Source organism: Pseudomonas sp. BW7P1 (assembly GCF_024981055.1).
GTDB classification, from domain to species: domain Bacteria; phylum Pseudomonadota; class Gammaproteobacteria; order Pseudomonadales; family Pseudomonadaceae; genus Aquipseudomonas; species Aquipseudomonas bananamidigenes.
Window position 1 is genome coordinate 397672 of sequence record NZ_CP103374.1, and the last position, 114858, is coordinate 512529.

A 114858-nucleotide genomic window follows, 5' to 3' on the forward strand; every position below is an offset into this window, starting at 1 on the left:
AGCCGTTGGGGGCGAAGTTGAAGGCGAACGGTTGAATCGTACCCATAAAGACTTCCATGGTTCCTCATCCTTCTGTTATGTGGTTGGCGCGCCGCGCGTTAGCCTGTGTTGTCGGGGCCGGTGAAAGACTCCGACGACACCCGCCGCTTGCGCGGGCAGGTCACGCCAAGCCGTAGCGTAGACCCGGATCGGCGGACTTGCCGGACGTCGTCGCGGTCGCGCGTCGGCTTCGCCGCTGGCCTACAGTGAGCGCAATGATCGAAGCTGTTCTGTACTCGGAAAAATCTAAGGGAAGCTTGATGGAAGTCCGTCGCGAGACTCCGCTGGGGGATACCCAGGATCCGTTTGCCGCACCGAATGCCGGTGTCCGGCGTCTGCTGCGCTGGGTCCGTCGACAGTGGCTGATACCGATTCTGCTGCTGGCGACAGCCGTGCGGTTCTATGGCCTGACCGCTACCGCGATCTGGGGCGACGAAGGTTCGAGTGTATTGCTGGCGCGTTATTCGCTGAGCGGCATCTGGGAGCACGCGGCGTATGATGTTCACCCTCCGTTGTACTTCATGCTGCTGCATGGCTGGGTCGGCCTGTTTGGCGAAAGCATTCAGTCGATTCGTAGTCTCAGCGCCATGGCGGGTGTTGCCGCAGTCGGTGTGGGCATGTGCCTGGTCGATCATCTGGCGACCCGCCGCGCGGCGATCATCGCCGGGGTACTGCTGGCGCTGTTGCCGACCGCCGTTGGCTACAGCCAGGATGTGCGCATGTACTCGCTGCTCGGCCTGCTGCTGGTCGGCACCACCCTGGCGCTGATCTGCTGGGTCAGACGCCCGCAGCGTCGACGGTATCTGGTGCTCTACGCCCTGCTGATGAGCGCGGCGTTGTACACCCACTACTTTGCTGTGCTGGCGGCGTTGAGCCACTGGCTGTACCTCGGGCTGATCCGCCTGTTGCCGGGGTATCGTCTGAGGCATATCCAGCGCCGCGACTGGTGGCTGGCTAATCTGGCGATCGTCGCGCTCTACCTGCCGTGGCTGCCGAACCTGCTCGATCTGACGCGACACATGGTTGAACTCAAGGTCGGGAACGATGTGGGCTGGGAAGACCCGGTGACCCTGTCGTCACTGCCGTCGATGATCTGGCTCTGGCTGACCCTGAGCGAGGGCGATCATCTTCCGTTGCTGCTGTTCTGCGGCATGCCGCTGGCCATGCTGGTGCTGGCGGGCGTGGCCGTCACCCGCGATCGCAGTGTGAACCATGGCAGCGTATTGCTGGCGCTCTACACCGGGGTACCGTTGTTTCTGGTGTTCGCCGTGTCGTTCATCACTCCGGTGTTTGTTGACCGATATCTGACAGCCTACGCGTTGGGCCTTCCGATGCTGGCAGCGCTGGCCATCGACCGCTTGTACAGCCGCGCTCGCGTATGGGCGCTGGCGATGCTGGTGGCATTTGTCGGCATCGAAATGGTCGGTGTGAACACCAACGCCACGGTCGATCCGAATGATCAGTTCAATGTCATGGTCGAGCACATCAACCACCACTTCATCAGCGGCGACCGGATCGTCACCAGCGACATGCTCTGGTACTTGAGTTATGTCTATTACAACCGCACCGATGCTCAAGTGCGGCTGTTTACACCACCGACTGTCGAGGGTCGTTCGACCCGTCCGAACCGTTACGGATTTGGCACGCTGGTGTCCGACGAGGTGTATCTGGATCGTCTTGCGGAACTGCCGCAGGGCAGTTCCCGGGTCTGGCTGATCGGCGATCTGGATCCGGAAGTCCCGGACCCGTTCCTGCCGCTGCCCAAGACCTGGCAGTTACGTGAACAGTTCAATGCCGGCGGGGCGCAAGCGCGACTTTTCGTACTGGAAAAGGACGATCGTACCAACGGGGGGTGACTTAAACGCTTCACCTTACGGCTGGCAATAAAAAAAGGTCTGGCAAGTCCGTTTTGCTCTATGTTGATGTCAAAACACTACTAGTCGAAAGGGCTTTGTTGGACTACGCTCGTCGGACAAAAGGACTTACAAAGTAAGGTGAAGGGATTGCAGCAGTTCCACTTTATCTCCGGCTTGCCGCGCTCAGGCTCGACCCTCCTTTCTGCGATCCTTTTGCAGAACCCGCGCTTTCATGCCGGCATGACCAGTCCGGTCGGTGCGCTGTTCTCCGGTGTTCTCGAACAATGCAGCGCCGGCAGCGAATTCGGCGCGGTGATCGACACCGACATGCGCCGTCGTCTGTTGCGCGGCCTGTTCGACTCCTACTACGCCGACAAGGCCGACAAACAGGTGGTGTTCGACACCAACCGTCAGTGGAGCGCGCGCCTGCCGGCGATCAACGATCTGTTTCCCAAAGCCAGGGTCATTGCCTGCGTGCGCAACGTCGCCTGGGTGATGGACAGCCTGGAGCGGCTGTACCGCGCCAACCCCTACGAAAACACCAAGCTGTTCGGCGATGCCGTCGAGCGCAACACGGTCTACAGCCGCTGCGAAACCCTGGCCCAGCGCAACCGCCTGGTGGGTTTTGCCTGGGCGGCGCTCAAGGAAGCCTATTACGGCGAGCATGCCGACTCGCTGCTGATCGTCGATTACGATTTGTTGACCCAGGCCCCGGAGCGGGTGCTGCGGCTGGTTTACGACTTCATCGGCGAGCCTTGGTTCGAGCACGATTTCGAACACTTGGCCTATGACGCGCCGGAGTTCGATCAGGCTCTTGGTGTGGCCGGTCTGCACAAGGTCAAACCCAGGGTCGCCCTGGAGTCCCGGCGCACGATCCTGCCGCCGGATCTGTTCAAGCAATACGCCGATCTGTCCTTTTGGCTCGATGGCTCGGCCAGCGCTGCCAATGTGATTCGTATGAAGTCCGACGCCGCGATCAGTTGATCGCGGCGTTTTTCATTGATGCGTTTACAACTGTTCGAGTCCGGGTGAGCAACATGTGGTGGAGCAAGCAAAAGTCGCGGGTAACCGAGGGCCAACGGACGCTGGCTGCGCCGCTGATCATGTCGCTGGAGCCGCGCATGCTGTTCGACGGCGCGGTCGCGGCCACTGTGGCCGATACTGCTGCAGCCCAGCCCGACAGCCACCCCACCGCCGATGCCGCCAAGGCGCCGACCGCCGATCATCCGGTGGCCAGCAAGGACACCCACGGCCAGGCGGACGCCACACCCGCCGCCAGCCCGGTTGCCGTGCCGGGCCAGACCGTGGTGTTCGTCGATGCCCGGGTCAAGGATGCCGACAGCCTGCTCAAAGGCGTCGCTCCCGGTACACAAGTGGTCAGGCTCGACGCGAGCAAGGACGGCTTGCAGCAGATCGCCGACTATCTCGACCAGCACTCGGGCGTCAGCTCGGTGCAGATCATCGCCCACGGCAACGCGGGTGACCTGTGGCTGGGTAACAGCTACCTTTCGGCGGACAACGTCGCGCAACGCAGCGCGGTGCTGGCAGAGATCGGCAAGGACATGAACGTCGGCGGCGACATCCTGATCTATGGCTGCTACACCGCCGAGGGTGACCGTGGACTGAGCTTCGTCGATTCCCTGGCGCAAATGACCGGTCGCGACGTCGCGGCATCGAACAACCGCACCGGGGTGGGCGGCGACTGGGATCTGGAGATCGCCACCGGCAAGATCGAAAGTGCCAACGTACTTTCGGCGCAGGCGATGAGCGAATACCAGTGGGGCCTGGCCACCTGGACCGCGACCAATAACCTGAACACCGGCGTCGGCTCGCTGCGGGCAGCGTTGGCTTCGGCGCAGAACGGCGACATCGTGACCTTCAGCAGCGGGATGACGGTGCAGCTCACCTCGGAATTGCTGATCAACAAGAACATCACGGTCGACGGCGACCTGAACAACGACGGCGTCGCGGACGTGACTCTCGACGGCCAGTACAGGACCCGTGTGGTGGAAATCACCTCCGGCAGCACGGTGACGCTGGACGGGCTGGTCATCACTCGCGGCCTCGTTTCCGGCAACGGCGGCAATGGCGGCTATAGCGCCACCGGCGCCATGGGCGGCGGGATCTTCAACGCCGGCATACTCACGCTGAACAATGTTTCGGTCACCGGCAACGCAGCCGCGGGTGGTGGCGGTGGCGGGGGTGTCACCGCCGCCAACTACGGTGGTGGCGGCGGCGGTGGCGGCGGTCTTGGCGGCCAGGGCGGCGGCCATGGCGGTACTGCCGGGCCGGGCACCGGTACGCTGGGTGGCCAGGCCGGCAGCGGTGGCGTCGGCGGCTACGGCGGCGGTTATGACGCAACGCACATGGGCGGGCGCGGCGGTTCCACCACCGGTGGTGCGGGCGGCGTCGGCGTGTCGTATTACAGCAACGGCGGCAACGGCGGCACGGCCAACAACGGCACGATTTCCATCGGTGGCGGCGGTGGCGGCTCCGGCTGGGACAAGGTCGGCGGCGCGGGCGGTAACGCCGCCGGCGGCATTTACAACGCTTCTACCGGGACCCTGAAAATCGTCGGCACGTCGGTCATCAGCAATAACATCGGTGCGGGCGGCGGTGGCGGCGGCGGCAGCGGTCAGGGGAGCAACAACCAGAATGGCGGTGACGGCGGACGCGGGGTCGGTGCGATCTGGAACCAGGGCGGCACGGTACTGATTACCGCCTCCAACTTCAGTGCGATCAGCGGCAACGCGGCGGGCAGCGGCTCCGGTGGTCTGGAGCTGGGGGGCGGCGTCACGGGTTCCGTGCCGTTGGCTTTTGCAGCGATCTACAACAACGGTGGCACCCTGAACACCGCTTATGTGGAACCGCCAACCGCCACGATTGTGATGTCGGACACGGCGCTGAAAATCGGCGAAACCTCGCTGGTGACCATCACCTTCAGCCGCGCGGTGACCGGCTTCACCAACGCCGACCTGACCATTGCCAACGGTACGCTGAGCGCCGTGAGCAGCAGCGACGGCGGCATCACCTGGACGGCGACCTTCACGCCGACCAACAACATCACCGACGCCACCAACCTGATCACCCTGGACAACACCGGCGTGACCGCGATCAACGACGGCGTGGCGGGAGTCGGCACTACCAGTTCCGCCAACTACACCATCGATACCGCGCGGCCGACCGTCAGCATCGCGATGTCGGATACCGCGCTGAAGATTGGCGACACCTCGCTGGTGACCTTCACGTTCAGCGAAGCGGTGACCGGTTTCACCAACGCCGACCTGACTATCGCCAACGGTACGCTCAGCGCGGTGAGCAGCAGCGACGGCGGCATTACCTGGACCGCGACGTTCACCCCGACCGCCAGCATCACCGACACCACCAACGTCATCACTCTGGACAACACCGGTATTGCCGACCTGGCCGGCAACGCCGGCAGCGGCACCACCGACTCGGCCAACTACGTGATCGATACGGTGCGCCCGACCGCAACCATTGTCGTCGCTGACAGCAATCTGACGGCGGGCGAGACCTCGCTGGTGACCATCACCTTCAGTGAAGCGGTCAGCGGTTTCACCACCGCCGACCTGACGGTGGCCAACGGCACCCTGAACGGCCTGAGCAGCAGCGACGGTGGCATCACCTGGACCGCCACGCTCACGCCGACCGCCAACATCACCAACACCTCCAACCTGGTGACGCTGGACAACACCGGGGTCAGTGACCTGGCCGGCAACGCCGGCAGCGGCACCACCAACTCCAACAACTACGCCATCGACACCGCACGACCAACCGCGACCATCGTGGTGGCCGACAACAACCTGAAAATCGGTGAAACCTCACTGGTGACCATCACCTTCAGCGAGGCGGTGACCGGCTTCACCAACGCCGACCTGACCGTCGCCAACGGCACATTGAGCGCGGTCAGCAGCAGCGACGGTGGCATCACCTGGACGGCGACGTTCACGCCGACCGCCAGCATCACCGACGCGACCAACCTGATTACCCTGGACAACACCGGCATCGCTGACCTGAACGGCAACGCCGGCAGCGGTACCACCAATTCGAACAATTACGCCATCGACACCCAGCGTCCGACCGCGACCATCGTGGTGGCCGACAACAACCTGCGGATCGGTGAAACCTCGCTGGTGACCATCACCTTCAGCGAAGCGGTCAGCGGGTTCACCAACGCTGACCTGACGGTCGCCAACGGCACGTTGAGCGCAGTCAGCAGCAGCGACGGCGGCATCACCTGGACGGCGACGTTCACGCCGAGCGCCAGCATCACTGACACCACCAACCTGATTACCCTGGATAACACCGGCATCGTCGATCTGGCGGGCAACGCCGGCAGCGGCACCACCGATTCCAACAATTACGCGATTGATACGGTGCGGCCAACCGCGACCATCGTGGTCGCCGACAGCAACCTCACTGCCGGCGAAACCTCATTGGTGACCATCACCTTCAGCGAAGCGGTCAGCGGGTTCACCAACGCCGACCTGACGATTGCCAACGGCACGCTGACGGCGGTCAGCAGCAGCGACGGCGGCATCACCTGGACCGCGACCTTCACGCCGAACCTGGGCGTCAACGACGCGACCAACGTGATCACGCTGGCCAATACCGGCATCGCCGATCTGGCCGGCAATGCCGGCAGCGGCACGACCAGCTCCAACAACTACACCATCGATACAATGGTGCCGACCGCGACCATCATCGTGTCCGACCCCAGTCTGAAGATCGGTGAAACGTCGATGGTGACCATCACCTTCAGCGAAGCGGTGACCGGTTTCACCAACGCCGACCTGACCATCGCCAACGGTACGTTGAGTGCGGTCAGCAGCAGCGACGGCGGTATTACCTGGACCGCGACCTTCACGCCGACCAGCAACATCACCGACACCACCAACGTGATCACGCTGGACAACAGCGGCGTCCAGAACCTGTCCGGCAACGCCGGTGTCGGCACCACGGATTCCAACAACTACGCCATCGATACCCAGCGTCCGACCGCAACCATCGTGGTCGCCGATACCGCACTGGGCGTCGGCCAGACCTCGCTGGTGACCATCACCTTCAGCGAAGCGGTGACCGGTTTCACCAACGCCGACCTGACCATCGCCAACGGCACATTGAGTGCTGTCAGCAGCAGTGACGGCGGTATCACCTGGACCGCGACCTTCACTCCGGCGGCGGGGATCACCGACACCACCAACGTGATCACCCTGGACAACACCGGCATCGCCGACCTGGCGGGCAACGCCGGCAGCGGCACCACCGACTCCAACAACTACGCGGTCGACAGTCAGCGCCCGACGGCCACCATTGTCATGAGCGACAGCGATTTGCGCCCCGGCGAAACGGCGCTGGTGACCATTACCTTCAGTGAGGCCGTGACCGGTTTCGACAACTCGGACCTGAGCGTCGCCAACGGCACCTTGAGCAATGTGACGTCGAGCGACGGTGGCGTTACCTGGACGGCCACGTTCACCCCGAATATCGGTGTCACCGATCTCACCAACCTGATTGTCCTGAACAATACCGGCATCGCCGACCTGGCCGGCAACAGCGGCACCGGCACCACCAGCTCGGCCAACTACCAGGTGCAGACCCAGGTGCCGACCGCCACCATCGTGGTGGCCGACACTTCGCTCAAGGCCGGGGAAACCTCGCTGGTGACCATCACCTTCAGCGAAGCGGTGAGCGGTTTCGACAACAGCGACCTGACCATCGCCAACGGCACATTGAGCAACGTCAGCAGCAGCGACGGCGGTATCACCTGGACCGCGACGTTCACCCCGACGGCCAATGTCACTGACGCCACCAACCTGATCACCCTGAACAACGCCGGCGTGACCAATCTGTCGGGCAACAGCGGCATCGGTACGACCGACTCCAATAACTTCGCCATCGACACCGCGCTGCCGACCGCCACGATCGTGGTCGCCGACAATCGCCTGGGCATCGGTGAAACCACCACCGTGACCATCACCTTCAGCGAAGCGGTGATCGGGTTCGACCTGGGGGACATCAGTGTCGCCAACGGTTCGTTGTCGAACCTGGCCAGCAGCGACGGCGGCGTGACCTGGACCGCGACCTTCACGCCGACAGCCAACGTCAACGACCCGACCAACCTGATCCTGATCGACACCGGCGGCGTCCAGGACCTGGCCGGCAACCTCGGCGCGAGCATCGCCATTTCCAACAACTACATCCTCGACGCCACCCGGCCGACGGTGAGCATTGTGGTCGCCAACCCGCACCTGGGCATCGGCCAGACCACCACGGTCACCTTTACCTTCAGCGAGGCGGTGAACAACTTCGATCTGTCGGACCTGAGCGTGACCAACGGGGATCTGAGCAACCTGAGCAGCAGCGACGGCGGCAAGACCTGGACCGCGACGTTCACGCCGACCGCGAATGTCACCGACCCGAGCAATTTCATTGCCCTGGACACCAGCAACGTCACTGATCTGGCGGGCAATGCCGGCAGCACGGTGGCGGTGTCGAACAATTACGCCCTCGACAGTGAACGGCCGACCGCCACGGTTGTGGTCGCCAATCCGAATCTGGGCATCGGCCAGACCTCGCAGGTGATCATTTCCTTCAATGAGGCGGTCACCGGTTTCGACCTGTCGGACATCAGCGTGGCCAACGGCACCTTGTCCAACCTGAGCAGCAGCGATGGTGGCAAGACCTGGACCGCGACTCTCACGCCGAACGCCAACGTCAACAGCGCCAGCAATGCGATCAGCGTCAACAGCGCCGGGGTCAGCGACCTGTCGGGCAACAGTGGCAGCGGAATCAGTCAGTCGGGCAACTATGTGATCAACACGGTGCCTGCCGTTTCGCCGACTTCACCGCTCGTCGTGGTGCCGCCGGACCCTGAGTTCCGCAGCAGCGACCCGGTCGTGCAGCCACCGCTGCCGAACGTGCCGCTGCAACCGCTGGTCTTTGCGCCACCCACCGGTGACCTCGGTTCACCGTTGACCTTTGCGCCGCTGTTCGAGCAGCGGGTATTGGGTAACGGCCTGCGTCCTCTGGGTGACATCTTCATCAACCACGGTGCCTTGAGCCCAAGCTTCATCGCTCAGGTCTTTGGCAGCAGCGAGAGCGGCGGTGACGGTTCCGGCCATGGCTTCCTCGGCTTCGGCGGTGGCGATGGCGGCGTGTTCGCCAGCAGCACCCTGTCGAGTTTCTTCAACCAGAACAGTGCTGCCGAGCGAGATTCCTTGAACACGTTCGGCAGCCATTCGCTCAAGGGCGGCGATATCTCCCAGGGACTGCGCGGTGTGTTCGGCGCGCCGACCCTGGGCCAGCAACTGCAACAGATCAAGGACAGCGAGCAGCATCGGGTGGATAACCTGGCCGCGGCGCTGCAACAGGTCGGCATCAGCGAAATGCCGGCCTGACCAACCAGAACAATTCAACAATTATGCGGGACCCAAGGGGCGATCCAGGGATGAAGAAAGGTCAGAAACTGTTCGGCGCCAGCCTGCTGGCGTTGGCGATCAGCGGATGTGCAGTCACCAGTGAACCGATCGAGCGCAGTGTCAGCGAGCAACGGGCCAAAGCCGACCTGCAAACCATGTACAAGGGCCAGGAACCGCTGCGCGGTCCGCTGACCCTGCATCAGGCCATGGCCCGCGCGGTGAAATACAACCTCGAAGGGCGCCTGAAGATCATGGAGGAAGCGCTGGCCAAGCGGCAGCTCGACCTCGCCAGTTTCGACATGCTGCCGCGCATGGCGCTGGACGCCGGTTACGTCGGGCGCAACAACGTCAGCGCTTCCAGCAGCCAGAGCGTGCGTACCGGCACCCAATCCCTGGAACCCTCGACCTCCCAGGACCGCGACCGCAACGTCGCCGACCTGACCATGGTCTGGAACGTGCTCGATTTCGGTGTCAGCTACATCAACGCCAAACAGCAGGGCGACCAGCGCCTGATCGTGCAGGAGCGCCGGCGCAAGGTGATCAACACCATCGTTCAGGACGTGCGCTCGGCCTATTGGCGGGCGATGGCGGCCGAGCGTCTGCTCAAGCAGATCGACAGCCTGATGGCGCGGGTCGACAGCGCCCGGCGCAACAGTGAAAGCATGAGCGAGCAACGCATCGGCGATCCGGTGCAGTCCCTCGGCTACCAGCGTTCGCTGATCGAAGCCACCCGGCAACTGGAAGAACAGCGCCGCGCACTGTCGCTGGCGAAAACCGAGCTGGCGACCCTGATCAACCTGCCGATGGGCACTAACCTGACGTTGGCCACCGACGACGGTTATCAGATCCCGGAACTCAAGGTGGATATCGCCAAACTGGAACAGGAAGCCCTGACCAGCCGTCCGGAGCTGCGTGAGCAGGATTACCAGACCCGGATCAGCGCCGCCGAAACCCGCAAGGCCATGCTGCGCATGTTGCCGGGCCTGGAGTTTTCCGCCGGCGGGCACTACGACAGCAACTCGTTTCTGGTGAACGATCGCTGGGCCGACTATGGCGTGAAGGTGACCTGGAACCTGTTCAACGTGATCTCCGCACCGGCCGCCATCGATGTGGCCAAGGCTGGCGAAGAAGTCGCTACCGCACGCCGTCAGGCCATGTCGATTGCGGTGCTGGCGCAGTTGTACGTGGCCAACGCCAACTATCAGGAGGCGTTGCGTCAGTTCAAGACCAACCAGCAATTGTCGGATATCGACGGGCAAATCGTCGGCCAGTTGCGCAACCGCCATCAGGCGGCGGGCATCGGCGAACTGGATCTGATCCAGGGCGAACTGAACAACCTGCAGGCGGACTTGCGTCGCGATCTGTCCTACGCCGATCTGCGCAATGCCTACGGTCAGATCTTCGCCAGTGCCGGGCTCGATCCGTTGCCGGATCAGGTGCAGTCGACCGAAGTGCAGTCGATTGCCACGGCGCTGGCCAACCGCGAGGCGGCGTGGGCCTCGGGGGATATTTCGGTGCCGGTGGCCCATGCCTCCGCGAAGTGATGTGCTGGCGGGTTTCACCGGCGTTTCCGCTCCTTACGAACCGCCAGTGGAGGCGTCGCTGGTGCTGGACACCGGAGCGCTGTCGGTCGACGCCTGCCTGGATCGTTTGCTGACCTGGCTCGGCGAGTCCGCAGTACTGCCCCGGACATGAACCGGCCAGCGTTTTCGCGGCTGCCGGTGACGGTGGATCTGCCGCTGTTGTTGCAGGCGCTGGCGGCGATTGCCGACGATGCCTGGCGTGGTCATTTCAACACCGCCTACTTCGCCGGCGACTGGAGCGGGGTGGCGCTGATCTCGGCCGCTGATGCCCTGACCGAATTGTCCCCGGGAAGCGCCGAACCCGTGCAGCGTGCCCCTTGGCTGAACGACCGTCGCTGGCAGCAGGCCTTGCGCGAACTGCCGCTGGAGATCGTCAGTGCGCGACTGTTGCGCCTGGGACCGGGCGGGCAGATCCATGAACATCGTGATTACGACCTTGAAGGACCGGGCGCTGACCGGCGACTGCACATCCCGTTGCTCAGCCCGCCCGCCGTGGACTTCTGGCTCGATGGCTTGCGCATGCCGATGGCGGCAGGGGAGTGCTGGTTTCTGGATCTTGCGCGACCGCATCGGGTCGACAACCGCGACAGCACGGCGCGCATTCATCTGGTACTCGATTGCCGACCCGGCGCCTGGCTGGAGCAGATGATTGCCGAGGGGCTGCCGAGCACTCCGCAGCCTGATGCACAAGACTCGGCGTTACAGCGCTTTGAACGTCTGCTGGTCGCGGATCCGTCGTTGTCCGCAGCTTTGCAGGCACTGCACGACCCCGAAGCGTTTATCCAGCAGACACTGGCATTGGCCACCGGGCGCGGTTTGTCTGTCTCCCGGGAAGAACTGCTGGCGGCGATGCGCAAGGGACGTCGTTCCTGGAACGAACAATGGCGAGTCTGAATCTGCACGGCTGGTTGCCGATCCGCATCTGGAAAGCCACCGGGCAATGGCAGGTCGACTGGTGCTGGTTCGGTGAATCGCCCCTGCGCCAGCCGTTTTTTCGCGAGGCGGTGGAGCAGGCGCTGCAACTGCCGTTCAATCAGGCGTTTCGTCGGCAAACGCCCTTGTCGACGCTGGCCGATTGGCAAGCGGTCAGCCCGGGTCTGGCACCGAGCGCTTTCATCCTGCATGCCTCGCGCTGCGGTTCGACGTTGATCAGCCAGATGCTGGCGCGGCTCGATGATCACATCGTGATCTCGGAACCTCCGCCCCTCGATACCTTGCTGCGCAGTGATCTGCCGGATGTCGAACGTCGGGCAGCCATCGCAGGGTTGCTCTCGGCCTACGGACAGCGTCGGCGCGGCATGGAACAACGACTGGTGATCAAACTCGATGCCTGGAACATCGGCGAATGGCCGTCGCTGCAGGCATGTTTCCCCGATACACCGTGGCTGTTTGTCTATCGCGATCCGCTGGAAATCGCCGTCTCGCATCTGCGGCGTCCGGGCATGCATATGGTGCCGGACATGCTCGGTGAATGTGTGCTGGACGATGGCTTGCCGTTCGTGGGGCGTGAGGACTTCATCGCCCGACGACTCGGTCGCTTGCTGGAGGCCGGACGTTTGCATTGCGCAGAGTCGGGCGGTCTGGCGGTGAATTACAGCGAGTTGCCCGAGGCCATGGCGGGACGTCTGGCGAGTTTTTTCCGCCTGAACGCCACGCAAGGCGAACAGGCCCTGGCAGGCTCTGCGCCGCATGCGAAACAGCCGTCTCAGATGTTTGTCGCCGACGGCGACAGCAAGCGCCGCGAAGCCTCAACGCTGTTACGGGCGCAAGTGGAGCGTTGTGCGCGGGCACCCTATGAAGCGCTTGAGCGCCTGCGCCTTCAGGTCTTGGCCGATTGATCCGCCATCCCCTTGAGCAACTCGATCGGCAACGGGAAGACAATGGTCGAACTCTTGTCACCGGCAATCGAACTCAGGGTCTGCATGTAGCGCAATTGCATGGCACCGGGCTGGCGGCCGAGCATCTCGGCGGCCTGCATGAGTTTTTCCGAGGCCTGCAATTCGCCTTCGGCGTGGATCACCTTGGCCCGCCGTTCCCGTTCGGCTTCAGCCTGCCTGGCGATGGCGCGGATCATCGATTCGTTGAGGTCGACGTGTTTGATTTCGACATTGGCGACTTTGATGCCCCAGGCGTCGGTCTGGGCATCGAGCACTTGCTGAATGTCGATGTTCAACTGTTCGCGCTCGGCCAGCAGTTCGTCCAGTTCATGCTTGCCGAGTACTGCGCGCAGTGTGGTCTGGGCCAATTGGCTGGTGGCGGTCAGAAAGTCCTCGACCTGGATGATCGCCTTCTGCGGGTCGAGTACCCGGAAGTACAGCACCGCGTTGACCTTGACCGAAACGTTGTCGCGGGTGATCACATCCTGCGGTGGCACATCGAGCACGATGGTGCGCAGATCGACCCGGACCATTTGCTGTACCACCGGAATCAGCAGAATCAGCCCCGGCCCCTTGACCTGCCAGAAGCGCCCGAGCTGGAACACTACACCCCGTTCGTATTCACGCAGGATGCGAAACGTCGAGCCGGCCATGGCAATGAGCAACAGCAGCAGCGCGACAAAACCGATTTGCAGACCCATGATCACTCTCCGAGCGGTGCCGCATCCGTCGCGGCCACTTGCAGCCACAAGCCCCTGCGCCCGACCACCCGCACCGGTTGCCCGGTGTGCAGCGGTGTGGCGCTGGAAACTTGCCAGCGTTCTCCCTGTAATTGCACCCAGCCGTTGCGGGTGTCCTGCGATTCCACCCCGGTCACTGCCGTCACACTGCCGACCAGGCCGGCGTCGCCGCTGACCGGATGGCGTGGCCGGGTTCTCAGAGCGCGAATCAGCAACGCGATCAGCAACAGGGCGCTGACCAGACCCAGGCCGATCATCATCGGTACCGGCAATTCGGCGTTGCTCAGGATCAGCGCACCGATCACGAACATGACGATGCCGCCCAGGCCAATGACGCCGTAGTTGGGCAACGCGGCTTCGGCGATCAGAAACACGATGCCCAGGGTGATCAGCCACAGGCCGATCGGGCTGGCGGCCGGTAGCGAAGTGTCCGCCGCCAGCGCCGATCCGCTCAGCAGCAACAGGGCAAATACACAGCTATGGATGTTCACGTGACCCTCCGGGAGAGTCAGGGGTTCTCTTTACAGTCTAGTTGAGCCCGGGGCTGGATGAATGCCGGTCGACTCGCCCGTGCCGCCAATGAGCGGAATTCCCTGCGTCCGACTAGACTTTCAAGAGCGGGAAAAACGTTCATCACTGCCCGCCACGCAGCGTCGGCGGGCACCGAGGTGCATCATGCGCATGGCAAAAAAAGTGCAGAGCAGCCTGACCCGGGCGCAATGCGAATACGACATCGTCGCCCATCCGCACTCCAGCAGCAGCCTGGAAACAGCGCGGGTTGCGGGAATTCCGGCGGAACGGGTGGCCAAATCGGTGATCCTCGACGACCACCACGGTCATTACCTGATGGCCGTGCTGCCCGCCAGCCGCCATCTGGACCTGAGCAAAGTGCGCACCAGCGGCGAGTGGCAGATCACCCGCGAAAGCACCCTGGCGCACCTGTTCGATGACTGCGAGCGTGGCGCGGTGCCGCCGCTGGGCGATTCCTATGGCCTGGACATGGTCATCGACCCGCTGGTGACCCGGCAGAAAGACATCTACCTGGAGGCCGGCAACCACAACAACCTGCTGCACATGAGCATGCCCGAGTTTCTGAGAATGGTGCCCCATGCGCAGGTGCGGGAGTTGAGTCAGTAGGTTTTTCGGCGTCCGGGCCGACGCCAATCGTCAGCAGGCTGGCGTCCACAGGCGCTGCGATAACCCTGTGGGAGCGAGCCTGCTCGCGAAAAACCTTTCACACCCTATCAATCTCGCAGGAGTTGCGACATGGAAAACCCGACGCACAGCCTTCCGTCCCTGTTCAAACAGCTCGGTCTGCCCAACGACCCGGTCAGCATCGACCAGTTCATCGCCGCCCATTCACCGCTCAAGCCCGAACTGCACCTGTGTGACGCGTTTTTCTGGACCCAAAGCCAGGCGGATTTCTTGCGGGACGAGATTCTTGACGATGCGGACTGGGCGGAGGTGGTGGATCAGTTGGATGTGATGTTGAGGAAGGGGCGGGGGGTGTAGAGAAATGTTTGAAAAGACCGAAATGTAAAAAAACTGGTGGGTTGTAAAAAAAACAGCGCAGAAGTCAGGGAGAGATCATTTTTCTGAATTCACACTCGAACATGGATTTGTTTCAAAACTTGACTGAATTTCCCCTCCAATGCCATATTGATAGTTAGCAAACTAACAGTGTGTGCATTCCCTCGTGCCGAACGACCTCGAATCCCTCCAGATGAACATCAGCAGTGCCATGGTGGTGGCCGCCAGGCATTGGCGGAAGATCTGCCAGACCACGCTGGTCAACTACGGAATTTCCGAAGCCTGCGCCGTCCCGCTCTTGATGATCGGACGTCTGGGCGAAGGTGTGCGTCAGGTGCAGGTGGCGCAGGCAGCGGGGATGGAGAGCCCTTCGCTGGTGCGGTTGCTCGATCAGCTGTGTCACGCCGGCTACGTGTGCCGCACTGAAGACGCCCAGGATCGCCGGGCCAAATGCCTGAGCCTGACCGACACCGGCCGCGAGCTGGTGCAAGCGGTGGAAACCGAACTGGTGCGTCTGCGTCATGAAGTGCTCGAAGGCATCGATCAGAGTGATCTGGCAGCTACGCTTCGAGTATTGAGAGCTTTCGAGGCGGCGAGCCCGCCAGCGGTGATCCATCCGTGAACGGCTTTTTTACCGGCATTCCTGCGGCCCGCGACTGGTTCTACGGGATCCGTACTTTCGCGGCCTCGATGATTGCGCTGTACATCGCTTTGCTCATGCAGATGCCGCGTCCGTATTGGGCGATGGCCACGGTGTACATCGTCTCCAGCCCGTTTCTCGGCCCGACCAGTTCCAAGGCGTTGTACCGGGCGATCGGTACGTTCCTCGGCGCTGCTGCGGCGGTGCTGTTCGTGCCGATGTTCGTCCAGAGCCCGTACGTGCTGGTGGTGGTCATCGCGTTGTGGACCGGGATTCTGCTGTTCCTGTCTCTGCATCTGCGCACCGCCAACAACTATGCGTTGATGCTCGCCGGCTACACCTTGCCGCTGATTGCCCTGCCGGTGGTGGATAACCCGCTGGCGGTGTGGGACGTGGCGGAAGCACGTACCGAAGAGATCTTCCTCGGCATCGCGGTGGCGGCGGTGGTCGGTGCGATGTTCTGGCCTCGGCGCCTGGCGCCGGTGTTCAACGATGCCGTGGGCAAGTGGTTCGCCGATGCGACCACTTACAGCCTGAAATTCCTCAGCCGTGACGTGAATCCCGAAGAAGTCACTGCCCTGCGCATGGCCATGGTCGGCAGTTTCAACAGCCTGGAATTGATGATCGGCCAGTTGCCCCACGAAGGCGCGCGACCGCAGACGGTTCGCAACACCAAGGAACTGCGCGGGCGGATGATTCATCTGCTGCCGGTGATCGATGCGCTGGAAGATTCGCTCTACGCTCTCGAACGGCGCACGCCGGAACTGGTGGAAAAGTTCGCGCCGCTGCTCAGCGCCACCCGCGAGTGGCTCGGTTTCAAGGATGCCGATCTCGACCGCTGGCAAGCCCTGCGCAATCAGCTCGAAGCCTTGCAGCCAAGTGCCGAAGCACTGGAAGACCGCAAGCAACTGCTGTTTTCCAACGCGTTGTACCGCCTCGGCGAATTCATCGATCTGTGGCAGGACTGCCGCAGTCTGCAGGACGCGATCCTGTGCGAACGCCAGGACAGTTGGCGTGCGGTCTATCGCCATTGGCGCCTCGGTCGTCTGACGCCGTTCCTGGACCGTGGGCTGATGCTGTATTCGGTGGCTTCGACCATTCTGGCGATCATCGTTGCCTCCGTGCTGTGGATTCTGCTGGGCTGGACCGACGGCGGCAGTGCGGTAATCCTGGCGGCGGTGTCGTGCAGTTTTTTCGCCTCGATGGACGACCCGGCACCGCAGATTTACCGGTTCTTTTTCTGGACCGGGATGTCAGTGCTGTTTGCCAGTCTGTACTTGTTTCTGGTGCTGCCGAACCTGCATGACTTCCCGATGCTGGTGCTGGCGTTTGCCGTTCCGTTCATCTGCGTCGGCACCCTGACGGTGCAACCACGGTTCTATCTCGGCATGCTCCTGACGCTGGTGAACACGTCGTCGTTCATCAGCATTTCCGGTGCGTATGACGCCGATTTCTTTGCGTTCGCCAACTCCAACCTGGCGGGCCCGATGGGGCTGTTGTTTGCGTTTATCTGGACCCTGATCACCCGCCCGTTCGGTGCCGAACTGGCGGCCAAGCGCCTGACCCGTTTCAGCTGGAAAGACATCGTCAACATGACCGAACCGGCGAACCTCGCCGAGCACCGGCAACTGGGTGTGCAATTGCTCGACCGCCTGATGCAGCACCTGCCGCGTCTGGCGCTGACCGGTCAGGACACCGGCATCGCCATGCGTGAAGTGCGCGTGGGCCTGAACCTGCTTGATCTGCTGGCCTACACCCCGCGCGTGACCGGCGCGCCGAACGCGCTGTTGCAGCAGGTGGTGAGCGAGGTCGGCGAGTATTTCCGCACCTGCCTCAAGGCCGGCGAGCGCCTGCCGGCGCCGAGCCCGTTGCTGATGACCATGGACCGCACCCGTCGTGCGCTCAACGGCCACGGCGATGAAGAAACCCGGCTGCACCTGTTGCACGCCTTGAGCGGTTTGCGGCTGGCGCTGTTGCCCGGCGTCGAATTCGTCTCCAGCGCCGAGCCCGAAGAACCCCTGCCCGAAGGAGCGCCCCTGTGATCGGTGACTTGGATATCAGCGGCATCTTCCTGCCGACCCTGCTGGTGCTGATGGGCATCACCTATGTGCTGTTCGTGCTGGTACATGGCGTGCTCACACGCCTGCATTTCTACCGTCTGGTCTGGCACCGGGCATTGTTCAACGTGGCCCTCTACGCCGTGATGCTGTACGGCGTGGACGCACTCAGTCGATACCTGATGACATGAAAAAACCGTTTTTGACTATCGGTCGCGTGATGCTGACCTTGCTGATCGTGGCTTTCGCCGTCGTCGTGGTCTGGCGCATGGTGATGTATTACATGTTCGCCCCCTGGACCCGTGACGGCCACATCCGCGCCGATATCGTGCAGATCGCTCCGGACGTGTCCGGGCTGATCCAACAGGTCGAGGTCAAGGACAACCAGTTGGTGAAGCGCGGCCAGGTGCTGTTCAGCATCGATCAGGACCGCTTCAAACTGGCGTTGCGTCAGGCCAAGGCGGCCGTTGCCGACCGCGAAGAAACCCTCGCCCAGGCCCAGCGTGAAGCCAAGCGTAACCGAGGCCTGGGTAATCTGGTGCCGACCGAGCAACTGGAAGAAAGTCAGTCGAAAGTCGCCCGCGCGCAATCGGCACTGGCCGAAGCGCTGGTGGCCGTGGACAGCGCCCAACTGAACCTCGACCGGTCGGTGATCCGCAGCCCGGTGGACGGCTACGTCAATGATCGTGCGCCGCGTGCCCAGGAGTTCGTCACCGCCGGGCGTCCTGTGCTGTCGGTGGTCGACAGTAACTCGTTCCACATTGACGGCTATTTCGAAGAGACCAAACTCGATGGCATCCACATCGGTCAGTCGGTGGACATTCGTGTGATCGGCGACCGCGCCCGTTTGCGCGGGCATGTCGAGAGCATCGTCGCCGGTATCGAGGACCGTGACCGCTCGAGCGGCAGCAACCTGCTGCCCAACGTCAACCCGGCGTTCAGCTGGGTGCGACTGGCCCAGCGGATTCCGGTGCGTATCGCCTTCGACGACGTACCGCAAGACTTCCGCATGATCGCCGGGCGTACCGCCACGGTGTCGATCATCGATGATCAACAGGAGCCCGCAAAATGAGCAGGGCCCTGATGATCGTCGGTCTGGGCATGATGCTGTCGGCCTGTTCCATGGTCGGGCCGGACTATCACTTGCCCGCTGACGCAGCGATTCAGCGCAAGGATTTTCAAGGTGACCTGGCGGTGGCCGGCAAGCCTGTGGTTTCCAGTCCGGTGCCGGCGGACTGGTGGCGGCTGTATCGGGATCCGCGTCTGGACCAACTGGTGCAGCAGGCCATGGCGTCCAACACCGATCTGCGGGTGGCGGCGGCGAATCTGTCGCGGGCCCGTGCACAGGTCGATGAGGCCGAGGCGGCCGGTGGCTGGAGCGGCGGCGTGAAAATGGGCGCCCAGCGTTTGCAGGAGTCCGGTCAGGCGTTCCTGCTGCCGGAGAAGGTCCCGGTGGCCAACGTCGCCGATATCGGCATCAGTGCCTCGTATCAGTTCGATCTGTGGGGTGTTTTGCAACGCGGGATCGAAGCGGCGAAAGCCAACGCCGACGCGACCCAGGCCGCAGCCGATACCGCACGCATCACTCTGGTGGCCGATGTCGTCCGGGCCTATACCCAGGTCTGTGCGGCCAACGAAGAACGGGAAATCGCCGAGCATTCCCTTGACCTGCAATCCCGGAGCACCGAGCTGATCCAGCGTCTGCGCGATGCCGGGCGCGGCGATGAAACACAGGTCACGCGCTCGCAAACCCAATTCAAGTCGCTGCGTGCCGATTTGCCACGTTATGAGGCCGCGCGTCAGGCCGGTCTGTTCCGTCTGTCGATGCTGTTGGCCAAACCGGTCGATCAATTGCCGGCCGGCACCGCGACCTGCGCCGAGCTGCCGAAAATCGCTCAACTGGTGCCGGTCGGCGATGGCGCCGCGTTGCTCAAGCGTCGTCCGGACATCCGCCAGGCCGAGCGGCGACTGGCGGCTGCGACCGCGGGGATCGGCATCGCCACCGGCGAGCTGTACCCGGACATCAGCTTTGGCGCGACGATCGGCACGGTCGGGATTGTTTCCGATCTTGGCGATCCGTCGACCAATCGCTGGGGTTTCGGTCCGTCGCTGAGCTGGAAGGTGCCGACCAACGCTGCGCGGGCGCGGATTCGTGAAGCCGAGGCTTCGACCCAGGGTGCACTGGCACATTTCGATGGCGTGGTGCTGAATGCCATTCGCGAAACCCAGACCGGCCTGGCTCAGTACACTGCGCTGCTGCAACGCCGCGATGCCCTGGCCGATGCCGAGCAATCGGCGAAGCTGGCAGCTGATCAGACTCACCGTTTCTTCCAGGCGGGCCGCGAGTCGTTCCTCGCCGACCTGCAAGCCACTCGCACCTACACCGATGTCACCGCGCAACTGGCCGCTGCCAACACCCAGGTCGCCATGAGCCAGATCGATCTGTTCCTGGCCCTCGGCGGCGGCTGGGAAAGCGGACGAACGCAAGCCTCGAGCGCCAGCAAACCCTGAAGCCGTTGCTATGCTTTGAAGTGTTGGGGGGCGCCCTGAGCAAGGCGCCTTTTCAGTGCACATTGCTAGCGCAGGTCCAGGGGAAACCAATAATGAAAAACCCTTACGCTCTCGGCTTCTGGTGCGCGCTGGTCGCACTGGTGCTGCTATCGGCCACCTATTTCTACGGCATCATGCTGGCCCATCAAATCGACAAGGCGATGGTCTTCCTCGACAGCGCGACCGCGTTGATCGCGGTCATGGCGATCGTGGTGGTGGCCTGGGCGTCGGTGCAGGTGCAGCGGCTCAAAAAAAGACAGCTTGAACAAAGCAAGACCCTGTTGCTGATCTGGGACACCAAAGTCGCGCTGCGCAAGGTCGAAACCGTGTTCGACCGCTACTTCTGGGGCAGCTACTGGCAACCGGGGCGCACCTTCGCCGAAGTCATGGGCGAACTGACCGGCACCCCGCTGGAAAAGAGCCTCGAAGCCTTGAAAAAACAATGCCTGGAACTCGACAGGCAAGTCGCCGATGAAGGCTGGCACTGGCTTAACAACGCCCGGGAACTGTCCGACGTCGCCACGGCCATGGCCCGTGAGCGTTATCAGCTGGACTTCTGCGACCCGCGCGGCGACGGTCCTGGCGGGGCGGTGATCGACCGGGATTTCGAGGTGCTGGTGTACACCTGGAGCGCACGGCTGAAAAGCTTCGATCATCAGCTGGATGAAATCGAGGTGCAGTATTCCTGACCTTCCGAAAGATCGCCGAATCCGGCGATCTTTTTGTTTGTCCATGTCCTGTGGACACTCTTTAACCTTTAAACATTGGGCCGCCGCCTGCGGCCAGTGCTAATCTCCACCGCTAAATTCAGCGGAGTCGAGCCACGGCCCGGTCACGGGTTCACGGAAGACGACCACACCTTCAGCCACGGAAATCGATCAGGTCATTCATGAATAAATCAGCAGGCGTGCTTCTCGGAATCGTTGTTGCCATCGGCGCCATCAGCGTCGGCGGGGCCTGGTACACCGGCACCAGGATCGAAGGCGTGCTCAACAACGCCGTCGTCGACGCCAACAAAGAGCTGCAGGCCGCCATGGCCGGCTCCAACGGCAGCGCATCGCTGGAGCTGGTGTCGCTGGAGCGTCATACCTTCAGCAGTACTGCACACTATCGCCTCAAGGGCGAAGGCGAGATGTTCGGCGAAGCGCCGGTCGAGTTGCTGTTCGTCGATCACATCGAACACGGTCCGCTGCCTTTCTCGCGTCTGGTATCGCTGAAATGGCTGCCGGTCATGGCCTCCAGTCACTATGAGCTGGAAAAGACCCCGGTTACCGAAAAATGGTTCGCCGCCACCAAGGGCGCCGCGCCACTGAAAGGTGTGGTCAATATCGGCTACGACCAGTCCACCACCGGCAACATCGAACTGCTGCCGCTGGAAACCGCGCTGGACGACAAGACGAGCCTGAAGTTTTCCGGGCTGAACATGGACATTTCCGCCAGCGCTCAGGCGCAGAAGGTCAAGGCCAACGGTTACATGGACAGCCTGCACCTGACCACCGTGGCCGAAGATCAGGCGCCGGTTCAGGTCGAGCTCAATGGCCTGACCCTGGCCAGCAACCTGACCAAGAGCAGCTACGGCTACTACACCGGCGAGAACACGCTGGAGCTGACCGGCAGCAAGACTACCTTCGGTGCCAAACAGTCGGTGCTGGGCGTGAAGAACTTCGAAATGAAGAACCTCACCGAAGAGAACGGCAGCAGCGCTTCCGGTCGTGCGGACTACAAAATCGGTGAAATCACGCTCAACGACAAGAAAATCGGTTCGGCCAACCTGGCCATGAGCCTGAAGAATCTCGACATTCCGTCGGCGATGTCGCTGATGCAGATCTATCAGACCAAACTGCAGCCTTATGAGCAGGCCGCCGCCGAAGCGACCGCCGCCGGTTTGCCGGCACCGGAGCTGAATCTGACCGAAGCCGAGTCCGCGCAGGTCAAGGCTGACCTGCAGAAACTGCTGGCCGCCGGGCCGCAACTGGCGCTGGAAGATCTGTCGCTGAAAACCGCCAACGGCGAGAGCCGTGCCAATCTGGTGCTCGACCTGACCAAACCGGCTTCGATGGACCTGCCGCCGGATCAACTGGGCAAGCAACTGATCGCCCTGCTCGACCTCAATGTGCAGGTGTCCAAGCCGATGCTGGTGGATCTGCTCAGCGTGCAGGCGCAGGTCGACGGCCAGACCGACGCCAAAGCCATTGTCGATCAGGCCAGCGCTGCCGCTGACATGTTCTCGGGCATGGCCGTGGGCTCGCAACTGGCGACGCTGGATGGCACACATGTGACGACCAAATTGCATTACGCCGCCAATCAGGTGGAGTTCAACGGCCAGAAGATGACCGTCGAGCAATTCGTCGGCTTCCTGATGAGTAAATTCGCCGGCGTCAGCGTCAGCCAGGAACAGTAAACCTTCGCAATACCCGGCGCCCGGCCTTCGCTATCCGCGAAGGCCGGGCGTTTTGCTGTCTGGCGTTCTCGTCGGCGGCGCGAAGCGGTGTTTTCGGTCATGAATCTGAACAAATATTGTGTTCTGAATATTGGTCTACGCTTGCGTGCAAGACTGCTTGGATAAGTTTGGCCAAGTGATACTGACTTGGCCGCCGTCACGAATCGGGCAAGGGGGGCGTAGCTACCCGGCTGGCCATGTAAGGATGCTGACGAATGCCGCGTATTGATGTTCCTGTATTACATCGTGGTTTACGCCCTTTGTTTCGAGTCGCGCTGTGCAGCCAGTTGCTCTGGCCTGCGCTTGCGTTGGCCGATACGGCCTACGATCAAATGGTGCTCGATGCCCGTGCAGGCCATTACACGCCTGCGCTGACCGCTTTGCGTCAGGTGCCGCCAGCCCAGGCCACCACGGGGCAGATCAGCGATCATCTGCAAATCGCCAGTTGGGCCGGGCTCGATGCGGAAGTGGTACAGGTCTACGAGACCCAGGGACGCGACCGCACATTGCCGATTCAGGCCCTGACCTCCACCGCCCGCGCTTATCGCAATCTCAAGCGCTGGGATCAGGCTATCGAGGTCTACAACAAAGCCCTGGCGCTGGAGCCGAACAATGCCGACCTGCAACTCGGTCTGGCGCTGACCCAGGCTGACTCCGGCAAACCCGACGAAGCCGTGACCCGCGCCAGGGCGCTGGTTGCCGCCAAACCCGATGATCCTTCGCGCCGCCTTGCACTGGGCTACGCCCTGACCCGTGCCGGCAAACAATACGACGCACTGTTCGAATACGACCAGGCCTTCGTTCGCGCCGGCAGCAAACCGGAAGTCGCCCGTGAATACGTGGTCGCCCTGCAAAAGGCCCGTCTGCCCGAGCCTGCGCTGCGCTTGGCCAACCAGCGTCCGGGATTGATCGATCCGGTGACCCTGCGCCGCCTCGAAGGCGATCTGGCTGCCGAACGGGTGCGTCTCGCCGAATTCGCGACCCGCAGCGAAAAAGAACGTTATGTGATCGCAGACCGGGCGTTGGCCGACTACGACAAACTGCTCGCCACCTGGACTCCGGATGCCGGCGCCCACGACGATGTGACCCGCTGGCGCATCGACCGCATGGGCGCGCTCAAGGCCCGGGCGCGTACTGCCGACGTCATTACCGAATACCAGAAACTGCAAGCCGAAGGCGTAAAGATCCCGACCTACGCCCTGCGCTGGGTGGCTGCGTCCTACCTGGATCAGCGTCAGCCGGAAGTCTCCACCGACCTGTATCGCCAGGTGCTCTCGGCACCGGACGCCGATGCCGGTGATCGCCTCGAAGACACCACCGCACTGTATTACTCGCTGCTGGAGAGCGACCGCACCGAAGAAGCGCGCAAGGTCGCCGAGGACCTGGCCAAAAACGAGAAACCACGCGTCGAACTCAAGGGCTTGCCGATCGGTAACCCCAGCGACGACTGGATGGATGCGCAACTGCTGTCGGCCCAGGCCGCCGGCACCTATGGCGCGGACTTGCCCCATGGTGAGGATCGCTTGCAGACGCTGGTCGATCAGGCGCCGGGCAACGTGGGCCTGCGTCTGTCCCAGGCCGATCTTTACCTGGCGCGTCAGTGGCCGCGCCGCGCCGAGACCCAACTCAAGGAAGTCGAGAGCATGGTGCCCCGGGACATGGGCCTGGAAGTGGCTCAGGCCCGTACCGCCATGACGCTTCAGGAATGGCGGCAGATGGATGCCCTGACCGACGATGTCGTGGAACGTTTCCCGGACAACCGTCAGGTGCAGCGTGCCGCCCGCGAGCGTGAGGTGCATGACATGTCCGAACTGCGCGTCGAAGCCTATGGCGGCAAGGCCAACGGTGGCGGCAGCGGCGGGGCGGGAGCGGTCAGCGGCAGCCGCGATTTCGGTATCCAGAGCACGCTGTACAGCCCGCCGATCGATGAAGACTGGCGTGTGTTCGCGGGGATCGGTTATGCCACCGGCGATTTCGCTGAAGGTACCGGCAACCACCGCTTCCAGCGCGTCGGTCTGGAACGGCGCACCCGCGACATGACCCTTGAAGCCGAAGTCTCCAACCATTCCTATGGTTACGGCGACAAGCAGGGCGCGCGTCTGGCGATTGCCCGGGACATCAATGACCACTGGCAGTATGGCGGCAGTCTTGAATACCTGTCGGCGGACACCCCGCTGCGTGCGTTGAACAGCAACATCAAAGCCAACGGCGGCAGTGGTTTCATCCGCTGGCGCGCCAACGAAAGCCGCGAATGGAAACTGTCGGTCAGCCCGTCGCACTTCAGCGATGGCAACAACCGGGTCGAAGCCTTGCTGACCGGCCGCGAAGGCGTCTACAGCACCCCCCACGTGCAGGTCGACGCCGGTCTGGAGGTCAGCACCAGTCATAACTCCAAATCCGAAGACGTGCCGTACTTCAACCCGAAGTCGGACTTCAGCGTGATGCCGACGGTCAACGTCAACCACGTGCTCTACCACCGCTACGAAACCTCCTGGAGCCAGCAGTTCCAGGCCGGTGCGGGCACGTACAGCCAGCGTGACCACGGCACCGGCGGCATGGCGATGCTGGGCTACGGCCAGCGCTATGCCTGGAACGACGTGTTCGAGGTGGGCGGTTTGTTCAGTGTGATCAACCGGCCCTACGACGGTGACCGGGAAACCGATCTGCGTCTGCTCGTCGACCTCACTTTCCGCTTCTAGAAGAGTTTGAAGATGCCTTTGATTTCGCGTTTCATCCTTTTGCTGGGAGTGCTGCTGGTCAGCGCCTGCGCCCAGCAGGCTCCGGCCTTCGCGCCGCCGTACGAGCGTCCGGTGGCGGCCAATGAGAAGCCGTGGCCGAAAAACCACGTGCTGGGTATCGCCTATCACGACGTCGAGGATCGCGACCCCGATCAGGCCGTGGTGGCCGTGCGCACCGAGCGCATGATCGAGCAACTGGCGTGGCTGCGGGAAAACGGCTACAAGCCGGTGACGGTCGATCAGATCATGGCCGCGCGCAAGGGCGGCGCGGAACTGCCGCCCAAGGCGATCCTGCTCAGCTTCGACGATGGCTATTCGAGTTTCTACACCCGCGTGATGCCGGTGCTGCGCGCCTACAACTGGCATGCGCTGCTGGCACCAGTGGGCGTCTGGATCGACACACCGCTGAATCAGCCCGTGGATTTCGCCGGGACTCCGCGTCAGCGCTCCGATTTTCTGACGTGGGATCAGATACGGGAAATCTCGCAATCGGGCCTCGTGGAAATCGCCGCCCACACGGATGCCAGCCACAAAGGCATCCTCGCCAACCCGCAAGGCAACATGCAGCCGGCGGCCGCGACCCGGCGTTACGATCCAGTGACCAGACGCTATGAATCCGAGGCGGATTTCCAGGCGCGGATCCGCACTGACGTGGCCGCCATTTCGGAAAAAATCCGCAAGGCCACCGGCAAGAAACCTCGGGTCTGGGTCTGGCCTTACGGTACGGCGGATGGCACTTCGCTGACGGTCGTGGGCGAGCAGGGTTACGAAATGGCTCTGACCCTCGATGACGGTCTCGATGCCCTCGACAATCTGATGAGCAGCCCGCGTTTTCTCGTCGCGTCAGACCCGGATGGCGAGCACTTTGCCAACAGCATCGTCGCGGTGCAGTCCGACTCTCCCATGCGTGTGGTGCACGTCGACCTGGACAATGTTTATGACCCGGACCCCGCACAACAGGAAGTCAACCTCGGCAAGCTGATCCAGCGCATGGCCGACATGGGCGCCAACACCGTGTTCCTGCAAGCCTTCGCCGATCCGAAAGGCGATGGACTGGTGCATTCGCTGTATTTCCCCAACCGTCATCTGCCGATACGTGCCGATATCTTCGACCGTGTCGCCTGGCAACTGCGTACCCGGGCCCACGTGAAAGTGTTTGCCTGGATGCCGGTGCTGAGCTTTGCACTGGATCCGAAATTGCCGCGGGTCACGCGCTGGGATCCGCAGACCGGCACCACGTCGATCGACCCGGATCAGTACAAGCGGCTGTCGCCGTTCGATCCCGAAGTGCGGCGGATCATCGGTGAGATCTACGAAGACGTGGCGCGCCTGACTTCGGTCGACGGCATCCTCTACCACGACGACGCCGTGCTGTCGGACTTCGAGGACGCCAGCCCTGAAGCCCTGAAGGCCTACGCTGCCCACGGTCTGCCGGGCTCGATTGCGGCCCTGCGCGATGATCCGGCGGCCATGCAGCGCTGGACCCGGTTCAAGAGCCGTTACCTGATCGACTTCACCCACGAACTGACCGCCAAGGTCCGGGCAATCCGGGGACCGCAGGTGCTTACTGCGCGCAACCTCTTCGCCGAGCCGATTCTCAATCCCGAGAGCGAAGCCTGGTTCGCGCAGAACCTCGACGATTTCCTCGTGAGCTACGACTGGACGGCGCCGATGGCCATGCCGCTCATGGAAAAACAGACCCAGGCGCAATCCGGCCCGTGGCTGGAAGAGTTGGTGGCGAAGATCAAGCAGCGCCCCGGTGCGCTGGATCGCACAGTGTTCGAACTGCAGGCCCGGGACTGGACGAAAAAGGATCAGGCCGACATCGACGGCGCACAACTGGCCGACTGGATGGGGCGTCTCAAGCGCCAGGGCGCGACCAGTTTCGGCTACTACCCGGACAACTTCCTCGAGAACCTGCCGGACCTGAAAACCGTGCGGCCTGCGCTCTCCAACAAATGGAACCCATGACATGCTGGATAGACTGCTGGCCCTGCTGGTTCTGGCGATCGTCCTCGGCGTCCCGCTGGGGCTGATCTTTCTGGTCACCGGGCAATTCCTGATGGACTTCGTGTTCTTCTACCCGCTGTTCATGTCCGGGTTGTGGATTTCCGGCGGCCTGTATTTCTGGCTGCACTGGGAGCGGCACTGGCCGTGGAAGGACGACACGCTGCCGCCGCCGCTGGCAGGTGAACCGCTGATTTCGATCCTGATCCCTTGCTACAACGAAGGCGACAACGCTGCCGACACCATTCACGCGGCGCTGGCCCAGCATTACCCGAACATCGAAGTCATCGCGATCAACGACGGTTCCAAGGACAACACCGCGCAAGTGCTGGATGCCCTGGCCAAGGAAGACCCACGACTGCGGGTGCTGCACCTGGCGGAAAACCAGGGCAAGGCCGTGGCCCTGCGCATGGGCGCCATCGCGGCGCGCAGCGAATATCTGGTATGCATCGACGGTGATGCGCTGCTGGCGCCGAACACTGCCGCCTACCTGGTGGCGCCGATGCTCGACAACGCACGGCTTGGCGCGGTGACCGGCAACCCGCGGATCCGCACACGTTCGACACTGGTCGGGCGAGTCCAGGTCGGCGAGTTTTCGTCGATCATCGGCCTGATCAAGCGCACGCAGCGGGTATTCGGACGGATCTTCACGGTGTCGGGTGTGATCGTCGCGTTCCGCCGCACCGCGCTGAACCGGGTGGGCTACTGGAGCCCGGACATGATCACCGAAGACATCGACATCAGCTGGAAACTGCAACTCGATCACTGGAGCATCTTCTACGAGCCCCGCGCCCTGTGCTGGATCCTCATGCCGGAAACCCTGCGCGGTCTGTGGAAACAGCGCCTGCGCTGGGCCCAGGGCGGCGCCGAAGTACTGTTCAAGAATATTCGCGGGATCTGGCAGTACCGCCATCGCTACCTGTGGCCGCTGCTGTTCGAATACTGCCTCTCGACCGGCTGGGCGTTCACGTTCCTGTTGTCGGTCATCTTCTGGGCCGTCGGCAAATTCGTGGTCCTGCCCGACGCAATTGCCGTGCATCACCTGATGCCGCCGGCGTTCACCGGGCTGTTGCTGGCGTTTGTCTGCCTGGTGCAGTTCGCGGTCAGTATCGTGATTGACCGGCGTTACGAACCGGGCCTCGGCCGGACTATGTTCTGGGTGGTCTGGTATCCGTTGGTGTTCTGGTTCATCAGTCTGCTGACCACGCTGGTCAGCTTTCCCAAGGTGCTGTTCGGCCAGCATCAGAAGCGTGCGCGTTGGGTCAGTCCCGATCGGGGGATCAAGCCGGTCGGGGACGACGAAGAGGAGGTCATCAAATGAAAATCATCCGGACCCGCCAGCGACCTTTTCTGGTGGTGATCGATGTGATCCTCACCGTGCTGGCCTGGGTCGGCCTGCTGTATCTGCTGGTACGTGGACTGTGGCCTTTGATTGAAACCCATGCCGGCGGCCCGCGCATCGACAACTCGGCGTTCGAGGCCCTGGGCACGCTGCAGGTTTATCTGTGGGTGGCGCTGATCAATGCCGTGATCCTGATTTCCTGGGCCCGTTATCAACAGCGCAAGAGCCGCAGTTTCGCCCAGCGTCGTCTGGCCGCGCCGGTGGTCGACGATGATGGTTTGAGCAAAAGCTTCAAGCTGTGCGATGACCGCCTGCAGAAGCTGCGCAGCCCGGGCGTCATCACCATCCACAACAATCAGGACGGTGATGTCAGCCATGTCGTGCCGCACCTGTGGCCGGTTGAACCTGCGGAACTGCCGCCACCGCTGGCTCCGCTCGAGCACCCGCGGGTGATCTTTCTGCACGCCGAGGACGACGATAACCGCGATCCCACGAACCGGCTCAACTGACCGCGCGAATCAGCCGCCAGGCCTCTTCCATGGGCAGCGGCTGCTTCAGGCGTTCGGCCAACAGCGCCATGGCGCGCTCCCGTTCACAGGCCACCGCAGCCACCACCAGGCCGTCGGCGCCGAACAGGCCGATGAAGGGCGGCTGTTCGGGCTCGCCCATGAATTCGATGGCGTCCCACTGTTCGGCATGGCCGAGATAGTCGTAATTGCGACCGAAGTGCCAGGTCCAGAAATACGGCACGTCGAGGTAGTGTTCGTCGGCGCCGAGCATATTGGCGGCGGCAATCCGTGCGTGTTGCTGGGCCAGGCGCCAGTGTTCGATGCGTGTCGGCTTGCCGCATGACGGGAAGGTGGCGATGTCACCGATGGCCCACAGGTGGTCGGTGACCTTCATGCCGGCATCGACCCGAATCGATTGATCGTCCTCCAGTGGCAATGAGGTGAACGCCGCGGTCGCCGGATGCACGCCGATCCCCGCCAGCACCAGATCCGCCGAGAGACGCAGACCGTTATCGAGCAACACCGCCTCGACCCTGCCATCGCCAGTGATCTCCCGGGCGCTGTGATCGACGATGAATTTCACCCCGTTCTCTTCGTGCAGCGCGCGGACAGCCTTGCCCGTGGCCTCACCGAACTGCGTCGCGAAGGGCGTGGCGTGGCGCGCCAGCACCGTCACCTCGAGACCGTGCTGGCGCAGGGCCGAAGCGCACTCGAGGGCAATGAAACTGTCACCGATGATGACGGCGCGTTGTCCTGGCTCTGCAGCTCTCATGATCTGTCCGGCCTGGGACCGCGAGCGCAGGACAAATACCTGCGGCAGATCTGCACCGGGCAAAGTCAGCGTATCGGGCGTCGCGCCGGTTGCGAGGACGGCGGCGCTGTAATTCAGCGTCCGGCCATCGGCCAGATGCAGGGTTCTGGTCGGCGCATCGAGGGCCACGACTTCGCCTGAAACCCGGTTGATGTGGTGCTCGCGGTAGAAGTCTTCATCACGCAAGGCCGGGGTTTGCTGTGATTGCATCTCGCCGGACAGGACAAATTTGCTCAATACCGTGCGGTCATAGCCGGCTTCCGGTTCGCGGTCGATCATTACGATCCGCCCGCCAAAGCCTTTCTCCCGCAGGGCGGCGCCACACGCCGTTCCTCCGGCGCCGGTACCGACGATGACAAAGGTGCGTTGGTCGTCCAGTGGTGGGCTGTGAGGCTCCGGCAAAGGCTGGTCATCGACCCAGACATCATCACCGCGCAGTTCCAGCGGGTAGCGCTTGAGGCTGTCCAGCGCCGGCGGTTCGCACAAGGCGCCATCTTCGAGACGAAAGGCTGCCTTGTGCCAAGGGCAGATCAACCGGCCATGGCATACGGCACCCTCCGCCAGCGGTGCCCCGGCATGCGGGCATTCGCCCTGAAACGCGCGTAACTGGCCAGCCGTGCGCAACAGAACAATCCGGCAGTCGCCGATCTGCACTTCAAGGCCACGGTCTTCAGGTACATCGGCGAAACGGGCGACACGATGCAGGGACATGAGTGTGCTCCACGGGGTATTTCTCTTACGAGTCTGGTCCGGATCACGAGGTTCAGCCATTTCCCACTGCCACGGTGCGAACGGTACGGCTATAGTTTGCAGGCCGACGAAGGCCCAACTGCACAAGGTGCTCCCGGATGACCCGATTGACCTCTCTCAACCCTTGGCTGGCGGCCGTTGCCGTCGCCCTTTGCGTGCAGTTCCCGGCGCAGGCCCAGGAACGCTTCACCCTCAGCATTCCCGGTGTTTCGGACAATCGTCTGTTCACCGCGGCCGCCGCCAGCGACGCTGCCGGTTGCGGCGGCAAGAACCTGTCCCCGGCGCTGAGCTGGAACGCCGGCCCGGCCGCCACACAGAGCTATGCCATCGTGATGCACGATCCGGACGGCCAGAAAGGCCTGGGTGTCGATCACTGGGTTCATTACGGCATCAAGGCCACGACCCGGCAGATCCCTGCCGGTATCGGCACCAAGCCGACCTTCGAAGGCGTCGGCGGGACCAACAGCAAAGGCACGACCACCTATGTCGGTCCGTGCCCGCCGACCGGTGACAGTGCCCATCACTACATCATTCAGATCTACGCCCTGGACCTGGCCCCCGATGCGTTGCCGGCCGGCCTGACCCGCGCCCAGTTGCTGGAAAAGATCAAAGGCCATGTGCTGCGCAACAGCAGTGCGGTGCGGCGTTATCACCGCTGAAAAATATTCAGCGGCGTTTAACCCGAACTGAAAGGGCTGCCCGTCTCAGAGGTTGAATGGATCAATTCTTCCTCGAGGTCAGCCCCCATGTCTCTTTCTTCGATGCTTCTGCGACCCCTGGCTGCCGGTGTGCTGTTGGTCGTCGCCGGTTGCGGTGTTTCCTCCAGTCCGGAATCGGCTGCCGTGCCACCACCGGCACAGCCCGAATCCAGTCCTTCGGTGCAGCACGAAGCGCTCATGGCTGATCGCGCGCTGGCCAAACGCAGCGCACCCATAGCGCCGATGGCCAGTTTCGCCCCGATGCCTGCCGGGGAAAGTTATCCACAGGGCTATCGCGCCGAGCCGCGCGAGCAATATGCCAACCTGGCCGATAACCCGATCCACAGCGTTGCCGAAACACCCGTCTCCACCTTCAGCGCCGATGTCGACACCGGTGCCTATGCCAACGTCCGCCGACTGCTCAATCAGGGTCGTTTGCCGCCAGAGGGCGCGGTTCGGCTGGAGGAGATGGTCAATTACTTTCCCTACGGCCATGCGCTGCCCACCGACGGATCACCCTTCGGCGTGACCACGGAGCTGGCCGCGACGCCGTGGAATCCGCACACCCGTTTGTTGCGCATCGGCATCAAGGCCTCCGACCGCTCGGTGGCGGAACTGGCACCGGCCAATCTGGTATTTCTGGTGGACGTATCCGGCTCGATGGATCGTCGTGAGGGACTGCCGCTGGTCAAAAGCACCCTGAAGTTGCTGGTCGATCAATTGCGTGAACAGGATCGCGTGTCGCTGGTGGTGTATGCCGGCGAGTCACGAGTGGTGCTGGAGCCGACCTCCGGACGGGAAAAGGCGAAAATTCGCACGGCCATCGAGCAGTTGACGGCGGGTGGTTCGACCGCTGGCGCTTCCGGCATCGAAATGGCCTACCAGATGGCGCAACAAGCATTCATCGCCAAAGGGATCAACCGCATCCTGCTGGCCACCGACGGTGACTTCAACGTCGGCGTCAGCGACTTCGACAGCCTCAAGCAAATGGCTGTGGATAAACGCAAGACCGGGATTTCCCTGACCACACTGGGTTTCGGTGTGGATAACTACAATGAACACCTGATGGAGCAACTGGCGGATGCCGGGGACGGCAACTATGCCTACATCGACAACCTGCGCGAGGCGCGCAAGGTATTGGTGGATCAGTTGGGTTCGACCCTCGCCGTGGTGGCGAAAAACGTCAAGTTGCAGGTGGAGTTCAACCCGGCGCAGGTCAGTGAATACCGGCTGCTCGGTTACGAAAACCGCGCGCTCAAGCGTGAGGACTTCAGTAATGACAAGGTCGATGCCGGTGAAATCGGTGCAGGGCATACGGTGACGGCGCTGTATGAAATTGTCCCGACAGGCGAGAAGGGCTGGCTGGAGCCGCTGCGCTACGGTCAATCGGAGTCGGTTGCTTCCGGAAAGAGCGGAGAATTGGCAATGCTGCGTGTGCGATATCAAAAGCCTGAGGGTGGGAAAAGTCTGCTGATCGAGCGACCGATTGCCAGCCAGGTTGTACCGGCCAGCGAAGACCTGCGTTTTGCTGCCGCCGTTGCTGCGTTCTCCCAACAGCTCAAGGACGGTCGTTACACCGGTGATTTCAGCCTCAAGGACACCGAAACCCTTGCTCGCGGTGCCCTGGGCGATGACCGATTCGGCCTGCGCAACGAATTCGTGCAACTGGTGGAGCTGGCACAGAGTCTGCGGGCCTCGATCGCTTCCAATACGTTGCCAACCGAGCGACGGGTTGAATAGTGAGCCGTCTTAAGGGCTTTATCAGCCAGTTGTTTGCCAGCGCCGACAACCTTGAGGCCAGCAGCGACGAATCGTTGCTGGCCCGTTATCGCGAGGGCGAGGGCAGGGCGTTCGAAATCCTGTATGCCCGGCATCGCCAGAGTCTGTACCGGTTTCTGCTCGGTTTGAGCGGCAAGCCGGAACTGGCTGAAGAGGTGTATCAGGAAACCTGGTTGAGCCTGATCCGCAGTGACAGTCAGCCACAAGGCCGGGCGACTTTTCGTACCTGGCTGTTCCAGATTGCCCGCAATCGCTTGATCGACCATTGGCGCAAGCACGGTACCCGGCAACCGCTGTACGACAGCTACGACGAGCAGACCCATGCGGTCAGTGATGATGCGAGCGACCCCGAACAACTCTTGAGCCTGAGCCGCGACAGCCAACGCCTGGACAGCGCATTGCAAGCCTTGCCTGCCGAGCAGCGTGAAGTATTCCTGCTGCGCGCCCAGGGCGACCTCGATCTGGCGCAAATCGCCAGTCTTACCGAAACACCGCTGGAAACCGTCAAGAGCCGCTTGCGCTACGCCCAGCAAAAACTGCGTCGGCTGCTGGCCGAGGAGGTACTGACATGACGGACATGCGCCAGACACCCGAGGAGCAAGTGCTCAGGCACTTTCGCGAGCAACAGGATGGCGAACCGCCGGCGAATCTCGATGCGTTGATTCTCGATGCCGCGCGTCGCCAGGCCTCGGTGCCCAAAGCAAACCTGTGGCAGCGCTGGCTCAGGATCTGCCAGACACCGCGCTACCAGGTGGCCTTCGCCAGTCTTGTCGGCATTGCGTTGATGCTGTCGCTGGTGCAACGCGCTCCGGAGCCGGTGGCTCATTATGATTTTGCCCCTGCCGCCAGACCGGCTGCACCCTTGCCCCGCAAGGAAGCCGTGGACGCCAGGAAATTATCGGCCCCCACGGGCGCGCTGTCCGCACCCGCGCCTGCTCCGATGGCGGAAATGGCTGCGCCGATGCAAAGCGAATCGATCAGCGCCGACAGGGCAGAAGAAGCCAAAATCAGCAAACGCGCCGCCGTCCCGGCCAATGGTCTGGATGAGCAGCTTCGTGAAGTCCTGCGCTTGCGCGAATCCGGTCAATCGCAAGCGGCTGACGCTCTGTACAACAATCTGCACAAGCGTTACCCGAGTGTGAATCTGGACCTGCGTCTGGAACAAATTCGCCAGAACTGACCGGCTGATCGTCCAGCCATTTGGCATTGCCCTGCAAAAACGCGCACTATCGGGGCATTGCCGATGCGCTGGAGGATGCCGTGGCCCAAAAAATCGACCGCATCGCCCAAATGCTCAACTGCCCGGTGAAGGGTGAGGAAATGCGGCGGGCAGTGACGGAGAGTCGCAAGGAGTTTCTTCTGGCCAGACAGGCTGAGGAAGACCCGGAGGACGACGTTTTCGATGAGGAGTGGATCGAGGACGGAGAAGACGATGATGAGTACGACGAGTTTGACTGGACGACGGAGTGAGTCGTCAGTCGGCAGACACAAAAAAGCCCCGGACCTTGCAGTCCGGGGCTTTTTCGTTTTGTTCATGGCGCACCAGGCGGGATTCGAACCCACGACCCCTGCCTTCGGAGGGCAGTACTCTATCCAGCTGAGCTACTGGTGCAGCGGGCGACATCATACCTAGGTCGGCTCGGGGCGTCCATGCCGGTTTTTGCCGGGCCATTGTCAGTGTTTGTGTCGGGTTCGGGGCGCATTCCAAAAGGCTGTAACGTCCTGCAAAACGCTCTCGTGGCAGTTTGGCGCAGCTGTTCTATTGTTTTCCTGCGGCGGGTTTCTCGATCGCCTTACTCAGGGAGAACAGCATGAGCGTCGTCAATCCTCAAATCACCGACTCCGTCACCCAGTCGAACGTACAGGTGGTCGGTTGCGCACCGGCCACGGCCATTGCCACGCTGACCCAGGTCACCGGCCATGCGGTCAGTCTGGCGCTGCAGAACGCGGTCAGCCATCAGCAAGCGATGAATATCATCGGTAATGCAACGGTTGCAGCCGCCGTGCAGCAGATTCTGTCGGTGGGAGGGCGATCCTGATGGCCGGGGAAAACGCGCAGGGCGAAAACGTGGAGCAACCGGCAGTCGACCCTGCCGCCGCTGCGGCGGCGTTGCTCGAGTCGCTCAATGAGCATTTGCTCAAGCAATCGGCTGATGGCGTGGGCGCCGAAGCCTTGAACCGCCAGATTGTCGAAGCGGTGAACCTGCTCAATGCTCAGCTTGCTTCCCATGCGCCCGCCCTGGCGCAGTTGGGATCGGAACTGCTGGTTCGACAGGCCAGCGGGCTGGTGGCGCAATCGGCGGCGAGTTATTTCGACGGAGTTACCAAACTCGCCCTGGCCTCGCAAGGCGTGCTGTTGCGCAAGATGACCGAGAGCATCATCAAGGACGACCTCGATGCCGCCACCGAAAGTGCGCTCGGCGCCTTGAATACCCATCTTCTGGTGGGCGGCGCTGCGGCGGTGGCCGCGGCGAGCGGCGTGCTGGACGCCGACGGAGTGAACCAGGCTCTTGAGCGAATCGATCAGAGCATCGCCCGGTTCAACGCCAGTCATCCCGAGCGTACCTCGGGCGCCTGAGCAATATTTGCAACATCCACTGTCCCTTGAAAGGAGTCGGAAGATGGCAACCGTGAATGATCAGATTACCGATGCGGTCACCCAGAGCAGCGTCAAGGTTGTCGCCGAGGCGCCAGCCATGGCGATGGGCAACGTCTACCAGAGCATGGCGCATTCGACCGGCATTCTGTTCGAGAACGCTGTCAGCGCCCAGCAGCAACAGAACACACTGGCGCAGGCGGCGACCAACCAGGGTGTGATGCAGATCTACAGCCTGGATACCACGGCGAGTGCCGGCGCGACGGAAAAAGTGGGGCAGACCGGGGTTGCCGACAACCTGACCAGCCTGTTGACGGTTCTCCAGTCGTTTAAGAACAAGTAGTCATTACGTCTCGTCCCCTGCCGTTCGGCGCCGGCAGGGAACGTCAACGCATGCACGCTGATCTGAAATGTTCAGCAATAGCGGTGTTTTTGTTCTTTTTTTCGAACGACCTATTGTCCTTTACCCCCTTTGATCCTAGGATCCGTTTGAGATTTCAAACGCTCTTTGATCGGGTGCCGAGCCGCACGTGTTTTCAACCGTGCACCATTGAGGTGCTCCAGCCCGTTGAATGATTTCCCTGACGGCAGCCTTGCGAGGCGCCTTTCTACAATCATAATTTTGCTCCGCGCGGGTCGCGGTGCTGTTAAGGAAAGCCGACATGCAGCTTAAAGACACCCAGTTGTTCCGCCAGCAAGCCTTCATCGATGGCGCTTGGGTCGATGCGGACAGCGGTCAGACGATCAAGGTCAACAACCCGGCCACCGGCGAAATCCTGGGCACCGTGCCGAAGATGGGCGCTGCCGAAACCCGCCGTGCCATCGAGGCTGCCGACAAGGCCTTGCCGGCCTGGCGCGCCCTGACCGCCAAGGAACGCGCAGGCAAACTGCGTCGCTGGTTCGAACTGATCATCGAGAACCAGGACGACCTGGCTCGCCTGATGACCCTCGAACAAGGCAAGCCGCTGGCCGAAGCCAAGGGTGAAATCGTTTATGCCGCTTCGTTCATCGAGTGGTTCGCCGAAGAAGCCAAGCGTATCTACGGTGACGTGATTCCAGGCCACCAGCCTGACAAGCGCCTGATCGTGATCAAACAACCGATCGGTGTAACCGCCGCCATAACCCCGTGGAACTTCCCGGCGGCAATGATTACCCGTAAAGCGGGCCCTGCGCTGGCCGCCGGTTGCACCATGGTGCTCAAGCCTGCTTCGCAAACCCCGTTCTCCGCTTTCGCCCTGGCCGAACTGGCCCAGCGCGCCGGTATCCCCAAAGGTGTGTTCAGCGTGGTGTCCGGCAGTGCCGGCGACATCGGCAGCGAGCTGACCGGCAACCCGATCGTGCGCAAACTGTCCTTCACCGGTTCGACCGAAATCGGTCGTCAGCTGATGTCGGAATGCGCCAACGACATCAAGAAAGTCTCGCTGGAGCTGGGCGGTAACGCGCCGTTCATCGTGTTCGACGACGCGGATCTGGATAAGGCCGTCGAAGGCGCGATCATTTCCAAATACCGCAACAACGGTCAGACCTGCGTCTGCGCCAACCGTCTGTACATTCAGGATTCGGTCTACGACGCTTTCGCCGAGAAACTGAAAGCGGCCGTCGCCAAGCTGAAGATCGGCAACGGTCTGGAAGAGGGCACCACAACCGGCCCGCTGATCGACGAGAAAGCCGTGGCCAAGGTGCAGGAGCACATCGCTGACGCGGTGGGCAAAGGCGCTACCGTGCTGGCCGGTGGCAAGCAAATGGAAGGCAACTTCTTCGAACCGACCATCCTGACCAACGTGCCGAAAGACGCGGCTGTGGCCAAGGAAGAGACCTTCGGCCCGCTGGCGCCACTGTTCCGCTTCAAAGACGAAGCGGAAGTGATCGCGATGTCGAACGACACCGAATTCGGTCTGGCTTCCTACTTTTATGCTCGCGACCTGGGTCGCGTGTTCCGTGTGGCGGAAGCCCTGGAATACGGCATGGTCGGCGTCAACACCGGGCTGATCTCCAATGAAGTCGCGCCGTTTGGCGGCATCAAGGCCTCCGGCCTGGGCCGGGAAGGCTCCAAGTACGGCATCGAGGATTACCTGGAAATCAAATACCTCTGCCTGGGCATCTGAGCCCGGTAGAAGATCGCTGTAAACGCAAAGGGCACGAGAGCGCTGTCCCTTTGCGTCGTTTCAAACCGGAATTTTCTCTGCGGCCGGGAACGCCGTGGCAGTCGATCATCGCATGCTGTCACCGCCAATCCTTGCGCTTAATCCTTGAACCACGCCGCCCGATGAGCGGTGAATGAGGACTGTAATGAGCAAGACTAACGCTGACTTGATGGCCCGTCGTACCGCTGCTGTTCCACGTGGTGTCGGCCAGATTCACCCGATCTTCGCCGATTCCGCGAAGAACGCGACCGTAACCGACGTCGAAGGTCGCGAGTTCATCGACTTCGCCGGCGGTATCGCCGTGCTGAACACCGGCCACGTGCACCCGAAAGTCATCGCCGCCGTGACCGAGCAACTGAACAAGCTGACCCACACCTGCTTCCAGGTTCTGGCCTACGAGCCGTATGTCGAGCTGTGCGAAAAAATCAACGCACGCGTGCCGGGCGACTTCGCCAAGAAAACCCTGCTGGTGACCACCGGTTCCGAAGCCGTCGAAAACGCCGTGAAGATCGCCCGTGCCGCCACTGGCCGCGCTGGTGTGATCGCTTTCACCGGTGCCTACCACGGTCGTACCATGATGACCCTGGGTCTGACCGGTAAAGTCGTACCTTACTCGGCTGGCATGGGCCTGATGCCAGGCGGCATCTTCCGCGCGCTGTACCCGAACGAATTGCACGGAGTGAGCATCGACGACTCGATCGCTTCGATCGAGCGCATCTTCAAGAACGACGCCGAGCCGAAAGACATTGCCGCGATCATCATCGAGCCTGTTCAGGGTGAAGGTGGTTTCTACGTTGCGCCCAAGGAATTCATGAAGCGTCTGCGTGCCCTGTGCGACCAGCACGGCATTCTGCTGATCGCTGACGAAGTGCAGACCGGCGCTGGCCGTACCGGCACGTTCTTCGCCATGGAACAGATGGGCGTTGCCGCCGATCTGACCACGTTCGCCAAATCCATCGCTGGCGGCTTCCCGCTGGCCGGTGTGTGCGGCAAGGCCGAATACATGGACGCCATCGCGCCAGGCGGTCTGGGCGGCACCTACGCCGGTAGCCCGATTGCTTGCGCTGCGGCCCTGGCCGTGATGGAAGTGTTCGAAGAAGAGAAACTGCTGGATCGCTGCAAGGCTGTCGGCGAGCGTCTGGTAACCGGTCTGAAGGGTATTCAAGCCAAGTATCCGAAAGTCATCGGTGAAGTGCGTGCCCTGGGTGCGATGATTGCCGTCGAGCTGTTCGAAAATGGCGACAGCCACAAGCCGAACCCGACCGCAGTCGCTGCCATTGTGGCCAAGGCGCGTGAAAAGGGCCTGATCCTGCTGTCCTGCGGCACCTACGGCAACGTACTGCGCGTGCTGGTTCCGCTGACCTCGCCGGATGAGCAGCTGGACAAAGGTCTGGCGATCATCGAAGAGTGCTTCTCGGAACTGTAAGTCCGGGTACTGTGTGATCGGCTCAACAAAAACCCGCTTCGGCGGGTTTTTTTACGCCTGTTGAAACACATCCTGTGCGTTCGGGCTGTATCGAAGCGCCAGCATTGGCTAAGGTTGAAGCATTGCAAGGGAGGGCGAGCATGACAGCCGTCGAATTACCCGCTGTACCCCGAGTCCTGATTGCCGAGGCCGATCCGTGGTCCCGCGACTTGCTCAAACAGGTTCTGCTGAACGTGCGCTGCGATGCACGGCTGGATCTGTGCGCCGATGGCCAGGAGGCGATGTCTCTGCTCAGTGAAGTGCCTTATGACCTGGCCATCGTCGACTGGGAGTTGCCTGGCGTCGATGGCTTGAACGTGTTGCGCAGTGTCCGCCAGCGCAAACGCAATCCGCCGCTGCCGTTCATTCTGATGAGCAGCCGCAACGACAGCGCCAGTGTGCGTGAAGCCCTGCCGCTGGCGCCGACGGCCTACCTGGCCAAACCCCTGAACATGGAAAACCTCACCGAGCGCCTGCAAGGGTTGCTGCTTGATGCCGGCCAGGAAGTGCTCTGCGAAGTGCCTGCATTGGCGCCGGGGATGACCTTGTCGGTATTCCTTGAGCGTCGCCGTGAGCAGGCCGATGGCGCACCGCTGATGACTGACGTGCAGTTGGCGGTCAAGCGCAGTCTCCATCCCGACGGGCTCGACCTGAAACTGCTGGAAGAGGAAATCCGCACCGATCCGCAAATCACGGCGGTGTTGATCGCCGCCGCCAACAGCGCTGCACAACATCATGGTGCCGCGGTACAGACGCTGGCCCAGGCGCTGCATCGTCTGGGCACCGGGCAGAGCATGAACCTGATTCTCGGCCTGGCCCTCAAGCGCAGCGCCAGGCTCAGCGATCCGTGCCTCGCGGACTACGCCGAGCGCTATTGGGACCTGTCGCTGCACACCGCCGAATATGCGCGCACCCTGGCACGTCTGCTCGACCTCGATCAGGAGCGCTGCTATTGCGCGGGGATGTTGCATCGTCTCGGTGATCTGGCGTTGTTGCGCTGTCTGCAAGAGTGGAAGCAGGCGGGCGGCGAGCTGGACGAGCTGGAGGAAATCGGCGATGCGCTGGCCGAATTCGGTGCGGCGTACGGCTCGGCGCTGCGCACCCGTTGGCGCCTGCCGCTGGAGTTGCGCGAGTTGATTGCCTCGGTTTATCAGCTCGGTGGCGGGGTCTACTCGCGCGAGGCGCTGGTGATGAACATGGCGGCACAGATGGCGCGGCTGACCGAGCATGAGGGCGTAGAAGAACTGGCGCAGAGCCGCACGGCGCGATTGCTGAAGATTGGATTGCCTGAGCTGACGCGGATGCGCAAATAACCTGCTGAAGCAGGCAAGCCCGGCTTCCACAGGGTTTTGTGTCGAGTCGAAAATCCGGTGTCAGGCCGAGATGATCCTGTTCTTGCCCTGACGCTTGGCTTCATACATCGCCGCATCGGCCCGGGCGAACAGGGCGTCGAGATTCTCGTCTTCCGGGGTGAGGCTGGTCAGACCCTGGCTGACCGTGATACCGAACGCCTGTTCACCCTGACTGAAACTCAGACGCTGAATTTCCCGTTGCAGACGCTCGGCCACCTGCATCGCCATGTCCGGCGCACAGCCAGGAAACACCGCTGCGAATTCCTCACCTCCAATTCGTCCGAACAGGTCACCCCGGCGCAATGAGGCACGTCCGCATTCAGCAATCCGTTGTAGTACGTTGTCGCCTTCCGGATGGCCATGGGTGTCGTTGATCACTTTGAAATCATCGATGTCCAGCAGCAGGAACGCCAAGGGCGCGCCCTGGAGGCGAGCCTCTTCAAACTCGCGATTGGCGCACTCGAAGAAGTGCCGGCGGTTGCTGCTCTGGGTCAGCACGTCAGTGGTGGCCAGGCGCTGCAGCTCGCTTTCCATCTGTTTCTTTTCGGTGATGTCTTCGGCGAGACCGACGATGATCACCGGTTGTCCCGGATCTTCCTGGCGGTTGATGAAGCACTTGTCGCTGATCCAGCGTACCTGGCCGTCGGCATCGATGATCCGGTATTCGCGGTCTTCCACTGCGCCCTTGTGCAGCACTTCGGCGAGACTGCGCTCGGCATATTCGAGGTCTTCGGGGTAGATGCTGTCGCGCCACTGGTTGTAGTCGGCCAGTAACAGCGCAGCCGAGCGGCCGAAAATCCGCTCATAGGCGGGGCTGACGTACAGCACCTGACGGGTTTCCCAGTTGAAGGCCCAAAGCACGGCGTTGACACTGACCAGCAGCGAGCTGAACAACTGTTCGCGTTCGCTCAGGCGCGCGACTTCGCCCTGTGCGTGCATCAATGCCATCAAGGTTTGCGCGGCTTCTGGCCACTGGGGAGGGGACGAGTCTTTTTGATTGTTGTTGACCATCGACACGGATCTCAAAGGGCGTGCCGGGAAGTCGACAACGGCCACGGGATAGCCCGCCAGAGTGGCGAAGTGTCTTTGAGATAGGGTATCGCGGGTGAAGTTCCGCGCTTTCGTGGAGAGGGAGTTTGCTCCCGCCGGGCGGTAGTGACGACGTGTTCCGCAGAAAACACGTCGCCAGCTTTTGCGTTTGCTGTGCAGCCTTCGCGAGAGCAGGCTCCCGCGCCACAATCAGGCAGGGCGTAGCGAGTAGGTTTTCAACTGATCGGCGAATTCACGCAGGGACTGGATACCGCTGGCCTCGGCCTCGTGTACCCATTCCTTGATGGCCGCGAGCATGTCGTGGCCATTTGCGCTGGTCTTGACCCAGATCTGCTGCAGGGCCAGGCGTTTTTCGTAAATTACCTTCAGCGCCTGGCTGTGCTCGAGCATGTTCTGGATGCGTGCGTGATGACGATCCTCGAGCAGGCTGGTTTCACGGGAGAGCAGACGCTTGGCGCGGTGAAACTGGTGACGCACCGAGTGATCGACCTTGGCCAGTTCCTGCTTGACCAGCGGCCCGATCACCAGCTTGCGGTACTGGGCCATGATCTGGAAACGGTTGTTGAGGATCGCCATGGCGGTGTCCATGTCGAGGCTGCCCTTGCCTGCCACGCGGTGAGCGATCGGAGCGACCCGTTGTACCCTGGCCAAGCGCAGGAAACAGAAAACCTTGATCCAGGCCCAGCCGAGGTCGAACTCCCACTTCCTGACCGACAGCTTGGCCGAGTTGGGGTACGTATGGTGGTTGTTGTGCAGCTCTTCGCCACCGATCAGGATGCCCCACGGCACCAGATTGGTCGCGGCATCGCGGCATTCGAAGTTGCGGTAGCCGACGGCGTGACCGAGGCCGTTGACCACGCCGGCGGCCCAGACCGGGATCCACATCATCTGGATCGCCCAGATAGTGATGCCGATGGTGCCGAACAGCATCAGGTCGACGACGGCCATGAGCGCCACGCCCAGCAAGCGATAGCGGCTGTAGAGGTTGCGTTCGATCCAGTCTTCCGGGCAGTTCTTGCCGTAGATGCGCAGGGTCTCGGGGTTCTGCGCTTCTTCGCGGTAGAGCTCGGCACCTTTGCGCAGCACCGTGGACAGACCTTTGACGACCGGGCTGTGCGGGTCATCCTCGGTTTCGCATTTGGCGTGGTGCTTGCGGTGGATGGCGGTCCACTCGCGGGTGTTCTGTGCAGTGGTCAGCCACAGCCAGAAACGGAAAAAATGCTTCAGTCCGGCATTCAACTCCAAAGAGCGATGGGCAGAGTAGCGGTGCAAATAGACCGTGACGGAAACAATTGTCACGTGGGTCATCAGCAGGGTCACGGCGACCAGCGACCAGGCCGACAAGCCAAGAAAACCTTCGTACCACATAGGCTATAGGGCCCTCGATAGAGAAAAAAACAGCCGTTGCATTATCACCAAGCACACAGATAAAACCAGTCGCCCTTTCAGATAAGAGATGGCTGGATGTTTCTTGACCTATAATCCCGACATTTTTTGTAGGGACATGGACGGCCGAATGTCTGCCACATACCGCGATGCCTTGCGTGCAGCGCTGCTTTACCTGGTTCTTGCCGTTGTCTGGCTGCAAGGTACTGGTTATTTATTGAACAGTTTCTTCGATAGCTCTGCTGATCTGGTGCGTTGGCAACTGATCAACGGTTATGTCTTTGTGGCGCTCAGTGCCGGGCTGATCTTCCTCGCCCGGGCGCGCCTGTTCGAATGTCTGGGCATCGGTGCCCGGTTGCGCGAGCGTCAGGCCGATCGCGAACGCCTGCGGCAGGCCGCCGCGGTGTTCGACTGCACCCGCGAGGGCGTGCTGGTCACGGATCGACAGGGCCTGATCGTGCACGTCAATCGAGCCTTCATGGAAATCACCGGTTATCAATACGACGAAGTGCTTGGCCGTCAGCCCAGTCTCTTCAAGTCCGGGCACCATCCGCCGGGGTTCTATCAGGCGATGTTCGCCACCTTGCAGACGCAGGATGAGTGGAGTGGCGAGATCTGGAACCGGCGCAAGAGCGGGGAGATTTATCCACAGTGGCAAACCATCCGGGTGATTCGCGACGATAATGGCCGCCTCAGTCACTACGTGGCAGTGTTTTCCGACATCAGTGCGATCAAGGATTCGGAGCACGAACTCAAGCACCTGGCCCACCACGATCCGTTGACCGACCTGCCCAATCGCCTGCTGTTCAGTGACCGCGCCGAACAGGCACTGGCTTCGGCGCAGACCCACAAGCGTGGTTGCGCGCTGCTGATGATCGATCTGGACCACTTCAAACTGATCAACGACAGCCTCGGCCACAACATCGGAGATCGCCTGCTCAAGTCGGTCGCCGTGCGTTTGCAGGCGCTGTTCGGGTCAGGTATCACGCTGGCGCGCCTGGGCGGCGACGAGTTCGCGGTGCTGATGGAAAGTTGTCCACAGCCGGCGCAGGCCGCGGCCCTGGCCCAACGCATTCTCGATGCCCTCAAGGAGCCGTTCTGCCTCGACGGCCACGAGTTGTTCATCAATGCCAGCCTCGGCATCAGTCTGTTTCCCAGCGATGCCTTGAGTGCCGAGCAACTGCTGCGCAATGCCGATGCGGCGTTGTTCAAGGCCAAGAGCAGCGGCCGAAACGGCTATGCGCTGTACACCGAAGAACTGACCGCCCACGCGCAGCAACGGGTCGAGATTGCCTTCGAATTGCGTCGAGCGTTGGAGCAACAAGAGCTGCGGGTCTACTACCAACCGGTTCACGACCTGCAGACCAGTCGTCTGGTAGGTGTAGAGGCCTTGGTGCGTTGGGAGCACCCACAGCGTGGCCTTGTGTCACCCGCGGAGTTCATTCCGATTGCCGAACGCACCGGGATGATCTCGGAAATCGATGCCTGGGTGATGCAGCAGGCTTGTCGGCAGATGTGCCAATGGCAGCAGGCCGGGGTGGTGCTGTCGTTTGTTGCGGTGAATGTGTCGTCGCGACTGTTCGCGCGCCGCGAATTGTATCAGCAGGTGGCAAAGGTGCTGCATGACACCGGGCTTGATCCAGCCTATCTGGAGCTGGAAGTCACCGAAAGCGCAGTCATGGATGATCCGGAAGTGGCGCTGGAGCAGATGCATCGTCTGCGCGAACTGGGCATCCGTCTGGCCATCGATGATTTCGGCACGGGTTATTCGTCGCTGTTGCGGCTCAAACGCCTGCCGGTTCAGAAGCTCAAGATCGATCAAGGCTTCGTCGCTGGCCTGCCTTGGGACGAAGACGATGCCGCGATTGTCCGGGTGATCATCGCTTTGGCCCGGAGCATGGGCATGCAGGTGCATGCCGAGGGTATTGAACAGCCCGAGCAGGCGGCGTTTTTGCTCGAACAGGCGTGCGATCTGGGCCAGGGCTACTGGTTCGGGCGGCCAGTGCCGGAAGCTCAGATCGACTGGGCCAGAGCGCCGGCAATCGGCTGAAGGAGGTGCGCAGCGGGTTTGCGAACGGGCAAATCCGCCGCAAACCCTTGCTGCATCACATAATGTTTTCCAGTTATATAAACATTCTTAAATAGTCTTTTTAAGAATATCTGCGCCTCTCTTATATTGCTCCCACGCCGAACGCAGTGCCGCCACTGCCAGGCATATCCCATACAAAGGAGCAGCACCATGAGCGCATCCCTGCGTAGCGTTGACGGTCAGGACGAAACCACCATCCTGCGTGAAATCCAGAGCGCCTTGCGCGACCTGCGTTTCGGCGCGGTGGAAATCACTGTGCACAACGCCCAAGTCGTCCAGATCGAACGCAAAGAGAAATTCCGTCTGCAGCAACCGGGCAACAAATCGGGCTGAACGCAAAAAGATCCCAGCCTGCGCCCGCTCTTGCCGGGGATCAATGCAAGAGCGGGCGCAGGCGGTGATCTTTAGAGGCAACCCGATTCCCGCAGTACATAAGAAAAAGCCACCACCAAGAATTCCAGGAGCTTTCACCATGTCGTCGATTCGCCGTTACGCTTTGGCTGCTCTGGCCAGCGCTGTGTTTGCCGGTTCTGCGGTTGCCAAGGATTACGAGCTGCTCAACGTGTCGTATGACCCGACCCGCGAGCTGTATCAGGATTACAACGCCGAATTCGTGAAGTACTGGCAGGCAGAGCATGCCGGCGACACCGTGAAAATCCAGCAATCCCACGGCGGTTCGGGCAAGCAGGGCCGTGCGGTGATCGACGGTCTGCGTGCCGACGTCGTGACTCTGGCGCTGGCCGGCGACATTGACGAAATCGCCAAGCTTGGCAAGACCCTGCCGCTCGACTGGCAGAAGCGTCTGCCGGACGCCAGCACTCCGTACACCTCGACCATCGTGTTCCTTGTGCGCAAGGGCAACCCGAAAGGCATCAAGGATTGGGGTGACCTGATCAAGAACGACGTTTCGGTGATCACGCCGAACCCGAAAACCTCCGGCGGTGCGCGCTGGAACTTCCTCGCGGCGTGGGCCTACGGCCTCAAAGCCAACGGCGGCAACGAAGCGAAAGCCAAGGAATACGTACAGACCCTGTTCAAGCACGTTCCGGTGCTGGACACCGGCGCCCGTGGCTCGACCATCACCTTCGTCAACAACGGCCAGGGTGACGTGTTGCTGGCCTGGGAAAACGAAGCCTTCCTGGCGCTGAAAGAGGACGGCGGCAAGGACAAGTTCGACATCGTCGTGCCTTCGCTGTCGATTCTCGCCGAACCACCGGTGGCCGTGGTCGACAAGAACGCCGAGAAGAAGGGCAACGAGCAGATCGCCGAAGCCTACCTCAAGCACCTGTACAGCCCGGCCGGCCAGGAAATCGCGGCGAAGAATTTCTACCGCCCGCGTGACAAGGACGTGGCCGCCAAGTACGCCCAGCAGTTCCCGAAACTGGAACTGGTGACCATCGACAAGGACTTCGGCGGCTGGAAAACCGCTCAGCCGAAATTCTTCAACGACGGTGGCGTGTTCGACCAGATCTATCAGGCGCAGTAATCTCGAATGAAACGAGCCTGATGCTCAGGCACAAAACATGTGGGAGCGAGCCTGCTCGCGAAGGCGGTATTTCAGTCGACAGGGATGTTGACTGATACTCCCTCTTCGTGAGCAGGCTCGCTCCCACACTGATGCGTTTTTAACCAGGGACTTTTATGTCGCGTCGTATCTCCCCCGTCATACCCGGCTTCGGGCTGACGCTGGGCTACACCTTGGTGTATCTCAGCCTGATTGTGCTTATCCCGCTGGCGGCGATGTTCGTCCACGCCGCTCAACTTACCTGGGATCAGTTCTGGACGATCATCTCCGCGCCCCGCGTTCTCGCTGCACTGAAGCTGAGCTTCGGCACCGCGCTGTGCGCCGCGATCATCAACGGCATCATCGGCACGTTGCTGGCCTGGGTGCTGGTGCGCTACACGTTTCCGGGACGCAAGGTGATCGATGCGATGATCGATCTGCCGTTCGCCCTGCCCACGGCTGTGGCCGGCATCGCCCTGACGGCACTGTACACGCCGACCGGACTGGTCGGGCAGTTCGCCGCCGACCTCGGTTTCAAGATTGCCTACACCCCGCTCGGGATCACCCTGGCGCTGACCTTCGTGACTCTTCCGTTCGTGGTGCGCACGGTGCAACCGGTGCTGGCCGATATCCCCCGTGAAGTCGAAGAAGCGGCGGCATGCCTCGGTGCGAAACCGTTGCAGGTGTTCCGTCACATTCTGCTGCCGGCGCTGTTGCCGGCCTGGCTGACCGGTTTCGCCCTGGCGTTTGCACGGGGCGTCGGCGAGTACGGTTCGGTGATTTTCATCGCCGGCAACATGCCGATGAAAACCGAGATCCTGCCGCTGCTGATCATGGTCAAGCTCGACCAGTACGATTACACCGGCGCTACCTCCATCGGCGTGTTGATGCTGGTGGTTTCCTTTGTCCTGTTGCTGCTGATCAATTTGCTGCAGCGGCGCATCGAAACCCCTTAAGGAGGCGCGAACCATGTCCCAATCGTCCATTGCGGCCGCTGCCTCGGCCAACGCTGCCCGCCGCGGCAGCGCGACTTCGCGCAGAGTCCTGATCGGTCTCGGCTGGCTGATTTTCTTCCTGTTTCTACTGCTGCCGCTGTTTATCGTGGTGTCGCAGGGGTTGAAGAACGGCCTCGGTGCGTTTTTCACCGCGATCTTTGAGCCGGATGCCCTGTCGGCGCTGAAACTCACGGTGATCGCGGTGCTGGTTTCGGTGCCGCTGAACCTGGTGTTCGGTGTCAGTGCCGCGTGGTGCGTGAGCAAATACTCGTTCCGCGGCAAAAGCATGCTGGTGACGCTGATCGACTTGCCGTTCTCGGTGTCGCCGGTGATCGCAGGTCTGGTCTATGTGTTGATGTTCGGTGCCCAGGGTCTGTTCGGGCCGTGGTTGCAGGATCATGACATCCAGATCGTCTTCGCCCTGCCGGGCATCGTGCTGGCGACGATCTTCGTCACCGTGCCGTTCGTGGCCCGCGAGCTGATCCCGCTGATGCAGGAACAAGGCACTCAGGAAGAGGAAGCCGCGCGCCTGCTCGGCGCCAACGGCTGGCAGATGTTCTGGCACGTGACCGTCCCCAACATCAAGTGGGGTCTGATCTATGGCGTGGTGCTGTGTACCGCCCGGGCCATGGGTGAGTTCGGTGCGGTGTCGGTGGTTTCCGGGCACATTCGCGGGGTGACCAACACCTTGCCGCTGCACGTCGAGATCCTCTACAACGAATACAACCACGTGGCCGCATTCGCCGTGGCGAGCCTGTTGCTGCTCCTGGCGCTCTTCATCCTGCTGCTCAAGCAGTGGAGCGAAAACCGTATCAACCGCCTGCGCGCCAGCGCCGCGGAGGAATAATTCATGTCGATCGAAGTGCGTAACGTCAGCAAGAATTTCAATGCGTTCAAGGCGCTGGACAACATCAGCCTGGACATCCACAGCGGTGAGCTGGTGGCGTTGCTCGGCCCGTCCGGCTGTGGCAAGACCACCTTGCTGCGCATCATTGCCGGTCTGGAAACCCCGGATAACGGCAACATCGTGTTCCACGGCGAAGACGTGTCCGGCCATGACGTGCGTGATCGCAACGTCGGGTTCGTGTTCCAGCACTACGCCCTGTTCCGCCACATGACGGTGTTCGACAACGTCGCGTTCGGCCTGCGCATGAAGCCGAAGAATCAGCGCCCGAGCGAAAGCCAGATCGCGACCAAGGTCCACGAGTTGCTGAACATGGTGCAACTGGACTGGCTGTCGGATCGTTACCCGGAGCAACTGTCCGGCGGTCAGCGCCAGCGTATCGCCCTGGCTCGCGCACTGGCGGTAGAGCCGAAAGTGCTGCTGCTCGACGAGCCGTTCGGCGCCCTCGACGCCAAGGTGCGCAAGGAACTGCGCCGTTGGCTGGCGCGCCTGCACGAAGACATCAACCTGACTTCGGTGTTCGTGACTCACGACCAGGAAGAGGCGATGGAAGTGGCCGACCGCATCGTGGTGATGAACAAGGGCGTGATCGAGCAGATCGGTTCACCGGGCGACGTCTACGAAAACCCGGCCACCGATTTTGTCTATCACTTCCTCGGCGATTCGAACCGTCTGCATCTGGGGGATGACAATCACGTGCTGTTCCGTCCGCACGAAGTGTCACTGTCGCGGCATGAGCTGGAGGATCACCACGCTGCCGAAGTCCGCGATATCCGTCCGCTGGGCGCGACCACGCGGGTGACGTTGAAGGTTGAAGGGCAGGCGGATCTGATCGAGGCGGAAGTGGTGAAGGATCACGACAGCCTGACCGGCCTGGCGAAGGGGGAAACACTGTTCTTCAAGCCGAAGGTCTGGCAGAAAGTCGCAAGCCTGTAACAGCATCGCTCGTTCCCACGCCGAGTGGACTGCACCCCAAAGGTTGGACACAACCGATGGGGTGCAGTCCACGGCGTGGGAACGAGCGAACCGGTCTGCAGTTCAGACAGCCGCGCGATTCGGATTGACCCGCACCACACCCGCCCGCGCCTCGATCTGTTCTTTCAGCTCATGGCGCATCCCGAGCATGAACGCCAGTTCCGCCACCACAAACAGCGGCCCGACAATCAACCCGCTCAAGTCATCCACAAACGCCGGTTTGCGTCCCTCATAGTGGTGCCCGACAAACTGGATCGCCCAGCCGATCACGAACATGGCCAGACCGCTGCTGAGCCAGACCATAGTGCTCAGTTGCGCCAGAACATGCCCGGCCCAGACCGAGAGACCCATCAGCAACGTCATCAACACGCCAAACTTCAGTTCCAGGCGCAGGTAAAACCATGCCGAAGCAAGGGCGATGATCACCGCCGGGGAAATCCACAACCCGCCCATCGACCATTCCGGTCGCGACAACAGCACGGCCACTGCCACCACAATCAATGGAATCCCGATAAAGTGGCTGGCGATGTTGCGTGGATCGCGGTGGTAAGCGGCGTATTGACTCAAATGATCGACGAGGCTTTTCATTGTTGTTCCTCCTGTAGGGTGATCGAATCATGCCCCGTGTTCACGGTTCGCTCTGTCAGGCAGGCGACAATCTTCAGGAGAACCCATGGATAAGGTCTGGCGCGAACGCCTGCTGACCGGGCAATGGTTCAGTCATCTGCCATCATCCTTTCAGGATAGTCTGCTGGCAGCTGCCCGGGAGCGACGCCTGGCGTCGGGGCAGCGGCTGTTCCAGCGCGGTGATGCGCCGTGCGGGTTGTACGCGGTACTCGACGGCGCGGTACGTATCGGCGCGGTCAGCGAGCAGGGCAAGGAGGCGTTGCTGAGTCTGGTGGAGGCCCCACACTGGTTCGGCGAAATCTGCCTGTTCGATGGCCAGCCCCGTACCCATGACGCTTACGCGGTCGGCCCATGCCTGTTGCTGAATATCCCTCAAGCCACGCTGCTGAAATTGCTCGACGAACACCCTGTCTATTGGCGGCATCTCGCCTTGCTGATGAGCCAGAAACTGCGCCTGACCTTCATCAATCTCGAACAGCTCAGCCTGCTGCCGGCCCCGGCGCGATTGGCCCATCGCCTGCTGTTGATCGCCGAAGGCTACGGCGAACTTGACCCGCCGCGCCGCGTATTGCAACTGCCCCAGGAGCAACTGGCGTCGATGCTGTCGCTGTCGCGGCAGACCACCAATCAGATTCTCAAGGAGTTGCAGGGGCAAGGGATCATCGGCTTGAGTTATGGCGAGATCGAAATCCTCGACGCCGCACGATTGCGAGCACTCGCCACCCTTTAGTTTCCGCCACTATCGCTGTGGGAGCGGGCTTGCCCGCGAAGAGGCTGGTCGACTCAATACAAATTCCAGACCCGTCAGCGCAACTGATCCCGAAACTGCCCCGGCGTCATTCCGGTCCAGCGCTTGAACGCGCGGCTGAAGCTGCTGGTATCGGCAAATCCCAGCAGATAACTGACCTCGCTCAGCGAGCATTGCGGGTCACGCAGGTGCAGCAGCGCGAGGTTTTCGCGGCTTTCATTCAATAACGTGTCGAAACGACAACCCTCGTCCGCCAGATGCCGTTGCAGACTGCGCAGGCTCAGGTGCAGGGCCTGGGCGATGCGCTCGGCGCTGGGCTCGCCTTCGGGCAGTTGTTCTTCGATGGCGTCGCGCACCTTGCGCTCCCAGGTCAGCGGCTTGAGCTGGGCGAGGGTGCGTTTGAGCACGGCTTCGTTGTGTTCGGCCAGTTCCGGGTTGGCGTCGTCGAGGTGGCTGTCGAAGTCGTTGAGGGCGAATTCGATGCGGTCTTCTTCGGCGGCAAAATGCACCGGCGAGCGGAACACCTTGTGCCATTGATGCGCATCGGCCGGTTCCGGGCGGCGCAAATACACCGCCAGCGGCGCGTAGTCGCGGCCCAGGCGATTGCGGCAGGTGCGCACGTAGATCGCGGCGAAGGCGTCGATGGCCTCGAACGCCGGCGCCGGGTTACCGGCAGGAATCTTCAGGCGAAACCGGTAGCGGTCTTCCGAGCGGGTCAGCTCCAGTTCCAGGGCGTCGCTGACCACCTGGTGATAGCGCACGATCCGCTCGAACACTTCCCGCAGGCTGCCGCTGGCCACCAACGCGTATCCCAGTGCGTGAAATGTCGTGGGGCTGACGAACCGCGACACCCGCAGACCAATCGCCGGATCGCCGCTGACTTGCACCGCGATTTCCCACAGGCGTGTGGTGGCGGACAACGGATAACGCGCATTCGGATCGTCCATCCATTGCGGATCGAGCCCGGCCTGCCGGCACAGGTCAGTGCTGTCCAGACCCAGCGCATCGAGTTGCTTGCGCAGGGCACGGGTCCAGCTGGCGAGAGAAGTCGGTTCCTTCATGCTGATTGGCGCTTCCGGTCAACAGGTTGGCGTTCTCGGCTACCGCATCCGGATCCTGCGCGGGGCAGGATGCGAACATCAATAACCAGAGGATGGAAGCATGGACCGTACTTCTGCAAGTCCCCGGCGACACAATGCTGCCCAGCGATCAGCGCATATTCGCGAAGTGGTGCTGGCCAAAGGCGTCGAGCTGCGCGAGCGCTACCCGATTCTCCAGCATCAGGATGCCATCGGGGCGGGAATTCTGGCCTTTGCCCTGGCCGGGGTGATCGTTTCGGCGGCGCTCTACATCAACGGGCACATGGCGTGGTGGGTGTGTCTGTTGCTCAATGCGTTTTTTGCCTCGCTGACCCATGAGCTCGAGCACGACCTTATCCACAGCATGTATTTCCGCAAACAGCGGGTGCCGCACAACCTGATGATGGGCCTGGTGTGGCTGGCGCGGCCGAGCACGATCAACCCGTGGATCCGCCGCCATTTGCACCTCAATCATCACAAGGTCTCCGGCACCGAAGCCGACATGGAGGAGCGGGCGATTACCAACGGCGAGCCATGGGGTTTTGCGCGGTTGCTGATGGTCGGCGATAACGTGATGTCGGCGTTCATCCGCATGCTGCGAGCCAAGACCTGGGCGCATAAATTCAGCATCATCAAGCGCTCGCTGAAGGTCTACGCGCCGTTGGCGCTGTTGCATTGGGGCGCGTGGTACGTGTTTCTCGGGTTCCATGGGGCCAACGGTATCGCCTGGTTGATGGGCTCGCCGATTGAATGGTCAGCGACCACCTTGTCAGTGATGCAAGTGATCGATATTGCCGCCGTGGTGATCATCGGTCCGAACGTGTTGCGCACGTTTTGCCTGCACTTCATCAGCTCGAACATGCATTACTACGGTGATGTGGAGCCGGGCAACGTGTTGCAGCAGTGCCAGGTGCTCAATCCATGGTGGCTGTGGCCGTTGCAGGCGTTCTGCTTCAACTTCGGCAGCAGCCACGGGATTCATCATTTCGTGGTGAAGGAGCCGTTCTACATTCGCCAGTTGACGGTGCCGGTGGCGCACAAGGTGATGCGGGAGATGGGTGTCCGGTTCAACGATTTCGGGACGTTCGGGCGGGCGAACCGGTTTGTTCGCAAGGAAGAAATCGTACAGAAAGAGGCGCAGACGGCTCAGGCTTGAAGGTAGCCGAAGCTATCGCCGGCCAACCGGCGATAGCCCTGCATCAGCCACCCTCAATCCGGCTGAAACGGCGACTCGCTCAAAATCACCCCGGTCTCTTCCACATACCGCTGCCAATGCCCGATCAGCGCTTCAAGCTTTTGCGGCTGACTCGACGCCAGGTCATGAATCTCCCCTGGATCGTTGCCCAGATCATAAAGCTGCCAGGTCGCCGGCCCTACAGGCCCGGGGATCCACACCGCTTTCCATTGCCCCTGCCGAATCGCCCGGCGTCCGAACAATTCCCAACCGGTGACGGTATGTTCGTCATGCACCTGCGCGGTCTCGCCGGACAAAAAGCCCAGCCACGATTTGCCGCGCAACGGCGCCACCGGTTTGCCGTGCCATTGCTTGCCGGGATGGCGCACACCGGCCAGATCGAGAATGGTCGGCGTGATATCCATCACCGTGCCGAAACCATGGCTGATCTGCCCTTTCAGTGGCAACTGCGGATAGTGCAGCAGCGCCGGAACCCGAATCCCGCCTTCGGTGGTAAATGCCTTGAACAGGCGTGAAGGTGCGGTGGCCACCTGCGCCCAGTCCGGCCCGTACCAGACGTAGGAATTGGCGCGGCCGATGTTGTCCAGACTGTTGTCGTAATGCTGGTTCAGATAGGTCAGCAGCTCCGGGCCGAACTTGGGAAAGGCTTCGAGCAGCGCGCCTTCGGCACCGTTGTCGGACATGAACAGGATGAAAGTGTTGTCGAGCTGGCCTTGTTGACGCAGGTAATCGACGACGCGACCGATGTTCCAGTCCATGCGCTCGACCATCGCGGCGTAGACTTCCATCGCCCGGGCGGAAATGCGTTTTTGTTCATCGCTCAGCGCGTCCCATTGCGCGGTCAGCCGGATCAGCGGATGCGGTTCGGTCTCCGGCTCGATCAGCCCCAGCGACTTGAGTTTTTCCAGCCGTTCGAGGCGCAGCGCTTGCGGTCCCGCATCGTAGCGGCCACGGTATTTTTCGACGATGTCCGCTGGTGCCTGCAACGGCCAGTGCGGCGCGGAAAACGGCAGGTAAGCGAAGAATGGCCGGCTCTGATCGCGCTCCTTGAGGTACTGCAACAGCTTGTCGCCGAAGGCGTCGGAGGAATAGAAATCCTTCGGTAATTGGTCGATGAACGTGTCGTCTTCGATGTACAGCGCAGGCGTGGATTTCAACAGGCCCGGCGTGTGTTCATCATAGGTCGGTTCGAATCCGTAGTGGTTCGCCGCGCCGGGAAGCAGCGAGAACGAACGCTCGAAGCCACGGGCGTGGGGCGCCAGTTCCGCGGTGAGGCCCAGGTGCCATTTGCCGCTCATCAAGGTCTGGTAACCGGCCTCGCGCAGCAACTCCGGCAACGCGACGACACGGTCGTTGAGGTAACCCTCGTAGCCCGGTTTGCCGATGAGTTCCGGGGTCAACGCTTCGGCCATCGTGCCGATGCCGGCGATGTGGTGATCGGTGCCGGTGAGCAGCATCGAGCGGGTCGGCGAACAGGTCGGTGCGGTGTGAAAATCGGTCAGGCGCAGGCCATTGCCGGCAAGGGCATCGAGGTTCGGCGTGGCGATTTCACCACCGAAGGCACCGATGTCGGAGAAGCCGAGGTCATCGGCCAGAATCACCAGAAAATTGGGACGTTGCGGCATCAACAGACTCCTGTTCAGCAGGCAATGAACGACAACGGCAGATCACGGATCTGCACCGGTGCGCTCGGTTGATAATGATCGTCACTGGTCAGCTCGTGCAGCAGTTCTTCGCGCAATTGATGGAAGTCAAAACTGCTGCGCTGGCGAGGATGGGGCAGGGTGATGCCCACCACCTGTTTGATCCGGCCCGGACGTGGCTCCATCACCACCACGCGATCCGCGAGGAAAATCGCTTCTTCGACATCGTGGGTGACCAGAATCGTGGTGATCTTCGCCCGCTCACGGATCGCCAGCAGTTCGTCCTGCATCTGTTGGCGGGTCAGTGCGTCGAGGGCGCCGAAGGGTTCGTCGAGCAGCAGGATTCGTGGGCTCGCCACCAGCCCGCGAGCGATCGCCACGCGCTGGGCCATGCCGCCGGAGAGTTGATGCGGATAGGCGCGGGTGAAGTCGCGCAACCCCACCAGCTCGATGAAATCGTTGACGCGCTGCTGCTTTTCAGCGGTGCTCAGCGGTTCGTTCACCAGACCCAGGCCGATGTTGTCGGCCACGGTCAGCCACGGGAACAAACGATGTTCCTGAAACACGATCCCGCGTTCGCCGCCAATGCCGCTGACGGCTTTGCCGTCCACGGTGATCTGCCCACGAAACTGCGTGTCCAGACCCACCAGCAAGCGCAGCAAGGTGGACTTGCCGCAGCCGCTGGAGCCGACGATGGCGACGAACTCGCCCTCGGCGATGTCGAGGTTGAATTCGCGAATCGCCTCCAGTTCGAAACCGTCGACGTCGAAGGATTTGCCTACGTGAGAGAAGCTGACAATCGGTGCGTTCATGCGTGTCTCCAGCGGGTGGCGCGGATTTCCAGGCGTTGGCCAATGAGGTTGAGCAGGGCGCCGGTGAGGCCGACCAGCAACATCCCGGCCATGATCAGGTCCATGCGCAGCAGTTGTTGGGCGCCGATCATCTGGCTGCCGATACCGCCGTTGGACGGCATGAAATATTCGGCGCCGATGGTGCCGAGCCAAGCGTAAATCAGGCTCAATCTGAGCCCGGCAAAAATCCCCGGCGCGGCGCCCGGCAGCACCAGTCGACGCAGGCGCTGGCCGAGGCTCAGGCGAAGCACCTGCGCGGCTTCGTCGAGTTGCGGCGAAAGGTTGGCGACGCTGCGCTGGGTGGCGATGAACAGGGGGAAGAAGGCGGCAAGGGCCACGAATACCCACTTCGCCAGCTCGCCCAGGCCGAACCATGCGGTCAGCAGTGGCACCCAGGCGAAAATCGCGATCTGGCGCAAGGCAGCGAGGGTAGGGCCGAGCACACGTTCGCTGGTGCGCGAGAGCCCCAACAACAGGCCCAGCGTAAAGCCGAACCCACCACCCAGCAGCAAGCCACCGAGGGTGCGGCCCAGGCTCAGGGCCATGCCGCTGATCAACGTGCCGTCGAGCAGGCCATGCTTCGTGGTCTCCAGCACGGCCAGCGGGCTGACCAGAATGTTGGCGTCGACCCACTGCTGATCGACTGCCAGTTGCCAAAGCGCAAACAACCCCAGCGGCAACAGCCACGGCTGCACGCGCTGCCAGCCGTCATAACGTGGGCCGCGACGAATCTCCGCCGTGGCCGGGTGCGGCCAGTGCACCAGTTTTTTGTCCAGCAGGCCGATGCCGCGATCCATCGCCACGCCGATCAGACCGATCACAACAATGCACACGAACACGATATCGAGCATGAACAACTGCCGTGCCCAGACCATCAGGTAGCCGATGCCTTCGCTGGAGGCCAGCAGCTCAACGGCGAGCAGCGAAGTCCAGCCAGCGGCCAGCGCCAGACGCACGCCGGCCATGAATGCGGGGAGAGCAGCGGGCAACACCAGTCGACGGATCAGCAGGTGTGGCGGCAGGCGCAACACGGCGGCGGCTTCGCGCAGTTTCGGCTGCGAGTCCCGCACGCCGACCAACGTGTGCAGGGTCACCGGCACCACGATGGCCTTGACCAGTACCACCAGTTTCAGCGTTTCTCCGATGCCGAAAAACACCATGAACAGCGGAACCCACGCCAGTGTCGGCACCTGGGCCAGGCCGGCAAAGGTCGGGAAGATCAGGCGTTCGAGACGACGGCTGAAACCCAGCGCCGCGCCGAGTACGGCACCGGCCGAGATCCCGGCGAGCAGCCCCCAGAACAACCGTTGCAGGCTGATCCACAAGTGACTCCACAACTCACCCTGAGACAACTCGACCGCGCTGTTCCACACCAGCGACGGCGCGGGGAGGATCTGTTCGCTCATCCATTGATTGCGCGCCGCCAACCACCACAGGACAAACAGTCCCAGCGGCAATATCCAGGGTAAAACGCGGTGGCTCAGGCTTGGCCAGGCGCGCCGGTTTTTCAACGGCGGTGCGGCCAGTGGCAGGCTGAGCAGGGATTCACGGGCCATGATGACCTCCGTTGTCGGGTTGGATCGTGTCAGCGGAATTAGCTGTGAACTTATCGTTATAAGTGAATAAGAAAATAATCATTTTGGAGATAAGCAGCGCCATTTAAGGCCTCCAGCCCTGCACGCATCCAATGCATTCGAAGAATATTTTTGATGCTCTCCATGCATATCGCTCTGCATGTCCCAACTTTGCTGGTTTAGCTTTAAAAGCTATAAAAATGTGCTTTTTAAGTATTTAAGTGCTGATACGAATTACGCCTACTTTCGGCTCCTCAATGCCCGCCGTGATCAGGAGCCGCACCCATGAACCTTCCCTTCAAACGTGTCATCAGTCTGTTTGCCGCACCAGCGCTTGCGGGTCTGCTGGCGTTCTCTGCCCAGGCCAACGAGCTCAAGGAAATCAGGATTGCCGTGCCTGATCTGAGCGCGGGTACTCAACACAGCGGCGGGGGCATTGTGGACGTGCTGCGCGATCAGCAGATTTTCGAAAAGGCCTTCGCCGATCAGGGCATCAAGATTCAGTGGAGCTTCTTCAAGGGCGCCGGCCCTGTGATCAACGAGGCGTTCGCCAACGGTCAGGTGGACCTGGCTTATCTCGGGGATCTGGCGGCCATCATCGGCAAGTCCAACGGACTGGATACGCGCCTGCTCAGCGCCAGCGCGCGAGGTGTGAAGCAATACCTCGGCGTAGTGCCGGGTTCGGGAATCAGGACGTTGCAGGATCTCAAGGGCAAGCGCGTGGCGATCTTCAGGGGCACCGCGACCCAGTTGTCATTCGATGCCGCGTTGGCCAGCGTGGGCCTGAGCGAGAAGGATGTGAAGGTGATCAACCTCGATTTCAACGCAGCGGTGGCCGCGCTGGCGGCGAAGCAGATCGATGCGTCGTGGGGCAGTTCCGGGCTGACAGCATTGCAGGCCAAGGGCCTGGCCGAGCTGCCCCTGAACACTAAGGATCTCGGCGGCGCCGGCAGCGTGCAGTCGGTGCTGGTGGGCACCGGCAAGTTTGTCGACGGGCACCCGGAAGCGGTAGCGAAGCTGCTCAAGGCGCAGCAACAGGCGGTGGAGTGGCTGACTCAGGACAGCAACAAGGACGCTTACGTGCAGCTTGTGTCGGGTCTGGCGAGTTATCCTTCGGTGATCCTCAGCCAGGATCTGAAGGATCAGAATCTGAGCGAAGTATTCCCCTCGACACTGGACCCGCTGTTCCTCGAAAACCTGCAGGGCAAGGTGGATCTGGCGGCGCAGCAGAAGCTGATTCGCAAACCGTTCAATGTGAACGAGTGGGTGGTGCCCGAGCTGGCGGCTGCGAAGCTCTGAGAAATGGGGTCATTCCGGCGCAATGCGTGGGAATGACCCTCAAACCGCGACGCTGATCTCCTGTTTATCCACCGCCACCAGCGTCTCGATCATCGCCCGTGCCGCCGGTGAAAGCCGGAATCCCGTGCGGCTCACAATCCCGCACCGCGCATTCATGCTCTCCAGGTTCTGCGGCAGGTTGCGCCAGTGCAGCAGGGCCAGTGAACCCTGGGCAATGTCCTCGACAAACGCTTCTTCAGTACCCACGCCAATCGCGTTGGATTGCAGCACCACTTTCACCAGCGCCGGGAAATGCTCGGTTTCGATGGTTGGTGAGAAATCGATCCGGCCGCTGAGATTCGCCAGCAGTTTGCGAATGCCCGGCGGGATCAGCGTGGTCGCCAGCGGGTAGTCGAACATGTCGTTGGTCGACAGGCTTTCCTTGGCCAGCAGCGGATGCCCCGGCCGGCAGAAAAACACCCCGCGCTTGGGTGTCAACGGTCGAGTCTGGAAGTTCGGGTCGGATTCGAAGTGGCGAATGTCGGCGATGAAGAATTCGATCTCCTCGCGGCTCAGGGCGCGGCTGAGTTTTTCCCAGTTATCCACCTGAAAACAGGTACGCACTTTCGGGTGCGCATTGATGAATTGCGCCACTGCATCCGGCACCAGTTTGACGGCTGGCGCCGGACCGCAACCGAAATGCAGTTCGCCGGCGTCGAGCTTGGTCATCTGCGTCACTTCGGCGCTGAGCAACGCAGCGCCTTGCACCAGCGTCAGGGCGTGCTGCAGCACCACCTGGCCTTCGGGTGTGGGGCGCAGATCCTTGTTGCCACGATCTACCAGCACACAGCCGAACTCCTGCTCCAGCCCTTGGATGCTGCGGCTGAACGCCGGTTGAGTGATGCCCATGGCGTCGGCTGCGCGGACAAAACTGCGGTGTTCGTTGAGGGCGATGAAGTAGCGCAACTGGCGAAGATCCATATGCTTTTCCGGCATCCTAAAAATAGCTCGAAGGCATTTGCGACGAAGGCTGACTGAGGTTTTAAATGCAAGCTCTTATTCCGTCAACGAAGCATGTGAATATCTATTAGATGTAAATGGAATATTGATAGAGCGTTGTTTCGTTGCCGTCCAACCGCAAGCAGTCGATGAGGGTCTACCCATGAGCAATGCCGCACTCGCTGTAAAACCCGTTGTCCAGGCGCTGGACATTCATCCGGTGGCCGGCCGTATCGGCGCTGAAATCCGTGGCGTGCAACTGTCCGGTGAGCTGGATGCCGCGACGGTTGAAGCCATTCAACAGGCGCTGGTCCAGTACAAGGTCGTATTCTTCCGCGAGCAGACGCAGCTCGACGACCAGCGGCAGGAAGCCTTCGCCCATCTGCTCGGCGAGCCGGTGGCGCACCCGACCGTGCCGTCCCGTGAGGGCACCCGGTATCTGCTGGAACTGGACGGCGCCGAAGGGCAGCGCGCCAACTCCTGGCACACCGACGTGACCTTCGTCGATGCCTACCCGAAAGCCTCGATCCTGCGCTCGGTGGTGGCTCCGGCATTCGGTGGCGATACCCTCTGGGCCAACACGGCGACGGCGTACAACGAACTGCCGACCGAATTGCGCGAACTGGCGGACAAACTGGTGGCCGTGCACAGCAACGAATACGATTACGCTGCCGTGAAACCGGACGTGTCGGCGGAGAAGCTGGAGCGCTATCGCAAGATTTTCACCTCGACCGTCTACGAGACCGAGCATCCGGTGGTGCGCGTGCATCCGGTCAGCGGCGAAAAAAGCTTGCTGCTGGGGCATTTCGTCAAACGCATCAAGGGTTATTCCCAGGCCGATTCGGCGCATTTGTTTGGCCTGTTGCAGAGCCATGTGATCCGTCAGGAGAACATCGTGCGCTGGCGCTGGAAGGCCGGTGATGTGGCGATCTGGGATAACCGTTCGACGCAGCACTATGCGATTGATGATTACGGAACCCAGGATCGGGTGGTGCGTCGGGTGACGCTGAAAGGGGAAGTGCCGGTCGGGGCGAACGGGCAGCGTAGCCAGACCATCAAAGGTGCTGAAATCATCGGCGCATGACCAGGCCTCATCGCTGGCAAGCCAGCTCCCACAGGATTTGTGTACGCCGCAACCATGTGGGAGCTGGCTTGCCAGCGATGCTTTCGGTCACCAAACCCCGATCTGCACGATTTTCTCGGTCTCCGGCTCCCCATAACGAAACCGCTGGCCGCGCAAATCAATCTCCTGATGACTGATGGTCGTGCGCCGTTTCAACCCGCGCACCCACTCGAACAGATACCCCGCATGTTCTTCGCGCACCGCCGCATACGCCGGATCCGCGCCCAGATCCTGCAGCTCCTGCGGATCATTCAACAGATCGAAAAGCTGCGGCCGGAAGCCGTCGTACGCCAGGTATTTCCAGCGTTCGCTGCGCACCATGGTCATGCGGCAACGGTCGATCGGCCGGCCCAGTCGTTCCCGCGCCGGGGCCTGGAAGGCGTAGTCGTATTCGCTGATCGCATAGCGGCGCCAGTCAGGTTTTTTGCCGTGCAGCAGTGGAATCAATGAGCGACCTTCCAGTCGATGCTCGGCGCCCCCGACCCCCAACGCTTCGAGAAATGTCGGTACGCCGTCGATGGTTTCCGCCAGACGCTCGTCCACCGTGCCCCGTGTGACGTCCGCCGCTGCACGCGGATCGCGCACGATCAAGGGAACGCCCACCGCCTGCTCCAGCAAAAATTCTTTCTCGCCCAGCCAGTGGTCGCCCAGGAAATCGCCGTGATCGCTGGTAAACACGACCAAGGTGTCGTCCCAGCGTCCGTTGCTTTGCAGGAAATCGAACAGCCGCCCCAACTGATCATCCACCTGTTTGACCAGGCCCATGTACGTCGGGATTACGTTCAGTCGTACCGGGTCTTTGGAGAAGTTCAGGCTTTCCTCATGCTGGCAAAAGGCCTGATAGACGGGATGGTCGCTTGGAGAGGCATTTCGGACCGGTTCGAGAATCGATTTCGTACTGTACAAAGTGTGGTACGGAGCCGGTACGATATAGGGCCAATGGGGTTTGATATAGGACAGGTGTAAAAACCATGGTTTTTCACCTTGCTCACTTATGAAGTCGATGGCTCGATTTGTAGTGTAGACAGTCTCTGAATGTTGCTCGGGAATTCGCGCCGGCAGGTGGGCATTGCGCATGTGCCAGCCGCTGAGGATTTCGCCGTTGTCGCCTTCGGCTGCATTGGCCCAGTCGTGCCAGGGGTTGCGCCCTGCGAAACCCTGTTCGCGCAGGTAATGGGTGTACGGCGCCGATTCGCGTTTGTCGTCGAACAGCGGGTCGTCGGGGAAGATGCCGTCGTGACGGAAGTACGGCTCGAAGCCGACTTCGTTCAACACCTCGGCCTGCTCGCTTTCAGGGTTGATCGCCAACCGCTGCAAGGCGTCCACGTTGGCCGTGGCGTGAGTCTTGCCGACCAGTGCAGTACGAATGCCGTGGGGGCGCAGGTAGTCGCCGATGGTCATTTCTTCCAGCGGCAACGGCACGGCGTTCCACGCCACTTGATGACTGCTGACGTAGCGCCCGGTGTAGGCCGACATCCGCGACGGTCCGCAAATCGTGCCCTGGGTGTAGGCACGGCTGAAACGCACGCCGGCAGCGGCCAGGCGATCGATGTTCGGGGTGTGCAGGTGCGGGTGGCCGTAGCACGACAGGTAGTCGCGGCGCAGTTGATCGCACATGATGTACAGCACGTTGCGTACGGGGTTTTGCAGGTTGGACATTGGGTTCACCAGTCAGAAAGACAGGTGAGGTTTTTCGCTTTCGGAGACGGTGTTCGGCAAGTGCATTCGGGGAATGCGTGTGATGCATGAAACGCATGAACTCAAACGGCGAGATTCGCCAGTGAACACACCTCCTCTTCCACCGCATCAATCGCCTTGATCTGCTCGATCATCGCCTCGGCCAGCGGCGACAGCCGATACCCGGCGCGGCTGACAATTCCGTAACGGGTGTACAGCTCCTCGCGATCCTCCGCCAACCCCTGGATTTTCAAACACACCAGTTCGCCCCGTGCCTGATGCAGCGCATCCGAATAGGCACCAACGATGCCGATCGCATCGGAGCGCAGCACCACGCCAAGCAGGCTGGCGCTGTTTTCACACTCCACGTTCGGGATGAAATCGGGCCGGCCACTGAGGTCGACGATGACCTTGCGCAGGTTCGGCGGACGAATGCTCACGGCCAGTGGATAACTCATCAATTGTTCTGCCGTGACCTGATCCAGATCGGTCAGCGGATGTCCGGCACGGCAGCAGAAATGCCATTTGCGTGGCCGCAGCCGGTGTGTGAGGTAATCCGGATCCGCCTCGAAATGCCGGGTGTCGGCGACAAAGAATTCGAACTCTTCGCTCAGCAATCTTTTGCTCAGGCTTTGCCAGTCATCGACCTGAAATTGCACGCGCGCTTTCGGGTAGCGACCGATGAAGGCGCCGATGGCTCGGGGGATCAACCCGGCTGCCGGCGCCGGGCCGCATCCGAAGCGCAGCTCTCCTGCCTCCAGCCCGTTGAACTGGCTGATCTCGTTGGCCATTTGCTGTGCGCCGCTGACCAGTCGCCGTGCATGTTCGAGCAGCACCTGACCCTGTTTGGTCGGCGGCAAATCCTTGCGTCCGCGATCCACCAACTGGCAGCCGACGCTATGTTCCAGCGCCTGGATACTGCGGCTGAACGCCGACTGCGACAGGTTCACCGCCTGCGCGCCGGCGACGAAGCTGCGTTGTTCGGCAAGGGCGATGAAGTGGCGGAGTTGGCGCAAGTCGATATGCATTTTTCACATAAAAAATATCCGGGAAATGCATTGGATATGCATTAGGTCGACTCCTTATAAAGGCAATCTCTTATGCAGTAAATCTTTGTAAAAACATAAATAAATAACTTTAAAGAATATGCGGCACAGAAGATGTCTGCGTGTTTTTTGACCAGGAGCAGTCCCATGAGTCCGTTGAACCTCGCTTCACCGCCGCCGCCACGACGGCTCAAACGTCTGCCCCTGGCCCTGTTGCTGGCAGGGAGCGCGAGTTGGAATCAGGGTTACGCCGATGAAGCCCAAACGCCTGTCCCGGCACCAACAGGCAAAACTGCGACCGCCACTTCGCAACTGGAAACCGTCACCGTCACCACCCGTCGTCGCGAAGAAAGTTCTCAGGACGTGCCGACGCCGATGAGTGTGGTCAGCGGCCAGACTCTGGAGACGCAGCGGGTCTATCGCATCCAGGATCTGCAGCAACTGGTGCCCAGCGTCAACGTCGCCTACATGCATGCGCGCCAGTCCAGCGTGTCGATCCGCGGCCTGGGCAACAACCCGGCCAGCGATGGCCTGGAAGGCAGCGTCGGGCTGTATATCGACAACGTTTATCTGGGCCGTCCGGGGATGGCGGTGTTCGATCTGATGGACATCGAACAGCTTGAAGTCCTGCGCGGGCCGCAAGGGACGTTGTTCGGCAAGAACACCACTGCCGGGGTGATCAACATCAGTACCCGGGCGCCAAGTTTCACCCCGGAGCGCAGCATCGAGACCTCCGTCGGCGAGGACGGTTACTTCCAGACCAAGGGCACGCTTTCCGGGCCGCTCAACGATCAACTGGCCGGGCGCATTTCCGCTTATCGCACCCGCAGCGACGGCGACATCAAAAACGAATTCGACGGCCATGACCTCAACGGCGGTTCCCGCGACGGCTTCCGGGCGCAGCTGTTGTTCAAGCCCAACGAGCACTTCAATCTGCGCTGGATCGGTGACTACAACGAAGAAGATTCCAGCGCCGGTACTCGCGTGCTGTACAACACCGGGCCGACCATCAACCGCGTCAATCTCTACCAGTCCCGGGCCAATGCTGCCGGTGCGACGCTGGTCAACGGATCGCACCGCAAGGTCAATCTGGACAATGACCAGCACGTCACCGTGCATCAGGGCGGCACTTCGGTGGAAGCCAACTGGACACTGCCGAGCGATTTCACCCTGACCTCGATCAGTTCCTACCGTTACTGGAACTTCACCCCGGCCAACGACGACGGTCTCAATGTCGCGGCGACCTATAACGCAGGTGTTTCGGTAGAGGACAAGCAGTATTCCCAGGAATTTCGCCTGGCATCGCCCAAGGGCGAGTCCTTCGATTACGTGCTTGGCGCGTACTACTTCGGCTCGGATCTGGACAACAAATCCTTCGCTTATTACGGCCCCCAGGCCGACATCTGGAACGGCACGCCACGGGGTGCCCTGGCCAATGTCGGCAGCGTCGGTCGCGGCCACATCAAGACCGACAGTTTTGCGCTGTTCGCCCAAGGCACCTGGCACCTCACCCCGCGCCTGGATTTCACCGCCGGGGTGCGCGGCACCTATGAAGAGAAGAACGCGTGGGTCAATCGCGACGCGCCGGTCGGTGGCGCTACGGTCACTGGCGCCGCTGCCACTGCGCGACGCGGCCGGACCGGCGCCTACGATTCCGGTGATCTGAATCAGTACAGCTCCAGCCCGTCCGGATTGCTCAATCTCAGCTATCGCATCACCGATGATCTGCTCGGCTACGCCACACTGTCCCACGGTGAAAAATCCGGCGGAGTCAACCTCGTGGTCGGTTCGGCCCCGACTGCCGGCGCCGACTCGCTGCTGATCGGCACCGAGCGCGCCAACAACGCCGAACTCGGCTTCAAGAGTACTTTGTGGGACCGCCGCCTGCAGCTCAACGCCAACCTGTTCTGGACCCAGGTCAACGCCTACCAGACCAATGCCTACGATGACATCAATCGCGTGCAGTACCTGACCAACGCCGGTTCAGTGCGCTCCCGTGGTGTGGAATTCGAAAGCACCGTTATCCCGCTCCGCGGGTTGACGTTGAACTTCAACGGCTCGTTCAACGATGTCAGCTACCTCTCATACAAGGATGCGCCGTGCCCGCCGGAAGTCAGTCTGGCGCCGGGGGCTCCGGCCTCTTGCGACCTCAGTGGGCATCAGGTCGTCGGCGCCTCGAAATGGATCGGCAACGCCAACGGCAAGTACGAATGGAATCTGGCCAACGGTCTGCAACCGTATGTCACGGCCAGTTATGCGTTCCGCTCCAAGGCAGTCGGCACGGTCGAGGACTCCGACTACGGCCAGATCCCGAGTTACGCGGTGGTCAACCTCTCCACCGGCCTGCGCGGCGATTTCAATCAGGGTCAGTGGGACGTCTCGCTGTGGCTGAAAAACGCCTTCGACAAAACCTACTACACGACCCTGTGGACCGGCGGCAACGGCGGTTATGAAGGCCTGCTCGGCACACGGCGCACCCTCGGCGTCACCGGTCGCTACGACTTCTGATCGATCCTTCAAGGAGCTGCATCATGTTGCGCATCAAAACCGCTCTACCGGTGTTGTTGTCCGGCGCCGTGCTCAGTGCCGGGGCGCTCGCCGCGCCCAGTGTCTACCCTACCGGCGTCACCCGTTATGACCCGGCCAAAGCCTTCAATCAATATGTGATCTTCAGCGGTGCCGACAAGCAGACGCACCTGATCGACATGAACGGCAACGAAGTGAAGAACTGGCCGCAGGCGGGATTCCCGTCGGCAATCATCGACCCGCAACTGGTGGGTGGCGAGCGTGGTCATGTGTTGCTGCAACTGAGTGACAAGGAGCCGGGCAAGCTCGGTTCCGCTGGCAACGGACTGGGCAATCAGAGCGTTGGCGAGCTGGACTGGAACGGCAAAGTCATCTGGGAATGGGGCGACAAGGCGCCCGGTGGCGCTGCGCAACAGCATCACGATCAACGTCGCCTGAGCAACGGCAACACCGTGGTGCTGGCGAACAAAGTGCACAAGGTCAAAGGCTTCAAAGTGCCCGAGGTGATCGACGATGCGATCTACGAAGTCAGCCCTGCGGGCGAGGTGAAGTGGCAGTGGCTGGCGTCGGATCACTTGAACGAATTCGGTTTCACTGCCGAGCAATTGAAGCTGGTGCGCGCCAGCGAAAATCCGGATTACCTGCACATCAACAACCTCAGTCTGGTCGGGCCGAACAAGTGGTTCGATGCCGGCGACAAACGCTTCAACCCGGACAACCTGCTGATCGATTCGCGCAACGCGAACGTCATCGCGATCATCGACAAGCACAGCGGCAAAGTGGTGTGGCGCCTCGGGCCGAACCTGCCGCTGGCCAATCCGAAAACCGCGCAGCAGATTCCACGCCCGGTGGACCAGTTCGTCGGCCAGCATGACGCGCATATCATCCCGGCGGGATTACCCGGCGCCGGCAATCTGCTGGTGTTCGACAATCAGGGTTCGGCGGGCTATCCGAACGTCACGCTGGGTCTGATTTCCGGCTCGCGGGTGCTGGAGATCGACCCGTTGAAAAATGAAATCGTCTGGCAGTACAGCGCGGCCAATTCGAAGCAGCCGGGATGGGCGTTCTACAGCTCGTTCATCAGCAGTGCGCGACGTTTGCCCAACGGCAATACGCTGATCGACGAAGGCATGAACGGGCGGTTTTTCCAGGTGACGGCCAGCGGCGAAAACGTCTGGGAATACGTCAGCCCCTATCTGGGCAAGGCACCGGGCAGCGACGCGATCAGCAACTGGGTCTATCGGGCTCTGCCTGTAAGTTATGACTGGGTGCCGGCAGGGACGCCGCGTTCGGAAACCGCGGTGATTGCGCCAGCCATCGGGGTGCAGCAGACCAGTGCCAGTCGTTAGTTATCAAGGCTGTTCAAATTCGAATCAAGTTGTGCGCGACTTGAATGGTGCCCGTTGCAAATTTGTTGAACGGATGAGCCTAAGTTGCGAGTTCGTTCACCCACTTAATCGTATCGGGTCGTTCTGGCCAGCGAGTTTGTGAGGCAATAAGAAAAACTGTGAAGCAAAAGCCGATGCATTAAACATGTATCGGCTTTTTGTTTGTCCTTTGAAAAGTCAGTTACCTGTCACCTTGCTATCCGTTGGCGCCGGTTCATCGATAACCCGATGCCTTGAACGAATACTTTTTATGCCGGGAAAGCATGTCGATTCCGGCGAATCGCTGAAAGCCTTGCGGGCCGTGGCTCTGGCGAAAATGATCGTTTCCTATATTCCATAAGCGTCTATTCATAACATGAAAGATTACTTTCGGAGATAAGCCTGCAGCCCAATGATTGACCCATCGATTACGCCGTGGGGGCTTCAACAAACGGCGAATCGGCGACGCGAAAAAACGCAAAGAGACCGCAGGGAGTCAATCAATGGGTAATGTCCAGACCGCCGCCAGTGCACAGGAGGTGCTATGGCGCCAGGCGCCGAGCGGCGAGTTGGTCGATCTCGGCCGACCCCATCGTGTGCCGTTGGGGCAGCAGCGTTTGCAGCGGGCGCCCAAGGGCATTCTGAACCGCCGCGAAACAATTCTGCTCGGCGTTCTGGCGCTGGTGGTGCATGGCGCGGTGATTGACTGGATCAACCAGCATCCGACGCCGGCGCTGCCGATCGTGCCGCCGGAAATTCCACCGATGACCATCGAATTTTCGCGCCCGGCACCCCCGGCGCCGCCAGAAGTTGTACCGCCGCCACCGGCACCTGTGGTTGAGCCTCCGCCGCCGGTGGAGGACGAACTGGCAACCAAGCCACCACCCAAACCGAAGCCGATTCCCAAACCGAAACCGGTCGCCAAACCGGTGCCAAAACCGGCGCCCAAAGCGGTCGAGCAACCACCGGCTCCGCCACAACCGGCCGCTCCGGTCGCCGCGCCTGCGCCACCTGCACCACCGGCACCTGCTCCGGTGACACCGGCCTCGGCCAACGCCGCGTACCTGAAGAACCCGGCGCCGGAGTATCCGTCACTGGCCCAGCGTCGCGGCTGGGAAGGCACAGTGCTGCTGCGGGTGCACGTATTGGCCAGTGGCAAACCGGGCGAGATCCAGATTCAAAAAAGCAGTGGCCGGCAACAGCTCGACGACGCGGCGCTGGATGCCGTGAAGCGCTGGAGCTTTGTGCCGGCCAAGCAGGGTGATGTCGCCCAGGACGGCTGGGTCAGCGTGCCCATCGATTTCAAGATTCACTAAACCGAAACCAAATTCGCGCGAAATGTTTACACGAGGGAACACATCATGACGTTACTGGCATCTCCACTGGAATCCATCGAAAGCGCGGTGATCTGGCTGCTGGTGGTCTTCTCTGTCGCCACCTGGGGCCTGGCATTGCTAAAGGCTGTGCAGTTCGGTCGGTTGAAGGCGCAGGACCGCAAATTTCACAAACGCTTCTGGGCGGCGTCGAGTCTGGACTCCGCCGCCGAGTTGAGCGAAACCCAGCCTGGCGCGGCAGCGCGGGTGGCACAGGCCGGTTACGCGGCGATTCAGGTGGGCGAGGCGCCGCAGGCCAATGACCTGAGCCAGGCGATCAACCATCAGGACCGCCTCGAACGTGCCTTGCGCCAGCAGATCGTGCGCGAGCGCCGTTCGCTGGAAACAGGCCTGGCGGTGGTCGCGAGTATTGGCAGCACCTCGCCGTTCATTGGTCTGTTCGGCACGGTGTGGGGAATCATGGAAGCGTTGAAAGGCATCAGCGCGGCGGGCTCGGCGAGCCTCGAAACGGTGGCCGGTCCCATCGGTGCAGCGCTGGTCGCCACCGGTGTGGGGATCGCGGTCGCGGTGCCGGCGGTGCTGGTTTACAACTACTTTTTGCGTCGTCTGAAACTGACGGCGGCGGACCTGGACGACTTTGCCCATGACTTCTACAGCCTGGCGCAAAAGAGTGCGTTCCGCGTGCTGATCCACCCGACCGCGCACAAGGCTGCGGCCCAGGGCAATGCAACAAAAGTGAAGGAGGCCTCCTGATATGGCCTTCTCCACGCAAGACAGCGACGAGGTGCTGAGCGAGATCAACGTGACGCCGCTGGTGGACGTGATGCTGGTGCTGCTGGTGGTATTCATCGTCACCGCGCCGCTGCTGACCAACGCGATACCGATCAACCTGCCGAAGACCGAAGCAGTGGCGCCGGTCGAGCAGAAAGACCCGTTGGTGGTGAGCATCGACGGTTCTGGAAAACTGTTTATCAACAAGGACGAAATCCAGCCGGACCTGCTGGAGTTCAACCTCAAGTCGGCCAAGGCCAAGGATCCGGAAGTGCGCGTGCAATTGCAGGCGGACGACGGGGTGAATTACGGCGAAGTGGCGCGAGCCATGGCATCGATTGAGCGGGCGGGCATCACCAAGCTGTCGGTGATCACTGCACGATAAGGGTTTCACGTTTTTCCGGGGCCGTCTCCTTGGCAGGGTGCGGCCCCTTTTTTGTTTAAGACTTGATATTCATTTCAGGTCTTAATAAATAGCTTCTTATTCCTTAACGAATATAAATCCCGTCCCTATACTCGATCAGGAACAGACACGACGCAGGAGAGCTCCCCCATGCGCAACGAATCAATCCGCTATCTGATTGTGCCGGGCTGGCAAGGATCGCCAGAAGATCATTGGCAAAGCCACTGGCAGAACAGCCTGCCGAACAGTGCGCGGGTGGAGCAGGCCGACTGGCTGACGCCGCGTCGTGAAGACTGGGTCGCGGCGCTGGCCGAGGCGATTGCCGCCGACAGCACGCCAGTGATCCTGATCGCCCACAGCCTGGGTTGCATTACCGTGGCACATTGGGCGGCCTCCGCGCCATTGCAGCAATTGCGTCAGGTGCGCGGGGCGCTGCTGGTCGCGCCGGCAGATGTGGAGCGTCCGGCCTGTGTGCCGGCACTGCGCAATTTCGCGCCGATCCCGACCGATCTGCTGCCTTTCCCGAGCCAGGTCGTCAGCTCTGACAACGACGCCGCCGTCAGTGCGCCGCGTGCCTTGGAACTGGCACGCAACTGGGGCGCCGAGGCAGGGATTCTTGCGGGCGCCGGCCACATCAACGTGAAGTCCGGGCATCAGCGCTGGGAGCAGGGATTCGCGTATCTGTATCGCCTGCAAAACCGCATGGAACACCACGCCCGGCGCCTCGCCTGAGCATTTTTATTTTTTCAGCGCCCCCGTCTCCCGGCGATTTGGGGCGGGAGTCTGCCATGAGTTTCGAAACCTTCGGTCAGCCGTTGCTGACCTTTCCCGATGCGGAAAAAAGCCCCCTGAGCATTCGCGCCAAGGCGTTGGTGTTCGTCGATCCACGCTCGCGCCAATTGCGCGAGGAAATGGCCCGGCTCGCACCGCGCTCGATCTCGGTGTTGATTCGCGGCGAGACCGGCACCGGCAAGGAATTGCTCGCCCGGCATATCCACCGCGCCAGTGATCGCAGCGGATTGTTCGTCTCGGTCAACTGCGGGGCGATCAGCCCGACTTACGCCGATGCCGAATTGTTCGGCTATGCCGCCGGCAGCTACAGCGGTTCGGCCAGCAGTCGCGCCGGCTGGTTTGGCTCGGCCAACGGCGGCACTTTGTACCTGGATGAAATCGGCGACCTGCCGTTACCGATCCAGATCAAGTTGCTCGCTGCGCTGGAAAACCACGAAGTCACCCGGGTCGGTGCCCATCAGCCGAGCCCGGTGGATGTGCGCCTGGTGGCGGCCACCAGCATCGATCTTGCGCAAGCGGTGGCGGCGGGGAAATTCCACGAGCGGCTCTATCACTATCTCAGTGAAGGGCATCTGGAGTTGCCGGCGTTGCGTGCGCGGGTCGGCGATATTCTGCCGCTGGCCGAATACTTCCTCGGTATCTACAGCCAGCGTCTCGATCTGCCGGTGCCCTTGATCAGCGAAGCGGCGCAGCAGGTGCTGGAGCAGCACAGCTGGCCGGGCAACACCCGGGAACTGGAAAACGTCATTCACTTTGCGCTGCTGGTAAGCACTGGCGATGAAATCCTGCCTGAGCACCTGAACCTGCCCGAGGCGTCTGGGTCGCTGGTTCAGATCGAACGTCAGGTGGCGAGCATCAGCGCCAAAGGGTCTGCCGAGGAACGTAAGGCATTGAAAGCATTGCTGCTGAGCCTGAGCGAGGCTTTGTAACCATTTTGTTCAACATGAACAAAATGGAATATGAAGCTGAATAAACGTTATTGTCCGGGAATAAAAAATCCCGGTATTGTCCGACTCACGCCAGCAGTAGCACATCGCTGGCACACGTATTAATGCCGTCGTCGATGACGACCGTGATTTTCGACTAAGGACACTGCATGAAAAAGGTTCTGTTGTTTACCGCATTGGCGGCTGCTCTGACTGCTTCCCTGGCCCAGGCCGGCGAAAAACTGGTGGTTGCCGCGACCCCGGTTCCCCACGCCGAGATCCTCGAGCTGATCAAACCGACTCTCGCCAAAGAAGGCGTGGATCTGGAAATCAAGGTCTTCACCGACTACGTCCAGCCGAACGTGCAGGTGGGCGAGAAGCGTCTGGATGCCAACTACTTCCAGACCCTGCCGTACCTGAACAGCTTCAACCAGGGCAAATACAAGGACGACAAGGCCAAGTACCTGGTGACCGTGCAGGGCGTGCACGTTGAACCCTTCGGCGGCTACTCGAGCAAGTACAAGACCCTGGCCGAACTGCCGGACGGCGCCACCATCGCCATTCCGAACGAAGGCAGCAACAGCGGTCGTGCGCTGATCCTGCTGCAGAAGGCCGGCCTGATCGAACTGAAAGATCCGAAAAACGCCTTGGCCACGCCGAAAGACATCGCCAAGAACCCGCACAACTTCAAGTTCAAGGAACTGGAGTCGGCCCTGCTGCCGCGTGTTCTGAAAGAAGTCGATCTGGACATGATCAACACCAACTACGCGCTGGAAGCCAAGCTGAACCCGACCAAGGACGCCCTGGTGATCGAAGGCGCGGATTCGCCATACGTGAACTTCCTGGTCGCCCGTGAAGACAACAAGAACAGCGACGCCATCAAGAAACTGGCCGCTGCCCTGACCAGCCCTGAAGTCAAAGCGTTCATCGAGAAGAAGTACAACGGCGCGGTATTGCCGGCGTTCTGATCTGACGCAGCGACACACCCCTTCAAGGTATGAAAACGCCGATGGCCAGTGATGGTCATCGGCGTTTTTGTGTGTGCGGGTGAGGGTATCTTTAAGCTCAGGCTATCCCGGTCTTCAACGCCCGGCGCAACGCCACCAACAATTTCACGATGTCCTGCGGATCCAGTCGCTGCGGCACTTTTACGTCCATGTTCTCTTCCTTGTTATGGGTTCGGCCGGGGAGTCTGGCCAATCGCTGTTCGTCCTTGGAGGGCTTTCATGAAAAAAAGATCCGTCCTACAGCGGTGGGGACAATAGCCTTCCTACTTCTTCCCGGCAAACCTGCTGATTAGTTTTTTGCGTGATATCAATATGCTTTAACGGTATTTAAATTCTTCTTTTTATGCCTTTAAAGTCGGTGCCTGCAGGACAGTTACCCGCTGTCCATGGACTGCACCACCGTCGCTTATCAAGCGGCGTCAGGATGTTTCATGACCTTCGATTACGCATTTATCCTCAGCACGTTGCCGGCGTTTCTCAAAGCCGTTGGCGTGACGCTGCAAGTCGGTTTGATCGCTATCGGCACCTCGCTGCTGGTGGCTTTGCTCAACGCGGCGATACTGGTGTTCCGCACGCCTTACCTGCAAAAACTGGTCGGGCTGTACGTGGAACTGGCGCGTAACACGCCGCTGTTGATCCAGTTGTTTTTCGTCTACTTCGCATTGCCGGCACTGGGGATCAAGGTTTCCGGTTTCACTGCGGCGATCATCACCATGACCTTTCTCGGTGGCGCCTATCTCACCGAAGTGCTGCGCGCCGGCGTCGATGCGGTGCCTCAGGCGCAGCTGGAATCGGGTCGATCCATCGGCTTGTCTCACGGCCAGTTGCTGCGCTACGTGATCCTGCCGCAAGCGGGGATCCTCAGCCTGCCGTCGCTGTTCGCCAATTTCATTTTCCTGCTCAAGGAGACCACCGTGGTCTCGGCCGTGGCGGTGCCGGAGATTCTCTACACCACCAAGAGCTACATCGCGCTCTACTACAAGACCTACGAAATGCTCGCCGTGCTGACGCTGATCTGCGTGCTTCTGTTTCTGCCGCTGTCGCTGCTGCTGAGCCGTCTGGAAAGGAGGCTCCAGCATGGCCAGTTCGGGTCTTGAACTGCTGTGGGTGTCGTTGCCGCAACTGGCTAAAGGCGCCGGGCAGACCTTGTCGATTTCATTCCTGAGCATTGCCCTCAGCACCGTCGGCGGCGTGTTCTACGGTGTGTTGCGTACGCTCAATGCGACGTGGCTGAACGCAGTGTTGCGGATTTACCTGGAGCTGTTCCGGGCGATACCGGTGCTGGTCTGGCTGTATCTGCTGTTCTTTGGTCTACCGATTTTCTTCGGCTTGAGCCTGCCGAGCTTCTGGTGCGCGGTGCTGGTGCTGTCGCTGTGGGGCGCCAGCGAGGTCGGCGAAGTGGCCCGTGGTGCGCTGCATTCGTTGCCACGCGGGCAGCGTGAAGCGGGGTTGTCGATCGGCCTGAACGCGGCGCAGCTCTACGGCTACGTGCTGTTGCCCCAGGCGCTGAAACGCATGACGCCACCGACCATCAACGTCTACACGCGGATCATCAAGACCAGTTCGCTGGCGGTGCTGATCGGTGTGGTGGATGTGATCAAGGTCGGCCAGCAGATCATCGAGCGCACCTACGAATCGGTGCTGATCTACGGTGCGCTGTTCCTGTTTTTCTTTTTCATCTGCTACCCGCTGTCGGCCGCCTCACGCGTGCTGGAGCGGCGCTGGACGCAAGCATGAGCGCATTGATCGAGTTTCGGGGTTTCAACAAATTCTTCGGCGAACAGCAGGTGCTCAAGGGCATCGACCTGCAAGTGAAATCCGGGGAAGTCATCGTCATCCTCGGCCCCAGCGGCTGCGGAAAAAGCACCCTGCTGCGTTGCCTGAATGGCCTGGAAGTTGCCCACGGCGGCAGTCTGAAATTCGCTGGCCGCGAGCTGCTGGACAAGTCCACCGACTGGCGCGAAGTGCGTCAGCAGATCGGCATGGTGTTCCAGAGTTATCACCTGTTCCCGCACATGAGCGTGCTCGACAATTTGCTGCTCGGCCCGCTCAAAGTGCAGAAGCGCCAACGCCGCGAAGCGCAACAGCAAGCTGAAGCCTTGCTCGAACGTGTCGGCCTGCTGGACAAGCGCGATGCCTTCCCGCGCCAGCTCTCCGGCGGCCAGCAGCAACGCATCGCCATCGTCCGTTCGTTGTGCATGAACCCGCGCGTGATGCTTTTTGACGAGGTCACCGCCGCCCTTGATCCGGAGATGGTCAAGGAGGTGCTGGAGGTGATTCAGGGCCTGGCCCGCGAAGGCATGACCCTGTTGATCGTCACCCACGAAATGGCCTTCGCCCGCGCGGTGGCCGACCGCATCGTGTTCATGGATGCCGGGCGCATCCTTGAACAGAACCTGCCCGAGCTTTTCTTTACGAACCCGCAAACCGCACGCGCGCAGCAGTTCCTGGAGAAGTTCTCCTACGTCGAAGCGCTGACTTCTGCGACTTCACCCAAAACGAATCAAGCCAAGGAACCGGAACTGCCATGAAAACTGCCAAAGCTCTATTCGCACTGCCGCTGATCAGCCTCGCGCTGCTGGCCGGCTGCAACAAGACCGAAGAACCGGCCAAGCCGAAAGTCGCCAGCGAAAGCACGGCGCCAGCGGGTTATCTGGACAAGATCAAGGCCCGCGACAAACTGATCGTCGGCGTGTTCACCGACAAACCGCCGTTCGGTTTCGTCAACGAAGCCGGGCGCTACGTCGGCTTCGATACCGACATCGGCCGGCAATTCGCCAAGGATCTGCTGGGCGACGAAAACAAGGTCGAGTTCGTGGCCGTAGAGCCGGCGAGCCGCATTCCGTTCCTGCAAAGTGACAAGGTCGACCTGATCCTCGCCAACATGACCGTGACCCCGGAGCGCAAGGAGGCGGTGGAATTCACCAACCCGAACCTCAAGGTCGCGGTGCAGGCGCTGGTACCGCAGGGCAGCGAGGTGAAAAAACTCGATGATCTGGCGACCCGCACCACCATCGTCACCACCGGAACCACTGCCGATATCTGGCTGACCAAGAACCACCCGGACTGGAAACTGCTGAAGTTCGAGAAAAACTCCGAGTCCCTGCAAGCCCTGGCCAATGGCCGTGGCGATGCCTACGCCCAGGACAACCTGGTGCTGTTCAGCTGGGCCAAGCAGAATCCGGGCTACCGCGTGCTGGATGAAAAACTCGGCGCCGAAGCGCCGATTGCACCGGCGGTGAAGAAGGGCAATATCGAATTGCGCGACTGGGTGAACGCGGAACTGGCCAGGCTGGGGGAGGAGAAATACCTGCTCAAGCTGTATGACCAATATGTGCGTAAGGAACTGAGTGATGACACCCGGCCTGAGAGCGTGATTGTCGAAGGCGGGAAGTGGCAAGGCTAAACTCTTGATCGTTCCCGCGCATTGCGCGGGAACGATCAATCAGGCCAGTTCCACGCCGGCTCATCCAGCACCCTCTGCCCGACGACGCCCGTCTGGCCAAGGGTCTTTTCCAGCACGATGCAATTGCACTCCTCATCTTCCTGCAATGCCGAAATCAATCGTCGTGCGTGGGAAACCACCCACACCTGACATTCCTGCGATGCGCGAATGATCAACCGCGCCAGCGCCGGCAACAGATCCGGATGCAGACTGGTTTCCGGTTCGTTCAGCACCATCAGCGAAGGCGGACGCGGCGTCAGCAGCGCGGCGACCAGCAGCAGATAGCGCAACGTGCCATCCGACAGCTCTGCCGCCGACAATGGTCGCAACAAGCCTTCCTGAAAGAACTCGATGGCAAAGCGTCCGCCCGCCAGCGGCGCGATGTTCAGCCGTGCGCCGGGAAACGCGTCGCTGATCGCCGTCTGCAATGCCTCGGGATCGCCGATTTCGATGATGGTGCGCAACGCCGCTGCCAGATCCCGGCCGTCGTGATGCAGCACTGGCGTGCGCGTACCCAGTTGTGGCTGGCGCACCGGGGCGTCGGCGTCGCTGCGAAAGTGATCGTAGAAACGCCAGCGGCGGATGAACTCGCGCATCTGGAACACTTCCGGCGAACTGCGCAGGCTGCCGACCTGATCGAACAGGCTGTCGAAGTTCGGCGTGTGCTGCGCCAGCACGTCCCAACGGCGACCGTCGCGGCTGCGGATCATCGGACCGTCGCGATCCACCAGCAGGCTGGCCGGGCGATAGAGCGGGCCGGCCCAGAGGCACTCCTTTTTGATTTCCGGATCGAGGGAAAAGAACGAAAGGCTCGGTTCGGGCAAGCCCAGCGCAATCGAATAGCTGAAGTCTTCCCCGGCAAAACCCAGGCGTAATCGTTTCACGCCTTGGCGTACGGTGGACTGGATCGGCACTTCGCCGTTGCGCATGCGCCGGCTGATGGTTTCCGGCCCGGCCCAGAAGGTCGATTCCAGCCCGCCTTCCCGAGCCAGCGCATTGACCACTCCGCCCTGAGCCGTTTCCGCCAGCAGTCGCAGCGCCCTGTAAAGGTTGGATTTGCCGCTGCCGTTGGGGCCGGTGATCAGGTTCAACCGACCCAGCGGAATCACCAGTTTATTGATCGAGCGGTAATTGGCCACCGCGAGGGTCTTGAGCATGAAAATCCTTCCTGGGTGCGCCGAAATCCGCGTCAGGATAACTGCTGCACAGAAATGCATATATCGCCCGGACGAAGGTTGAACCCTGTTCTAAGCTCACAGTCGTATCGTCACTTGCACGTTCGTACACAGGAAGGAGTCTGCATGGCGAGTCCCGGATTGAAAACAGCGGTCCTGCTGAGCCTGTTTGCATTGCTCGCCGCTTGCGGCGAAAAAAAGGCGCCTCAGGAGTATCTGCCGCGAGTCTTTGTGCAAGAGGTCAAACCCGCGGACTTCGCGGCGTCGGTAACCCTCACCGGTGACGTTCAGGCCCGGGTGCAGACCGAATTGTCATTCCGGGTCGGCGGCAAGATCATCCAGCGCATGGTCGATGTCGGTGACCGTGTCTCGGCCAGACAAGTGCTGGCCAAACTCGATCCCAAGGATTTGCAGACCAACGTCGATTCCGCCCAGGCGCAGGTGCTGGCCGAACAGGCGCGGGTCAAACAGAGCGCCGCGGCATTCGTCCGCCAGCAGAAACTGTTGCCCAAGGGTTACACCAGTCAGAGCGAATTCGATTCCGCACAGGCGGCGTTGCGCAGCAGCCAGAGTGCCTTGAGCGCGGCTCAGGCGCAGTTGGCCAACGCCAAAGATCAACTGAGTTACACCGCGCTGATCGCCGATGCGCCCGGCATCATCACTCAGCGTCAGGCCGAAGTCGGTCAGGTGGTGCAGGCCACGGCACCGATCTTCAGCCTGGCCCGGGACGGTGATCGCGACGCGGTATTCAACGTGTACGAGTCACTTCTGGCCGAGCGCCCGGCGGAGCGCTCGATTGTCGTCAGCCTGCTCGACAAGCCCTCCATCAAGACCACCGGCACCGTGCGTGAAATCACTCCGGCGGTGTCGGCGCAGTCCGGCACGGTCCAGGTCAAGGTCACCCTCGACAGCCTGCCGCAAGGCATGCAGCTTGGCTCGGTGGTCAGCGCCACCGCCAAGGGCAGCGGCAAATCAGCGGTGGAGCTGCCCTGGTCGGCGCTGACCAAGAACATCAGCGAACCGGCAGTATGGATGGTGGATGACAAGGGCGAGGCGCAACTGCACAACGTCACCGTCGGCCGTTACCTGACCGGGCACGTGATCATCAGCGAAGGGCTCAAGGGCGGCGAAAAGGTGATTGTTGCCGGCGGACAATTGCTGCATCCGGGCATGAAAGTCGAAATCGCCGAGAACACCTATAAGGAACTGCAACCGGGAGCACAGCCATGAGGCCTTTGTGGGTGGTGTCCATCGGGTTGCTGCTGGGTGCCTGTTCCAAAAGCGAGCCGCCACCGGAGCCGGTACGGCCGGTATTGTCGATCAAGGTCGAAGCCTTGAGCGAAGAAAATCTCGGCCGTTTCGCCGGCAGCATCCAGGCACGTTACGAGAGCAACACCGGTTTTCGTGTTGGCGGCCGGATCGCCAGCCGTAACGTCGACGTCGGCGCCGAGGTGGAGAAGGGCACGTTGCTCGCCACGCTCGATCCGTCCGACCAGCAGAACCAGTTGCGTTCGGCCCAGGGTGATCTGGCGAGAGTCGAAGCACAGCTGATCAACGCCAAGGCCAACGCCCGGCGTCAGCAGGCGCTGTTTGATCGCGGGGTCGGCGCCCAGGCGCAACTGGACATCGCCACCACCGATCTGAAGACCACCCAGGCGTCCCTCGATCAGGCGCGGGCGGCGGTGAACCAGAGCAAGGATCAGCTCGGTTACACCGAACTGCGCTCCGACCACAAAGCCGTGGTCACCGCATGGAATGCCGAGGCCGGGCAAGTGGTGACGGCCGGCCAGCAGGTGGTGACGCTGGCGCAACCGGACATCAAGGAAGCGGTGATCGACCTGCCCGATACGCTGGTCGACCAGATTCCCCAAGACGTGGTGTTTTCGGTGGCCGCGCAACTCGATCCGAGCATCAACACCACGGCCGTCATCCGCGAAATCGAGCCCCAGGCGCAAAGCGCCACCCGTACCCGCCGCGCACGCCTGACCCTGGCCAGCACGCCACCGGGCTTGCGCCTCGGCACGGCGATCAGCGTGACCCTCAGCTCGGCGATCAAGCCACGCATCGAACTGCCGACGACAGCCTTGCAGGAGGCCGACGGCAAGACGCGGATCTGGGTGATCGATCCGCAAAGCAAAACCGTTGCGCCCCGTGACGTCAGCGTGACCAGCCGCACCGACAGCACCGTGGTGCTGGCCGGCGGGGTCAAGTCCGGCGAGCGTGTGGTCAGCGCCGGCGTCAACAGCCTCAAACCCGGACAAGCCGTGAAACTCGACGAGGACAGTCAATGAAAGGGTCTTTCAATCTCTCCGAATGGGCCCTCAAGCATCAGTCGTTCGTCTGGTATCTGATGTTCGTCGCGTTGCTGATGGGGGTGTTCTCGTATTTCAACCTCGGGCGCGAGGAAGACCCGTCGTTCACCATCAAGACCATGGTGATCCAGACCAGATGGCCGGGCGCGACCCAGGAGGAAACCCTCAAGCAGGTCACCGACCGCATCGAGAAAAAACTCGAAGAACTCGACTCGCTCGACTACGTGAAAAGCTACACCCGCCCCGGTGAATCGACGGTCTACGTGTACCTGCGCGACACCACCAGCGCCAGGGACATCCCGGAAATCTGGTACCAGGTGCGCAAGAAGATCGACGACATTCGCGGCCAGTTTCCCCAGGGTATTCAGGGGCCGGGATTCAACGATGAGTTCGGCGATGTCTTCGGCTCGGTGTATGCGTTCACCGCCGATGGCCTGACCATGCGCCAGCTGCGCGACTATGTGGAACAGGCGCGCGCCGAGATCCGCAATGTGCCGGGGCTGGGCAAGGTCGAGATGGTCGGCCAGCAGGATGAAGTGATCTACCTGAACTTCTCCACCCGTAAACTCGCGGCGCTGGGCATCGATCAACGGCAAGTGGTGCAGAGCCTGCAATCGCAGAACGCCGTGACCCCGGCGGGTGTGATCGAGGCTGGCCCCGAGCGGATTTCGGTGAGAACGTCCGGGCAGTTCGCCTCGGAAAAAGATCTGGCCGAAGTCAATCTCAAGCTCAATGACCGCTTCTATCGCCTGGCCGATATCGCCGAAATCAGCCGAGGTTACGTCGACCCGGCCACCCCGGAGTTCCGCTTCGATGGCAAGCCGGCCATCGGGCTGGCGATCGCCATGCAAAAGGGCGGCAACGTCCAGGCCTTCGGCAAGGCGCTGCATGAGCGTATCGACCAACTCACTGCGGATCTGCCGGTAGGCGTCGGCGTACACACGGTTTCCGATCAGGCGGTAGTGGTTGAGGAGGCCGTCGGTGGTTTCACCAGCGCGCTGTTCGAAGCGGTGATCATCGTGCTGGTGGTGAGCTTCATCAGCCTCGGCATGCGTGCCGGTCTGGTGGTGGCGTGCTCGATCCCGTTGGTGCTGGCGATGGTGTTCGTGTACATGGAGTACAGCGGCATTACCATGCAGCGGATTTCCCTGGGTGCGCTGATCATTGCCCTCGGGCTACTGGTGGACGACGCGATGATCACCGTGGAAATGATGGTCACGCGGCTCGAAATGGGCGAGACCAAGGAGCAGGCGGCGACGTTCGCCTACACCTCCACGGCGTTTCCGATGCTCACCGGCACACTGGTGACCGTGGCCGGTTTCGTGCCCATCGGGCTCAATGCCAGCTCCGCCGGCGAGTACACCTACACGCTGTTTGCGGTGATCGCGGTGGCGATGATCGTGTCGTGGATTGTGGCGGTGTTCTTCGCGCCGGTGATCGGCGTGCACATTCTCAGCACCAACGTGAAGCCCCATGAGGCTGAACCCGGACGCATCGGACGGGCGTTCAACGGCGGTCTGCTGTGGTGCATGCGCAATCGCTGGTGGGCCGTCGGCATCACCGTGCTGTGCTTCGTGCTTGCGGTGTTCTGCATGCGTTTCGTGCAGAACCAGTTCTTCCCGTCCTCCGATCGCCCGGAGATTCTGGTCGACCTGAACCTGCCGCAGAACGCCTCGATCGATGAAACCCGCAAGGTGGTCGACAAACTCGAGGCCACGCTCAAGGGCGACCCGGACATCGTGCGCTGGAGCACCTACATCGGCCAGGGCGCGATCCGTTTCTACCTGCCGCTGGATCAGCAATTGCAGAACCCGTACTACGCGCAACTGGTGATCGTGAGCAAGGACTTCGAGGCCCGCGAGGCCTTGAGCCAGCGTCTGCGTGATCGCCTGCGCAAGGACTTCGTCGGCATCGGCAGTTACGTGCAGGCGCTGGAAATGGGGCCGCCGGTGGGGCGTCCGATCCAGTACCGGGTCAGCGGCAAGGACATCGATCAGGTGCGCAAGCATGCCATCGACCTCGCCACCGAACTGGACAAGAGCCCGCACATCGGCGAGATCATTTACGACTGGAACGAACCCGGCAAAGTCCTGCGCATCGACATTGCCCAGGACAAGGCGCGTCAGCTCGGCCTGTCGTCGGAGGATGTGGCCAACCTGATGAACAGCATTGTCAGCGGCTCGCCGCTGACCCAGGTCGACGACGATATCTACCTGGTCAACGTGGTCGGGCGGGCGGTGGATTCCGAGCGGGGCACACCGGAAACCCTGCAGAACCTGCAGATCGTCACGCCCAACGGCACGTCGATTCCGCTACTGGCCTTCGCCACAGTGCGTTATGAACTGGAGCAGCCGCTGGTATGGCGTCGCGACCGTTTGCCGACCATCACCATCAAGGCCTCGGTGCGCGACGAGATCCAGCCGACCGACCTGGTGAAAGTCCTCAAGCCCACCATCGACGCTTTCGCATCGAAGCTGCCGGCAGGCTACAAAGTCGCTACAGGCGGTACGGTCGAGGAGAGCGGCAAGGCTCAGGGGCCAATCGCCAAAGTCATACCGCTGATGCTGTTTCTGATGGCGACCTTCCTGATGATCCAGTTGCACAGCGTGCAGAAGCTGTTCCTGGTGGCCAGCGTCGCGCCGCTGGGGCTGATTGGCGTAGTGCTGGCGCTGGTGCCGACCGGCACGCCGATGGGCTTCGTGGCGATTCTGGGGATTCTGGCGCTGATCGGCATCATCATCCGCAACTCGGTGATCCTCGTGACGCAGATCGAAGAGTTCGAACACAAGGGCTACTCGCCCTGGGATGCGGTGGTGGAAGCGACCGAACACCGGCGTCGGCCGATCCTGCTGACCGCTGCGGCGGCGAGCATGGGCATGATCCCGATCGCCCGGGAAGTGTTCTGGGGGCCGATGGCCTATGCGATGATCGGCGGGATTGTGGTAGCGACACTGCTGACGCTGCTGTTTCTGCCGGCGCTGTATGTGGCCTGGTACAAGATTCGCGAGCCGAAGAAGGACGCTTCGACATCGGCACAGTGAGCAGGCGTGTTACATATTTGCGAAGGGTCTGACTTACAGCGTCGGTGTATTCAGTTAACGTCCCCGATCCTTTGGGAGAAGGGACGTCTGATGTTTACCGTTATTCGCTGGCTGCGCGCGCTATTGCTGATTGCCGGATTGTGCGTTTCATCCCTGTCATGGGCCGACACGTCATTGGAAAACTCGCTGTGGCGCGTGCAACTCGATCCGGCAACGCTGGCTGTCCGGGTCACCCCGGCCGGCGGCGAGACGGTGCAGGCATCGGCGGGGATTGCCCCGCACAAAGTCAGTCAGTTGAGCAGACGCGACAACCGCATCGACTGGCAATGGGATGACGGAGCCTGGACCCTCAGCGCCACGCTCGATCAACGTGATCTGTCCTTCTCGATCACGGCGCGTGAGCCGGCAGAACTGGAATTTCTCCATCAACCCGCTGGCGCGATGGGCAAGGCGCTGATCTGGCCTCTGGCCGAGGGGCACTACGTGCCGCATGGCGATCCGGTGTGGCAGGCCTTTCTGTTGAATCAGGGGGAGTTCAATACCACTCAGGATCTGAGTTTGCCGCTCTGGGGTGTCGAACATGACGGATTCAGCCTGCATTGGCTGATGACCAATCCCTACAACAATCGGCTGCTGTTCAGTGATGAGGGCAAGGCTCTGGCACTGTCCGCCCGGCATCGTTTCACCTCCCTCGATCCGTCGGCGCCAATGACATTCACCCTGTTTCTCGGGGCGGCCGACCCGTTGGCCGGGGCCAAACGCTACCGGCAGTGGCTGATCGATAACGGCCGCCATGAAAACTTGAGCAGCAAATTCGAAAAAACACCTGAGGCGAAGCGGCTGTCGGGCGCCAGTCATCTGTACCTGTGGGGTAATGATCTGCTGGGAGCCAAGGATGTACGCAGTTGGTCGGTGCTGCTCGACACCTTGCGCGGAGGTGGCGCGTTGATCCGTGACCTGAAAGCGGGAATGGATCGGGAGGCGTTGCAGATCCTTGCCACTGGCACGGCGTTGAACGGTTATCAGAAAAAAGTGCTTCTGCGCAGTCTCAACAATGCCTTGAATACGCAGGCGCGCAAGACCTGGCAGGCCCGTGCCGTGCCGGACATGCAGGCTCTGGTGAACGGTTACGCTGATGTGCGGGCGCAAGTGGCAGCCGACTTCGGTGAGGCGCTGACACCCGATCCCGAGCGCTGGGGCAGCACCTTGTCATTGGAGACGATCAGGCAAGTACAGAATGCCGGTCTGTCGCGTCTGTGGTTGGGATTGGGCGAAGGTTGGGAAGGTGGCCTGTGGCATCCCGAGGCGATCAAGGCCGGCGTGGCGGCGGGTTATCTGATCGCACCGTATGACTCCTATGAAACGGCGCTGAGCCGCAATGAAAACCCTGACTGGACCACGGCCCATCTGGGGGACAAGGCCAATCTTGAATGCGCAATCGTAAAGAGCGACGGAACGCTGAAAAGCGGCTTCCAGCAATCTGGGCATTACACCGATCCCCGTTGTGTGTGGCCGTTGCTTGAACAGCGGGTCGCGGCGATTCGCGACGCCGCCGGTTTCAACAGCTGGTTTCTCGATGCCTATGCCACCGGCATGCTGTTCGACAGCTACCGTCCCGGGGCAACGATGACCCAGGCCCAGAATGCCGAAGGCAACATCGGGGCATCACGCTGGATCAATGAAGTGTTGAAACTGCCCACCGGTTCAGAGGATGGCAACGCAACGACCGCGCAAGGCGTGTTTTTCACTCACGGCATGCAGACCCCGGTGATCGGTTGGGGTGACGTCGAAATGAGCAAGAACCCCGAATCCAGGTACTTTGCAGGCAAGTGGTATCCGCCGGAGAAGCCAGAAGTTTTCTTCAAACCTGTGCCGACCAAAGAGTCTTTGCGGCGTATTCACTTTGATCCCGCCAGCCGTTTGCCGTTGTATCAGGCGGTGTTCCATGGGTCGGTCATCACGTCCCACCATTGGCTGTTCGATAGTCTGAAACTGACCAATGTACGGGCGGACAACGAACTCGCGCAGTTGCTCTACAACGTTGTGCCGCTGTATCACCTCAGTGCTGACACGCTTGCGCAGCGATTGCCGCAGATTGCCCGTCAGGATGCGTTCTTCCGGCCTTTGCATGAACGTCTGGCGACCCAGGCGCTCACCGGTTTCGAATGGTTGAGCGCGGACCGGCTGGTTCAGCAGACCTCCTTTGAAGACGGCACGCGATTGCTGGCCAACTTTGATATTCAGGCGCGTGAAGTACAGGGACAGACGCTGCCCGGGCGGAGCCTCACGGTGCGTTCACCCGCAGGTGCGCCGACCCGGTTTCAGGTTGAGGCGAGGCCCTGAGTTTCAGGTTTTGCGCCAGACACTCGCCAGCCACGGCTGCTGCTCCCGTGGCAGCCCTGTCGGCCGGTAGTAATGCTCAAGTTCCACGAATCCGGCAGCGGTCAACAACCCGCGCCATGCCTGCAGATCGTGATACGAGCCATAACGCGGCCCGTTCCAGCCTTCACGGTTATCCCCGCGAGGATTGGAACTGAACAATACGCCGCCCGGTTTCAGTGTCCCGTGCAATTGCTTGAGAACCCGGGGCAACTCCTGCAGCGGCACATGAAACAGCACCGCGTTGGCGAAGATGCCGTCGAAGCGTTCTGCCGGCAGATCCAGCTTCAAAAAGTCCTGACACCACACTTCACAGCCACTGTCCTCTCGAGCCATCTGCGCGAATTTTTCCGCGCCGTCGAGGCCGACGGCGATGTGACCCATCCGTGTGAAGGTCTGCAAATCCCGTCCCGGTCCACAGCCGAAATCGAGAATGGAAAACGGCGCTTCGCCCTGAATATGCCGCAGCAGGGCATCGATGTTCTGGCTGACATCGTGATCGCGGGTGCCTTCACGAAAATCCTCGGCCACCGAGTTGTAGTGGCCAAGGGTTCTGGCGGTGATCTGCTCAAGGTCGCTGGAGGTCTGCTTCATGGTATGGCTGCGGTGAGAGGTAGGTCCGGCCAATATACGCCATACACGATCAGCCCCGCGCACAGGTAGTCACCCTGTACCGCAATGAGCGACCCCGTATCCGTTGAAATAGCGTCTGTGCGACAGGCAACTGTCGCGATACCGACTCCTTCAACATGGTTTCTTCAAGGCAGGATTTTCTATGGTCAACGGCCGCAAGACTCACGTTTCATCATCCCCCGCGCGTCTTGCGACAGACTCGGTGCCAGGCCTTAAGCGACCGGGCGAGATGACCATGTTTCAAGCGCCGGAAATCAAGGTCGCGCGGCGGGTTCCGTCGTGGGATCAGGCAATGCCGTCAGGTTCCGATGTGAGTGTCACTGTCACCGGTTTGCCCACGATGGAAAATGTCTCTATCCGGTCGGTGGGGATGTCGCTTGAGCGTTTTCGTCTGAAACTCCCTCCCCATATGCCTGTCGCCGATGGGCAAGGCATCAGGCGATTCAAGGGACGTGAGTTCGTTGACGTCGCCCCGGGCGAGATCGTGCAGGTCAGGCAGGACGCGACCACAGGTGAGTACCGGGCGATGCTTCCCGCCGAGGCTATGGCCTCGGGGCCGACGCTGGCTCTGGATCCCCGGACGATGCTGTGGTACGCCGGAGAACTGTCGATTCCGGGCGGAATCGATAATGTCATCAGTGCCCGGCCGCCTCTGGATCTGACCGGTCACAAGCCTGCAATGGACACCAGAGCTACAACGGCGCCCGGAAAGCTCTATGAAGGCCGGGATGACCTGTTCGAGCGTCAAGCTTCAGGACGCGTGAGGATCGTTGCAAGAGGAATGAGTCAATTTGAACCCCGACATTCAGCCATCCTGCGTGCAGAACTGAACGCCACGCACCGGATATTTACCGACGCAGGCAAAGGGCTCGCTGCTGGCTACGTCGAGGCTGAAAGTATTTTTAAGGGCTATTTCGGCAAGCAACATGAACTCATCAAAAGTCGCATCAGCGATTGCCTGTCGCGCGGTGAGGCGCTTTCAACGGAGTATCAGGGGCCCTGGGGACAGGACAAGTTCGTGGGTGTGGCGTTTGACCGGGATCGCAAGGCGTGGATGTACCCGCTCGATTTTCATGGCCGCTTCTTCATCAGTCTGAATCATGTTGAAGAGGGAGATTTTGCAGTCGTTCTGGGTCATGAAATGCTCCATACGAACAGAATCAACCGATTCAAGGGGGTCGGGCCAGGTGCAGTGGATTACTTCTATCTGGATGCGCAAATGGCAAATGCTCTGGATCGTCCAGTGCCTGCTTACGACATTGCCGAACGAGGTATTTCCGAAATCATCATGCAGGGAGGCATGACGCTGGCCTATCTGGACGGATTTACGAGTGACCACAGCAATTTCAGGGCCGGTGTAAAAGAGGGTTTGGGATTCTCCGGAGAACTGGATGTCCGGGCGGCCATCGAGCTGTTCAATTTGATCCCGTTCGTCCGGACCTGGATGGCCTCGAAAAATGCCGACAGCATCATTTACGCCGCCAGGAGTCTGCAGGCTCTGCATCTGGCCAGAACTGCAGACAGCCAGTTGCTGAGCGGCCTGCTGAGTCATTGATGAGCTCAGCGTTTGTTGAGCCTGCTTGCCAGACGATCACCGCCCAATTGAATCACCGCCACCAGCGCGACCAGCAGCACGATCACGGTCAGCATGATCTGGCTGTCAAAGCGCTGGTAGCCGTAGCGATAGGCGATGTCGCCCAGACCGCCGGCGCCAATCGCTCCGGCCATCGCCGATGAGTTGATCATCGTCACCAGCGTAATGGTGAACCCGCCGACGATGCCCGGCAGTGCTTCGGGCAGCAGCACATGCCAGACGATGTGCCAGCGCCGGCAGCCCATGGCCTGCGCGGCTTCGATCAGGCCGTGGTCGACTTCGCGCAGACTCACTTCGGCAATCCGCGCAAAGAACGGCGTGGCGGCGATGGTCAGCGGCACAACCGCTGCCCACACGCCGTAGGTGGTGCCGACGATCAGCCGGGTGAACGGAATCAGCGCCACCATCAAAATCAGGAACGGAATCGAGCGAAACAGATTCACGAACGCACCCAACGCACGATTCAGCACCGGCGCTTCGTAGATGCCGCCCTTGTCGCTGGTGACCAGAATCACCGCCATCGGAATGCCTGCCAGCAACGCGATCAACGATGACACGCCGACCATCAGAAACGTGTCGATGAAACCCTGCAGCAAGCGATCAAACCACATAACCCAGTACCTCCGTGCGTTGTGCCCACTGGCTGGCGCGCTGGCGCAACTCCTCGACGTTCAACTTTGATCCCGCCACCGCCAGCAACAATTGCCCGAGCGCGTGCCCTTGAATCCGTTCCACGCCGCCCTGCAGCAACTTCACCCGGCCGCCGAGGGCGGCGAACAACGCTGCCAGATCCGGTTCGTCCTGTTGGTTGCCGGTGAACTGCAAACGCAGCACTACCGAGGCCTCGGACGACAGCGGTCGGGCCTGCAAACGGCTTTGCAATTCTTCGGGCAAGGCGTGTTGCAGCGGTGCGAGCAGGGTCTGGCTGACCTCATGCTGCGGGTTGCCGAACACTTCCCAGACCGGGCCCTGTTCGACGATGCGGCCATGTTCCAGCACCACGACGCGGTCGCAGATCTCGCGGATCACGGCCATTTCGTGAGTGATCAACACGATGGTCAGGCCCAGGCGTTTGTTGATTTCGCGCAGCAGGCCGAGGATCGACTGGGTGGTTTCCGGATCCAGCGCCGAAGTGGCTTCGTCACACAACAGAATGTCTGGATCGTGTACCAGTGCGCGAGCGATGCCGACACGCTGTTTCTGCCCGCCCGACAGTTGCGCCGGATAGGCCTTGTGCTTGGCTTGCAGGCCCACCAGCTCCAGCAGTTCGCGAACTTTCTTCTCCCGTTGCTCCTTCGGGACACCGGCAACCTTCAACGGCAGTTCGACGTTCTGCCAAACCGTTTTCGCCGACATCAGGTTGAAGTGCTGGAAGATCATGCCGATCCGCCGACGCAGGGCAACGAGGCGATCCTCGTCGCACTCGCCGATGTCCACCTGATCGATCAGCACCCGGCCCGAGGTCGGTTGTTCGAGGCGGTTGATGGTGCGGATCAGCGACGATTTGCCGGCGCCGCTGCGACCGATGATGCCGAACACTTCACCGCGCTGGATCGCCAGGTCGATACCTTGCAGGGCGGCGATCGGGCCTTGTTTGCCGTCGTAGGTTTTGCCGAGCCCGACGAAACGCACATGGGCGCGGTTGAGCTCGGGATGCAGTTCGGTGCGCTGAGCCCGCGCGGGTGGCTCTGGAAGATCCAGTCGCCGTTGAATGGCCGCGCTCATCCTCAGCTTTCCCAACCGGCCTGGTACAGCTTGCCGTGGGCTTTATCCAGAGCGGCGCGTACGGCTGGCGAATGCTGGTAGATATCGACGAACTTGATCAGGCGCGGGTCGTCCTTGGTCTTGGGCTGGATCACGAACTGGATCACGTATTCCTTGTGGTCGAGGCCGTCGAACAGCAACGCGGAGCCGGCATCGAAGGTCTTCGCCAGACGGATGTAGGCCGGGTAGCCCTGGACCAGATCGGCGTCATCGTAGGCGCGTACCAGTTGCACGGCTTCGACCTGGAGTATCTTGATTTTCTTCGGGTTGGCGACGATGTCGTCTTCGGTGGCCTTGTAGCCGACGCCCGGTTTCAGGGTGATCAGCCCTGCCTTGGCCAGCAGCTGCAGGCCGCGTCCGCTGTTGATCGGATCGTTGGCGATGGCGACGCTGGCGCCTTGCGGCAGTTCGTCGAAGCTTTTGTATTTCTTCGAGTACAGCCCGACGTTGTTGATGATCCCCGGCGCAAACGGCACCAGGTCGAAACCGGAGGCAGCCTTGGCGTTTTCCAGGAACGGGATGTGCTGGAAGTAGTTCACGTCGATGTCGCCGGCGGCGAGGCTGACGTTCGGTGCGATCCAGTCGGTGAACTCCACCAGCTCGACTTTCAGGCCTTGCTTGCCGGCCTCTTCGACGGCAGCTTCCAGCGGGATTGCGAAGGCTGCGGTGGTGCCGATTCTCAAGGGCGCGTCGGCGGCGAACACCACCGAGCTGAACAGGCCGAAGGCCAGGGCCAGTGCTTTGACCGGGTGGGAAAGAAGTTTCTTGGTCATAGGGTTTATCCAGTCAGTGCATGAATTGTGTGGTGTTCACGAAACTTGTGGGAGCTGGCTTGCCAGCGATGCTGCTAGCGGCGGTATGAAAAGCCCGTGTGTCGCTGCGGCAAATGCGCTTCGCCGTGAAACAGTTTTTCCCGCAGGCTGCCGGTGTCGTACGCGGTCTTGTACGACCCGCGCCGCTGCAGTTCCGGAATCACCAGATCGATGAAATCCACATAGCTTTCCGGGGTGACGATGCGGGTCAGGTTGAAGCCGTCGAGGCCGGTTTCGGCGATCCACGATTCCAGTTCATCCGCCACTTGCTGCGGTGAACCGACCACCGTGATGTAGCGTCCGCCAAGGGCATGCTGGTCGAGCAATTTGCGCCGGGTCCAGTCGTTGTTCTGCAGGTTTTTGGTGGCGGACTGGATGGCGTTGCTCTTGACGTACTGGATCGGCTCGTCGATTTCATACCGGGAAAAATCGATGCCGGTAGAGGCCGAAAAGTGCGCCACGCCCGCTTCGGCACTGGCATGGCTCAGGTATTCGGCATGTTTGGCCCAGGCCGCTTCCTCGGTCTCGCCGACGATCACGTTGAGGCCCATGAACACCTTGATGTCGTCAGGGTTGCGACCCGCTTCCACGGCGCTGGCGCGGACCTTATCCACCTGCACCCTGGTCGACGGCTTGTTCTGGCCGCTGATGAACACGCATTCGGCATGACGCCCGGCGAACAGCAGACCGCGATCCGAACTGCCGGCCTGGAACAACACCGGCGTGCGCTGCGGCGACGGCTCGCACAGGTGATAACCCTCGACCTGATAGAACTCGCCCTTGTGTTCGACCTTGTGCACCTTGTCCGGCTGCGCGTAGATCCGCTGCTGCGGGTCGTTGAGTACCGCATCGTTTTCCCAACTGCCTTCCCAGAGTTTGTAGAGCACTTCGAGGTACTCGTCGGCCTGGTCGTAACGCCGGTCATGCTCGACCTGTTCGCTCAGGCCCATGGCCTTGGCGGCGCTGTCCAGGTAACCGGTGACGATGTTCCAGCCCACACGCCCGCGGCTCAGATGATCGAGGGTCGACATGCGTCGGGCGAACAGATACGGCGGCTCATAGGTGAGGTTGGCGGTCAGGCCGAAGCCGAGATTCTTCGTCACCGCAGCCATCGCCGACACCAGCAGCAGCGGATCGTTGACCGGCAACTGGATCGACTCTTTCAGGGTGACATCCACCGAGTTCTGATAGACGTCGTACACGCCGACGATATCGGCGATGAACAATCCATCGAACAGCCCGCGCTCCAACAGTTGCGCCAGTTCGGTCCAGTATTCGACGGTCTTGTACCGGGTCGAGGTGTCGCGTGGATGGGTCCACAACCCGTGGTTGATGTGGCCGATGCAGTTCATGTTGAACGCATTGAGCAGGATTTTCTTTTTGCCGGCGGCCATCAGATGGTCCCCCGCAGCGGAGGGTTTTCATCGTTGAGGTAGTAATTGCCCACCGCGTGATATTTCCAGCGCACCGGGTCGTGCAGGGTGTGTACCCGGGCGTTGCGCCAGTGGCGATCGAGGCCGTGCTCGCTCAAGGTGGCCTGGCTGCCGGCCAGTTCGAACAGCGTGCTGCCGGCGGCCAGAGAGATTTCGGTGCTGATCGCCCGGGCTTCGGCGACGGCAATCGAGGCCGCCGCTACTGTGTCGGCGCTGGTCTCGGCCTGGGCCGCGTCGAGGAACTCGCCGGCGCGTTCGAGCAAGGCTTCGGTGGCGCTCAGGCGGATGCTCAGGTGGCCGAAGCTTTTGAGGGTCAGCGGGTCTTCGGTGGCTTTGTCGCTGCCCGAATCGATCCACGGACGGGTCTTGCTGCGCACGAAGTGCAGCGCATCTTCATAAGCGGCGCGGGCGATGCCGGTGTCGATGGCGGCGTGAAGGATCTGCGCCAGCGGGCCGACGGTGGTCGGGCGTTCGAAAGCGCTCTGGAAGGGCATGACATCTTCGGCGGCGACGTACACGTCTTCGAACACGACCGAACCGCTGCCGGTGGTGCGCTGGCCGAAACCGCTCCAGTCGTCGATCACGGTCAGGCCCTGGCTGTCGCGGGGGACGAAGGCCAGTTGCTGCACGCCGTTTTCATCGACCACGGACGTTGGAATGCGCTGGGCGTAGATCGCACCGGTGGCGTAGAACTTGCGGCCGTTGATGCGATAACCGCTGCCGTCGCGCTTCAGGCTGGTGACACGGTCATGGGCGGTCCTGGTGCCCAGTTCCGCCAGGGCATTGCCGAAGCGCCGGCCAGCGAGGACTTCGGCGTAGAGGCGTTGTTTCTGCTCGTGGCTGCCGTTCACCCGGAGCACTTCCAGGGCATAGAAATGGTTCTGCGGAATCTGCCCGAGCGAGCCATCGGCCCGGGCGATCAGGGCAATGACCTTGGCCAGGGTCACGTTGGACACGCCGGCGCCACCGTACTCCCTGGGGACACTGATGCCCCACAGGCCGGAGCGGGAAAACACGTCGAGCTCCGGCAGCGGCAGGCGGCGTTCGCGGTCACGCAGGTTGCTGTCGCGCTGGAAATCTTCGGCCAGGTCGCTGGCGACGATCAGGGCTTGCTCGTCGCTGGTGATGACCGCGACGGGATGGGAAAGAGTCATGTGTTTCTCCAGAGATCTGGTCAAAAGTGTTCTGGTCGTCAGATCCAGGAATGGCGGGCCGGCAATTTGCCGTTGAGGCGCCAGGCGCCGACCGCGTGGTATTTCCAGCGCACCGGGTCGTGCAGGGTATGCACCCGGGCGTTGCGCCAGTGACGGTCGAGGTTGAATTCGGCGAGGGTGGCGCGGCTGCCGGCCAGTTCGAAGAGTTTTTCGCTGGCCAGCAGCGAGATCTCGGTGGTCAGCACCTTGGCTTCCGCCACGGCAATCGAGGCGCGGGCGGCGGACTCGGCGGTGAGTGGTGCGGCATGCACTTGATCCAGCACTTGCCCGGCCTTGCGCAGCAGCGCTTCGGCGGCGTGCAGTTCGATTTTCAGTTTGCCGATGTCGGCGATCACGTAGAGATCGTCGCTGGCACGCTCGACCTTGGCGTCGATCCACGGCCGGGCGCGGGTCTTGACGAATTCGATGGCGTCATCGATCGCGCCACGGGCGATGCCGGCGTCGATGGCCGCCTGAATCAACTGCGACACCGCGCCCTGGGTGTTGGGCTTTTCGTTGATTTTCCAGTTGTCCACCACGAGGCCGGCGTCGACCCGCACGTTGTGCAAAAGAATCGTGCCGCTGGCGGTGGTGCGCTGGCCGAAACCGGACCAGTCATCGACGATACGCAATCCCGGCGTGCCGCGCCGGACGAAGGCCAGTACTTGCCTGCCGTCATCATTGAGCGCCTTGACCGCTACCCAGTGGGCGAACAGGGCGCCGGTGGAATAGAACTTCTGGCCGTTGATCACGTAGTCATCGCCGTCGGCGGTGATGCGCGCTTTCAGCTCCAGAGTGTCTTTGGTGCCACGCTCAGGCCCGGCATTACCGATGCGCCAGCCTTCGAGCACGCTTTGCAACAGCTGTTTTTTCTGCTCTTCGGTGGCACTGCCGAGAATCAGGTTGATGATGCCGAACTGGTTCTGCGGGATCTGGCCCAACGCCGGATCGGCCGCGGAAATAATTGCGAAAACCTCCGCCAGGGTGACGAAGGATACCTGCGGGCCGCCATACTCGCGCGGAACCGCGATGCTGCCGAGGCCGCTGCGGGTGAACTGTTCGATTTCCGCCCACGGCAGCTTGCGCTGACGGTCGCGTCTGGCGGCCTGCACGCGGGCGACTTGCGCCAGTTCGTGAGCGGCCTCGAGGGCTTGAGCGTCGTTGCGCAGCACTTGCGCGGGCAACAACAACGGGGCGATATCCAGGTCACTCTGGACGTTTGCGTCTGCCAGACTGGACATCAGTGCCACTCCCTGGCTGCACGCAATGCCCTGGCGATCTCCACTGGGGTGATTGGGTTCCGGACCATGCTACCTACCTCACATCTCATGAAAAACGCCGCAAAAGCGCGGCGAACGAAAGAATGTCCGGTGGTCCGGTGTATATACCCTAAGCGCGTATAAAATTTAAATAAACTAACTTTTAGGAATATGCATAGAAGATCAAAAGCTCATCTGATCTTCCGCTGCGCTGTTAATGGAGCGCGCCTTTCGGGCGCTTTCAGACAAGTATTCACGCCGCCGATCCTCAGCGTTCGTGGAGGCGCCCAGCGCGAGTTGTTGCCGACCCGGTCGATGATGCAATAGGTCACATCAAGCCGCAGATCCTCACCTGCTTCGACAATGATTGCCGGTGGCACCCAGACCTGGATTCCCACGCCGACACCGGCGTGCGTCACAGGAGGCAGATCCATCCGCACGTCACCCCAGCGCAGAGTGATTTCATCACCCTCGGCCATGTTCAGGTAAGGCTCGATGGTCAGCGGCACGCCACGCTTGACCTGGCTCGGGTTGATCCCGCGCCGGCGAATGGTTTCGGGAAGATTGACCGGCAGCAGGTACTGATTTTCTTCTGCGCTGCCTGTTGCGAATTGACCGCCCGGGCAGTCGAGTTTCACCTGGAACCGGGCGCCGAACGACATTACCGGGTTTCTCCCGACCTGCATGACCCGATAATGCACGCAGGGTGAACCGTTGACGATGAAGCTCTCCGGTACCCTGAGAGTGACGGTGGTTCCGATATCACCGGCAGTCAGCACGCGGGAGGCTACATAGCAGTCATCCCAGAACAGCTCGATCAGGTCGCCGCTGTCCATATCGTCATAGGGTTCGATTGCGACCGACAGGTTGGCGGCCGCCATGAGGTTGATTCCGACCCCGTGGGTCTGCCCCAGAGTCGGCGGAGGCAATAGCGGAATGTTTGAAATGCAGGTCATCGGTTTCTCTCCTTGAAGTCTTGCGGCGAAGTCCGTGTCTGAAAGAACGAATGGCGTGAATTAACCGGCAATGAAACTTCGGAGTTTTTTCACGTTTTAAAGTGTCGTGTTGAACTGGCGGGCGCCGGTTGGTGACTAGATAAGAGTTCGCCGGAAGAGGTGTCAAGCGAGTGGATTAGTTAATCCATGAATTACCGATTAATCAGAAGGTTCCTACATTGGTACAGCCTTTGGCTGATGCTGTACGGGGATGAAGACCACAGATTGCCGCGGTTTTGGCGTGTTTCTCTGGTGTGCTCCTGCGAAACGGAAAGTCAGGCCTCGGCGAGTTTTACGCGCGCGCAACTTGTTGCAGGACATATATATGTACTGCGTTCTGAGGGAGGTTATTGGTTTTCTTTGGAAGAAGAAAAGTAGCGCTGGCCAGCGCACTACTTCCGTCCCTGGAAGTAAGTGTTGGCACTTGCGAAGTTATCAGCCGTTGTTACGGAACTTGCTGAGAAACTGCCGTGTGCGTTCTTCTTTCGGATTGGCAAACAGCGCCTTGGCTTCACCTTGCTCGACAATCACGCCCTTGTCGAAAAACACCACACGGTTGGCCACGTCCCGGGCAAATGCCATTTCGTGGGTGACGATCACCATGGTGCGTTTTTCTTCGGCCAGACCGCGAATGGTCGCCAGTACTTCGCCCACCAGTTCCGGGTCAAGGGCCGAGGTCGGCTCGTCGAACAGGATCACTTCCGGTTCCATCGCCAGCGCCCGGGCAATCGCCACGCGCTGTTGCTGGCCGCCGGACAAGCGCCGTGGGTAGGCATCTTCCTTGCCCGCCAGGCCGACCTTGGCCAGCAACTTCTTGCCCAGGGCAATGGCTGCGTCACGGGGCGTCTTCTTGACCACGATCGGGCCTTCGATGACGTTCTCCAGGGCGGTGCGGTGGGGGAACAGGTTGAAGTTCTGGAACACGAAGCCCACATGCTGGCGCAGGTTGCGTACCAGGTTCTGCTGCTGGTTCAGCGGGCGGCTGGTATCGATCTCGATCTCGCCGACCTTGATCCGGCCGCTGGTGGGTTGTTCGAGGAAGTTCAGGCAGCGCAGGAACGTGGTCTTGCCCGAGCCGCTGGGACCGATGATGGCCACGACCTCGCCTTCCTTCACTTCAAGATCGATGCCGTTGAGCACGACTTGACCCTTGAACTGCTTTGTCAGTTTTTCCACGACAATCATGGGGTCAGGACTCCTGGTCGTGCCGATTGACCCGCGCTTCCAGCTTGTTCTGGAAGTGCGACAGCACTGTGGCCAGAATCCAGTAGATCAGCGCGGCGGCAAGATACATGGTGAAGACTTCGAAAGTCCGGGCGGTAATCAGTTGTGCCTGACGGAACAGCTCCGGTACCTGGATGGTAGCGGCCAGCGCGGTGTCCTTGACCAGTGAAATGAAGCTGTTGCCCAGCGGCGGCAACGCCGTGCGCATCGCCTGCGGCAGGATGGCCCTGCGCAGGGTCTGCGCGCGGGTCATGCCGATGCTCGCCGCCGCTTCCCACTGACCGCGTTCGATGGAGCCGATCGCGGCACGCAGGATTTCACAGGCGTAGGCGGCCATGTTCAGCGAAAAGCCGATCAGGGCCGCCGGCAGCGGGTCGAGTTCCATGCCCAGTTGCGGCAGACCGTAATAGATCACGAACAGCTGGACCAGCAACGGCGTGCCGCGAAAGAACGACACGTAGATGCGGGCCAGCCAGCTGACCGACTTGAAACGCGACAGGCGCATCAACGCCAGGCCAAAACCCAGCAACAGGCCGAAGAACATGCCGCCCAGGCTGAGGATTACCGTGTAGTACGCGCCCTTCAACAGGAAGGGCGCGGAGTCCAGTGCGAGTTGGAAGGCTGCTTCCATTATTGGGTGACGTCAGCGCTGAAGTATTTTTCCGAAAGCTTTTTCAGCGTGCCGTCGGCACGCAGCTCGTCGAGGGCCTTGTTCACGGCTGCCAGCAGTTCAGGCTCGCCTTTGCGCAGGGCGATACCGGATTCCTGACGGGAGAAGGCCTGGCCGGCGGCCACGGTTTTCGGTGCTTTTTTGGCGTATTCAAGTGCCGCCAGACGGTCGATCAGGATCGCGTCGGTACGACCGTTGTTCAGGTCGGCGAACTTGGTCGGATCATCGTCGTAGGTGCGCACGTCGGCACCCGGCACGTTGGCGCGAACCCATTGCTCGTAGTTGGTGCCCAGGCCTACGCCGACTTTCTTGCCGGACAGGTCGGCGGCGGTCTTGATGTTCAGCGCCGCTTCTTTGCTCTTGAGCACCAGCGCCTGAATACCGGAGATGGTGTACGGTTCGGAGAAGTCATACTTCTTCTTGCGTTCGTCGGAGATGGTCACCTGGTTGACCACCACATCCAGACGCTTGGATTCCAGCGCGGCGAGGATGCCGTCCCATTTGGTTGGCTGAATCTTGGCTTTCACGCCCAGTTTTTGTGCCAGCGCTTCGGAGAGCTCGACTTCGAAACCGGCGAGCTTGCCGTTTTCATCGACGAAGCTGAACGGTGGATAAGTGCCTTCCAGGCCGACGTTGATAACGCCTTTGTCCTTGATCTGTTGCAGTTGCTCACCGGCAACGGCGCTGCTGATCAGACCGGCGCTCAGTGCCAGGCCCAGCGAACCTACCAGCAGATTTCGACGTAGTGCGGAAAGAATCATGACAAGCCCCTGTGTTTTCTTATGGAAGACGCTTAAGGAAGTTTGGTGAATCCGGGAGTTGGACGACAGCGCTATCCTGCCTTAAAGCAGCTTATGCGTCTCTCGCCAAATTCGCCTGCGGCGAGACTATAAGACTGTTCTTTTAGAATGGAAAATAATGAATTTAATATTTGTTATTCGTATGTGGAATATATGATTCCCGTATTCCGGTTGATCCCGCGCATTGCGCGGGATGGCTTCAACGGACGCAAAGGGACGCGGAGCGTCCCGGCCTGCATTCCCACGCAGAGCATGGGAACGAGCGCATCAGAGAAAATCCTTGTACGCGAACAACGCCGGGGCGCCGCCGGTGTGCAGAAAGATGATCGGGCCGTCGTCGAAACGCCCGCGACCGATGCCGTCGAGCAACCCGGCCATGGCTTTGCCGGTGTAGACCGGATCGAGCAGCACGGCGTCCTGACCGGCCAGCAGTTTCACCGCTGCCAGCGTCCCGGCATTCGGCTCACCGTAACGCGGGCCGAAATACTCGTCCCACAGTTCGACCTTGAAACTCTCCGGCAGCGCCACGCCCAACAGATCGGCAGTGCGCTCGGCCAGGCCCTGCACTTTAGGGCGCTGATCTTCTTCGCTGCGCGAAACCGTCACGCCGATCACCGGCAGTTGCGGCAACACTTCGCTCAAGGCCAGCGCCAGGCCGCTGTGAGTGCCGGCGCTGCCCGAGGCCAGGACCACGGCGGAAAACTGCAGGCCGGAGTCCTCGATTTGTTGCGCCAGTTCCAGGCCGGCCCGTACGTAACCCAGTGCGCCGATGGCGTTGGAGCCACCGATCGGCACCAGATACGGCTTCTTGCCGTTACTGCGCAGGCGCACGGCGAGGGCCGCGAGTTGTTCGTCGGCGTTGTCGAGGTTGTCGACCAGCTCGACCCTGGTGTCGAACAGGTCCAGCAGCAGGCGGTTGCCGTTGCCGGTGTAGTTGCTGTCGTCGGTGCCCAACGGGTTTTCCAGCAGGGCCACGCAGCCCAGGCCCAGTTTCGCGGCCAGCGCAGCGGTCTGGCGGACGTGGTTCGATTGCAGTGCGCCGGCGGTGATCAGCGTGTCGGCGCCCTGGGCGAGGGCATCGGCGGCAAGGTATTCGAGCTTGCGCAGCTTGTTGCCGCCCATGGCCAGCGGCGTCAGGTCGTCGCGCTTGATGTACACGTCGCGACCGAGCCAGGTGGACAGGCGTTCGAGTTTTTCCAGAGGCGTGGGTTGTCCCAGCAGTTCGAGACGGTTAAAGCGTTGCAGCTGTTGTTTGATCATGAGCCCGTACTGGCGGAGAGAGATCACAGGACTATAGGCACGCCGATTTGCCGGGGCAACCGCCAATCGCTTATAGCCAAATGTACTTGGGCCAGCACTATCGGTTCTTAATTCGCCTCGGCGGCGTTGCCGTAAAGTAGTGGCCGTTGACGCGGCCAGACAGTCCGGCCGCCCGTGAGGAGTCTTTACCGTGAGCGAGCGTTCCAGCCATTGGCAATTGCAGACCATCGTCAGCCAGCTGCGTACCGCGCGGGATCAGTGGCGTACGCAAAACGGCCGCGCCAGCGGCGAGCAGGGCGGGCGCGAACTGCCGTCCCGTGACGCGATGGCGCAGATTCTCGAAGCCTTGTGCGGCGCGTTGTTCCCGATGCGTCTGGGGCCGGTGGATCTGCGTGAAGAGAGCGAAGATTTTTACGTCGGGCACACCCTCGACGTTGCGTTGAATGCATTGCTGGCCCAGGCGCGACTCGAACTGCGTTACGTCGCTCGCCATAGCGCACGGGACGACAGCGAAGTCGAGGCGCAGGCGATCCGCATCATCCAGGATTTCGCCCTGGCATTGCCGGGCCTGCGCAGTCTGCTCGACACCGATGTGCTGGCCGCGTATCACGGCGACCCGGCGGCGCGCAGTGTCGATGAAGTGCTGCTGTGCTATCCGGGCATTCTGGCGGTGATCCACCATCGTCTCGCGCACCATTTGTATCGCGCAGGCCTGCCGCTGCTGGCGCGGATCAGCTCGGAAATCGCTCACTCGGCGACCGGTATCGATATCCACCCGGGCGCCCGGATCGGGCGCAGTTTCTTCATCGATCACGGTACCGGCGTGGTGATCGGTGAGACCGCGATCATTGGCGAGCGCGTCAGGATTTACCAGGCAGTGACCCTGGGCGCCAAACGCTTTCCGGCGGACGAGGACGGCCAGTTGCAGAAGGGCCACCCACGACATCCGATCGTCGAGGACGACGTGGTGATTTACGCCGGGGCGACGATTCTCGGGCGGATCACCATCGGCAAGGGCTCGACCATCGGCGGCAACGTGTGGCTGACCCGCAGCGTGCCGGCCGGGTGCAATCTGACTCAGGCCAATCTGCAGCATGATGACGGGGCGCAGAAGTAATTTTCCTGTCCGTTCGTTCCCGCGCAAGGCGGGAACGAACGCCCTCGCCGCAGCGTCATACCCCTCCCTGAGCCAGCGTACGAACGGTACCGCTGAGCCCTGCGATTAGTCCTGAGCGTGCTATCCATGTTTAACTTGAACGTTCATTCAAGTTAAACCGGCGGTTCGCTGCCCGCTCACAACAGGAGGCTTGCCTTTGCTGAGTCCGATCATTTCAGCCATTTTCCAACCCCTGGAGGTGCACCGCTCATGAGTGCATCGTCCACCCCCGCCAGCGGCCTGGTACGCATGAATCCGCCAGTGTTCTGGTTCGCCGCCACGGTAATCCTGCTGTTCGGCCTGACGGTCATCGCCATGCCGGAGCAGGCCGGTGCCTGGCTGCTTGAAGCGCAAAACTGGGCGGCCAATACGGTCGGCTGGTATTACATGCTCGCGATGACCCTGTATCTGGTCTTCGTGGTGGTCACCGCGTTATCGGGCTACGGCAAGATCAAACTCGGTGCCGACCACGACGAACCCGAATTCAGTTACCTGTCCTGGGCCGGCATGCTGTTCGCCGCCGGGATCAGCATCACGCTGTTTTTCTTCTGTGTGTCCGAGCCGCTGACTCACATGCTCCAGCCGCCGCAAGGCGAAGCCGGCACGGCGGATGCGGCGCGTCAGGCGATGCAGATCCTGTTTCTGCACTGGGGCCTGCACGGCTGGGGCGTGTTCGCCTTCGTCGGTATGGCGCTGGCGTACTTCGCTTATCGGCACAACCTGCCGCTGGCCCTGCGTTCGGCGCTCTACCCGCTGATCGGCAAGCGTATCAACGGCCCCATCGGTTATGCGGTCGATGGCTTCGGCATCATCGCCACGGTGTTCGGCCTCGGTGCGGACATGGGCTTCGGCGTGCTCCATCTCAACTCAGGTCTGGACTACCTGTTCGGCATCGCCCATACCCAGTGGATTCAGGTCGGTTTGATCACACTGATGATGGGCGCAGCGATCGTCGTCGCCGTCTCCGGTGTGGACAAGGGCGTGCGGGTCATGTCCGACATCAACATGCTGCTGGCCTGTGCGCTGCTGCTGTTCGTGTTGTTCGCCGGTCCTACCCAGCACCTGCTCAACACCCTGATCCAGAACCTGGGCGACTACCTCGGCGCGTTGCCGATGAAGAGTTTCGACCTCTACGCCTACGACAAACCCAGCGACTGGCTCGGCGGCTGGACGGTGTTCTACTGGGCCTGGTGGATCGCATGGTCGCCGTTCGTGGGCCTGTTCATCGCACGGATTTCCCGTGGCCGCACCATTCGCGAATTCGTCTTCGGCGTGCTGCTGATTCCGCTCGGTTTCACCCTCGCGTGGATGTCGATCTTCGGCAACAGCGCCATCGATCAGGTGCTCAACCACGGCATGTCGGCGCTGGGCATGTCGGCCCTCGACAACCCGTCGATGACCCTTTACCTGCTGCTGGAGACCTACCCGTGGAGCAAAACCGTCATCGCGGTGACGGTGTTCATCAGCTTCGTGTTCTTCGTCACCTCCGCCGACTCCGGCACCGTGGTGCTTTCGACCCTGTCGGCCAAGGGGGGGAATCCGGATGAGGACGGTCCGAAGTGGCTGCGGGTGTTCTGGGGGACGATGACGGCACTGATCACCAGCGGACTGCTGTTTTCGGGCAGCATCGATGCGCTGAAATCAGCGGTGGTGCTGACCTCGCTGCCGTTCTCGCTGATTCTGCTGCTGATGATGTGGGGCCTGCACAAGGCGTTCTACCTGGAGTCGCAGAAGCAGATCGCGCAACTGCATTCGCTGGCGCCGGTCTCCGGCTCGCGGCGCGGCAAGGGTGGCTGGCGACAGCGCCTGAGTCAGGCCGTGCACTTCCCGTCGAGGGACGAGGTGTACCGCTTCATGGACACCACGGTGAAACCGGCCATCGAAGAAGTGACGGCGGTATTCGTCGAGAAGGGGCTGCATGTCGTTACGCAGCCCGATCCGGCTCACGACAGCGTCAGTCTGGAAATCGGCCATGGCGAACTGCATCCGTTCATCTATCAGGTGCAGATGCGCGGCTACTTCACGCCGTCGTTCGCCCGCGGCGGCATGGGCTCCAAGCAGCTCAACAACCGCCGCTATTACCGCGCCGAAGTGCATCTGAGCGAGGGTAGCCAGGATTACGATCTGGTCGGTTACACCAAAGAACAGATCATCAACGACATCCTCGACCAGTACGAACGGCACATGCAGTTCCTGCATCTGGTGCGTTGACCGGAACGGGGCGCCGGGGCGGTTTCAGGTCTCGGCGCTCAGCACCATGAACAACACCATCGCTGCGATCGGCACCCCGAACACGGCACTGCCGATCGCAATCTCCGACCCCAGCGGCTGCTTCGCGTGTACGACGCCGACCGTGCCGTTGATCACCGTCAGCGCCAGCCACAATGCTGCAAAACCGTAGGCCATGGTCTGGCGGCTGAAGCCGATGCGCTCGCCGATGTAGAGCATCAGCGCCAGCAGCACCAGGCCGAAGAAGATGATGATTGCGGTGTGCATGGTGAGTTTCGCCTGAAGGTTGGGGGATCAAAGAGTGACTTTGCATCTGTTGAGCATAGGTCAGCCTTTAATCCTTTCTTGCCAGCCTTCGGGGCTGCATTGACGATGGGCAGATTTTTTTGAAACGTTTCAGCAATTGGTCGTATTCCGGGTCTATCGGTGTTCCACACGGCGTATGCTGGGCGGCCTGTGAAAGTCGATACCCGTTCAATACCGACAAGAGAGGATTCGATGACATACACCGCTGCCGAAAACCGCTATGACTCCATTCCTTACCGCCGCGTCGGACGCAGCGGTCTGGTGTTACCGGCGCTGTCCCTGGGCCTGTGGCACAACTTCGGCGACAGCACGCCGATCGACACCCAGCGCGCGTTGCTGCGCACCGCGTTCGACCTGGGGATCAATCACTTCGATCTGGCCAACAACTACGGCCCGCCCTACGGCAGCGCCGAGATCAATTTCGGCCGCCTGCTGCGCGAAGACTTCAAGCAGTACCGCGACGAACTGATCATCTCCAGCAAGGCCGGTTGGGACATGTGGCCCGGCCCATACGGCCAGGGCGGCGGCTCGCGCAAATACGTGCTGGCCAGTCTCGACCAGAGCCTGCAACGCCTGGGCCTGGACTATGTGGATATCTTTTATTCGCACCGTTTCGACCCGGACACCCCGCTGGAAGAAACCGCCAGTGCCCTCGCCACGGCGGTGCAGCAGGGCAAGGCGTTGTACATCGGTATCTCGTCGTACTCCGGGGTGAAAACCCGCGAAATCGCCGCGTTGCTCAAGGAATGGAAAGTGCCGCTGCTGATCCACCAACCGGCCTACAACCTGCTCAACCGCTGGGTGGAAAAGGATCTGCTCGATACCACCGAAGAGCTTGGCACCGGTGTGATTGCTTTCACCCCGCTGGCGCAAGGGCTGCTGACCGACAAGTATCTCAATGGCGTACCGGCGGACGCCCGAGTCAATCGTCCGGGCGGTGGTTCGTTGCAGGCTTCGCACTTGTCCGAGGCCAACATCGCTCACGTGCGGGCGCTGAATGAAATCGCCAGGCGTCGCGGGCAGAGCCTGGCGCAACTGGCATTGGCGTGGACGCTGCGCGATCCGCGGGTGACTTCGGCGCTGATCGGCGCGAGCCGGCCGGAGCAGATTGTCGAGAACGTCGGGGCGTTGAAAAACCTGAGTTTCAGTGTGGAGGAGTTGGCGGAGATCGACCGGTTTGCCCAGGAGGGCGGGATCAATCTCTGGGAGAAGCCTTCGACGGCGGAATAAGTGGCTGGCGCCGAGTCATTCGGCGCCTGCTCTGACGCTTTCGCGGGCAAGCCCGCTCCCACAAATACAGCTGTGTTCGCAGATTTTGTGTACGGCTCGGCCCCTGTGGGAGCGGGCTTGCCCGCGAAGAGGCCGGCTCAAGCACCAGGGAAATCGGGGCCTATTTGAAGAACGGCACATCCCCCAACACCGTAGCCCGTTGCATCACCCGCCGCGCCGGACGGTAATCATCCACTGCGTAATGCTGCGTCACGCGGTTGTCCCAGAATGCGATGTCATCCTTCTGCCAGCGCCAGCGAATGGTGAATTCCGGTCGTGTCGCGTGGGCGAACAAGAACTTCAGCACCGCCTCGCTCTCGGTTTCCGACAGTTCATTGATCTTCGACGTAAAGCCTTCGTTGACGAACAGCGAACGGCGCCCGCTCACCGGGTGAGTGCGAATCACCGGGTGCGACAGCGGTGGATTCTTGCGCCGCGCTTCTTCCCACTGCGCCAGTGCCTCCGGGGTGTTGCCGTAGCGCTCCAGCGGAAACGAGCGGGTGAAATCGTGAGTCGCGGTCAGCCCTTCGAGCATCGCTTGCATCGGCGCCGACAGTGCTTCATACGCGGCTATCCCGCTGGCCCATAACGTGTCGCCGCCGAACTCCGGCAACAGCTTGGCGCTGAGCACCGCGCCCATGGCCGGGGTCGGCAGGAAGGTCACGTCGGTGTGCCAGATCGCGTTGTCGCGCACGTCGGTGACGGCGGTGTCGAGGATCAGCACTTCAGGCTGTTCCGGCACGTTCGGGTAGATCGGATGAATGTGCAGGTCGCCGAAATAGTGGGCGAAGCGCGCCTGTTGCGACGGCTCGATCGGCTGATCGCGGAAGAACAGCACCTGGTATTTGAGCAGCGCCTGCTCAATGGCGTCGCGTTGTTCCAGGTTCAGCGGCTGGCTGATGTCGACGCCGCTGATCTGTGCGCCGAGGGCCGAGCTTAACGGGGTGATGTTCAGGCTGCTCATGGTGGTTCTCTTCAATTCCGGGGCCCCGAAACTGTCGGGGTAGTCAGTGCTGAAAAATCAATGGGCCTGGCCGTGCCACGGCACCAGTTTGCGTTGCAGGGCGCGCAGACCCATTTCCATGGCGAAGGCGATCAGGGCGATGACCAGAATCCCCAGCACCACCACATCGGTGACCAGGAATTGCGCAGCCGACTGCACCATGAAGCCCAGACCGCTGGTGGCCGCGATCAATTCGGCGGCCACCAGGGTCGACCAGCCGACACCCAGACCAATGCGCACCCCGGTCAGAATGTCCGGCAGGGCGCTGGGCAAAATCACATGGCGGATCAGTTGTGCGCGAGTCGCGCCCAGCGACTGCGCGGCGCGCAATTTGGCCGGGTCGACGGTGCGCACGCCGGTGGCGGTGGCGATGGCGATCGGGGCAAAAATCGCCAGGTAGATCAGCAGTACTTTCGACAACTCGCCAATGCCGCACCAGATCACGATCAGCGGCAGATAGGCCAGTGGTGGAATCGGGCGATAGAACTCGATCAGCGGATCCAGCACACCACGGGCTATACGGTTGGCGCCGATGGCGATGCCCACCGGCACGGCGGTCAGAATCGCGAAGCCGAGGCCCAGACCGATGCGGCTGAGGCTGGCGCCCAAGTGCTGCCACAAGGTCGAATCCATATAGCCCGTGGTCGCCAGCAACCAGCCTTTTTGCAGCACGGCGGACGGTGGCGGCAGAAACAGCGGTTCGATCAGACCGGTGGCGGTCACCGCCCACCAGATCACCAGCAACGCGAACAAGGTCAGCAGGCTGATCCAGCGGGTGCTGAGGCTGCGGCGCACGGGAATCACCACCGAAGTGGCGGCGGGTTTTACTTCGGTGGCGGAAACGTCGTAACTGCTCATGCGCGCTCCTGCCGTTGAACGGCGCTGCGTTGCGAAAACACTCTGGCGAGCACATGTTCGCGGGTTTCGATGAAGCGCGGATCGGACTTGATCGCCCGCGCCGATTCACCGGCGGCATAGCGCTTGCCGAAATCCAGATGCAGGCGTTCGACGATCTGTCCCGGATTCGGTGCCAGCAAAATCAGGTCGGTGGCGAGGAACACCGCTTCTTCAATGTCGTGGGTAATCAGGAACACCGGTTTGGCGGTGCGTTGCCAGACCTGCAGCAACAATTCCTGCATCTGTTCGCGGGTGAAGGCGTCGAGGGCGCCGAAGGGTTCGTCCATCAGCAATACGCGCGGGTCGGCGGCGAGGGCGCGAGCCAGGCCGACACGTTGCTTCTGGCCGCCTGAGAGCTGCCAGATGCGGCGGTGTTCAAACCCGCAGAGATCGACCAGCGCGAGCATTTCCCGGGCGATCTGTTCGCGTTTGTCCTTGGCCACACCGGCCAGTTCAAGACCGAAGGCAACGTTGGCCAGCACATCCTGCCAGGGCAGCAGGGCGTCATCCTGGAACACCACGCCGCGCTCGGCGCCCGGGCCCTTGACTGGCACGTTGTCGAGGGTGATGCGGCCGGCGCTCGGTTCGACGAAACCGGCAATCAGGTTCAACAGCGAAGTCTTGCCACTGCCGGACGGGCCGAGGGCCACCAGCAGTTGCTGAGGGCCGAGGGTCAGGGAAATGTCGGACAGTACCGGTTCCGGGCTGCCGGGATACTGTGCGCTGATGCGCTCCAGTTGTAGCAAGGCCATCGCAATTAACTCCGGATCAGTTGGTGATGTACTTGGGGGTGACGTACGGCGCGTAGTCCGGCAGTACCGCTTCAACCTTGCCTTGCTCCTTGAGGAACGCAGCGGTGTCGGTGATGGCTTTGGTGGTCGGCGCACCGAGGTCACTGACCTGATCCGCCGCCAGCGGGTAGACGTTGCCTTGCAGCAGCAAGGGAATGTCGCTGGCCTTGGCGCCGGACAATTTCACCAGTTTGTCGACGTTGCTCTGGTTGGCGATCCAGGCTTTCGGATCCTTGCGGTAGTCGGCGTAGGCGTCGAGGGTGACCTTGGCGAACGCGGTGACGATTTCCGGATGCTTCTCGGCGAAGTCCTTGCGCACGATCCAGGCGTCGAAGGTCGGCGCACCGAACTTGGCGAGTTCGCCGGAGGTGATCAGCACTTTGCCGTTTTCCTTGGCCACACCCAGCGCCGGATCCCAGACATAAGTGGCGTCGATGTCACCGCGTTTCCACGCGGCAATGATCGCCGGCGGGGCGAGGTTGAGGACGGTGACTTTCGAAGGGTCGATGTTCCAGTGTTTCAGCGCGGCGAGCAGGCTGTAGTGACCGGTGGACACGAACGGCACGGCGATTTTCTTGCCGACCAGATCCTGCGGCGTCTTGATGCCGGCGCCGTCGCGGGCGACCAATGCTTCGGCGGCGCCGATCTGGGTGGCGATGAGGAAGGTTTCCACCGGGACCTTACGGGTGACGGCTGCGGTCAGCGGGCTGGAGCCGAGGTAACCGATCTGCACGTCGCCGGAGGCGATGGCCGAGATGACGTCCGCACCGTTGTCGAACTTGCGCCAGCTGATGTCGGCCTTGGTGGCTTTCTCGTACGCGCCATCGGCCTGGGCGACTTTCGCCGGGTCGACGGTGGTCTGGTAGGCGACGGTGAGGTCGGCGGCCTGGGCCAGGAAGCTCGCGGCAGCCAGAGAGGCCACGGCCAGCAGGCGAAGCGGGACATTCAGTTTCATAGAAGAGCTCCATATCAGGCGACCGGGCGTCGGCATGAAAGGAGACTAAATGATCTAAGAAACTAAAAATAAATAACTTTTTAGACTTAGCTTATGAGCAGAAAAATCTGAGCGTGACCGCTGCGCGGTCATTCGCGAGCAGGCTCGCTCCCACATCAGATTACAGTCTTCTGTGGGAGCGAGCCTGCTCGCGAAATGGTTCGAAGAACCTTCTGATGTCAGTTGCTGATCGCCAGGATGCTCGCCTGGTACGACCCGACAAACACGTCAAAATCACCGACCTCGTTCTGCTCCAGTTCAGCCTGTTGCGCCAGCGATGAGCTCGCCAGTTCTTCGAACTTCGCCTGTTCTTCAGCGGCCAGCGGCTCGCTGCGGAAGAACTCGGCGTGAACCTGGCTCTGCCGCAGGGAGAATTGCGCGAAGCTTTCCTTGTGTTCGGTCATGGCTGCCAGCACCTGGGCCGAAGGCGTCAGGGACGCGTCCCTGACCTTGGCCAGTTGAGCGTCGAGGGCCTTGCTGTGGGCCTCGCCGCCATGGCTCTGATCGAGCATCGCTGCCAGCGGAGCGATGTTTTCCAGCAGTTCTGTCGCCCATTCCTTCAAATCGACCGGCTGGCCATCACGCTGCAGTTGCAGGCCCGGACGCCGACCTTCCTTGACCACGCTGAGGAAGTTGGAAGTGGCATTGCCGCAGCTGATGTTGGTCAGCAGCGGGCTGTCGTTCAGCGCGCAGTACAACAGGAATGCGTCGAGGAAGCGCGACTCGGTGACGTCAATGCCCATCGGCAGGAACGGGTTGATGTCCAGGCAGCGCACTTCGACGTACTGGATGCCACGGGCCATCAGGGCCTGGATCGGCCGCTCGCCGGTGTAGGTCACGCGTTTCGGGCGGATATTGGAGTAGTACTCGTTTTCGATCTGCAGGATGTTGGTATTGAGTTGCACCCATTCGCCATCCTGGTGCGTGCCGATTTTCACGTACGGTGCGTACGGCGTGGCCACAGCCTTGCGCAGACTGTCGGTGTAGCTCGACAGGTCGTTGTAGCACGGGGTCAGGCCGGCCTGGGCGTTGCTCTGGTAACCGAGGTCGCTCATGCGCAGGCTGGTGGCGTAAGGCAGGTACAGGGTGTCCGCATCGAACTGTTCCAACTGGTGCGGACGGCCCCGCAGGAAACCTGCATCCAGTGCCGGCGAAGCGCCGAACAGGTACATCAGCAGCCAGCTGTAGCGACGGAAGTTGCGGATCAGCGCGATATAGGACGACGACTGGAAATCCCGGTCGGTGCCAACGAAGCCTTCGGCTTCTTTCAGCAGCGGCCAGAGCTTTTCCGGCAGGGAGAAGTTGTAGTGAATCCCGGCGATGCACTGCATGGTTTTGCCGTAACGCAGGGCCAGGCCCTTGCGGTAGACGTACTTCAGCTGACCGATGTTGGAGGTGCCGTAATAGGCGATCGGGATGTCCTCCTCGGCCGGCAACGGGCACGGCATCGATGGACTCCACAGGTACTCGTTGCCGAGCTTGCTGTAGGCGAAGCGATGAATCCTGTCCAGGCTGGCCAGGGTATCGGCCGGGTCCGACAGGGCGGGGGTGATGAATTCCAGCAGCGACTCGGAGTAGTCGGTGGTGATCTGTTCGTTGGTCAGCGCGGAACCCAGGCTTTCGGGGTGCGGCGTTTGCGCCAGTCGACCCTCGCCGGTCACGCGCAGGCATTCGCGTTCGATGCCGTGCAGACACTGTTGGAGCAGAGAGAGGTTGGCGCGCTCACCGAGCAGAGCCAGGCGGCGGTTGAGAAGTTCGCTCAATTTGGATTCCTTCACGCGTCAGTCGCCCCAATATGGGGGTGGGCAGGACGGTCTACAAGGGTGAAGTTGAAACTGGCGTTTTCGCCTGGTTTTTCGGGCCCTGAAGCCCCCGTTGAAACGCCAACTTCGCTCCCTGAATCTGGCCGATGCGGGCGAAGATTACGCAATCCCTTTGGGAGCGGGCTTGCCCGCGAAAGCGGTGTTTCAGACTAGTTGATACTGGCTGATACGCCCCATTCGCGGGCAAGCCCGCTCCCACAGAAAAGCTCGACGCTGCGATCACAGCGCCGAAATTAACCCAAATCGATGACGACTAGCTACAGGACAGCGAACGTGCCTTGTGCTTTTGCGACCAGTTTGTCGCCCTGCATCACGTCGGCTTCGACCACCAGCGTGCGCCGGCCCGGGTGGATCACCCGGGCCGTGCAGATCACCTCGCCTTCGGAGACGGCGCGGATGTAGTTGATCTTGCACTCGATGGTAGCGCTCTGCTGGTCAAAACCGTGGGTGCTGGAACAGGCCAGCCCCATGGCGATATCGACCAGACTGAACAGCGCGCCGCCGTGCAGCTTGCCGCCACGGTTGCGCAGTTCGGGTTCCAGCACCAGGGCGACTTGCGCCACCCCGGTTTCCAGGCTGTGCAGGCGGCAGCCCAACAGCTTGTAAAACGCGCTCTCGACGAGCCCGGCCGGAATTTCCATCAGCGTTTCTTCAACTGCTTGGCGTTGGCGAACAGCGAGGCCATGGCGTTGTTCGCCGGGGCAGCCGGGGTGCTTTCCTTGCGCGGAGCCGAACCCTGCGACTGGCGTGGCGCCGAGCCCGGACGCGAGCCGCGGGCACCGTCGACTTTCTCGCCCGGGGTGTCGCTCATGCGCATCGACAGGCCGACGCGTTTGCGCGGGATGTCGACTTCCATGACCTTCACTTTCACCACGTCACCGGCCTTCACCGCTTCGCGTGGGTCCTTGATGAACTTTTCCGACAGCGCCGAGATGTGCACCAGACCGTCCTGGTGAACGCCGATGTCGACGAACGCACCGAACGCCGTGACGTTGGTCACCACGCCTTCGAGGATCATCCCCGGTTGCAGGTCTTTCAGGTCCTCGACGCCTTCCTGGAACTCGGCGGTCTTGAACTCCGGACGCGGGTCGCGGCCCGGTTTTTCCAGTTCCTGCAGGATGTCGGTGACCGTTGGCAGACCGAAGGTCTCGTCTGTGAATTTCTTCGGATCCAGACGCTTGAGGAACCCGGCGTCGCCGATCAGCGAGCGGATGTCGCGGTCGGTTTCGGCGGCGATGCGTTGCACCAGCGGGTAGGCTTCCGGGTGAACGGCCGAAGCGTCCAGCGGATTGTCGCCGTTCATCACGCGCAGGAAGCCGGCGGCCTGTTCGAAGGTTTTCTCGCCCAGACGCGCGACTTTCTTCAGCGCGGCGCGAGTCTTGAACGCGCCGTTTTCGTCACGGTGAGTCACGATGTTCTGCGCCAGGGTCGCATTGAGGCCGGAGATCCGCGCCAGCAGCGCCACCGACGCGGTATTCACGTCCACGCCCACGGCGTTCACGCAGTCTTCGACCACGGCATCCAGGCCGCGCGCCAGTTTCAGTTGCGACACGTCGTGCTGGTACTGGCCGACACCGATGGATTTCGGATCGATCTTCACCAGTTCGGCCAGCGGGTCCTGCAGGCGACGGGCGATGGAAACCGCGCCACGGATCGACACATCCAGATCCGGAAACTCTCTGGCTGCCAGCTCCGATGCCGAATACACCGATGCGCCGGCTTCGGAGACCATGACCTTGGTCATTTTCATGGCTGGATATTTTTTGATCAGCTCGATGGCCAGCTTGTCGGTTTCACGGCTGGCGGTGCCGTTGCCGATGGCGATCAGGTCAACCGAGTGCTTGGCGCACAGGGCGGCCAGAATCGCGATGGTCTGGTCCCATTTGTTGTGCGGCACGTGTGGGTAGACGGTTGTGTGGTCCAGCAGCTTGCCGGTAGCGTCGACCACCGCGACCTTGCAGCCGGTGCGCAGGCCCGGGTCGAGGCCCAGGGTAGCCCGTGGACCGGCCGGAGCGGCCAGCAGCAGGTCATGCAGGTTGTGGGCGAAAACGTTGATCGCTTCGGCTTCGGCGCCGTCGCGCAGTTCGCCCAGCAGGTCGGTTTCCAGGTGGGTGTAGAGCTTGACCTTCCAGGTCCAGCGCACCACTTCACTCAGCCACTTGTCGGCCGGACGGTTCTGGTTCTGGATGCCGACGTGCTGACCGATCATGCCTTCGCACGGGTGCAAAGTGCCCGGCAGTTCTTCGCCGACTTTCAGCGCAGCACTGAGGATACCTTCATTGCGACCACGGAAAATCGCCAGCGCGCGGTGCGACGGCACGCCTTTGAGCGGTTCGTCGTGTTCGAAGTAATCGCGGAACTTGGCGCCTTCCTCTTCCTTGCCGGCGATCACGCGGGCACTGAGGGTGGCTTCCTGCTTCAAATAGTTGCGCAGTTTCTCCAGCAGGTTGGCGTCTTCGGCAAAACGCTCCATGAGGATGTACTTGGCGCCTTCCAGTGCAGCCTTGATGTCCGCCACACCTTTTTCGGCGTTGATGAAGCGCGCGGCTTCGGTTTCCGGGGCCAGGTTCGGGTCGTTGAACAGGCCGTCGGCCAGCTCGCCGAGGCCGGCTTCCAGGGCGATCTGGCCCTTGGTACGGCGCTTCTGCTTGTACGGCAGGTACAAGTCTTCGAGGCGGGTCTTGGTGTCGGCGAGTTTGATTTCGCGCTCCAGTTCAGGGGTGAGTTTTCCCTGCTCCTGAATGCTGGCGAGGATACTGATGCGCCGTTCGTCGAGTTCTCGCAGGTAGCGCAGACGCTCTTCCAGATGACGCAGTTGAGTGTCATCGAGGCTGCCGGTCACTTCTTTCCGGTAACGGGCGATGAAGGGAACTGTCGAGCCTTCATCGAGTAGCGCGACGGCCGCTTCGACCTGTTGCGGGCGTACGCCGAGTTCCTCGGCGATGCGGCTGTTGATGCTGTCCATAAAACCACCTGACAAATTGTGAAAAGCAGGCTCGCAGGCATGTAAATGAAGGCCCGGAGTCTGGTGGGGCGGCTCGCTCACGGCCGCTGCCTGGGTCAAAAGGCATTCCGTTGACCCGTGAAATCGAACAATTACTGCGTCGCCCATGAAAATAAGGTGCGGCCAACTGCGGTAACGATTCAGACGTTGCCTGACTCAAAAGGCCGCGCATTATAACCGGCGTTCTGTCATTCGGGGGCGACAGGGTCTGTAGGCTCAAGCCCCGGTTTTCTGGCAGTGAAGGAAAAATCTGCTAACAATGCACACGGTGCGTATAACGGCAGCTACGCCATAATGCGCGCCGAGCTAAAAGGAGCATCCAATGAGCAGCACTGCACAAACTGCTGAAGGCGAAAAAATTCTTATTGTTGACGACGATCCTGGGCTGAGCAGCCTGCTGGAACGCTTCTTCGTCAGCAAGGGCTACCGTGCCCGCGCCGTACCGAACACCGAGCAGATGGATCGTCTGCTGTCTCGTGAAGTATTCAACCTGGTCGTTCTCGACCTGATGCTGCCGGGCGAAGACGGCCTGACCGCCTGCCGTCGCCTGCGTGGTGCGAATAACCAGATCCCGATCATCATGCTCACCGCCAAGGGCGACGAGCTGAGTCGTATCAAGGGCCTGGAACTGGGTGCCGACGACTACCTGGCCAAGCCGTTCAACCCGGACGAGCTGATGGCCCGCGTCAAAGCGGTATTGCGCCGTCAGGCCGCACCGGTGCCGGGCGCGCCGGGCAGTGAAGAGGAAAATGTCACGTTCGGCGACTACGTGCTGTCCCTGGCCACCCGCGAACTCAAGCGCGGTGACGAAGTACACATGCTCACCACCGGTGAGTTTGCGGTGCTCAAGGCACTGGTGATGAACGCTCGTCAGCCGCTGACCCGCGACAAACTGATGAACCTGGCCCGTGGCCGGGAGTGGGATGCCCTGGAGCGCTCCATCGACGTGCAGATTTCCCGTCTGCGCCGGATGATCGAACCCGATCCGTCCAAGCCGCGCTACATCCAGACTGTCTGGGGCGTGGGTTATGTATTCGTGCCGGATGGCAACTCCACCAAGTGACGGCTGATTTGCAGGAGCGGGTCTGGAGGCAAGCGCGAAGCGCTGCGCCAACAGACTCGCCATCTGCAATATGCGAGCATTGCTCGCTCCTGCAAGCGCGTAGCGGTTATCCATGAAAACCCCTGTCTGGTTCCCCCAAAGCTTTTTCTCCCGCACCCTCTGGCTGGTGCTCATCGTCGTATTGTTCTCCAAGGCCCTGACCCTGGTTTATCTGCTGATGAACGAGGACGTGCTGGTTGACCGTCAGTACAGTCACGGCGTCGCCCTGACGCTGCGTGCCTATTGGGCGGCCGATGAAGAAAACCGCGCGAAGATCGCCGATGCCGCGACCCTGATCCGGGTGATTGGTGCAGGTGTGCCGGAAGGTGAACAGCACTGGCCCTACAGCGAAATCTATCAGCGACAGATGCAGGCGGAACTGGGGGCCGATACCGAAGTCCGGCTGCGCATGCATTCACCGCCGGCACTGTGGGTGCGTGCGCCAAGCCTCGGTGATGGCTGGCTGAAAGTGCCGCTGTATCCGCATCCGTTGCGCGGCCAGAAAATCTGGAACGTGCTCGGCTGGTTCCTCGCCATCGGTTTGCTCTCGACCGCGTCGGCATGGATTTTCGTCAGCCAGCTCAACCAGCCTTTGAAGCGCCTTGTTTATGCGGCGCGGCAACTGGGACAGGGCCGTAGCGTGCGTCTGCCGATCAGTGATACGCCCAGCGAAATGACCGAGGTGTATCGCGCCTTCAACCAGATGGCCGAAGACGTCGAACAGGCCGGGCGTGAGCGCGAGCTGATGCTGGCCGGTGTTTCCCACGACTTGCGCACGCCGCTGACGCGGCTGCGGCTCTCGCTGGAGTTGATGGGCGACCGCACCGACCTGACCGACGACATGGTGCGTGACATCGAAGACATGGACGCGATTCTCGATCAGTTCCTCGCGTTTATTCGTGATGGTCGGGACGAGTCGGTGGAGGAAGTTGATCTGAGCGATCTGGTGCGTGAGGTCGCAGCGCCATACAACCAGAGCGAAGAGAAGGTGCGCTTGCGTCTGGAACCGATCCAGCCGTTTCCGCTGCGTCGCGTGTCGATGAAACGCCTGCTGAACAACCTGATCGGCAATGCCTTGAACCATGCGGGGGGCAGCGTCGAAGTCGCGGCCTACGTGTCGGGTGACAACAGTGCGCCGTATGTGGTGTTGAGCGTGATGGACCGTGGGGCGGGGATCGATCCGTCGGAGCTCGAGGCGATCTTCAACCCTTTCACCCGTGGTGATCGCGCACGAGGCGGGAAGGGCACCGGGCTGGGCCTGGCGATCGTGAAGCGGATTGCATCGATGCACGGTGGCAATGTCGAGCTGCGCAACCGTTCCGGTGGTGGACTGGAGGCGCGGGTGCGGTTGCCGCTGGGATTGATGTTGCCAAGGGATGCCGTTTGAGAGCAGCCCCGAGCTGCAAGCTTTGAGCTGCAAGCAAAAGCGGATTTTACTCGCCGCATGCAGCTCGTAGCTCGCTGCTGTTTTTTATCCTTTG

At 61.4% G+C, this 114858-nt stretch carries 98 protein-coding genes, 1 tRNA gene and 1 pseudogene (2 of these 100 cut by a window edge); 63 read left to right on the forward strand and 37 right to left on the reverse strand.

Annotation, left to right across the window (positions count from 1 at the left end):
• Window positions 1-58, reverse strand: the beginning of a protein-coding gene (locus NWV16_RS01785) for a phage tail protein (RefSeq protein ID WP_065258091.1). The gene continues 530 nt to the left of window position 1, outside the view; the window shows 58 of its 588 coding nt (coding positions 1-58); it begins with the start codon at window positions 56-58; the stop codon falls past the left edge of the window.
• A gap of 241 nt (window positions 59-299) precedes the next feature.
• On the opposite strand from NWV16_RS01785, the gene NWV16_RS01790 reads away from it, so the two are divergent.
• The 7 genes and pseudogenes from NWV16_RS01790 (at window position 300) to NWV16_RS01820 (ending at window position 12758) form a co-directional block, all read left to right on the forward strand.
• Window positions 300-1895 carry a glycosyltransferase family 39 protein gene (locus NWV16_RS01790; protein WP_260521740.1) on the forward strand — a complete coding sequence of 532 codons (1596 nt, stop codon included), beginning with the start codon at window positions 300-302 and terminating at the stop codon, window positions 1893-1895.
• Between the two features lie 138 nt (window positions 1896-2033).
• Window positions 2034-2879, forward strand: a complete 846-nt coding sequence (locus NWV16_RS01795) for a sulfotransferase (protein WP_260521741.1) — start codon at window positions 2034-2036, stop codon at window positions 2877-2879.
• 53 nt (window positions 2880-2932) lie between these two features.
• Window positions 2933-9316 carry an Ig-like domain-containing protein gene (locus tag NWV16_RS01800; protein ID WP_260521742.1) on the forward strand — a complete coding sequence of 2128 codons (6384 nt, stop codon included), beginning with the start codon at window positions 2933-2935 and terminating at the stop codon, window positions 9314-9316.
• Between the two features lie 50 nt (window positions 9317-9366).
• Window positions 9367-10881 carry a TolC family protein gene (locus NWV16_RS01805; RefSeq protein ID WP_260521743.1) on the forward strand — a complete coding sequence of 505 codons (1515 nt, stop codon included), beginning with the start codon at window positions 9367-9369 and terminating at the stop codon, window positions 10879-10881.
• Window positions 10874-11032: pseudogene (locus tag NWV16_RS01810) on the forward strand (adenylyl-sulfate kinase); the annotation flags it as partial. The gene NWV16_RS01805 and the pseudogene NWV16_RS01810, both read left to right, overlap by 8 nt.
• Window positions 11029-11814, forward strand: coding sequence for an aspartyl/asparaginyl beta-hydroxylase domain-containing protein (locus NWV16_RS01815; RefSeq protein WP_260521744.1), 786 nt, complete (start codon window positions 11029-11031; stop codon window positions 11812-11814). The pseudogene NWV16_RS01810 and the gene NWV16_RS01815, both read left to right, overlap by 4 nt.
• A complete protein-coding gene (locus tag NWV16_RS01820) occupies window positions 11802-12758 on the forward strand; it encodes a sulfotransferase family protein (RefSeq protein ID WP_260521745.1) in 957 nt (318 codons plus the stop codon). Before NWV16_RS01815 ends, NWV16_RS01820 begins: the two co-directional genes overlap by 13 nt.
• Here the strand turns inward: NWV16_RS01820 and NWV16_RS01825 are convergent.
• Entirely contained in the window at window positions 12740-13498 is a 759-nt protein-coding gene (locus NWV16_RS01825) for a slipin family protein (RefSeq protein ID WP_409519317.1), read from the reverse strand. The genes NWV16_RS01820 and NWV16_RS01825 overlap by 19 nt on opposite strands.
• A 2-nt stretch (window positions 13499-13500) precedes the next feature.
• Entirely contained in the window at window positions 13501-14028 is a 528-nt protein-coding gene (locus tag NWV16_RS01830) for an NfeD family protein (RefSeq protein WP_260521746.1), read from the reverse strand.
• Between the two features lie 184 nt (window positions 14029-14212).
• On the opposite strand from NWV16_RS01830, the gene NWV16_RS01835 reads away from it, so the two are divergent.
• From NWV16_RS01835 to pgaD, 13 genes are all read left to right on the forward strand, one after another.
• Window positions 14213-14674, forward strand: coding sequence for an aminoacyl-tRNA deacylase (locus tag NWV16_RS01835; protein ID WP_260521747.1), 462 nt, complete (start codon window positions 14213-14215; stop codon window positions 14672-14674).
• Window positions 14675-14803: 129 nt separating this feature from the next.
• The gene (locus tag NWV16_RS01840; protein ID WP_260521748.1) at window positions 14804-15049 is read left to right on the forward strand and encodes a DUF2789 domain-containing protein; all 246 of its coding nucleotides are present in this window, start codon (window positions 14804-14806) and stop codon (window positions 15047-15049) included.
• 211 nt (window positions 15050-15260) lie between these two features.
• On the forward strand, window positions 15261-15689 hold the full coding sequence (locus tag NWV16_RS01845) for a MarR family winged helix-turn-helix transcriptional regulator (RefSeq protein WP_065257455.1): 429 nt from the start codon (window positions 15261-15263) through the stop codon (window positions 15687-15689).
• Window positions 15686-17749 carry an FUSC family protein gene (locus NWV16_RS01850; protein ID WP_260521749.1) on the forward strand — a complete coding sequence of 688 codons (2064 nt, stop codon included), beginning with the start codon at window positions 15686-15688 and terminating at the stop codon, window positions 17747-17749. The genes NWV16_RS01845 and NWV16_RS01850 overlap by 4 nt, the downstream gene beginning before the upstream one ends.
• On the forward strand, window positions 17746-17955 hold the full coding sequence (locus NWV16_RS01855) for a DUF1656 domain-containing protein (protein ID WP_065257457.1): 210 nt from the start codon (window positions 17746-17748) through the stop codon (window positions 17953-17955). Before NWV16_RS01850 ends, NWV16_RS01855 begins: the two co-directional genes overlap by 4 nt.
• Window positions 17952-18836: an HlyD family secretion protein gene (locus NWV16_RS01860; RefSeq protein WP_260521750.1), complete on the forward strand. Its 885-nt coding sequence runs from the start codon at window positions 17952-17954 to the stop codon at window positions 18834-18836. The genes NWV16_RS01855 and NWV16_RS01860 overlap by 4 nt, the downstream gene beginning before the upstream one ends.
• Window positions 18833-20275 carry an efflux transporter outer membrane subunit gene (locus NWV16_RS01865; RefSeq protein WP_260521751.1) on the forward strand — a complete coding sequence of 481 codons (1443 nt, stop codon included), beginning with the start codon at window positions 18833-18835 and terminating at the stop codon, window positions 20273-20275. Before NWV16_RS01860 ends, NWV16_RS01865 begins: the two co-directional genes overlap by 4 nt.
• A gap of 92 nt (window positions 20276-20367) precedes the next feature.
• Window positions 20368-21003: an NADH:ubiquinone oxidoreductase subunit N gene (locus tag NWV16_RS01870; protein WP_065257460.1), complete on the forward strand. Its 636-nt coding sequence runs from the start codon at window positions 20368-20370 to the stop codon at window positions 21001-21003.
• Window positions 21004-21203: 200 nt separating this feature from the next.
• Window positions 21204-22715 (forward strand): YdgA family protein, encoded by a 1512-nt coding sequence (locus tag NWV16_RS01875; RefSeq protein WP_260521752.1) that lies wholly within the window; start codon window positions 21204-21206, stop codon window positions 22713-22715.
• A gap of 254 nt (window positions 22716-22969) precedes the next feature.
• Complete coding sequence (pgaA, locus tag NWV16_RS01880; RefSeq protein ID WP_260521753.1) at window positions 22970-25453, forward strand: poly-beta-1,6 N-acetyl-D-glucosamine export porin PgaA; 2484 nt, start codon at window positions 22970-22972, stop codon at window positions 25451-25453.
• A gap of 12 nt (window positions 25454-25465) precedes the next feature.
• Complete coding sequence (gene pgaB / locus NWV16_RS01885) at window positions 25466-27463, forward strand: poly-beta-1,6-N-acetyl-D-glucosamine N-deacetylase PgaB (protein WP_260521754.1); 1998 nt, start codon at window positions 25466-25468, stop codon at window positions 27461-27463.
• 1 nt (window position 27464) lies between these two features.
• A complete protein-coding gene (gene pgaC, locus NWV16_RS01890; RefSeq protein ID WP_065257464.1) occupies window positions 27465-28820 on the forward strand; it encodes a poly-beta-1,6-N-acetyl-D-glucosamine synthase in 1356 nt (451 codons plus the stop codon).
• Window positions 28817-29350 (forward strand): poly-beta-1,6-N-acetyl-D-glucosamine biosynthesis protein PgaD, encoded by a 534-nt coding sequence (gene pgaD / locus NWV16_RS01895; protein WP_065257465.1) that lies wholly within the window; start codon window positions 28817-28819, stop codon window positions 29348-29350. The genes pgaC and pgaD overlap by 4 nt, the downstream gene beginning before the upstream one ends.
• On the opposite strand, the gene NWV16_RS01900 is transcribed toward pgaD, so the two are convergent.
• Complete coding sequence (locus NWV16_RS01900) at window positions 29343-30872, reverse strand: apoptosis inducing factor family protein (protein WP_260521755.1); 1530 nt, start codon at window positions 30870-30872, stop codon at window positions 29343-29345. The two genes, pgaD and NWV16_RS01900, sit on opposite strands and share 8 nt — an antisense overlap.
• A gap of 137 nt (window positions 30873-31009) precedes the next feature.
• Between NWV16_RS01900 and NWV16_RS01905 the strand changes: the two genes are divergently transcribed.
• From NWV16_RS01905 to NWV16_RS01925, 5 genes are all read left to right on the forward strand, one after another.
• Window positions 31010-31570, forward strand: a complete 561-nt coding sequence (locus NWV16_RS01905; RefSeq protein WP_065257467.1) for a YbhB/YbcL family Raf kinase inhibitor-like protein — start codon at window positions 31010-31012, stop codon at window positions 31568-31570.
• 87 nt (window positions 31571-31657) lie between these two features.
• Complete coding sequence (locus NWV16_RS01910; protein WP_260521756.1) at window positions 31658-33349, forward strand: VWA domain-containing protein; 1692 nt, start codon at window positions 31658-31660, stop codon at window positions 33347-33349.
• 29 nt (window positions 33350-33378) lie between these two features.
• On the forward strand, window positions 33379-33960 hold the full coding sequence (locus NWV16_RS01915) for an RNA polymerase sigma factor (RefSeq protein WP_260523470.1): 582 nt from the start codon (window positions 33379-33381) through the stop codon (window positions 33958-33960).
• A complete protein-coding gene (locus NWV16_RS01920; RefSeq protein ID WP_260521757.1) occupies window positions 33957-34568 on the forward strand; it encodes a hypothetical protein in 612 nt (203 codons plus the stop codon). Before NWV16_RS01915 ends, NWV16_RS01920 begins: the two co-directional genes overlap by 4 nt.
• 20 nt (window positions 34569-34588) lie before the next feature.
• Window positions 34589-34858, forward strand: a complete 270-nt coding sequence (locus NWV16_RS01925) for a hypothetical protein (protein WP_260521758.1) — start codon at window positions 34589-34591, stop codon at window positions 34856-34858.
• 65 nt (window positions 34859-34923) lie between these two features.
• Here NWV16_RS01925 and NWV16_RS01930 read toward each other — a convergent pair.
• Window positions 34924-35000 (reverse strand) — tRNA-Arg (locus tag NWV16_RS01930).
• Between the two features lie 199 nt (window positions 35001-35199).
• Here NWV16_RS01930 and NWV16_RS01935 point away from each other — a divergent pair.
• From NWV16_RS01935 to NWV16_RS01960, 6 genes are all read left to right on the forward strand, one after another.
• Window positions 35200-35427 carry a RebB family R body protein gene (locus tag NWV16_RS01935; protein ID WP_065257472.1) on the forward strand — a complete coding sequence of 76 codons (228 nt, stop codon included), beginning with the start codon at window positions 35200-35202 and terminating at the stop codon, window positions 35425-35427.
• The gene (locus NWV16_RS01940; protein WP_260521759.1) at window positions 35427-35966 is read left to right on the forward strand and encodes a hypothetical protein; all 540 of its coding nucleotides are present in this window, start codon (window positions 35427-35429) and stop codon (window positions 35964-35966) included. The genes NWV16_RS01935 and NWV16_RS01940 overlap by 1 nt, the downstream gene beginning before the upstream one ends.
• 43 nt (window positions 35967-36009) lie before the next feature.
• Window positions 36010-36327 (forward strand): RebB family R body protein, encoded by a 318-nt coding sequence (locus NWV16_RS01945; protein WP_260521760.1) that lies wholly within the window; start codon window positions 36010-36012, stop codon window positions 36325-36327.
• A gap of 319 nt (window positions 36328-36646) precedes the next feature.
• A complete protein-coding gene (gene gabD / locus NWV16_RS01950; protein WP_260521761.1) occupies window positions 36647-38089 on the forward strand; it encodes an NADP-dependent succinate-semialdehyde dehydrogenase in 1443 nt (480 codons plus the stop codon).
• A 184-nt stretch (window positions 38090-38273) separates the two neighbouring features.
• A complete protein-coding gene (gene gabT, locus NWV16_RS01955) occupies window positions 38274-39554 on the forward strand; it encodes a 4-aminobutyrate--2-oxoglutarate transaminase (RefSeq protein ID WP_260521762.1) in 1281 nt (426 codons plus the stop codon).
• A 140-nt stretch (window positions 39555-39694) separates the two neighbouring features.
• Window positions 39695-40906, forward strand: coding sequence for a response regulator (locus tag NWV16_RS01960; RefSeq protein WP_260521763.1), 1212 nt, complete (start codon window positions 39695-39697; stop codon window positions 40904-40906).
• 60 nt (window positions 40907-40966) lie between these two features.
• On the opposite strand, the gene NWV16_RS01965 is transcribed toward NWV16_RS01960, so the two are convergent.
• Window positions 40967-41956: a GGDEF domain-containing protein gene (locus NWV16_RS01965; RefSeq protein ID WP_260521764.1), complete on the reverse strand. Its 990-nt coding sequence runs from the start codon at window positions 41954-41956 to the stop codon at window positions 40967-40969.
• Between the two features lie 228 nt (window positions 41957-42184).
• Entirely contained in the window at window positions 42185-43363 is a 1179-nt protein-coding gene (gene desA, locus NWV16_RS01970; RefSeq protein ID WP_260521765.1) for a delta-9 fatty acid desaturase DesA, read from the reverse strand.
• Window positions 43364-43511: 148 nt separating this feature from the next.
• Here desA and dibA point away from each other — a divergent pair, with 148 nt between their 5' ends.
• The 6 genes from dibA to NWV16_RS02000 all read left to right on the forward strand — a co-directional run bounded on the left by dibA (window position 43512) and on the right by NWV16_RS02000 (window position 49809).
• A complete protein-coding gene (gene dibA / locus NWV16_RS01975; RefSeq protein ID WP_260521766.1) occupies window positions 43512-45431 on the forward strand; it encodes a phosphodiesterase DibA in 1920 nt (639 codons plus the stop codon).
• 189 nt (window positions 45432-45620) lie between these two features.
• Complete coding sequence (gene oscA, locus NWV16_RS01980; protein ID WP_065257481.1) at window positions 45621-45803, forward strand: sulfur starvation response protein OscA; 183 nt, start codon at window positions 45621-45623, stop codon at window positions 45801-45803.
• 139 nt (window positions 45804-45942) lie between these two features.
• On the forward strand, window positions 45943-46956 hold the full coding sequence (locus NWV16_RS01985; RefSeq protein WP_260521767.1) for a sulfate ABC transporter substrate-binding protein: 1014 nt from the start codon (window positions 45943-45945) through the stop codon (window positions 46954-46956).
• A 155-nt stretch (window positions 46957-47111) separates the two neighbouring features.
• Window positions 47112-47930 carry a sulfate ABC transporter permease subunit CysT gene (gene cysT, locus NWV16_RS01990; RefSeq protein WP_007952818.1) on the forward strand — a complete coding sequence of 273 codons (819 nt, stop codon included), beginning with the start codon at window positions 47112-47114 and terminating at the stop codon, window positions 47928-47930.
• A gap of 13 nt (window positions 47931-47943) precedes the next feature.
• On the forward strand, window positions 47944-48816 hold the full coding sequence (gene cysW, locus NWV16_RS01995) for a sulfate ABC transporter permease subunit CysW (protein ID WP_065261385.1): 873 nt from the start codon (window positions 47944-47946) through the stop codon (window positions 48814-48816).
• Between the two features lie 3 nt (window positions 48817-48819).
• The gene (locus tag NWV16_RS02000; RefSeq protein WP_260521768.1) at window positions 48820-49809 is read left to right on the forward strand and encodes a sulfate/molybdate ABC transporter ATP-binding protein; all 990 of its coding nucleotides are present in this window, start codon (window positions 48820-48822) and stop codon (window positions 49807-49809) included.
• 102 nt (window positions 49810-49911) lie between these two features.
• On the opposite strand, the gene NWV16_RS02005 is transcribed toward NWV16_RS02000, so the two are convergent.
• On the reverse strand, window positions 49912-50436 hold the full coding sequence (locus NWV16_RS02005; RefSeq protein WP_260521769.1) for a DUF962 domain-containing protein: 525 nt from the start codon (window positions 50434-50436) through the stop codon (window positions 49912-49914).
• Between the two features lie 85 nt (window positions 50437-50521).
• On the opposite strand from NWV16_RS02005, the gene NWV16_RS02010 reads away from it, so the two are divergent.
• Window positions 50522-51205: a Crp/Fnr family transcriptional regulator gene (locus NWV16_RS02010; RefSeq protein WP_260521770.1), complete on the forward strand. Its 684-nt coding sequence runs from the start codon at window positions 50522-50524 to the stop codon at window positions 51203-51205.
• Window positions 51206-51279: 74 nt separating this feature from the next.
• Here NWV16_RS02010 and NWV16_RS02015 read toward each other — a convergent pair whose 3' ends face one another.
• The gene (locus tag NWV16_RS02015; protein ID WP_260521771.1) at window positions 51280-52284 is read right to left on the reverse strand and encodes an AraC family transcriptional regulator; all 1005 of its coding nucleotides are present in this window, start codon (window positions 52282-52284) and stop codon (window positions 51280-51282) included.
• Between the two features lie 100 nt (window positions 52285-52384).
• Here NWV16_RS02015 and NWV16_RS02020 point away from each other — a divergent pair, with 100 nt between their 5' ends.
• On the forward strand, window positions 52385-53458 hold the full coding sequence (locus NWV16_RS02020; protein ID WP_260521772.1) for a fatty acid desaturase: 1074 nt from the start codon (window positions 52385-52387) through the stop codon (window positions 53456-53458).
• A 53-nt stretch (window positions 53459-53511) separates the two neighbouring features.
• On the opposite strand, the gene NWV16_RS02025 is transcribed toward NWV16_RS02020, so the two are convergent.
• The 3 genes from NWV16_RS02025 to NWV16_RS02035 are packed head-to-tail and all read right to left on the reverse strand — an operon-like array spanning window position 53512 to window position 57547.
• On the reverse strand, window positions 53512-55122 hold the full coding sequence (locus NWV16_RS02025; RefSeq protein ID WP_260521773.1) for an arylsulfatase: 1611 nt from the start codon (window positions 55120-55122) through the stop codon (window positions 53512-53514).
• A 14-nt stretch (window positions 55123-55136) separates the two neighbouring features.
• Window positions 55137-55952: an ABC transporter ATP-binding protein gene (locus NWV16_RS02030; protein WP_260521774.1), complete on the reverse strand. Its 816-nt coding sequence runs from the start codon at window positions 55950-55952 to the stop codon at window positions 55137-55139.
• Window positions 55949-57547 (reverse strand): ABC transporter permease, encoded by a 1599-nt coding sequence (locus tag NWV16_RS02035; RefSeq protein ID WP_260521775.1) that lies wholly within the window; start codon window positions 57545-57547, stop codon window positions 55949-55951. Before NWV16_RS02035 ends, NWV16_RS02030 begins: the two co-directional genes overlap by 4 nt.
• A gap of 303 nt (window positions 57548-57850) precedes the next feature.
• On the opposite strand from NWV16_RS02035, the gene NWV16_RS02040 reads away from it, so the two are divergent.
• Window positions 57851-58864: an ABC transporter substrate-binding protein gene (locus NWV16_RS02040; RefSeq protein ID WP_260521776.1), complete on the forward strand. Its 1014-nt coding sequence runs from the start codon at window positions 57851-57853 to the stop codon at window positions 58862-58864.
• 39 nt (window positions 58865-58903) lie between these two features.
• Here NWV16_RS02040 and NWV16_RS02045 read toward each other — a convergent pair whose 3' ends face one another.
• A complete protein-coding gene (locus NWV16_RS02045) occupies window positions 58904-59824 on the reverse strand; it encodes a LysR family transcriptional regulator (RefSeq protein WP_260521777.1) in 921 nt (306 codons plus the stop codon).
• Between the two features lie 181 nt (window positions 59825-60005).
• Here NWV16_RS02045 and NWV16_RS02050 point away from each other — a divergent pair, with 181 nt between their 5' ends.
• Entirely contained in the window at window positions 60006-60926 is a 921-nt protein-coding gene (locus NWV16_RS02050; RefSeq protein WP_260521778.1) for a TauD/TfdA family dioxygenase, read from the forward strand.
• 87 nt (window positions 60927-61013) lie between these two features.
• Here NWV16_RS02050 and NWV16_RS02055 read toward each other — a convergent pair whose 3' ends face one another.
• Both NWV16_RS02055 and NWV16_RS02060 read right to left on the reverse strand, forming a co-directional pair.
• A complete protein-coding gene (locus NWV16_RS02055; RefSeq protein WP_260521779.1) occupies window positions 61014-62624 on the reverse strand; it encodes an alkaline phosphatase family protein in 1611 nt (536 codons plus the stop codon).
• Window positions 62625-62725: 101 nt separating this feature from the next.
• Entirely contained in the window at window positions 62726-63670 is a 945-nt protein-coding gene (locus NWV16_RS02060) for a LysR family transcriptional regulator (RefSeq protein ID WP_260521780.1), read from the reverse strand.
• A gap of 165 nt (window positions 63671-63835) precedes the next feature.
• On the opposite strand from NWV16_RS02060, the gene NWV16_RS02065 reads away from it, so the two are divergent.
• The 12 genes from NWV16_RS02065 (at window position 63836) to NWV16_RS02120 (ending at window position 76220) form a co-directional block, all read left to right on the forward strand.
• Window positions 63836-66196 (forward strand): TonB-dependent receptor, encoded by a 2361-nt coding sequence (locus tag NWV16_RS02065; protein ID WP_260521781.1) that lies wholly within the window; start codon window positions 63836-63838, stop codon window positions 66194-66196.
• A gap of 23 nt (window positions 66197-66219) precedes the next feature.
• Window positions 66220-67563, forward strand: coding sequence for an aryl-sulfate sulfotransferase (locus tag NWV16_RS02070; protein ID WP_260521782.1), 1344 nt, complete (start codon window positions 66220-66222; stop codon window positions 67561-67563).
• Between the two features lie 521 nt (window positions 67564-68084).
• The gene (locus tag NWV16_RS02075) at window positions 68085-68897 is read left to right on the forward strand and encodes an energy transducer TonB (RefSeq protein ID WP_260521783.1); all 813 of its coding nucleotides are present in this window, start codon (window positions 68085-68087) and stop codon (window positions 68895-68897) included.
• Between the two features lie 45 nt (window positions 68898-68942).
• Window positions 68943-69668 carry a MotA/TolQ/ExbB proton channel family protein gene (locus NWV16_RS02080; protein ID WP_039764509.1) on the forward strand — a complete coding sequence of 242 codons (726 nt, stop codon included), beginning with the start codon at window positions 68943-68945 and terminating at the stop codon, window positions 69666-69668.
• A 1-nt stretch (window position 69669) separates the two neighbouring features.
• Window positions 69670-70071 carry an ExbD/TolR family protein gene (locus NWV16_RS02085; RefSeq protein WP_065261364.1) on the forward strand — a complete coding sequence of 134 codons (402 nt, stop codon included), beginning with the start codon at window positions 69670-69672 and terminating at the stop codon, window positions 70069-70071.
• Between the two features lie 168 nt (window positions 70072-70239).
• Window positions 70240-70821 carry an alpha/beta hydrolase gene (locus NWV16_RS02090; RefSeq protein ID WP_260521784.1) on the forward strand — a complete coding sequence of 194 codons (582 nt, stop codon included), beginning with the start codon at window positions 70240-70242 and terminating at the stop codon, window positions 70819-70821.
• 56 nt (window positions 70822-70877) lie between these two features.
• On the forward strand, window positions 70878-71810 hold the full coding sequence (locus NWV16_RS02095; RefSeq protein WP_260521785.1) for a sigma 54-interacting transcriptional regulator: 933 nt from the start codon (window positions 70878-70880) through the stop codon (window positions 71808-71810).
• Window positions 71811-71977: 167 nt separating this feature from the next.
• Window positions 71978-72775 (forward strand): MetQ/NlpA family ABC transporter substrate-binding protein, encoded by a 798-nt coding sequence (locus NWV16_RS02100; protein ID WP_007952772.1) that lies wholly within the window; start codon window positions 71978-71980, stop codon window positions 72773-72775.
• 470 nt (window positions 72776-73245) lie between these two features.
• Window positions 73246-73911: an amino acid ABC transporter permease gene (locus tag NWV16_RS02105; protein ID WP_065261361.1), complete on the forward strand. Its 666-nt coding sequence runs from the start codon at window positions 73246-73248 to the stop codon at window positions 73909-73911.
• Window positions 73892-74551 (forward strand): amino acid ABC transporter permease, encoded by a 660-nt coding sequence (locus NWV16_RS02110; RefSeq protein ID WP_260521786.1) that lies wholly within the window; start codon window positions 73892-73894, stop codon window positions 74549-74551. The genes NWV16_RS02105 and NWV16_RS02110 overlap by 20 nt, the downstream gene beginning before the upstream one ends.
• Window positions 74548-75345 carry an amino acid ABC transporter ATP-binding protein gene (locus tag NWV16_RS02115; RefSeq protein ID WP_260521787.1) on the forward strand — a complete coding sequence of 266 codons (798 nt, stop codon included), beginning with the start codon at window positions 74548-74550 and terminating at the stop codon, window positions 75343-75345. The genes NWV16_RS02110 and NWV16_RS02115 overlap by 4 nt, the downstream gene beginning before the upstream one ends.
• Window positions 75342-76220, forward strand: coding sequence for a transporter substrate-binding domain-containing protein (locus tag NWV16_RS02120; protein ID WP_260521788.1), 879 nt, complete (start codon window positions 75342-75344; stop codon window positions 76218-76220). The genes NWV16_RS02115 and NWV16_RS02120 overlap by 4 nt, the downstream gene beginning before the upstream one ends.
• 35 nt (window positions 76221-76255) lie before the next feature.
• Here NWV16_RS02120 and NWV16_RS02125 read toward each other — a convergent pair whose 3' ends face one another.
• Entirely contained in the window at window positions 76256-77416 is a 1161-nt protein-coding gene (locus NWV16_RS02125; RefSeq protein ID WP_260521789.1) for an AAA family ATPase, read from the reverse strand.
• A gap of 144 nt (window positions 77417-77560) precedes the next feature.
• On the opposite strand from NWV16_RS02125, the gene NWV16_RS02130 reads away from it, so the two are divergent.
• The 4 genes from NWV16_RS02130 to NWV16_RS02145 all read left to right on the forward strand — a co-directional run bounded on the left by NWV16_RS02130 (window position 77561) and on the right by NWV16_RS02145 (window position 85130).
• Entirely contained in the window at window positions 77561-78664 is a 1104-nt protein-coding gene (locus NWV16_RS02130) for an efflux RND transporter periplasmic adaptor subunit (RefSeq protein WP_260521790.1), read from the forward strand.
• Window positions 78661-79725, forward strand: a complete 1065-nt coding sequence (locus tag NWV16_RS02135) for an efflux RND transporter periplasmic adaptor subunit (protein ID WP_260521791.1) — start codon at window positions 78661-78663, stop codon at window positions 79723-79725. Before NWV16_RS02130 ends, NWV16_RS02135 begins: the two co-directional genes overlap by 4 nt.
• Window positions 79722-82787: an efflux RND transporter permease subunit gene (locus NWV16_RS02140; RefSeq protein WP_260521792.1), complete on the forward strand. Its 3066-nt coding sequence runs from the start codon at window positions 79722-79724 to the stop codon at window positions 82785-82787. Before NWV16_RS02135 ends, NWV16_RS02140 begins: the two co-directional genes overlap by 4 nt.
• 90 nt (window positions 82788-82877) lie before the next feature.
• Entirely contained in the window at window positions 82878-85130 is a 2253-nt protein-coding gene (locus NWV16_RS02145) for a glycoside hydrolase (RefSeq protein WP_260521793.1), read from the forward strand.
• Window positions 85131-85133: 3 nt separating this feature from the next.
• On the opposite strand, the gene NWV16_RS02150 is transcribed toward NWV16_RS02145, so the two are convergent.
• Entirely contained in the window at window positions 85134-85760 is a 627-nt protein-coding gene (locus tag NWV16_RS02150; RefSeq protein ID WP_260521794.1) for a bifunctional 2-polyprenyl-6-hydroxyphenol methylase/3-demethylubiquinol 3-O-methyltransferase UbiG, read from the reverse strand.
• 181 nt (window positions 85761-85941) lie between these two features.
• Between NWV16_RS02150 and NWV16_RS02155 the strand changes: the two genes are divergently transcribed.
• The gene (locus NWV16_RS02155; protein WP_260521795.1) at window positions 85942-87354 is read left to right on the forward strand and encodes a hypothetical protein; all 1413 of its coding nucleotides are present in this window, start codon (window positions 85942-85944) and stop codon (window positions 87352-87354) included.
• 5 nt (window positions 87355-87359) lie between these two features.
• Here the strand turns inward: NWV16_RS02155 and NWV16_RS02160 are convergent, their stop codons facing one another.
• The 11 genes from NWV16_RS02160 to NWV16_RS02210 all read right to left on the reverse strand — a co-directional run bounded on the left by NWV16_RS02160 (window position 87360) and on the right by NWV16_RS02210 (window position 98803).
• Complete coding sequence (locus NWV16_RS02160) at window positions 87360-88004, reverse strand: methionine ABC transporter permease (protein ID WP_260521796.1); 645 nt, start codon at window positions 88002-88004, stop codon at window positions 87360-87362.
• On the reverse strand, window positions 87994-89118 hold the full coding sequence (locus tag NWV16_RS02165; RefSeq protein WP_260521797.1) for a methionine ABC transporter ATP-binding protein: 1125 nt from the start codon (window positions 89116-89118) through the stop codon (window positions 87994-87996). Before NWV16_RS02165 ends, NWV16_RS02160 begins: the two co-directional genes overlap by 11 nt.
• A gap of 2 nt (window positions 89119-89120) precedes the next feature.
• Window positions 89121-89930, reverse strand: a complete 810-nt coding sequence (locus NWV16_RS02170; RefSeq protein WP_260521798.1) for a MetQ/NlpA family ABC transporter substrate-binding protein — start codon at window positions 89928-89930, stop codon at window positions 89121-89123.
• A gap of 74 nt (window positions 89931-90004) precedes the next feature.
• Window positions 90005-91363 (reverse strand): LLM class flavin-dependent oxidoreductase, encoded by a 1359-nt coding sequence (locus NWV16_RS02175; protein WP_260521799.1) that lies wholly within the window; start codon window positions 91361-91363, stop codon window positions 90005-90007.
• Window positions 91363-92556 carry an SfnB family sulfur acquisition oxidoreductase gene (locus NWV16_RS02180; protein ID WP_260521800.1) on the reverse strand — a complete coding sequence of 398 codons (1194 nt, stop codon included), beginning with the start codon at window positions 92554-92556 and terminating at the stop codon, window positions 91363-91365. The genes NWV16_RS02175 and NWV16_RS02180 overlap by 1 nt, the downstream gene beginning before the upstream one ends.
• Window positions 92557-92594: 38 nt before the next feature.
• Window positions 92595-93836 carry an SfnB family sulfur acquisition oxidoreductase gene (locus NWV16_RS02185; RefSeq protein WP_260521801.1) on the reverse strand — a complete coding sequence of 414 codons (1242 nt, stop codon included), beginning with the start codon at window positions 93834-93836 and terminating at the stop codon, window positions 92595-92597.
• A gap of 209 nt (window positions 93837-94045) precedes the next feature.
• Entirely contained in the window at window positions 94046-94810 is a 765-nt protein-coding gene (locus tag NWV16_RS02190; RefSeq protein ID WP_260521802.1) for a hypothetical protein, read from the reverse strand.
• Between the two features lie 474 nt (window positions 94811-95284).
• Complete coding sequence (gene tcyN / locus NWV16_RS02195) at window positions 95285-96034, reverse strand: L-cystine ABC transporter ATP-binding protein TcyN (protein WP_260521803.1); 750 nt, start codon at window positions 96032-96034, stop codon at window positions 95285-95287.
• Between the two features lie 4 nt (window positions 96035-96038).
• The gene (gene tcyL, locus NWV16_RS02200; protein ID WP_065261151.1) at window positions 96039-96704 is read right to left on the reverse strand and encodes a cystine ABC transporter permease; all 666 of its coding nucleotides are present in this window, start codon (window positions 96702-96704) and stop codon (window positions 96039-96041) included.
• A complete protein-coding gene (tcyJ, locus tag NWV16_RS02205) occupies window positions 96704-97504 on the reverse strand; it encodes a cystine ABC transporter substrate-binding protein (protein WP_065261150.1) in 801 nt (266 codons plus the stop codon). Before tcyJ ends, tcyL begins: the two co-directional genes overlap by 1 nt.
• A 306-nt stretch (window positions 97505-97810) precedes the next feature.
• Window positions 97811-98803, reverse strand: a complete 993-nt coding sequence (locus NWV16_RS02210) for a D-cysteine desulfhydrase (protein WP_260521804.1) — start codon at window positions 98801-98803, stop codon at window positions 97811-97813.
• A gap of 190 nt (window positions 98804-98993) precedes the next feature.
• Between NWV16_RS02210 and epsC the strand changes: the two genes are divergently transcribed.
• Window positions 98994-99920 (forward strand): serine O-acetyltransferase EpsC, encoded by a 927-nt coding sequence (gene epsC, locus NWV16_RS02215; RefSeq protein ID WP_260521805.1) that lies wholly within the window; start codon window positions 98994-98996, stop codon window positions 99918-99920.
• Window positions 99921-100208: 288 nt separating this feature from the next.
• A complete protein-coding gene (gene betT, locus NWV16_RS02220; protein ID WP_260523471.1) occupies window positions 100209-102170 on the forward strand; it encodes a choline transporter BetT in 1962 nt (653 codons plus the stop codon).
• Between the two features lie 24 nt (window positions 102171-102194).
• Here the strand turns inward: betT and NWV16_RS02225 are convergent, their stop codons facing one another.
• The gene (locus tag NWV16_RS02225; protein WP_260521806.1) at window positions 102195-102455 is read right to left on the reverse strand and encodes a hypothetical protein; all 261 of its coding nucleotides are present in this window, start codon (window positions 102453-102455) and stop codon (window positions 102195-102197) included.
• Between the two features lie 231 nt (window positions 102456-102686).
• Here NWV16_RS02225 and mgrA point away from each other — a divergent pair, with 231 nt between their 5' ends.
• Window positions 102687-103724 (forward strand): L-glyceraldehyde 3-phosphate reductase, encoded by a 1038-nt coding sequence (mgrA, locus tag NWV16_RS02230; protein WP_260521807.1) that lies wholly within the window; start codon window positions 102687-102689, stop codon window positions 103722-103724.
• 160 nt (window positions 103725-103884) lie between these two features.
• On the opposite strand, the gene tauD is transcribed toward mgrA, so the two are convergent.
• From tauD to NWV16_RS02265, 7 genes are all read right to left on the reverse strand, one after another.
• The gene (gene tauD / locus NWV16_RS02235) at window positions 103885-104727 is read right to left on the reverse strand and encodes a taurine dioxygenase (protein WP_260521808.1); all 843 of its coding nucleotides are present in this window, start codon (window positions 104725-104727) and stop codon (window positions 103885-103887) included.
• Between the two features lie 57 nt (window positions 104728-104784).
• The gene (gene tauC, locus NWV16_RS02240; protein WP_260521809.1) at window positions 104785-105624 is read right to left on the reverse strand and encodes a taurine ABC transporter permease TauC; all 840 of its coding nucleotides are present in this window, start codon (window positions 105622-105624) and stop codon (window positions 104785-104787) included.
• A complete protein-coding gene (gene tauB, locus NWV16_RS02245) occupies window positions 105621-106415 on the reverse strand; it encodes a taurine ABC transporter ATP-binding subunit (protein WP_260521810.1) in 795 nt (264 codons plus the stop codon). Before tauB ends, tauC begins: the two co-directional genes overlap by 4 nt.
• Window positions 106416-106431: 16 nt before the next feature.
• A complete protein-coding gene (gene tauA / locus NWV16_RS02250) occupies window positions 106432-107409 on the reverse strand; it encodes a taurine ABC transporter substrate-binding protein (RefSeq protein WP_260521811.1) in 978 nt (325 codons plus the stop codon).
• Window positions 107410-107627: 218 nt separating this feature from the next.
• Complete coding sequence (gshA, locus tag NWV16_RS02255) at window positions 107628-109211, reverse strand: glutamate--cysteine ligase (protein WP_260521812.1); 1584 nt, start codon at window positions 109209-109211, stop codon at window positions 107628-107630.
• 317 nt (window positions 109212-109528) lie between these two features.
• Entirely contained in the window at window positions 109529-109912 is a 384-nt protein-coding gene (locus NWV16_RS02260) for a PaaI family thioesterase (protein ID WP_260521813.1), read from the reverse strand.
• Complete coding sequence (locus NWV16_RS02265) at window positions 109912-112236, reverse strand: Tex family protein (RefSeq protein WP_260521814.1); 2325 nt, start codon at window positions 112234-112236, stop codon at window positions 109912-109914. Before NWV16_RS02265 ends, NWV16_RS02260 begins: the two co-directional genes overlap by 1 nt.
• 361 nt (window positions 112237-112597) lie before the next feature.
• On the opposite strand from NWV16_RS02265, the gene ompR reads away from it, so the two are divergent.
• Together ompR and NWV16_RS02275 are read left to right on the forward strand one after the other, a co-directional pair.
• Complete coding sequence (gene ompR, locus NWV16_RS02270; RefSeq protein WP_007952694.1) at window positions 112598-113338, forward strand: two-component system response regulator OmpR; 741 nt, start codon at window positions 112598-112600, stop codon at window positions 113336-113338.
• A 112-nt stretch (window positions 113339-113450) separates the two neighbouring features.
• A complete protein-coding gene (locus tag NWV16_RS02275) occupies window positions 113451-114764 on the forward strand; it encodes an ATP-binding protein (RefSeq protein ID WP_065257795.1) in 1314 nt (437 codons plus the stop codon).
• 84 nt (window positions 114765-114848) lie between these two features.
• On the opposite strand, the gene rimK is transcribed toward NWV16_RS02275, so the two are convergent.
• Window positions 114849-114858, reverse strand: the 3' end of a protein-coding gene (gene rimK / locus NWV16_RS02280) for a 30S ribosomal protein S6--L-glutamate ligase (protein WP_065257794.1). Its footprint extends 896 nt past the window's final position; only the last 10 of its 906 coding nucleotides appear in the window; the start codon falls outside the window, past its right edge — the gene reads right to left on this strand; its stop codon occupies window positions 114849-114851.

Excerpts from the sequence above, each read along its gene's own strand:
- NWV16_RS01940 (WP_260521759.1), top strand. The coding sequence starts at position 35,427 with ATGGCCGGGGAAAACGCGCAGGGCGAAAACGTGGAGCAACCGGCAGTC.
- NWV16_RS02275 (WP_065257795.1), top strand. The coding sequence starts at position 113,451 with ATGAAAACCCCTGTCTGGTTCCCCCAAAGCTTTTTCTCCCGCACCCTC.
- NWV16_RS02175 (WP_260521799.1), bottom strand. The coding sequence starts at position 91,363 with ATGGCCGCCGGCAAAAAGAAAATCCTGCTCAATGCGTTCAACATGAAC.
- NWV16_RS02155 (WP_260521795.1), top strand. The coding sequence starts at position 85,942 with ATGGTCAACGGCCGCAAGACTCACGTTTCATCATCCCCCGCGCGTCTT.
- NWV16_RS01905 (WP_065257467.1), top strand. The coding sequence starts at position 31,010 with ATGACCCGATTGACCTCTCTCAACCCTTGGCTGGCGGCCGTTGCCGTC.
- pgaD (WP_065257465.1), top strand. The coding sequence starts at position 28,817 with ATGAAAATCATCCGGACCCGCCAGCGACCTTTTCTGGTGGTGATCGAT.
- NWV16_RS01910 (WP_260521756.1), top strand. The coding sequence starts at position 31,658 with ATGTCTCTTTCTTCGATGCTTCTGCGACCCCTGGCTGCCGGTGTGCTG.
- NWV16_RS01870 (WP_065257460.1), top strand. The coding sequence starts at position 20,368 with ATGAAAAACCCTTACGCTCTCGGCTTCTGGTGCGCGCTGGTCGCACTG.
- NWV16_RS01805 (WP_260521743.1), top strand. The coding sequence starts at position 9,367 with ATGAAGAAAGGTCAGAAACTGTTCGGCGCCAGCCTGCTGGCGTTGGCG.
- NWV16_RS02120 (WP_260521788.1), top strand. The coding sequence starts at position 75,342 with ATGAAAACTGCCAAAGCTCTATTCGCACTGCCGCTGATCAGCCTCGCG.
- NWV16_RS01790 (WP_260521740.1), top strand. The coding sequence starts at position 300 with ATGGAAGTCCGTCGCGAGACTCCGCTGGGGGATACCCAGGATCCGTTT.
- pgaA (WP_260521753.1), top strand. The coding sequence starts at position 22,970 with ATGCCGCGTATTGATGTTCCTGTATTACATCGTGGTTTACGCCCTTTG.
- mgrA (WP_260521807.1), top strand. The coding sequence starts at position 102,687 with ATGACATACACCGCTGCCGAAAACCGCTATGACTCCATTCCTTACCGC.
- NWV16_RS01985 (WP_260521767.1), top strand. The coding sequence starts at position 45,943 with ATGTCGTCGATTCGCCGTTACGCTTTGGCTGCTCTGGCCAGCGCTGTG.
- NWV16_RS02210 (WP_260521804.1), bottom strand. The coding sequence starts at position 98,803 with ATGATCAAACAACAGCTGCAACGCTTTAACCGTCTCGAACTGCTGGGA.
- NWV16_RS02115 (WP_260521787.1), top strand. The coding sequence starts at position 74,548 with ATGAGCGCATTGATCGAGTTTCGGGGTTTCAACAAATTCTTCGGCGAA.
- NWV16_RS01800 (WP_260521742.1), top strand. The coding sequence starts at position 2,933 with ATGTGGTGGAGCAAGCAAAAGTCGCGGGTAACCGAGGGCCAACGGACG.
- tauD (WP_260521808.1), bottom strand. The coding sequence starts at position 104,727 with ATGAGCAGCCTGAACATCACCCCGTTAAGCTCGGCCCTCGGCGCACAG.
- NWV16_RS02260 (WP_260521813.1), bottom strand. The coding sequence starts at position 109,912 with ATGGAAATTCCGGCCGGGCTCGTCGAGAGCGCGTTTTACAAGCTGTTG.
- NWV16_RS02150 (WP_260521794.1), bottom strand. The coding sequence starts at position 85,760 with ATGAAGCAGACCTCCAGCGACCTTGAGCAGATCACCGCCAGAACCCTT.
- NWV16_RS01960 (WP_260521763.1), top strand. The coding sequence starts at position 39,695 with ATGACAGCCGTCGAATTACCCGCTGTACCCCGAGTCCTGATTGCCGAG.
- NWV16_RS02045 (WP_260521777.1), bottom strand. The coding sequence starts at position 59,824 with ATGGATCTTCGCCAGTTGCGCTACTTCATCGCCCTCAACGAACACCGC.
- tauB (WP_260521810.1), bottom strand. The coding sequence starts at position 106,415 with ATGGCCTTGCTACAACTGGAGCGCATCAGCGCACAGTATCCCGGCAGC.
- desA (WP_260521765.1), bottom strand. The coding sequence starts at position 43,363 with ATGTGGTACGAAGGTTTTCTTGGCTTGTCGGCCTGGTCGCTGGTCGCC.
- NWV16_RS01865 (WP_260521751.1), top strand. The coding sequence starts at position 18,833 with ATGAGCAGGGCCCTGATGATCGTCGGTCTGGGCATGATGCTGTCGGCC.
- NWV16_RS02010 (WP_260521770.1), top strand. The coding sequence starts at position 50,522 with ATGGATAAGGTCTGGCGCGAACGCCTGCTGACCGGGCAATGGTTCAGT.
- NWV16_RS01815 (WP_260521744.1), top strand. The coding sequence starts at position 11,029 with ATGAACCGGCCAGCGTTTTCGCGGCTGCCGGTGACGGTGGATCTGCCG.
- NWV16_RS01945 (WP_260521760.1), top strand. The coding sequence starts at position 36,010 with ATGGCAACCGTGAATGATCAGATTACCGATGCGGTCACCCAGAGCAGC.
- NWV16_RS02185 (WP_260521801.1), bottom strand. The coding sequence starts at position 93,836 with ATGTCCAGTCTGGCAGACGCAAACGTCCAGAGTGACCTGGATATCGCC.
- NWV16_RS02005 (WP_260521769.1), bottom strand. The coding sequence starts at position 50,436 with ATGAAAAGCCTCGTCGATCATTTGAGTCAATACGCCGCTTACCACCGC.
- NWV16_RS02060 (WP_260521780.1), bottom strand. The coding sequence starts at position 63,670 with ATGCATATCGACTTGCGCCAACTCCGCCACTTCATCGCCCTTGCCGAA.
- NWV16_RS02180 (WP_260521800.1), bottom strand. The coding sequence starts at position 92,556 with ATGACTCTTTCCCATCCCGTCGCGGTCATCACCAGCGACGAGCAAGCC.
- ompR (WP_007952694.1), top strand. The coding sequence starts at position 112,598 with ATGAGCAGCACTGCACAAACTGCTGAAGGCGAAAAAATTCTTATTGTT.
- cysT (WP_007952818.1), top strand. The coding sequence starts at position 47,112 with ATGTCGCGTCGTATCTCCCCCGTCATACCCGGCTTCGGGCTGACGCTG.
- NWV16_RS02070 (WP_260521782.1), top strand. The coding sequence starts at position 66,220 with ATGTTGCGCATCAAAACCGCTCTACCGGTGTTGTTGTCCGGCGCCGTG.
- NWV16_RS02170 (WP_260521798.1), bottom strand. The coding sequence starts at position 89,930 with ATGACCAAGAAACTTCTTTCCCACCCGGTCAAAGCACTGGCCCTGGCC.
- NWV16_RS02000 (WP_260521768.1), top strand. The coding sequence starts at position 48,820 with ATGTCGATCGAAGTGCGTAACGTCAGCAAGAATTTCAATGCGTTCAAG.
- NWV16_RS02080 (WP_039764509.1), top strand. The coding sequence starts at position 68,943 with ATGACGTTACTGGCATCTCCACTGGAATCCATCGAAAGCGCGGTGATC.
- NWV16_RS01900 (WP_260521755.1), bottom strand. The coding sequence starts at position 30,872 with ATGTCCCTGCATCGTGTCGCCCGTTTCGCCGATGTACCTGAAGACCGT.
- tcyL (WP_065261151.1), bottom strand. The coding sequence starts at position 96,704 with ATGGAAGCAGCCTTCCAACTCGCACTGGACTCCGCGCCCTTCCTGTTG.
- NWV16_RS01965 (WP_260521764.1), bottom strand. The coding sequence starts at position 41,956 with ATGGTCAACAACAATCAAAAAGACTCGTCCCCTCCCCAGTGGCCAGAA.
- NWV16_RS01875 (WP_260521752.1), top strand. The coding sequence starts at position 21,204 with ATGAATAAATCAGCAGGCGTGCTTCTCGGAATCGTTGTTGCCATCGGC.
- NWV16_RS01835 (WP_260521747.1), top strand. The coding sequence starts at position 14,213 with ATGCGCATGGCAAAAAAAGTGCAGAGCAGCCTGACCCGGGCGCAATGC.
- NWV16_RS02015 (WP_260521771.1), bottom strand. The coding sequence starts at position 52,284 with ATGAAGGAACCGACTTCTCTCGCCAGCTGGACCCGTGCCCTGCGCAAG.
- pgaC (WP_065257464.1), top strand. The coding sequence starts at position 27,465 with ATGCTGGATAGACTGCTGGCCCTGCTGGTTCTGGCGATCGTCCTCGGC.
- NWV16_RS01840 (WP_260521748.1), top strand. The coding sequence starts at position 14,804 with ATGGAAAACCCGACGCACAGCCTTCCGTCCCTGTTCAAACAGCTCGGT.
- NWV16_RS02035 (WP_260521775.1), bottom strand. The coding sequence starts at position 57,547 with ATGGCCCGTGAATCCCTGCTCAGCCTGCCACTGGCCGCACCGCCGTTG.
- tauC (WP_260521809.1), bottom strand. The coding sequence starts at position 105,624 with ATGAGCAGTTACGACGTTTCCGCCACCGAAGTAAAACCCGCCGCCACT.
- NWV16_RS01860 (WP_260521750.1), top strand. The coding sequence starts at position 17,952 with ATGAAAAAACCGTTTTTGACTATCGGTCGCGTGATGCTGACCTTGCTG.
- dibA (WP_260521766.1), top strand. The coding sequence starts at position 43,512 with ATGTCTGCCACATACCGCGATGCCTTGCGTGCAGCGCTGCTTTACCTG.
- NWV16_RS02055 (WP_260521779.1), bottom strand. The coding sequence starts at position 62,624 with ATGTCCAACCTGCAAAACCCCGTACGCAACGTGCTGTACATCATGTGC.
- NWV16_RS01825 (WP_409519317.1), bottom strand. The coding sequence starts at position 13,498 with ATGGGTCTGCAAATCGGTTTTGTCGCGCTGCTGCTGTTGCTCATTGCC.
- tcyN (WP_260521803.1), bottom strand. The coding sequence starts at position 96,034 with ATGATTGTCGTGGAAAAACTGACAAAGCAGTTCAAGGGTCAAGTCGTG.
- NWV16_RS02110 (WP_260521786.1), top strand. The coding sequence starts at position 73,892 with ATGGCCAGTTCGGGTCTTGAACTGCTGTGGGTGTCGTTGCCGCAACTG.
- NWV16_RS01935 (WP_065257472.1), top strand. The coding sequence starts at position 35,200 with ATGAGCGTCGTCAATCCTCAAATCACCGACTCCGTCACCCAGTCGAAC.
- NWV16_RS01920 (WP_260521757.1), top strand. The coding sequence starts at position 33,957 with ATGACGGACATGCGCCAGACACCCGAGGAGCAAGTGCTCAGGCACTTT.
- NWV16_RS02085 (WP_065261364.1), top strand. The coding sequence starts at position 69,670 with ATGGCCTTCTCCACGCAAGACAGCGACGAGGTGCTGAGCGAGATCAAC.
- gabT (WP_260521762.1), top strand. The coding sequence starts at position 38,274 with ATGAGCAAGACTAACGCTGACTTGATGGCCCGTCGTACCGCTGCTGTT.
- NWV16_RS02025 (WP_260521773.1), bottom strand. The coding sequence starts at position 55,122 with ATGCCGCAACGTCCCAATTTTCTGGTGATTCTGGCCGATGACCTCGGC.
- NWV16_RS02265 (WP_260521814.1), bottom strand. The coding sequence starts at position 112,236 with ATGGACAGCATCAACAGCCGCATCGCCGAGGAACTCGGCGTACGCCCG.
- NWV16_RS02145 (WP_260521793.1), top strand. The coding sequence starts at position 82,878 with ATGTTTACCGTTATTCGCTGGCTGCGCGCGCTATTGCTGATTGCCGGA.
- betT (WP_260523471.1), top strand. The coding sequence starts at position 100,209 with ATGAATCCGCCAGTGTTCTGGTTCGCCGCCACGGTAATCCTGCTGTTC.
- NWV16_RS02030 (WP_260521774.1), bottom strand. The coding sequence starts at position 55,952 with ATGAACGCACCGATTGTCAGCTTCTCTCACGTAGGCAAATCCTTCGAC.
- NWV16_RS02135 (WP_260521791.1), top strand. The coding sequence starts at position 78,661 with ATGAGGCCTTTGTGGGTGGTGTCCATCGGGTTGCTGCTGGGTGCCTGT.
- NWV16_RS02225 (WP_260521806.1), bottom strand. The coding sequence starts at position 102,455 with ATGCACACCGCAATCATCATCTTCTTCGGCCTGGTGCTGCTGGCGCTG.
- NWV16_RS02140 (WP_260521792.1), top strand. The coding sequence starts at position 79,722 with ATGAAAGGGTCTTTCAATCTCTCCGAATGGGCCCTCAAGCATCAGTCG.
- NWV16_RS02190 (WP_260521802.1), bottom strand. The coding sequence starts at position 94,810 with ATGACCTGCATTTCAAACATTCCGCTATTGCCTCCGCCGACTCTGGGG.
- gabD (WP_260521761.1), top strand. The coding sequence starts at position 36,647 with ATGCAGCTTAAAGACACCCAGTTGTTCCGCCAGCAAGCCTTCATCGAT.
- NWV16_RS02050 (WP_260521778.1), top strand. The coding sequence starts at position 60,006 with ATGAGCAATGCCGCACTCGCTGTAAAACCCGTTGTCCAGGCGCTGGAC.
- NWV16_RS02090 (WP_260521784.1), top strand. The coding sequence starts at position 70,240 with ATGCGCAACGAATCAATCCGCTATCTGATTGTGCCGGGCTGGCAAGGA.
- NWV16_RS02065 (WP_260521781.1), top strand. The coding sequence starts at position 63,836 with ATGAGTCCGTTGAACCTCGCTTCACCGCCGCCGCCACGACGGCTCAAA.
- NWV16_RS02075 (WP_260521783.1), top strand. The coding sequence starts at position 68,085 with ATGGGTAATGTCCAGACCGCCGCCAGTGCACAGGAGGTGCTATGGCGC.
- NWV16_RS02130 (WP_260521790.1), top strand. The coding sequence starts at position 77,561 with ATGGCGAGTCCCGGATTGAAAACAGCGGTCCTGCTGAGCCTGTTTGCA.
- NWV16_RS02105 (WP_065261361.1), top strand. The coding sequence starts at position 73,246 with ATGACCTTCGATTACGCATTTATCCTCAGCACGTTGCCGGCGTTTCTC.
- NWV16_RS02020 (WP_260521772.1), top strand. The coding sequence starts at position 52,385 with ATGGACCGTACTTCTGCAAGTCCCCGGCGACACAATGCTGCCCAGCGA.
- tcyJ (WP_065261150.1), bottom strand. The coding sequence starts at position 97,504 with ATGATTCTTTCCGCACTACGTCGAAATCTGCTGGTAGGTTCGCTGGGC.
- NWV16_RS02100 (WP_007952772.1), top strand. The coding sequence starts at position 71,978 with ATGAAAAAGGTTCTGTTGTTTACCGCATTGGCGGCTGCTCTGACTGCT.
- NWV16_RS02125 (WP_260521789.1), bottom strand. The coding sequence starts at position 77,416 with ATGCTCAAGACCCTCGCGGTGGCCAATTACCGCTCGATCAATAAACTG.
- NWV16_RS01820 (WP_260521745.1), top strand. The coding sequence starts at position 11,802 with ATGGCGAGTCTGAATCTGCACGGCTGGTTGCCGATCCGCATCTGGAAA.
- NWV16_RS02040 (WP_260521776.1), top strand. The coding sequence starts at position 57,851 with ATGAACCTTCCCTTCAAACGTGTCATCAGTCTGTTTGCCGCACCAGCG.
- NWV16_RS02095 (WP_260521785.1), top strand. The coding sequence starts at position 70,878 with ATGAGTTTCGAAACCTTCGGTCAGCCGTTGCTGACCTTTCCCGATGCG.
- tauA (WP_260521811.1), bottom strand. The coding sequence starts at position 107,409 with ATGAAACTGAATGTCCCGCTTCGCCTGCTGGCCGTGGCCTCTCTGGCT.
- cysW (WP_065261385.1), top strand. The coding sequence starts at position 47,944 with ATGTCCCAATCGTCCATTGCGGCCGCTGCCTCGGCCAACGCTGCCCGC.
- NWV16_RS02160 (WP_260521796.1), bottom strand. The coding sequence starts at position 88,004 with ATGTGGTTTGATCGCTTGCTGCAGGGTTTCATCGACACGTTTCTGATG.
- NWV16_RS01845 (WP_065257455.1), top strand. The coding sequence starts at position 15,261 with ATGAACATCAGCAGTGCCATGGTGGTGGCCGCCAGGCATTGGCGGAAG.
- pgaB (WP_260521754.1), top strand. The coding sequence starts at position 25,466 with ATGCCTTTGATTTCGCGTTTCATCCTTTTGCTGGGAGTGCTGCTGGTC.
- NWV16_RS02165 (WP_260521797.1), bottom strand. The coding sequence starts at position 89,118 with ATGAGCGCGGCCATTCAACGGCGACTGGATCTTCCAGAGCCACCCGCG.
- oscA (WP_065257481.1), top strand. The coding sequence starts at position 45,621 with ATGAGCGCATCCCTGCGTAGCGTTGACGGTCAGGACGAAACCACCATC.